Below are 115343 nucleotides of genomic sequence, written 5' to 3'. Positions count from 1 at the left end.
CGAAAACGCCGCACGTGAGCCGGAAATTGTCGATACCGCGAATTTCCTGATTGCGCTGGGTGCGAAGATCACCGGTCAGGGTACCGATCGCATTACTATCGAAGGCGTAGAACGTCTTGGTGGCGGCGTTTACCGCGTTCTGCCAGACCGTATCGAAACCGGTACCTTCCTGGTCGCCGCGGCAATTTCTCGTGGCAAAATCATCTGCCGTAATGCACAGCCAGACACGCTGGATGCCGTTCTGGCGAAGCTGCGTGATGCGGGGGCGGATATCGAAGTCGGCGACGACTGGATAAGCCTCGATATGCACGGTAAACGTCCGAAAGCGGTCAATGTGCGCACTGCGCCGCATCCGGCGTTCCCAACCGATATGCAGGCTCAGTTCACGCTGCTGAACCTGGTGGCAGAAGGGACGGGCTTCATCACGGAAACCGTGTTTGAGAACCGCTTTATGCATGTGCCTGAGCTGAGCCGTATGGGCGCTCATGCAGAAATCGAAAGCAATACTGTGATTTGCCACGGCGTGGAAACGCTCTCTGGCGCACAGGTTATGGCGACCGATCTGCGTGCATCCGCAAGCCTGGTCCTCGCAGGATGTATTGCTGAAGGGACGACGGTAGTCGACCGTATTTATCATATCGATCGCGGCTATGAGCGTATCGAAGATAAGCTGCGCGCGCTGGGCGCAAACATTGAGCGCGTGAAAGGCGAGTAATCGTCTACGTCTCTTGTAACCCCCAGTTCAGTTGGCCGGGGGTTACTGCTCAATGTTCATTCCGGATTCTGTTTCTCTCTGCGACTCCTCATCATCCGCGTTCTGTCAATGAACTCATGCGTTTTGGCATCGTGATAGCGTGACGGCCAAATCACCCAGGGATCAGTTCCCAGTGCCCGGGCGATAATCAACTCACCTTTTGGCCATGGCCGGGTTAACGCATTGGCCAGCGTTGATGAGCTCAACCCATTCTTACGTGATTCAGCGGCCATTGAGGTTCCTTTCTTGCGCAGTCCGGCGATGATGTCGGCCGGATGCCAGTCAATCAGCTTGCTTTCCATAAATTCATCTCTCCTTTGGTTAACGACTTACGGTTCCACGATCGGTTGTGGCAACACTATAACGCCCGGAGAATGAATGTTCTAAAATGTTCACTTAAAGAGCGTGTACATTCAGAATATATCAAGGTTATTTGTTGTTTTTAGGAGGGTTATATTTGTTATTGGAGTTTATAAGAACATCCCGTGCAAGGCACGGGATGATAAAGGAGGGGGCTGGAAGGAATTAACGGTCGCGCTGTACGGCGATATGCGCCAGACCAATCAGCGCTTCTCTCCACGGCGTATCTGGTAGCACCTGTAACGCAGCGATGGCTTTATCAGCCTCTTCTTCTGCACGTTGGCGAGTCCACTCCAGAGAACCACAGGCGTTCATCGCTTCCAGAACCGGCTCCAGAAGGTGACGGCCATTACCTTGCTCAATGGCCTGGCGGATCATTTGCGCTTGTTCTGGCGTACCGTGGCGCATGGCATGCAGCAGCGGCAGCGTAGGTTTGCCTTCGTTGAGGTCATCACCAACGTTTTTACCCAGTTGCTCGCCATCTGCGCTGTAATCCAGCAAATCGTCAATTAACTGGAAAGCTGTACCGAGATAACGGCCGTAATCCTGCAATCCTTTCTCTTGTTCTTCGCTGCAACCAGCCAGAATGCCAGAGCATTGGGCCGCTGCCTCAAACAAACGCGCGGTCTTACTGTAGATGACGCGCATATAGTTTTCTTCGGTGATGTCCGGATCGTTGACATTCATCAACTGTAAGACTTCACCTTCGGCGATGACGTTGACCGCTTTCGACATGACTTCCAGCACTTTCAGCGAACCGAGGCTGGTCATCATCTGAAAAGCACGGGTATAGATAAAATCGCCGACCAGCACGCTGGCCGCATTACCAAAGGCCGCATTCGCCGTGGCTTTCCCGCGACGCATGTCAGATTCATCCACAACATCGTCGTGTAACAGGGTCGCGGTGTGGATAAACTCGATCAGGGCCGCAATCGTAACGTGTGCATTTTCCTGGTAGCCAACGGCACGCGCGGCGAGTACGGCGATCATTGGGCGAATGCGTTTTCCGCCGCCGCTAACGATGTAGTACCCCAGTTGATTGATCAACTGGACGTCGGAATTGAGCTGTTCAAGGATTGTCGCATTGACCCCCGCCATATCTTGCGCGGTTAACTCATTGATTTTTTCTAAATTCATCGCAAAAGCCGGGCTTCTCGCCCCGATTACCTTACTGTATGAAAAGGTAACGTCGGGTTTAGGGTTATAAATATATGCTGATTGTACTGAAAAAACGCCGTAGATAAACGTTACCGTACGTGTTGTGTTTTTTTTCTTCATGTATTGACGGTAGCACTTGTCAAAGGCTCGCGTTTTGCGTAATATTCGCGCCCTATTGTGAATATTTATAGCGCACTCTGAATCATCAAAAAGGTGTGCGCGGAAGCGGAGTTTTTTATGTACGCGGTTTTCCAAAGTGGTGGTAAACAACACCGAGTAAGCGAAGGTCAGACCGTTCGCCTGGAAAAGCTGGACATCGCAACTGGCGAATCTGTTGAATTCGCTGAAGTTCTGATGATCGCAAACGGTGAAGAAGTCAAAATCGGCGTTCCTTTCGTTGATGGCGGCGTTATCAAAGCTGAAGTTGTTGCTCACGGTCGTGGCGAGAAAGTTAAAATTGTTAAGTTTCGTCGTCGTAAACACTACCGTAAGCAGCAGGGCCATCGTCAGTGGTTCACTGATGTGAAAATCACTGGCATCAGCGCTTAAGTTAAGGGGAGCAGATTAAATGGCACATAAAAAGGCTGGCGGCTCGACTCGTAACGGTCGCGATTCAGAAGCTAAACGTCTGGGCGTAAAACGCTTCGGCGGTGAAACAGTTCTGGCTGGTAGCATCATCGTTCGTCAACGTGGTACTAAATTCCACGCTGGCTCCAACGTTGGTTGCGGCAAAGACCACACTCTGTTTGCTAAAGCAGACGGTAAAGTGAAATTTGAAGTGAAAGGCCCGAAAAACCGTAAATTCATCAGCATCGTTGCTGAATAAGTTTTTCGCGTCCCGGTAACGGATAAAAGCCCCGCAACACGTTGCGGGGCTTTTTACATTCGACGGCCGGTAAATACGCTCGTCGCGCCGTGACAACCCGGAAACGAGCCCTTGCAGGGAATACGGTATGAAGCAGCAGGCAGGCATTGGTATTCTGTTAGCACTCACAACGGCAGTATGTTGGGGGGCTTTGCCAATAGCAATGAAGCAAGTGCTGGAGGTGATGGAGCCTCCTACCGTGGTGTTTTACCGTTTTTTAATGGCAAGTATTGGCCTTGGCGCTATTCTTGCGGTTAAAAAAAAGCTCCCTCCATTGCGTATTTTTCGCAAAGCGCGTTGGCTGGTACTGCTGGCTATCGCTACCGGTGGGCTGTTCGGTAACTTCATTCTGTTTAGTTCATCCTTGCAATATTTGAGCCCAACGGCTTCGCAGGTTATCGGTCAATTGTCACCGGTTGGTATGATGATCGCCAGCGTCTTTATCCTGAAAGAAAAGATGCGCGGCACGCAGGTGATTGGCGCCATTATGCTTCTGAGCGGACTGGTCCTGTTTTTTAATACTAGTCTGATCGAAATTTTTACCCGGCTCACCGATTACACCTGGGGCGTTATCTTTGGTGTCGGTGCGGCAATGGTTTGGGTGAGCTATGGGGTCGCGCAAAAGGTGTTATTGCGTCGGCTGGCATCACCGCAGATCCTGTTTTTGCTGTACACTTTATGTACGATTGCGTTATTGCCGCTGGCTAAACCCGGTGTCATCACGCAGCTCAGCGACTGGCAGCTGGCATGCCTTGTATTCTGCGGCCTGAATACGCTGGTAGGATACGGTGCTCTCGCGGAAGCGATGGCGCGTTGGCAGGCGGCGCAGGTGAGTGCCATTATTACGCTCACACCGCTGTTTACGTTGTTATTTTCAGATTTATTATCACTGGCCTGGCCCGATTTCTTCGCCAGACCGATGCTAAACCTATTAGGTTATCTCGGTGCGTTTATCGTGGTTGCGGGCGCGATGTATTCCGCCATTGGTCATCGAATTTGGGGCGGTTTACGTAAGCATGAAACGGTGGTTTCGCAACCCCGCTCAGGCGAATGATTTACGGAGAGTAAAATGAAGTTTGTTGATGAAGCATCGATTCTGGTCGTTGCAGGTGATGGCGGTAATGGTTGCGTCAGCTTCCGCCGCGAAAAATACATCCCAAAAGGCGGTCCGGACGGTGGTGACGGCGGTGATGGCGGTGACGTTTGGCTGGAAGCCGACGAGAACCTGAACACGCTGATTGATTACCGTTTTGAAAAATCATTCCGTGCGGAACGTGGTCAGAATGGCGCGAGTCGTGATTGCACCGGTAAGCGTGGTAAAGATGTCACGATTAAAGTGCCTGTCGGTACACGTGTTATCGACCAGGGCACGGGCGAAACCATGGGCGACATGACTAAACATGGTCAGCGTCTGATGGTCGCTAAAGGCGGCTGGCACGGTCTGGGTAACACCCGTTTCAAATCCTCGGTCAACCGTACTCCGCGTCAGAAAACAATGGGGACGCCGGGCGATAAGCGCGATCTGATGCTCGAGCTGATGCTGCTGGCAGACGTGGGTATGCTGGGTATGCCAAACGCCGGTAAATCGACGTTTATCCGTGCAGTATCTGCGGCGAAGCCGAAAGTCGCTGATTATCCGTTTACCACCCTGGTACCAAGCCTGGGTGTAGTGCGTATGGACAATGAAAAGAGCTTCGTGGTTGCCGATATCCCGGGGCTGATTGAAGGTGCGGCTGAAGGCGCTGGTCTGGGTATCCGCTTCCTGAAACATCTGGAACGTTGCCGCGTGTTGCTGCACCTCATCGATATCGATCCGATTGACGGTTCCGATCCGGTAGAAAACGCCCGTATCATTATTGGCGAACTGGAAAAATACAGTCAGGATCTGGCGTCTAAACCGCGCTGGTTAGTGTTCAACAAAATTGATTTGATGGACAAGTCTGCAGCGGAAGAGAAAGCGAAAGCGATCGCCGAAGCGTTGGGCTGGGAAGGTAAATATTATCTGATCTCTGCCGCCAGCCAGCTGGGCGTGAAGGATCTTTGCTGGGATGTGATGACCTTTATCATCGAGAACCCGATTGTTCAGGCTGAAGAAGCGAAACAGCCAGAGAAAGTTGAGTTCATGTGGGATGATTACCATCGCCAGCAGCTCGCTGAAGTCGAAGACGAAGCGGAAGATGACTGGGATGACGATTGGGACGAAGACGACGAAGAAGGCGTTGAGTTCATCTACAAGCGTTAATCGCATTAAAAACCCCGGCCATGCTGCCGGGGTTTTTGTTTCCAGTTTGCGTAGGCCGGATAAGCGCAAGCGCCATCCGCCATCTTCAAAATCTAGTTATTCTGATAAATGTCCTTGTACAACCGGCTCTCGAAGCGTACTAGCGGAATTCGGCGATTACGTTGGTCAGCCGGCTCTACCGCATAACCAGACAAATACTGCACAAATGCCATACGTTGACCGCTTGCCGTAGTGATAAAGCCCGCAAGGTTATAGACCCCCTGCAAAGAGCCTGTCTTCGCCGATACTTTGCCATCCACACCAGCCTGATGCAGACCCGCACGATATTGCAAAGAGCCATCATGGCCCGCCAGCGGCAACATGGTGATAAAGTTCAACTCGTTATCGTGCTGAGCAATATATTGCAGTACCTGCATCATGGTCGCAGGAGCAATCAGGTTATGGCGGGAGAGTCCAGAACCATCGGCAATAATCGTGTTGCCGATATCAACGCCCGCTTGCTGACGCAAAATCTGGCGTACGGCATCAGAACCTGCTCGCCAGGTGCCCGGCACGTTAAATCGCGCATGACCAATCATGCGGAAAACGGTATCGGCAATCATGTTGTCCGATTTTTTCAGCATAATCTTAAGCAGGTCATGCAGCGGCGCTGACTGCTTACTGGCGACCACGGTTCCCGGTGTGTTGACCTGCGTCTGGCGCAGCAGAGTACCGCTGTAAGTGATCCCTGCTTGTTTTAGCTCATCTTTGAGAATCGCCCCGGCATAACTGGCGCCGTCCTGAATGGCGAACGCCAGCGGCAGCGGATCGGCACGTTGTGGCAGACATCCGGTCAACGTAAAGCGGTTGAGATCGCCAGGCACCACGTCCAGTTCACAATATTGCGCTTCGGCAGAGCCTCGAGCGAGAGTTCGCACCTGGCTGAACATGGTGACCGGGTAATAAGATGCCACGCGGATAAACGCGAGATCGTTAGGTTTTTGCGCGCTGTAGAGTGAAACAGAGAAACAGTTACGATCGACAATGGCTGCTGCGGGCGGCGCGCTAAAACACTGCGTCATGTCGTTCCAGGGCCAGCCAGGAGCTTTATCATGACTGGCGAAAATAGAGGTATCGATCAGGACATTTCCGGCAATTTGCGTCACGCCTGATTTTTTCAGGGTTGCCACCATATTGCGGATATCCTGACGTTTTAGCGTCGGATCGGCACCAAATCGCGCCACTAAGTCACCTTTTAATACCCCGCCTTCCACGTTGCCTTTTGTCTCAAGCGTGGTGGTAAAACGAAAGTCAGGCCCGAGCTGAATCAATGCCGCCAGCGCGGTGATCACTTTCTGGGTACTGGCGGGGAGTGCCATCTGCTGGCTATGAAAATCAATAGCAGGAGCAGGTGCGCCAACCTTCTGTACCATGAGGGCGAGGTTGGCTCCGGCAGGGAGCTGATTGATATACTCGTCGACGTTCGCGGCCTGAACGCTGAACGCTATACTGGCAGTCAATCCAATGGTAAATCTGGAAAATCGCATAATCTCGCGCTAACAACCTGGAAACAGGCCGTCATACTACGGCGCAACGCCCCAAAAAGTAAACGATGACCCATCGGGAACTCCAGGGTAAAATGATCATCAAATAGAGAATTGTAGCTGACCTGGGACCCTGAGCCCCGGGTCGGTATTTTTTTGCTTCTGACTCTGGCATGGCGTATGCCAGAGTGTGCTTAGCAGCCGGGGTGAGAGCAACCGCCCCCTACAGGAATGTTCAAGAGGTATAACAAATGCAAGCTATCCCGATGACCTTACGTGGTGCTGAAAAACTGCGCGAAGAGCTGGATTTTCTGAAATCTGTGCGCCGTCCTGAAATCATTGCCGCTATTGCAGATGCGCGTGAGCATGGCGACCTGAAAGAAAATGCGGAGTACCACGCGGCGCGTGAACAACAGGGGTTCTGCGAAGGGCGCATCAAAGATATCGAAGCTAAACTGTCCAACGCGCAGGTTATCGACGTCACTAAAATGCCGAACAATGGCCGCGTCGTTTTCGGTGCGACGGTTACCGTGCTGAATCTCGATAACGATGAAGAGCAGACCTGGCGTATTGTCGGCGATGATGAAGCCGATTTTAAACAGAACCTGATTTCGGTGAACTCGCCTATCGCTCGTGGCCTGATTGGCAAAGAGCAGGATGACGTGGTGGTTATCAAAACGCCGGGCGGTGAAGTTGAATATGAAGTGACGAAGGTCGAATACCTGTAAGAATTTCCCAATACTCAAGATGTTGATGTATTGTAAAGAAAGGAAAAAGGCCGCATAGCGGCCTTTTATCAACGAAGAGAGCGTGGCATTTTGCTCTCCTGCTAGCGGAAAATCCCGCGTTTTACACAAACTTCGTGTGCAACTTTGGGATATTCTTAGCGTGGCAGCGAGATTTTACGTTCTTTAGTCGGGCGATACAGTACCAGCGTTTTGCCGATGACCTGTACGTTACAGGCGCCGGTTTCGCGTACGATAGCTTCCACGATCAAGGTTTTGGTATCGCGATCTTCCGAGGCGATTTTCACCTTGATAAGTTCATGGTGCTCTAACGCTTGTTCAATCTCGGCCAGTACCCCTTCGGTCAAACCATTGTTGCCAAGCATAACTACAGGCTTGAGCGGATGTGCCAGACCTTTCAGGTGCTGTTTTTGTTTAGTACTCAGATTCATCGTATATTTTTGCTTACGTTGGGATTGAAAACGGGTCATTCTACCGCCATCTCCCATATATCGCCAAATAGCTGTGTAGAAATTTACACCATTGGTTACGATGAACTGCCCTTTGGGAATGTGAAATGACAGGTAAAAAGCGTTCTGCCAGCTCGAGTCGCTGGCTTCAGGAACACTTTAGCGATAAATATGTTCAACAGGCGCAGAAAAAGGGGTTACGTTCCCGTGCCTGGTTTAAACTTGATGAAATACAGCAAAGTGACAAAATTTTTAAACCGGGGATGACGATTGTTGATCTCGGTGCTGCACCCGGTGGTTGGTCGCAATATGCGGTTACGCAGATCGGCAACACTGGCCGCATTATCGCTTGCGATCTTTTACCTATGGATCCAATCGTTGGTGTGGACTTCCTTCAGGGCGACTTTCGTGATGAATTAGTCCTGAAAGCGTTACTTGAGCGCGTAGGTGACAGTAAAGTACAAGTTGTCATGTCTGATATGGCGCCAAATATGTGTGGAACACCGGCGGTGGACATTCCCCGGGCCATGTATCTGGTAGAGCTGGCGCTTGGAATGGCTCGTGATGTATTAGCGCCAGGTGGTAGTTTTGTAGTGAAGGTGTTCCAGGGCGAAGGCTTCGATGAGTATCTAAGAGAGATTCGCTCCCTGTTTACGAAGGTCAAAGTTCGTAAGCCGGACTCTTCTCGCGCCCGTTCGCGTGAAGTGTATATTGTAGCGACCGGGCGTAAACCATAACCGGTAGATTTCAAACGAAAGTTTGAAAGAAACTGGATATAGAGTATCCTGACGCTGTTTTTAACACAGTTGTAATATGAGGTTAATCCCTTGAGTGACATGGCGAAAAACCTAATTCTCTGGCTGGTCATTGCCGTTGTGCTGATGTCAGTATTCCAGAGCTTTGGGCCCAGCGAGTCTAATGGCCGTAAGGTTGATTACTCTACCTTCCTGCAAGAGGTCAATCAGGACCAGGTTCGTGAAGCGAAGATCAACGGACGTGAGATTAACGTTACCAAGAAAGATAGTAACCGTTACACGACCTACATTCCGGTTAACGATCCGAAGCTGCTTGATAACCTGCTGACCAAAAACGTCAAGGTTGTTGGCGAACCGCCTGAAGAGCCGAGCCTGCTGGCTTCTATCTTCATTTCCTGGTTCCCAATGCTGCTGCTGATTGGTGTCTGGATCTTCTTCATGCGTCAAATGCAGGGCGGTGGTGGCAAAGGTGCCATGTCGTTCGGTAAGAGCAAAGCGCGCATGCTAACGGAAGATCAGATCAAAACTACTTTTGCTGACGTTGCTGGTTGTGACGAAGCAAAAGAAGAAGTTGCTGAACTGGTTGAGTATCTGCGCGAACCGAGCCGTTTCCAGAAGCTGGGCGGTAAAATCCCGAAAGGCGTCCTGATGGTCGGTCCTCCGGGTACAGGTAAAACTCTGCTGGCAAAAGCTATCGCAGGTGAGGCGAAGGTTCCTTTCTTCACAATTTCCGGTTCTGATTTCGTGGAAATGTTCGTCGGTGTTGGTGCATCTCGTGTGCGTGACATGTTCGAACAAGCCAAGAAAGCGGCACCGTGCATCATCTTTATCGATGAAATCGACGCCGTAGGTCGCCAGCGTGGCGCAGGTCTGGGCGGTGGTCACGATGAACGTGAGCAGACGCTGAACCAGATGCTGGTTGAGATGGACGGCTTCGAAGGTAACGAAGGTATTATCGTTATTGCGGCAACTAACCGTCCGGACGTACTTGACCCTGCGCTGTTGCGTCCAGGCCGTTTCGACCGTCAGGTTGTGGTTGGTCTGCCGGACGTTCGCGGTCGTGAACAGATCCTGAAAGTGCATATGCGTCGCGTACCGCTGTCTCCGGATATCGATGCGGCAATCATTGCACGTGGTACGCCAGGCTTCTCTGGTGCGGACCTCGCGAACCTGGTGAACGAAGCGGCGCTGTTTGCTGCTCGCGGCAACAAGCGCGTCGTGTCGATGGTTGAGTTCGAGAAAGCGAAAGACAAAATCATGATGGGTGCGGAACGTCGCTCCATGGTGATGACGGAAGCGCAGAAAGAATCTACCGCGTACCACGAAGCAGGCCACGCGATTATCGGTCGCCTGGTACCGGAACACGATCCGGTGCACAAAGTGACGATTATCCCGCGCGGTCGTGCACTGGGTGTGACCTTCTTCCTGCCTGAAGGCGACGCAATTAGCGCCAGCCGTCAGAAACTGGAAAGCCAGATCTCCACGCTGTACGGCGGTCGTCTGGCGGAAGAGATCATCTACGGTGTTGAGCACGTTTCTACCGGTGCGTCGAACGACATTAAGGTCGCGACCAATCTGGCGCGTAACATGGTTACTCAGTGGGGCTTCTCCGAGAAACTCGGACCGTTGCTGTATGCTGAAGAAGAAGGCGAAGTGTTCCTGGGACGTTCTGTGGCGAAAGCTAAACATATGTCCGATGAAACGGCTCGCATTATCGATCAGGAAGTTAAACTGCTGATTGAACGTAACTATGACCGTGCGCGTCGTCTGTTGAATGAAAACATGGATATTCTGCACTCGATGAAAGATGCGCTCATGAAATATGAGACCATCGATGCACCGCAGATTGACGATTTGATGGCTCGCCGCGACGTGCGTCCGCCAGCGGGTTGGGAAGAACCGGGTTCTTCTAACAACAACTCTGGCAGCACCGGTAAGCCTAGCGCACCGCGTCCGGTTGATGAACCGCGTGCGCCGGACTCTGGCACCATGTCAGAGCAACTGGGCGACAAATAAGTTATCGTTGATGATGACCGTGTTTTAATTGAAAACCCTGGGGCTTGCTCCGGGGTTTTTCTTATCTGCATATTCAAGATTTTTTCAGGGATAAAGCTATGAAACTCTTTGCTCAGGGTTCTTCACTGGATCTCAGCCATCCACATGTCATGGGGATTTTGAACGTCACGCCAGATTCTTTTTCCGATGGCGGGGCGCACAATTCTCTGGTTGAGGCGGTGAAACACGCCAACCTGATGATTAACGCCGGGGCGACTATCATTGATGTGGGTGGTGAATCCACGCGTCCAGGTGCTGCCGATGTGAGCGTCGAAGAAGAGTTGCAGCGAGTGATCCCGGTGGTGGAGGCGATTGCTCAGCGTTTTGAAGTGTGGATTTCTGTCGATACCTCAAAACCGGAAGTGATTCGCGAAAGCGCCAGAGCCGGCGCACATATCATTAATGACATTCGCTCACTCTCGGAACCCGGAGCGCTGGAAGCTGCAGCGGAATCCGGATTGCCAGTTTGCCTGATGCATATGCAGGGGCAGCCGAAAACCATGCAGGAAGCACCAAAATACGAGGATGTTTTTGCTGATGTAAATCGTTATTTTGTTGAGCAAATAGCGCGTTGTGAACGGGCTGGAATCACAAAAGATAAATTGTTGCTCGACCCCGGGTTCGGATTCGGTAAAAATCTCACCCACAACTACACATTACTGGCACGTCTGGCGGAGTTTCATCATTTTAATCTGCCGCTGCTGGTTGGAATGTCACGAAAATCAATGATTGGCCAACTGCTGAATGTGGGGCCATCCGAACGCCTGAGCGGCAGTCTGGCGTGCGCGGTCATTGCCGCAATGCAGGGGGCGCAGATTGTTCGTGTCCATGACGTCAAAGAAACCGTAGAAGCGATGCGTGTGGTGGAAGCCACATTGTCTGCAAAGGAAAAAAAACGCTATGAGTAATCGTAAATATTTTGGCACTGATGGAATTCGCGGACGCGTAGGCGACGCCCCCATTACTCCTGACTTTGTCCTTAAACTGGGGTGGGCTGCAGGTAAAGTGCTGGCACGTCATGGTTCACGTAAAATTATTATCGGTAAAGATACGCGTATCTCTGGCTATATGCTGGAGTCTGCGCTGGAAGCGGGTCTGGCTGCTGCCGGTCTTTCTGCCTCTTTCACGGGCCCAATGCCAACTCCTGCCGTTGCTTATCTGACTCGCGCTTTCCGTGCTGAGGCCGGGATTGTTATCTCTGCTTCGCACAACCCGTACTATGACAACGGGATTAAATTCTTCTCCATCGACGGGACTAAACTGCCGGATGCCGTTGAAGAAGCTATCGAAGCCGAAATGGAAAAAGCGATCACCTGTGTAGATTCGGCTGAGCTGGGTAAAGCTACCCGTATCGTTGATGCTGCTGGTCGCTATATCGAGTTTTGCAAAGGCACCTTCCCGAATGAGCTAAGCCTGAGTGAGCTTAAAATCGTGGTGGATTGCGCCAACGGTGCGACGTACCACATTGCGCCAAATGTACTGCGCGAGCTGGGTGCGAACGTGATTGCTATTGGCTGTGAGCCAAACGGCGTGAACATCAATGAAGAAGTTGGCGCCACCGACGTCCGTGCCCTGCAGGCGCGCGTGATTGCGGAAAAAGCCGATCTGGGGATAGCGCTGGACGGCGATGGCGACCGTGTCATTATGGTTGACCACGAAGGTAATAAGGTCGATGGCGATCAGATCATGTACATCATCGCTCGTGAAGCCCTGCGTCAGGGGCAGTTGCGCGGTGGCGCGGTAGGCACACTGATGAGCAACATGGGCCTCGAGCTGGCGTTGAAACAGCTGGGTATTCCGTTTGCCCGCGCGAAAGTCGGCGACCGCTACGTACTGGAAAAAATGCAGGAAAAAGGCTGGCGTATCGGTGCCGAAAACTCAGGCCATGTGATCCTGCTGGACAAAACCACCACTGGTGACGGCATCGTGGCGGGTTTGCAGGTCCTGGCGGCGATGGTGCGCAACCATATGAGTTTGCACGACCTGTGCAGCGGCATGAAAATGTTCCCACAACTGCTGGTTAACGTACGTTACACCGCAGGTGGCGGCGATCCACTGGAGCATGAAAACGTAAAAGCGGTGATGACCGAAGTTGAAACGGCGCTGGGCAATCGTGGACGTGTCCTGCTGCGTAAATCAGGTACTGAACCGTTGATTCGCGTGATGGTTGAAGGTGAAGACGAAGCGCAGGTGACTGAATTCGCACACCGTATTGCAGATGCCGTGAAAGCAGTGTAATCACTTAAACAGCGAAAGCCGGAGTCAGAGACTCCGGCTTTTTTTTTACTGTACGGCAAGCGGCTGTTTACGTCTGCGCTGCCAGAAGTAACCGGCGACCATCAGCAGTACAAGGACTGCCAGCCACGGCAGTATTGCCAGCAAATGCCCTGACCGGGCAAAAGTCAACGCAATCATCAGTAACCAACCGCCCAGCATCGGAATTGCGGTGCGCTTAACAATATCGACTGGCGAAACGCCAGCGATTCCCGCGATAGCAATGATGACGCCGGCAATGGGGGATAACGTACGACCAATGCCCGCCGAGATCTGGATAGGCAACATCATGACTGCGATGTCGCTACCGATATGACGGCTGATGTCCGGTACCATTGGGGCGAATGAGAAAAATGCCGCATTCCCGGAGCCCATCAGGGCGGAAATCGCAAAGGTGATCAGCGTCATTAGCAGGATAATCGAGGCGGCGCTGAGGCCAAATTCACCAGAAAGCGACAGTAGTGCGTCGACGGCGCCAATGGCTTTCAGTCCGGCAGAAAAAACTTCACCGGCGATAATCAGCGTCACCACGGTGGCAAATACGCTGCCCATGCTGTCGAAAACTTTTTGTACGCCGGCCATCACGTCGCGTGCCTTACGGTGGCGGCAGTACTCAAAGATCAGGGTAATGGCAAGACTTATCAGTACGGCGGTATCGAGCGTAATTTTGAGCGAGCTGAATACTAAATCGCTGCACACCAGCATCAACACCAGTGGGAGCATGGGCAGAAACAGCCAGGCGATCGGTGCATCGGCTTCATCGGAAGACGTTAGTGTTTGCATTTGCTGAGCCACATTGTCACCAATTTCACGACGGTCGAAAAAGCGTTGTACAACAATATGCAGCAGGGCGATGAACAGAATAACGGGGACAACTATTGGCAACTGATCCTGCACGAAATAATTCACCACCTCAATGCCGGCGGTTTTAGCGGCGAGAACTGAGTTGCCGGAACCCGGACCAAATTCAACCGCACAGGTGCTGGCGATAACGGCGGCAACGGCGGCGCGACTACAGCCAAGACGGGTCAGTAACGGGTAAAGCGTCGCCATCAACAGCAGGCCAAGTCCGGTGGCGCTGCTGATAAACAGCGACAGGAATTGGCCCAGTAGTAACGCCAGGCCCAACAGCAGGTACGGTGAGTTCAGACGCTGCAAAGGACGAGACGTTACCCGAACCAGCACCTGGCTTGCGCCAATGGCTGACATATAGGTGGCGAACCCACCGATCAGCATAATTTGCAGCCCGAGGCCGCCGAGGCGCACGCTCAGGGTATCTCGGATAAACTCAAAGGCGTCAAAAGGACCAAATCCGGTGCTCTTTTTCACCAGGCTGCTGAGCGTGGTCATCCCGCTAAAATGCGCGATGAGCAGCAGCACAATCCCGGTCAGGAGCAGCACCGACTGGGGGTGATATTTTTTGAGGATCAGACGTCCGGCAAAAATGATGGCGAGTAGCGCCAATAATAATGACATTCTCGCCCCCTTACTCGAAGTTGCCGGTAACCTGGCACTCGCCATTCCGTAGCAACGGCTTACCCGCAGCAAACAGATGGGCCAGCGAGAGGTCATCGTTGAGTACACAAATATCGGCACGTTCCCCGGCGCAGAGTACACCACCGGAAATACCCAGCGAGCGCGCCACGTTTGCCGTCAACATCGCAATCGCCTGTGGCACCGGAATCCCCACATCAATCAGGCGAGGAAGCAGATTAAGGTTACCTGCGACCGGTGCTGCGCTTAAACCTTCCACGATCCCCTGAGCGTTAAACCGCGGAACGCTACCATTACCATCAGAGCTGATCGTGATGCGATCGGCCGGGACCTGGGCTTCCAGAGCATGGAGGATCGCCTGTTCCTGAGGCATGAAGCGACTACCACCGGATGTCACGTCAATATGGCCGCCGCGATGGGCGAAAGCAATTGCCTGTTCAAACAAGGGCTCTGTTCTCGCAACATGGGTTGGTGAAATGTGGTGAATCGGAATGCCTGCATCACACAGTTCAATAAGCTGTGACATCCCTTCTGGCAGATTCCCCAGGTGAACATGCAGCAACCCTTTTTTCCCTGCCAGCAGGGAAGCTACGCGGATATCACTGACTATCCTCAGTAATTCCTGGAAAGAGGGGTAAGAACCACGGTGATCGGCGAGGGCGATTTTTACGCCAAGAATCGCCGGAATGAACGTCATATCATCGCGGATGGATCGCGTAATGGTTGGGCTGGGTACCGCGTAGGCTCCCGTATGCATAAACGCGCGTAATCCCTCAAGGTTGAGCGATTGCATTTTAGCGTAGAGATCTTTGGGGGAACGAGAAATGGCATCGGTACCCAACACGCCGACAACCGTGGTAATACCTGCCTGAATCAGGTCTCGCAGCTTAACGGCTGGCGTGCGACTGGCAAATCCGGCTTCGCCACCGCCACCGGTAAGATGGACATGCTGATCGATGATGCCAGGGATAACCCATTTCCCCCGACAATCAATGACCTCGTCGACACTATCAAACAGAGAAATATCTTTTTCCACCGCAACAATGCGGTCGGCATGAATGAGCAGGGAGCAGAGGCCTAAATCCTCCGGAGAAAAAATACGGGCATTGGTCAATAAAGTAAACATATCGGTCCTGTCAAACGTCGAGGGTGAGAGTCGGCAGGTGAAACGGAATATTGTTGTTATGATGCCCACCATAAAGCCATTACTATAACTATGACTATTACCGATTTGTTATTGGAGGATGCGGTTATGGCATGGTGGAGAGTTCAACGTGGATTGTAAGTGGCTGGAAGATTTTCTGGCATTGAGTCAGCATGGAAACTACTCTCAGGCCGCAGCGCAGCGGCATATTACTCAACCAGCGCTCAGTCGCCGTATAAAGGCGCTGGAAGAGGTGTTGGGGGTGCCATTGTTTGACCGGACCACGACTCCCGTTACGCTGACGCATTATGGTGAGCGCTTTGAACCGTATGCCCGGCACGTCCTCAGCACGTTAACAGAGGCGCGCCACGAGCTGGCGGCGATGATGCCAGCAACGGACAATACGCTGGTAATGGTTAGCCTGCATACGCTGTCGGTGAATATCTTGCCGGATATGATCAACTATCTGCGACAAAGTGAACCGCAGTTAAATTTCACGGTAAATGCCAGCATTCAGGGGATAGACAACCACTTTAACGCCCTGATAGACCGGCAAATCGATCTGCTGGTGACATATGATTTGCCGTCTGCGCAGCCGGGGCTGGAGATCGCCGGAGGATTAAAGCGTTCGCTATGGCGATATGAGCGATTTATACCGGTTATTTCTGCGCAACTTGCTAATGTGCTTAACGATCTGCATGCACCGATCCCGTGGCTTTGCTACAGCGATTACACCTTTGTCAGACGCATTATTGAGCCAGCTGAACAGCGTGTTCGCCCACGTCTGAAAAAAGTGTTTGAGAGTGGTTTAAGCGAAACAATACGAGAAATGGTTCTACGCCATATGGGGATGGCATGGTTACCCGAGTCGATGGTGGCGGAGGAGCTGGTGAATCAGCAAATTATTCATTGCTGGCCGGAAAACGCAGATCTGATTTGTGAAATCCCCGTTGTGGTATGGGCGAATCTTGACGATCAACGTGCCGTCATGCAGAGATGCTGGGAGAAGTTGCTGCGTTTTTGATTGATGTGGCGATTTTTTCCGCAGTTGATACAATGCTAACAAATTGCCCTTGCGAAGGTTATTCGCTTTGGTTAGTATTCACACCCGCTTCAGTGGGAAACAGTAAATATTCCCGCTTTAATGGTCGAAGCATTGTACGCGGCAACTCCGCAAGGAACAGGTTGATTATGCACGAAGCTCTTTTAGTAGTTTTCCTTATTGTGGCAATTGGCCTGGTAGGCTTGATCATGCTGCAGCAAGGCAAAGGCGCTGATATGGGAGCCTCTTTTGGCGCAGGCGCTTCTGGTACTCTGTTTGGTTCAAGTGGTTCTGGTAACTTCATGACCCGTATGACAGCTGTATTAGGAACCTTGTTCTTCATTATCAGTCTGGTGCTGGGTAACATGAACAGCAACAAGACCAATAAAGGAAGTGAGTGGGAAAATCTGAGCGCACCGGTGAAAACCGAGCAAACTCAGCCAGCTGCTCCGGCTCAGCCGACCAGCGACATCCCACGCTAAGTATTCTGTACCGAGGTGGTGGAATTGGTAGACACGCTACCTTGAGGTGGTAGTGCCCTAACGGGCTTGTGGGTTCGAGTCCCATCCTCGGTACCAAATTCCGAAAAAAAGACGCTGAAAAGCGTCTTTTTTTTCGTCTGTCATTTGTAGCTGTGCTGTAGGCCTGATAAGGCGTTTACGCCGCCATCCGACATTATTACAAGCCATATCTCTCATATTCCGCGCATAAAAAAGGCCGCTTTCGCGGCCTTAAGATGATGAATGTTTATTTCGCTTTGTTTTCCAGATTCTCAACCTGCGGCAGACCGGTTGCGGAAGAGGCGGTGAGCAGGCCAGACTGCGCGTAGCCGAACAGCTTCTCGCGGGTATCGGTGATATCCAGATTACGCATGGTCAACTGACCGATACGATCGTCCGGAGAGAATACCGAATCGCCTTTTTCCATGGTCAGACGTTCTGGTTTGTAAGTCAGATTGTCTGACACGGTGTTGAGGATTGAGTAGTCATTACCGCGACGCAGTTCCAGCGTAACTTCACCCGTAATCTGGCTGGCAACCCAACGCTGTAGACCATCACGTAGCATCAGCGCCTGAGAGTCGAACCAGCGGCCCTGATACAACAGACGACCCAACTGGCGACCGTGCGCGTGATACTGCTCGATGGTGTCTTCGTTGTGAATACCGGTCAGCAGACGCTCGTAGGCGATATGCAGCAACGCCATCCCCGGGGCTTCGTAAATGCCGCGGCTCTTCGCTTCAATAATACGGTTTTCAATCTGATCGCTCATACCCAGACCGTGACGGCCACCGATACGGTTGGCTTCCAGCATCATCTCAACGTCGTCGCTGAAGGTTTTACCGTTCAGTGCAACCGGATGACCCTGCTCAAAACGTACGGTAACTTCTTCTGCTGGGATCTTCACGCTCTCATCCCAGAATTTCACGCCCATAATCGGATTGACGATTTTGACGCTGGAGTTCAGGAACTCGAGATCTTTAGCTTCGTGGGTCGCGCCGAGCATATTGGAGTCTGTGGAGTACGCTTTCTCAACGGACATTTTGTAGTCGAAACCACAGGCAATCATAAATTCAGACATCTCATGGCGACCACCGAGTTCGTCGATGAAGTCGGTATCCAGCCATGGTTTGTAAATCTGCAGTTCGGCGTTGGTCAGCAGACCGTAACGATAGAAACGTTCAATATCGTTCCCTTTATAGGTGCTGCCGTCACCCCAGATATTTACGCCATCTTCTTTCATGGCAGCAACCAGCATGGTGCCAGTGACTGCACGGCCCAGCGGAGTGGTATTGAAATAGGTTAGTCCGCCGGTGGTATTGTGGAATGCACCGCACTGAATGGCTGCGATCCCTTCGGCAACCAGCTGCTTACGGCAATCTACCAGGCGAGCATTCTCAGCACCATATTCCATTGCACGGCGAGGGATGGCGTCATAGTCATCCTCATCTGGCTGGCCCAAATTCGCAGTATATGCATATGGGACAGCCCCTTTTTGTCGCATCCACAGCAGTGCTGCACTGGTGTCCAGGCCGCCGGAAAAAGCGATACCAATACGTTGACCTACCGGGAGATGCTTGAGAATCGTCGTCATAAAATAAAACCCTGCTTGATAGACTGGTGAAGAGGTCGGCTTATTATACTGATTGCATTTTTATGCAAAATAAATGAGTTTTCATTTAATCATCTTTTCTGGGTGACAGGAAGAGTTTAGTGATAATTTCGTTAAATAACGGCGTGGATAGCATATTTATCTTGCTGAACATCCGCGGGCCAGCATTCATTGATTTGCATAGTCGTAACAAGGTTGACATACCGCATAGTGAATCAATATACTGTGCGCAGATTTTACGTCCCGTCCTCGGTACCAAATCCCAGCAGTATTTGCATTTTTTACCCAAAACGCGTAAAATTTGCCACGTTTCAGGCGCGGGGTGGAGCAGCCTGGTAGCTCGTCGGGCTCATAACCCGAAGGTCGTCGGTTCAAATCCGGCCCCCGCAACCACTTTCCCTTAGAGTTCTTTTTCAAATATACTGTGAAGACTTAGGCCTTCGTAGCTGGATTTGAAAAAAATTCTTTCGGAAGGTTCTCCGAACCGCAGGTGCGGTTATAGGGTTCAGTTATCTAAAGCCCCGATTTATCGGGGTTTTTTGTTATCTGACTACAGAATAACTGGGCTTTAGGCCCTTTTTTTATGTCTTGGGGGTGGGCTTGTCCACATTAGAGCAAAAATTAACAGAGATGATTACAGCGCCAGTTGAAGCTCTGGGCTACGAACTAGTCGGCATCGAATTTATTCGCGGTCGCACATCCACACTGCGCATCTATATTGATAGTGAAGATGGCATCAATGTTGATGATTGTGCTGATGTGAGCCATCAGGTAAGCGCCGTGATGGATGTCGAAGACCCGATCACCGTTGCCTATAACCTGGAAGTCTCCTCTCCGGGTCTCGACCGTCCTTTGTTCACCGCTGAACACTACGTGCGTTTCCTGGGTGAAGAAGTCACGCTGGTTCTTCGTATGGCTGTACAAAACCGCCGTAAATGGCAGGGCGTTATCAAAGCGGTGGACGGTGAGATGATCACGGTCACAGTCGACGGTAAAGATGAAGTGTTCGCGCTGAGTAATATCCAGAAGGCGAACCTGGTTCCCCACTTTTAACAGTCTGGATTGAGGTGAAAAGCCCGCGATGAACAAAGAAATTTTGGCTGTTGTTGAAGCCGTATCCAACGAAAAAGCGCTGCCACGCGAGAAAATTTTTGAAGCGCTGGAAAGTGCGCTGGCTACAGCAACAAAGAAAAAATATGAGCAAGAGATCGACGTTCGCGTAGAAATCGATCGTAAAAGCGGTGATTTCGATACCTTCCGTCGTTGGGTAATCGTAGAAGAAGTTACTCAGCCGACTAAAGAAATTACGCTGGAAGCAGCACGTTTCGAAGACGAAAGTCTGAACGTGGGCGAATATGTTGAAGATCAGATTGAGTCTGTCACCTTTGACCGTATCACCACCCAGACCGCGAAACAGGTTATCGTACAGAAAGTACGTGAAGCTGAACGTGCAATGGTTGTTGATCAATTCCGCGAGCACGAAGGCGAAATCGTTACTGGCGTGGTGAAGAAAGTAAACCGCGACAACATTTCTCTGGATCTGGGCAGCAATGCTGAAGCCGTGATCCTGCGTGAAGACATGCTGCCGCGTGAAAACTTCCGTCCAGGTGACCGTATTCGTGGCGTTCTGTACTCTGTACGCCCGGAAGCGCGCGGTGCGCAACTGTTCGTAACCCGTTCCAAACCGGAAATGCTGGTTGAACTGTTCCGCATCGAAGTGCCGGAAATTGGCGAAGAAGTGATCGAAATTAAAGCGGCAGCCCGCGATCCTGGATCGCGTGCGAAAATCGCCGTTAAGACCAACGACAAGCGTATTGATCCGGTCGGTGCGTGTGTGGGTATGCGCGGTGCGCGCGTTCAGGCGGTTTCTACCGAACTGGGTGGCGAGCGTATTGATATCGTCCTGTGGGATGATAACCCGGCGCAGTTCGTGATTAACGCAATGGCACCAGCAGACGTCGCTTCTATCGTGGTGGATGAAGACAAACACACCATGGATATCGCGGTTGAAGCCGGTAACCTGGCGCAGGCGATTGGACGTAATGGTCAGAACGTCCGCCTGGCTTCACAACTGAGCGGTTGGGAACTCAACGTGATGACCGTTGATGACCTGCAGGCGAAGCATCAGGCTGAAGCACATGCAGCCATTGACACCTTCACCAAATATCTCGATATCGATGAAGATTTCGCGACAGTTCTGGTGGAAGAAGGTTTTGCGACGCTGGAAGAACTGGCCTACGTGCCAATGAAAGAGCTGCTGGAAATTGACGGCCTGGATGAACAGACCGTTGAAGCGCTGCGCGAGCGTGCTAAAAACGCACTGACCACTCTGGCACTGGCCCAGGAAGAAAGCCTCGGTGATAACAAACCGGCTGACGATCTGCTGAATCTGGAAGGATTGGATCGTGAGATGGCCTTCAAACTGGCTGCCCGTGGTGTTTGTACGCTGGAAGATCTCGCTGAACAGGGCATTGATGATCTGGCTGATATCGAAGGGTTGACCGACGAAAAAGCCGGTGAGCTGATTATGGCTGCCCGTAATATTTGCTGGTTCGGCGACGAAGCGTAATAAACTGTAGCAGGAAGGAACAGTATGACAGATGTAACCGTAAAAACGCTGGCTGCAGAGATACAGACCTCCGTGGATCGCCTGGTACAGCAATTTGCTGATGCAGGTATCCCGAAGTCTGCTGACGACTCTGTATCCGCACAAGAGAAACAAACCTTACTGGCGCACCTGAACCGTGAAAACGGCTCAGCGCCGGATAAGTTGACATTGCAGCGTAAAACGCGCAGTACTCTCAATATTCCAGGTACCGGTGGGAAAAGCAAATCGGTACAAATCGAAGTCCGCAAGACACGCACCTTTGTGAAACGCGATCCGCAAGAGGCTGAACGCCTGGCCGCGGAAGAGCAGGCGCAGCGTGAAGCGGAAGAGCAAGCCCGTCGTGAGGCAGAAGAAGCTGCCAAACGCGAGGCGCAACAAAAAGCCGAACGTGAGGCCGCAGAACAAGCTAAGCGTGAAGCCGCTGATAAAGCGAAACGTGAAGCTGCGGAAAAAGACAAAGTGAGCAATCAACAGACCGACGATATGACTAAAACCGCCCAGGCCGAAAAAGCCCGCCGTGAAAATGAAGCCGCTGAACTGAAGCGTAAAGCGGAAGAAGAAGCACGTCGCAAGCTTGAAGAAGAAGCGCGCCGCGTAGCGGAAGAAGCTCGCCGTATGGCGGAAGAAAACGAGAAAAATGGTGTGAATAACGCTGAACCTGTTGAAGATACCAGCGATTATCACGTCACCACTTCCCAGCATGCTCGCCAGGCTGAAGACGAGAACGATCGTGAAGTTGAAGGCGGTCGTGGTCGTACTCGCAGCGCGAAAGCCGCGCGTCCGGCGAAAAAAGGCAACAAACACGCTGAATCTAAAGCTGACCGTGAAGAAGCGCGTGCAGCGGTTCGCGGTGGTAAAGGCGGTAAGCAGCGTAAAGGTTCCGCTCTGCAGCAGGGCTTCCAGAAGCCGGCTCAGGCCGTTAACCGTGACGTTGTGATCGGCGAAACCATCACCGTTGGCGATCTGGCGAACAAGATGGCAGTTAAAGGCTCTCAGGTCATCAAAGCGATGATGAAACTGGGTGCAATGGCGACCATCAACCAGGTCATCGACCAGGAAACCGCACAGCTGGTTGCCGAAGAGATGGGCCATAAAGTTATCCTGCGTCGTGAAAACGAGCTGGAAGAAGCAGTAATGAGCGACCGTGACACCGGCGCAGCGGCTGAACCGCGCGCACCGGTAGTCACCATCATGGGTCACGTTGACCACGGTAAAACGTCTCTGCTGGACTACATTCGTTCTACGAAAGTGGCCTCTGGCGAAGCAGGCGGCATCACTCAGCACATCGGTGCGTACCACGTTGAAACTGACAACGGTATGATCACCTTCCTGGATACTCCGGGTCACGCCGCGTTTACCTCCATGCGTGCTCGTGGTGCTCAGGCAACGGATATCGTTGTTCTGGTTGTTGCAGCAGACGACGGCGTGATGCCGCAGACTATCGAAGCAATCCAGCACGCGAAAGCGGCAGGTGTGCCGGTAGTGGTTGCAGTCAACAAGATCGATAAACCAGAAGCGGATCCTGATCGCGTTAAAAACGAACTGTCCCAGTACGGCATCATGCCGGAAGAGTGGGGCGGCGAGAGCCAGTTCGTCCACGTTTCTGCGAAAGCGGGTACCGGTATCGATGAGCTGCTGGATGCTATTCTGCTGCAGGCTGAAGTTCTGGAACTGAAGGCTGTCCGTAAGGGTATGGCGAGCGGTGCGGTTATCGAATCCTTCCTGGATAAAGGTCGTGGTCCGGTTGCTACCGTACTGGTGCGTGAAGGTACGCTGCACAAAGGCGACATCGTACTCTGTGGTTTTGAATACGGTCGCGTTCGTGCGATGCGTAACGAATTGGGTCAGGAAGTCCTGGAAGCAGGTCCGTCCATTCCGGTGGAAATCCTCGGTCTGTCCGGTGTTCCGGCGGCCGGTGACGAAGTCACCGTGGTTCGTGACGAGAAGAAAGCCCGTGAAGTTGCACTGTATCGTCAGGGCAAATTCCGTGAAGTTAAACTGGCTCGTCAGCAGAAATCTAAACTTGAAAACATGTTCGCTAACATGACTGATGGTGAAGTTCACGAAGTGAACATCGTCCTGAAAGCCGACGTGCAGGGTTCTGTCGAAGCGATTTCCGACTCTTTACTGAAACTGTCTACCGACGAAGTAAAAGTGAAGATCATCGGTTCCGGCGTGGGTGGTATCACCGAAACCGACGCGACCCTGGCTGCGGCATCCAACGCGATTCTGGTTGGCTTCAACGTCCGTGCTGATGCCTCTGCACGCAAAGTTATCGAATCTGAAAGCCTGGATCTGCGTTATTACTCCGTCATCTATCATCTGATCGACGAAGTGAAAGCGGCGATGAGCGGCATGCTGTCTCCGGAGCTGAAACAGCAGATCATCGGTCTGGCTGAAGTTCGTGATGTGTTCAAATCACCGAAATTCGGCGCTATCGCAGGCTGTATGGTTACCGAAGGTACGATTAAACGTCACAACCCAATCCGCGTACTGCGCGATAACGTGGTTATCTATGAAGGCGAGCTGGAATCCCTGCGCCGCTTCAAAGATGACGTCAACGAAGTCCGTAACGGCATGGAATGTGGTATTGGCGTTAAGAACTACAACGATGTTCGCGTTGGCGATATGATCGAAGTGTTCGAGATCATCGAGATCAAACGTACCATCGCATAATCTTCGTCGTCTTTTGGGCCGCAACTTGCAGCCCAAAATCCTGAGAAGATGAATAAGCGTAGGCCGGGTAAGCGAAGCGCCACCCGGCAAGAAATTTAAAAAGGGGCTTATTGCCCCTTTTTTGTCTTTATTCTGGAGAATTTATTATGGCGAAAGAATTTGGTCGCCCACAGCGTGTCGCGCAGGAGATGCAGAAAGAAATCGCACTCATCCTGCAACGCGAAATCAAAGACCCACGCGTGGGCATGATGACTACCGTGTCTGGTGTTGAGATGTCCCGTGATCTGGCCTATGCCAAAGTGTTCGTGACCTTCCTTAACGACCAGGACGAAGCGGCCGTGAAAAACGGCATTAAGGCACTGCAGGAAGCCTCTGGTTTTATCCGCTCTCTGCTAGGTAAAGCCATGCGTCTGCGAATCGTGCCTGAGTTGACCTTCTTCTACGACAACTCGCTGGTAGAAGGGATGCGCATGTCCAACCTGGTGACCAGCGTGGTGAAACATGACGATGAGCGTCGTGTGAACCCAGCGGACGACAGCAAGGAGGACTGATGAGTCGTCCTCGTCGTCGTGGTCGCGACATTCACGGTGTTCTGCTGCTGGACAAACCGCAAGGCATGTCCAGCAATGACGTACTGCAAAAAGTAAAGCGCATCTATAATGCCAACCGCGCGGGACATACCGGCGCGCTGGATCCGCTGGCGACAGGCATGCTGCCTATCTGCCTCGGTGAAGCGACGAAATTTTCACAGTACTTGCTGGATTCTGATAAACGCTATCGTGTGGTTGCCCGTCTGGGTCAGCGTACTGATACCTCTGATGCCGATGGGCAAATCGTGCAGGAACGTCCGGTAACTTTCACCGCTGAGCAGCTTGCAAGTGCGCTGGAGACTTTCCGCGGCGATATCGAGCAGATTCCCTCAATGTATTCGGCGCTGAAGTATCAGGGTAAGAAGCTGTACGAATATGCGCGTCAGGGTATTGAAGTTCCGCGTGAAGCGCGACCGATTACCGTCTATGAGCTGTTGTTTATTCGCCACGAAGGTAACGAGCTGGAACTGGAAGTTCACTGCTCCAAAGGCACCTATATTCGCACCATCGTTGACGATCTCGGTGAGAAGCTGGGCTGCGGCGCACACGTAACGTATCTGCGTCGTCTGACGGTCAGCAAGTATCCGGTGGATCGTATGGTCACGCTGGAGCATTTGCGTGAACTGGCTGAACAGGCCGAACAGCAAAATATTCCGGCGGCGCAGTTGCTTGATCCTTTGCTGATGCCAATGGACAGTCCGGCATCGGACTATCCGGTGGTTAATTTGCCTTTAACATCGTCGGTTTACTTTAAAAATGGTAACCCGGTACGTACGACAGGTGCCCCGCTGGAAGGCCTGGTGCGTGTGACGGAAGGCGATGACGGTAAATTTATTGGCATGGGGGAGATCGACGATGAAGGTCGCGTCGCCCCCCGTCGCCTGGTGGTTGAATATCCGGCATAACGCTCTCTGTCTTGCGATAAAAGGGCGCTGCGAGTAGAATACTGCCGCTTAACGTCGCGTAAATTGTTTAACAATGTGCGTGGCGTATACACAAAATCATTTGAGCTGCATCAAGGCGGCAAGTCTGAGAATCCTTAGGAGCTTACTTAGGTAAGTGACTGAGGTGAGCGGACGCAGCCAACGCAGAGTCAGTTTGAAGGATAAAGTGTATACACTGGGATAGCTGAATTAGAGATCGGCATCCTTTCATTCTTAACACTTTGGAGTTTTAAAATGTCTCTAAGTACTGAAGCTACCGCTAAAATCGTTTCTGAGTTTGGTCGTGATGCAAACGACACCGGTTCTACCGATGTTCAGGTTGCTCTGTTGACTGCACAGATTAACCACCTGCAGGGCCACTTTGCAGAGCACAAAAAAGATCACCACAGCCGTCGTGGTCTGCTGCGCATGGTTTCTCAGCGTCGTAAACTGCTCGACTACCTGAAACGTAAAGATGTTGCACGTTACACCGCGCTGATCGAGCGTCTGGGTCTGCGTCGCTAATTCTTTCGAGTTTCAGAAAGAGGGGGCCTTCATGGCCCCTTTTTTCCAGCAGATGGCAGCAATTCGCTGGAAACTAATGTATTGTTGCTATGAATGATCTTCCGTTGCAGAGGTTCGCGCGGCTAATGAGAGGCTTTACTCATGCTTATGGGTTAGGGTTGTCATTAGTCGCGAGGATGCGCAGAAGATCGGGTATTAACGATGGCGCAAAAATGTGCCGTCAAAAAATAGAGAAAGGATATTATTTTGCTTAATCCGATCGTTCGTAAATTCCAGTACGGTCAGCATACCGTTACGCTGGAAACCGGCATGATGGCGCGTCAGGCGACTGCCGCTGTTATGGTTAGCATGGATGACACTGCGGTATTCGTTACCGTTGTTGGCCAGAAAAAAGCGAAACCAGGCCAGGATTTCTTCCCGCTGACCGTTAACTATCAGGAGCGTACCTACGCTGCTGGCCGTATCCCGGGTAGCTTCTTCCGTCGTGAGGGCCGTCCGAGTGAAGGCGAAACCCTGATCGCGCGTCTGATTGACCGCCCGGTTCGTCCACTGTTCCCGGAAGGCTTCGTTAACGAAGTTCAGGTTATCGCGACTGTTGTTTCTGTTAACCCGCAGGTTAACCCGGACATCGTGGCGATGATTGGTGCATCTGCTGCACTGACTCTGTCTGGCATCCCATTCAACGGCCCGATCGGTGCTGCACGTGTTGGTTACATCAATGACCAGTACGTACTGAACCCGACCCAGGACGAACTGAAAGAAAGCAAGCTGGACCTGGTGGTTGCTGGTACAGAAGCTGCCGTACTGATGGTTGAATCTGAAGCTGAACTGCTGAGCGAAGACCAGATGCTGGGCGCTGTGGTATTCGGTCACGAACAGCAGCAGGTTGTTATTCAGGCGATCAACGAGCTGGCGAAAGAAGCTGGCAAACCGCGTTGGGACTGGCAGCCAGAAGCCGTAAACGAAGCGCTGAACGCGCGCGTTGCCGCACTGGCAGAAGCTCGCCTGAGCGATGCTTACCGCATCACCGACAAACAAGAGCGTTACGCTCAGGTTGACGTGATCAAATCTGAAACCATCGCGACTCTGGTGGCTGAAGACGAAACCCTGGACGCTAACGAACTGGGTGAAATCCTGCACGCTATCGAGAAAAACGTTGTTCGTAGCCGCGTACTGGCAGGCGAGCCGCGTATCGACGGCCGTGAAAAAGACATGATCCGTGGTCTGGACGTGCGTACTGGCGTTCTGCCGCGTACCCACGGTTCCGCACTGTTCACCCGTGGTGAAACTCAGGCGCTGGTTACTGCGACCCTGGGCACCACCCGTGATGCGCAGAACCTCGACGAACTGATGGGCGAGCGTACTGACAACTTCCTGTTCCACTACAACTTCCCTCCGTACTGCGTAGGTGAAACCGGCATGGTCGGTTCTCCGAAGCGTCGTGAGATTGGTCACGGTCGTCTGGCGAAGCGTGGCGTGCTGGCAGTAATGCCGGAACTGGATAAATTCCCGTACACCGTGCGTGTGGTTTCTGAAATCACCGAATCTAACGGTTCTTCTTCCATGGCTTCCGTATGTGGCGCTTCCCTGGCGCTGATGGACGCAGGCGTGCCAATCAAAGCGGCCGTTGCGGGTATCGCGATGGGTCTGGTGAAAGAAGGCGACAACTATGTTGTGCTGTCTGACATCCTGGGCGACGAAGACCACCTGGGCGATATGGACTTCAAAGTGGCGGGTTCCCGCGACGGTATCTCTGCACTGCAGATGGATATCAAAATTGAAGGTATCACCAAAGAGATCATGCAGGTTGCTCTGAACCAGGCTAAAGGTGCGCGTCTGCACATCCTGGGTGTGATGGAACAAGCGATCAACGCACCGCGTGGCGATATCTCTGAATTTGCTCCGCGTATCCACACCATCAAGATCAGCCCGGACAAGATCAAAGACGTTATCGGTAAAGGCGGTTCTGTTATCCGTGCCCTGACCGAAGAAACCGGCACCACCATTGAAATCGAAGATGATGGTACCGTGAAGATTGCTGCGACCGACGGCGAAAAAGCGAAATATGCTATCCGTCGTATCGAAGAGATCACAGCAGAGATCGAAGTAGGCCGTATCTACAATGGTAAAGTGACCCGTATCGTTGACTTTGGCGCGTTCGTTGCCATCGGTGGCGGTAAAGAAGGTCTGGTGCACATCTCTCAGATCGCTGATAAGCGCGTTGAGAAAGTGACCGATTACCTGCAGATGGGCCAGGAAGTACCGGTCAAAGTTCTGGAAGTTGATCGCCAGGGCCGTGTACGTCTGAGCATTAAAGAAGCAACTGAGCAGTCTCAACCTGCAGGCGAACCGGAAGCTCCGGTAAGCCAACAGGGCGAGTAAGGTTGCCATTGCCCTCCGTGAAAGCGGAGGGCCTTTAACCCGGCAGGACGCCTTGTTAGCAACCGGGGAACCTGGACGTTCATTCAATCGTTGTCTTCGGGAGTGGGAAATGAAGCCTTTTTTGCGCTGGTGTTTCGTTGCGACAGCACTCACGCTGGCTGGATGCAGTAATTCCGCCTGGCGTAAGAGTGAAGTCCTCGCAGTACCATTGCAACCGACTTTGCAGCAGGAAGTGATTCTGGCACGTATGGAACAAATTCTTGCCAGTCGGGCTTTAACCGATGACGAACGCGCACAGCTTTTATATGAGCGCGGAGTGTTGTATGATAGTCTCGGTCTGAGGGCACTAGCGCGGAATGATTTTTCACAAGCGCTGGCAATCCGACCAGATATGCCTGAAGTATTCAATTACTTAGGTATATATTTAACGCAGGCAGGCAATTTTGATGCTGCCTATGAAGCGTTTGATTCTGTACTTGAGCTTGATCCAACTTACAACTACGCGCACTTAAATCGCGGTATCGCATTGTATTACGGCGGTCGCGACAAGTTAGCGCAAGATGATCTGCTAGCGTTTTATCAAGACGATCCCAATGATCCTTTCCGTAGTCTGTGGCTTTATCTCGCCGAGCAGAAGCTCGATGAGAAGCAGGCTAAAGAAGCGTTAAAGCAACGCTTTGAAAAATCGGATAAAGAGCAATGGGGATGGAACATTGTCGAGTTCTACCTGGGCAACATTAGCGAAGCAACGCTGATGGAACGCCTGAAGGCGGACGCAACGGATAACACCTCGCTCGCTGAGCATCTCAGTGAAACCAACTTCTATTTAGGTAAGTACTACCTAAGTCTGGGGGATTTGGACAACGCTACGGCATTGTTCAAACTGGCGGTGGCTAACAACGTGCATAACTTTGTTGAGCACCGATACGCATTGTTGGAATTATCGCTCCTGGGCCAGGACCAAGATGACCTGGCAGAATCGGACCAGCAATAGCTGACGTACACATCAGCCCGTAATCTTTTTTGATTGCCATCACCTTCACGGGTGAGGGCGTTGTTGTTCGTTAATACACCTACTTTGAGCCGGTTCACACTTTTCAATGAAAATTGCAGATCAATTTCATGATGAGTTATGTAGACTGGCCGCCATTAATTTTGAGGCACACGTACTACATGGCTGAATTCGAAACCACTTTTGCAGATCTGGGCCTGAAGGCTCCTATCCTTGAAGCCCTTAACGATCTGGGTTACGAAAAACCATCTCCAATCCAGGCAGAGTGCATTCCGCATCTGCTGGGCGGTCGCGATGTTCTGGGTATGGCCCAGACGGGTAGCGGCAAAACTGCAGCGTTCTCTTTACCGCTGCTCAACAATCTTGATCCTGAGCTGAAGGCACCTCAGATTCTGGTGCTGGCACCGACCCGCGAACTGGCGGTTCAGGTTGCAGAAGCCATGACGGATTTCTCTAAACACATGCGCGGCGTGAACGTGGTTGCCCTGTACGGCGGCCAGCGTTATGACGTGCAATTACGTGCCCTGCGTCAGGGACCACAGATCGTCGTCGGTACGCCGGGCCGTCTGCTGGATCACCTGAAGCGCGGGACTCTGGACCTCTCTAAACTGAGCGGTCTGGTACTGGACGAAGCAGACGAAATGCTGCGTATGGGCTTCATCGAAGACGTTGAAACCATCATGGCGCAGATCCCGGAAGGTCATCAGACCGCTCTGTTCTCCGCGACTATGCCGGAAGCGATTCGTCGTATTACCCGCCGCTTTATGAAAGAGCCGCAGGAAGTACGCATTCAGTCCAGCGTTACCACACGTCCTGACATCAGCCAGAGCTACTGGACTGTCTGGGGCATGCGTAAAAATGAAGCGCTGGTGCGTTTCCTGGAAGCAGAAGATTTTGATGCGGCGATTATCTTCGTTCGTACCAAAAATGCGACCCTGGAAGTGGCAGAAGCGCTGGAGCGTAGCGGTTATAGCAGCGCTGCACTGAACGGCGACATGAACCAGTCCCTGCGTGAGCAGACTCTGGAACGTCTGAAAGATGGCCGTCTGGACATTCTGATTGCAACCGACGTTGCGGCCCGTGGCCTGGACGTTGAGCGTATCAGCCTGGTTGTTAACTACGACATCCCGATGGATTCCGAGTCTTACGTTCACCGTATCGGCCGTACTGGTCGTGCGGGTCGTGCTGGCCGTGCGCTGCTGTTCGTTGAGAACCGTGAGCGTCGTCTGCTGCGTAACATCGAACGCACCATGAAGCTGACGATTCCGGAAGTAGAACTGCCGAATGCAGAACTGCTGGGTAAACGCCGTCTGGAAAAATTCGCCGCTAAAGTACAGCAGCAGCTGGAAAGCAGCGATCTGGATCAGTACCGTGCTCTGCTGGCGAAAATGCAGCCGGAAGAAGAGCTGGATATCGAAACGCTGGCAGCCGCACTGCTGAAAATGGCTCAGGGCGAACGTCCGCTGATCCTGCCGCCAGATGCACCGATGCGTCCGAAACGCGAATTCCGCGACCGTGACGATCGTGGTCCGCGTGACCGCAACGATCGTGGCCCGCGTAATGACCGTGGTGGTGAAGATCGTCCGCGTCGTGAACGTCGTGACGTTGGCGATATGCAGCTGTACCGCATTGAAGTGGGCCGTGATGACGGTGTTGAAGTTCGTCATATCGTTGGCGCGATTGCTAACGAAGGCGATATCAGCAGCCGTTACATCGGTAACATCAAGCTGTTTGCTTCCCACTCCACCATCGAGCTGCCGAAAGGTATGCCGGGCGACGTGCTGCAGCACTTTACCCGTACTCGCATCCTGAACAAACCGATGAACATGCAGCTGGTTGGCGATGCAGTTCCGCACACCGGTGGTGAGCGTCGTGGCGGTGGCCGATTCAGCGGCGAGCGTCGTGAAGGTGGTCGTGGCGAAGGTCGTAATTTCAGCGGTGAGCGTCGTGAAGGCGGTCGTGGCGATGGTCGTCGTTTCAGCGGCGAACGCCGTGAAGGCAACCGTGGTCCGCGTCGTGACGATTCTTCTGCTCCGCGTCGTGATGACTCCGCTGGTCGTCGTCGTTTCGGCGGTGACGCATAAGTTTCACTGCGTAAAGTAATATATACAGCCCCGATCTCAACAATCGGGGCTTTTTTTATTTCATTTGTACTCGTGTACTGGTACAGTGCAGCACATTGAGATGTAGTCACAATATAAATGACTGGAGAGATGGCTAAATGGCAACACTAACCACCACCCAAACGTCACCTTCGCTGCTCGGCGGCGTGGTGATTATCGGCGGCACCATTATTGGCGCGGGGATGTTTTCTCTGCCAGTGGTCATGTCCGGGGCGTGGTTTTTCTGGTCAATGGCAGCGCTGATCTTCACCTGGTTCTGTATGCTGCATTCCGGACTGATGATCCTCGAAGCGAACCTTAATTACCGCATTGGTTCCAGCTTTGACACCATCACGAAAGATCTGCTGGGCAAAGGTTGGAACGTGGTGAACGGCATCTCGATCGCCTTCGTTCTCTATATCCTGACCTACGCCTATATTTCGGCGAGCGGCTCGATTCTGCATCACACTTTCTCCGAGATGTCGCTGAATGTTCCGGCGCGCGCGGCGGGTCTTGGCTTTGCACTGCTGGTGGCATTTGTGGTGTGGTTAAGCACCAAAGCGGTTAGCCGCATGACGGCGATTGTGCTGGGCGCGAAGGTGATTACCTTTTTCCTGACCTTTGGTAGTCTGCTGGGGCATGTTACGCCCACTACGCTGTTTAATGTGGCACAAAGCAATGCTTCGTATACACCGTACCTGCTGATGACGCTGCCGTTTTGCCTGGCCTCATTTGGTTATCACGGTAACGTCCCTAGCCTGATGAAGTACTACGGCAAAGATCCGAAGACCATTGTGAAATGTCTGGTGTATGGCACGCTGCTGGCGCTGGTGCTGTATACTGTATGGTTGCTGGGAACGATGGGTAATATTCCACGTCCGGAGTTTATCGGTATTGCGCAGCAGGGCGGTAACATTGATGTGTTGGTACAGGCGCTGAGCGGCGTACTGAACAGCCGCAGCCTTGATCTACTGTTAGTGGTGTTCTCTAACTTTGCAGTGGCGAGTTCATTCCTTGGCGTTACGCTCGGTCTGTTTGACTACCTGGCGGATCTGTTTGGCTTTGATGACTCGGCGATGGGGCGTTTTAAAACGGCATTGCTGACGTTTGTCCCGCCAATTGTGGGTGGCTTGCTGTGGCCGAACGGTTTCCTGTACGCCATTGGGTATGCAGGACTCGCGGCAACCATCTGGGCCGCCATTGTACCGGCGCTGCTGGCACGTAAATCCCGTGAGCGTTTCGGTAGCCCGAAATTCCGCGTCTGGGGCGGCAAGCCGATGATTGCGCTAATCCTGGTATTTGGTATCGGCAACGCGATTATCCATATTCTGTCGAGCGTGGATCTGTTACCGGTCTATCAGTAATCTCTTTTTTTCACCCTCTCCCTACCGGGAGAGGGCAACAACTTACCCAGCCAATTCTTCTTTCACCTGCATCGCCAAATCAAACGAATGTAGCCGTGCCTGATGATCGAAAATCTGGCCGTTAACCATAATTTCATCAGCCTGGGTTTCGCGTAAAATGGCATCGAGGCCGTGACGGACTTTCGCCTTATCGCCGACGAGCGACATGCTCAGCGCCTGTTGTACGCCATATTGCTCAGAAGCGGACCACAGCTGATGCATATTCTCTACCGGCGGCGGTAGCTGGCCAGTTTCGCCACGACGTAGTTTCACAAACGCTTGCTGCATTGAGGTGAAAAGAAATTCGGCATCGCGATTGCTGTCGGCGGCAATGATGTTGATGCACACCATCGCGTACGGTTTTGCCAGCCGCGCTGAGGGTTTGAATTGGGTGCGGTACAGATGCAGCGCCTGATGCAGCATATCCGGAGCAAAGTGCGAGGCGAAGGCAAACGGCAGGCCGAGCTGGGCTGCCAACTGTGCGCTGTACAGGCTGGAGCCTAATAACCAGACCGGGATCTGCTCGCCGTAGCCGGGAACCGGACGCACATGAGGGTTAGGAGCGCGGGCGTCGAACCAGTCCAACAGTTCAGCTACGTCGCGTGGGAAGTTATCGATATCACCACTCATATGGCGGCGCAGTGCGCGCATCGTTGGCTGATCGCTCCCCGGCGCGCGGCCAAGCCCAAGATCGATGCGTCCCGGATACAGCGTATTCAAGGTACCGAACTGCTCGGCGATCACCAGCGGCGAATGATTAGGCAGCATAACACCGCCGGAACCAAGATGCAGCGTGGTGGTATTGGCTGCCAGATAGCCAATCAGCACTGAAGTTGCGGCGCTGGCGATGCCGGTCATGTTGTGATGCTCTGCCAGCCAGTAGCGGTGGTAGCCGCGCTTTTCGGCCAATCGGGCGAGATCAAGCGAGTGCGTGAAGGCCTCTTTCGCCGAAGAACCTTCAGGGATCGGCGCCAGATCCAACACCGAGAACGGAATAGTTTTGTCAGTCATAACGGCTCACTTTGTTACCGGTTAATCTTTTAATACTGCATTAAAATTTGATTACCGTTGTTAACAAAGTGAGCTTTTTTACGCCTGCAGCTCCAGACCCGCCAGTCGCTTCCAGTAGCCGTTGCAGTCACTGTGGGCGGCAAGCGGTAATGGGGCCGCGCCATTTTCATTGGCGCGGAACGCATCAAGCATGGCGAACGTTTCGCTGCCTGAGGGCGACAGACGCACAATATCAACCAGACCCTGCATTGATGTCAGCTCGTTGCCGAGGTTGTAAACATAACCGCTCATGGTCTGGATCCCGTTGAGCACAAAGACCTGCTGATTCTCCTGCGACAGCACATCGCGTCCGTTCGGGTATTTGATGCAGCAGGTTTCACATTCGTCTTTTGGACGATCTTCAGAGCGTGCGGTAAAGCAGCGGGCGGAGTACGCCAGTGGCAGATGCCCGTAGCTCAGTACCTCGACTTCAAATTGATTGCGAATGCCCAGCTCATCACACTGGTTGAGCAGGTTCACCAGCCAGTCACGGGATAACTCTACCGGCATACACCAGCGCACCATGCCCTGATTGAGCAGCAAACGCAGGGTTACCGCGTTATAACAGTTGAGCGCATGCCCAGCGACAAACGGCAGCTTACGCTCGGCGCACATGTTTACTACGCCGAGATCGCTGGCTTCCAGCAGGAAGTCGCCGTTTTCAACATAGCGCTTCAGCTCTCCCAGCTCAGAGGAGGCTTGCACCAGCGCCAGCGTCGACAGCACCACCTGTTTACCGCTGCCAGCGAGTGATTTCGCCATATCCAGCCAGTCGCCCACTTTGGTGGCGCGGCGTTTACTGCATACCGCTTCGCCAAGGTAGATAATGTCGGCCTGGCTTACAGCGGCCTGCTGATAAAAGTCTTCCAGCGTTTCTTTCGGCCAGTACCATAGCACTGGCCCTAAGGAATATTTCATTGCTTCTCTCACTGCCATTTACGGTGATAGGCGCCAAGCGTGGTTTGCGTGCCTTCGGACATTGAACCGAGCGTTTCCATCCACGCGTCCTGCGGGGCGTAGTTTTGCGGGTCGGCCATACAGCGGTCGATTGCCTGACGCCACACTTTCGCTACCTGACTGACATAGGCCGGGCTACGCTGACGCCCTTCGATTTTTACCGAAGCAATATTGGCCGCCAGCAGTTCCGGCAGCAGTTCCAGCGTATTCAGGCTGGTGGGTTCTTCCAGCGCATGGTAGCGCTCGCCATCAACCAGATAGCGGCCTTTACACAGCGTCGGATAACCGGCGTTTTCTCCGTCCTGATAGCGATCGATCAGCACTTCATTGAGGCGGGATTCCAGCCCTTGTTGGGTCTGCTGCCAGCGAACAAAACGAGCAGGAGAGCAGGCACCAACCGTGTTTGGAGATTCGCCTGTCAGATAGGACGAAAGATAGCAACGGCCTTCCGCCATAATGCACAGGCTGCCAAAGGCGAACACTTCCAGGGGAACTGGTGTGACGCGAGCGAGCTGCTTCACCTGATGAATAGACAGCACGCGCGGCAGCACCACGCGGGCAACGTCAAAGTTGCGATGGTAGAAATTAATCGCCTCTTCATTGGTTGCAGATGCCTGAACAGAGACATGGCGCTCAATATGCGGGTAGCGCTCTGCGGCATACTCAAGCATAGCGAGGTCGGCGAGGATCAGCGCATCTGCACCCAGTTGCGCCGCCATATCCACGGCACGTTGCCAGCGCGCGTAACCATCCGGATGCGCAAAGGTGTTAATCGCGATGTGCAGCTTACGGCGGTGCTGATGGACAAAATTCACCGCTTCCTGCAATTTTTTCTCGGTAAAATTAAGGCCGGCGAAATGACGGGCATTGGTATCATCTTTCAGCCCGATGTAGACAGCATCAGCGCCGTTCTCGATGGCCGCCTTAAGCGCCGGGAGGTTTCCGGCAGGGCAGAGCAGCTCCATAATTTATCCTGAACGTTGCGCCATGTAGGGCGCAGAAATGTTAACGAAGAGGGATTTTAATTAACCTTGATGAGACAATTTTTGATTTAAGGCAGTTAAAGTCGTATTGGTGACACCAATAAAGAGGTAACAATTTCGTAGCGAATTGTTGATTTATGCCGCTATGTCGTTTATTTGATATGGCAAAATAGCAGGACTATTGAAACAGGGAGTAAAGCTCGTGTTGGATAAACTGCGTTCACGCTTAGTACATTTTGGTCCTTCTTTGATGAGTGTACCGGTTAAACTGACGCCCTTTGCGCTGAAGCGCCAGGTTCTGGAACAGGTCCTGAGCTGGCAGTTTAGTCAGGCGCTGGCCGATGGGGAGCTGGAGTTTCTCGACGGTCGCTGGCTGAGCATTCATGTGCGTGACATCGGCCTTAAATGGTATACCTCTGTTCAAAACGATAAACTGATCGTCAGCCAGAATGCAGATGCGGATGTCAGTTTTAGCGCGGATGCCAGCGATCTTCTGATGATCGCGGCACGTAAGCAGGATCCGGATACGCTGTTCTTCCAGCGTCGCCTGGTGATTGAAGGTGATACAGAATTAGGGCTGTATGTAAAAAATCTGATGGACGCCATCGAACTGGAGCAGATGCCTAAGGCGCTGCGCATCATGCTGATGCAGTTGGCGGATTTTGTTGAGGCGGGAATGAAAACAACGCCAGAAACCAAACAGACTTCGGTAGGTGAGCCATGCTGATTCGAGTCGAAATTCCCATTGATGCCCCTGGTATTGATGCGCTGCTGCGCCGTTCGTTTGAGAGCGATGCGGAAGCGAAACTAGTACACGACCTGCGTGAAGACGGGTTCTTAACGCTGGGTCTGGTTGCTACCGATGAAGAAGGTCAGGTCGTGGGTTACGTCGCGTTCAGCCCTGTCGATGTCCAGGGCGAAGATCTGCAATGGGTCGGCATGGCGCCGCTGGCCGTGGATGAAAACTACCGTGGGCAGGGTCTGGCGCGTCAGCTGGTCTATGAAGGGCTTGATTCCCTGAACGAGTTTGGCTACGCCGCGGTGGTTACGCTGGGCGATCCGGCGCTGTACAGCCGCTTTGGCTTTGAGCTGGCTGCGCATCACGATCTGCATTGCCGTTGGCCGGGCACTGAAAGCGCATTCCAGGTTCATCGCCTGGCGGATGACGCGCTGGAAGGCGTGACGGGCCTTGTGGAATACCACGACCACTTCAATCGTTTTTAAGCTCCGGGGTTTGCAGGCTGCTCAGTAGCGCCTCAAGCCCTTCGCCGTCTACAAGGCGCTCTTTCTGCCGCTTGGTGAGCTGTTTGACGCGATACTCTATGCGCAGAGCCAGCGAACGGTCGCCGATCTGCGCCGCAAATGCCAACGTGAGTTCCCCCTTTCCGCGTAGTGCCTTCGCACCTTTCCCACTTTGATGCTGCTTATAGCGGCGCTGCACATCGGTGGTTATACCGGTGTATAAGGCGTTGTCTGCAGTACGGATCAGGTACAGATACCAGGGTGTCATTGTCACCATCGACGTGATAATTTTCAGGCCTACAGTATAAAAGAGAACAGAAATGGAAACACTGACTGCGGTGACCCGCTGGCTGGCAAAGCAGCATGTCGTGACCTGGTGCGTTCATCATGAAGGTGAATTGTGGTGCGCCAATGCGTTTTACCTGTTTGATGCGCAGAAGATGGCATTCTATGTGCTGACCGAAGATAAAACGCGCCATGCGCAAATGTCCGGGCCGCGCGCGCCGATTGCCGGCACGGTAAATGGTCAGCCCAAAACGGTCGCCCTGATTCGTGGCGTGCAGTTTAAGGGGGAGATTCGCCGTCTTGAAGGGCAGGAGAGTGACACCGCGCGTAACGCCTACAACCGCCGTTTCCCCGTCGCCAGAATGTTGCCAGCGCCCGTGTGGGAGATTCGACTGGATGAAGTCAAATTCACGGACAACACACTGGGCTTCGGTAAAAAGATGCACTGGCTACGTGATCTATAGTTAAAAGAGTGATTGAAGCGTCAGGGGAAAATAAACGATGAGCCAGGTGTTAATAACCGGTGCAACGGGTCTGGTGGGTGGACATTTATTGCGTATGTTGCTGAATGAACCTCGGGTCAATGCCATTACGGCGCCGACGCGTCGACCGCTGGCTGATACGGCTGGCATCTATAATCCCCACGATCCGCAGCTAACCGATGCTCTGGCGCAGGTTACCGATCCGGTCGATATCGTCTTTTGTTGTCTGGGAACGACCCGACGTGAAGCGGGCAGCAAAGAGGCATTTATCCACGCTGACTATACGCTGGTAGTGGATACGGCCCTGACGGGGCGTCGGCTGGGGGCCCAGCACATGTTGGTGGTGAGTTCGATGGGCGCTAATGCCAATTCGCCCTTTTTTTATAACCGGGTGAAAGGTGAAATGGAGCAGGCGCTGATTGCGCAGAATTGGCCGCGACTGACGATTGCCCGGCCTTCTATGCTTCTGGGGGATCGGGATAAACAGCGGGCGAATGAAATGTTTTTAGCGCCATTATTTCGGTTGCTGCCGGGTAACTGGAAGTCGATTGAAGCGCGTGATGTGGCGCGGGCTATGCTGGCAGAGGCGCTGGCACCAGGACCGGAAGGTGTTACGATAATGACCTCTTCCGGGCTGCGCGAACGGGCTAAATAAAATGCCGGATAACGTGCTCTGACGTCGTCATCCGGCATCTGTTATCATCTTACTTAATAAAGGTGAAGGCCGTCGTGACGCGTTTCACGCCGCTTACCCGGCTGGCGATGTCCGCCGCCGCCTTCGCTTCGCGCTCGGTCACCAGACCCAGCAGGAAGACTTCCCCATTTTCGGTCGTGACTTTCACGTTAGTGGATTTCACCTGATCGCTGGTCAGCAATTGTGAACGTACTTTGGTGGTGATCCAGGTATCGTTGGACGCATCGCCCAGGCCGATTGGCTGGCCTTGACGGATCTCATTAAAGACCTCTGTCGTACCCTCTACGCCCATCGCAATCTGTTTTGCCCGCGCAGACAGTTCGCTATTTGGCGACTGACCGACCAGTAGCACTTTACCCTGATACGCGCTCACGTTAATTCGCGTTTCTTTCTTGATCTGGGCATCTTTCGACAACGCCGTATTGACGCGTAACTCCAGGGTTCCATCATCTACCTGGGTGCCGACACTACGAGGGTCCGTCGCGGCTTTGGTGCCGACAGCAGCAGTTCCGACAACGGCAGCAGCGACACAGCCTTGCAGCATCAGTGCAGCGATAATCACAGCAAGCGGCGAAAATGCCTTCATGTGTACTCCTTAATCATCCTGGTGAGGGAAAAGCGTGTTGTCGATGAGATCGCAAAGGCAGTTGACCGTCAGCATGTGCATTTCCTGAACGCGGGCGCTATGGTGTGAGGGGATACGGATTTCAACATCCTGCGGCCCCAGTAACCCGGCCAGCTCCCCTCCGTCATACCCGGTCAGCGCGACAATTGTCATGTCGCGTGTCACGGCGGCTTCAACGGCTTTTACGATATCGCGGCTATTACCACGCGTAGAGATTGCCAGCAGAACATCACCTGCATGTCCCAGCGCACGGACTTGTTTTGCATAAACTTCATCGTGCAGGCGATCGTTGGCAATCGCAGTTAAGACCACATTATCAGTATTTAGTGCAATCGCAGGTAAACTTGGGCGCTCTGTTTCAAAACGATTGATCATGCTGGCAGCAAAATGCTGTGCGTTGGCAGCGGACGTCCCATTACCACAACAGAGAATTTTGTTGCCATTGAGCAGGGACTGAACCAGCGTCATGGCTGCACGGGAGATCGCATCCGGAAGTGCTTCAGCCGCAGCTATCTGAGTTTGAATGCTTTCAGTAAAGCAGACTTTAATTCTATCTAACACGCTAATCCTTAAGAACCAGGCTCTGAATCTTCAACTATGAGCGGTCGTTGAACGCGTCCTTAAACCACTCAACATCATTTCCGGTGAAGGCTAACACATCGAACCGGCAATCCACAGTATCAAAACTCCCATTGTGGCGTGCAAGCCACAAGCGGGCGGTCTGTAATAATTTGTGTTGTTTGCTCCGGGTCACACTCGCCGCTGCGCCGCCAAACTGGGCCGAGCGCCGATAGCGGACTTCAACAAAGACGGTGGTGTTGCCTTCACGCATTATCAGGTCGATTTCGCCGCCACGTTCACGTACGTTAGCGGCGATAAAATGCAGTCCCTTGCTCTGCAGCCAGTCACGCGCGGTGGATTCCCACGCGTCACCGGTCTGTTTACTCGTTAACTGGCGGGGACGACTTGTCCTTGCTGGTATTTGAGCCATGATAACTTCCTGTTAATCACACAATCCTGCGTTGCGGTTAAGGCCCCGGTGTTGCCGTTAATTTCGAAACCCTGTACCTGACGCATTTGCGAGAAGTGGTTGGCAAGTGACCAGGCATCGACGCCCATCGCGTACATACGCGCCAATGAGTAGTCATTACGCACTGCGCCAAGCGCTTGCTGCATGAGAGGCGCGTTAGCCCCTGCCAGCATCGGTATTTCGCTGTACTGCAAGCCTTCCATCTCCAGGCGGAAATCCGGGCCGGCAGTTCCCTGCGCGCTACGGGAGCTGGCGTACAGCGTTGCTCCGCTCTGGCTGCCGTTGCGCATAGCGATCATCGGCTTAATAAAGGCAATTTCTTCTGGCGTTGCCAGAATATACACGGCATCAACACGACCGCTGCCGCCGGTGATCTGCGCATCGGTTGGCGCAGCCGGAATCGTCAGGCCGCCAATCGTCACGCCAGGTTGCGCAGGCACAGAGGAAGCCACCGGGCTGCCCGTCAGGGAAATCCCCGAGCCGCCGTTGACGCCCATTTTCAGCTCGGCGGTGGAGCCGAACTTCTGTTGCAATACCACGCCGCCGCCCAGTTTTTGCCATTCCTGAGCAAAGGCATTGGCAACGCGATCGCCTAACGAACTGCGTGGGATCAACAGCAGCGGCGTTTGTTTGCCCTGGTCGTGGATGTGACGCGCGGCGTCGCGCGCTTCATCTTCTGGCGACAAAGCGAAGTAGCAGACGTTCGGCAGGTTTTTCACCGACTCCGGCTGATTAAGCGCCAGCACGTTTAATGGCGTGTTGCTTTTCATCAGCTCTTCAACATTGTTTTTCAACAGCGGACCAACCACGATGCTGGCGCCATCCTGTTGAACCTGAGTCAGGATCTGGTTCAGAGGCTGTGATGAGGTGTCGTAGATTTTCAGCTCTGCAGATGGATTCGCCGGTGCGCTGGCGGTTGTTGGCTGAGCGGGTGCTGTGGGCTGCGCAGCAGGTGTTTCTGGCTGTGCTGGCGTCTCATTAGTCAGGTCGCTGACAGACGCCTGAGAAGGGCTGGCAACACCGTCAGTCGTTTGCGGCTGCTCCACAGTTGTCGCAGCTGTTGTATCCTCAGCAGGCGCAGCTACAGCAGGGATCGCTACGGGTTGAGTACCCATATTTTTCGCCGCTTCAAAGCCTTGCTGAATAGTCCGGCCAAATACAGCGGCCTGACCGTTCAGCGGCAGCAGCAGTGCAATTTTGCTGGTGGAGGCGGGCTTAAAGCTCTGCACGTTAACCAACTGCGTTGGCAGCATTTTTGCGCCAGGGTTTTGCGGATAGCGTTTCTGCCAGTCAGCAATACCGGCTTTCATCATGTCCGGATCGTTACGGTTATCGAACCAGACGCGCTGGAGATCCAGCCAGCCTTGCAGCACGTTTTCATCCGCATTGATAACCAGCGCCTGCGCTTGCTCCTGGGTCATGGATGACAGCGCCTGCCAGGTGGCGTCGATGTTTTTCTGCTTAGCATTCGCGGCCAGCAGCGGTTCCTGGGCGATGAGGGCGCGCAATAGCGTCAACGATGGGCGACCCTGGTTGACGTCGATTTGCGCCTGCCAGTATCTGGCCTGCTGGTTTTGATCGAAATCGGCAGGAGTAAGTTTATCCAGCAGGGCCTGAGCGCCAGCGATATCTTTCTGTGCGAGCTTGATTTCGACGGCCAGCAGAGACTGCTCACGACGCTGAGTATCGCTGAGTTTCTGCGGTAGCTGGTTGAACAGCTCGATAGCCTGCTGGCTCTTGCCTTCTTTCAGCAGTGCACGAATGGCGAGTAATTGCCAGTTGGTCTTGCTATCATCTGAGCTTTGCTGCATTTGTTGCAGATAAAAGCCGGAATCAGCCTGCGCAGTGCCCTGCATATGGGCTGCACTCTGGTCTGGCGCCTGGGTGCCACAGCCTGCGAAAATCAGTGCTGCCAGAATGACTGGTAGCGCGCGTGCGGCTTTCAAACGAGAAAATGTTGAGGGTACCATACTGTATCCAGTGATATTTTTTTACTCAATGCTCAATATTAAATCGGCAATACGGACGACACAATGAAACAACACGAATCGGCGGATAATTCTCAAGGCCAACTCTTTATTGTACCTACTCCTATAGGAAATTTGGCTGATATTACCCAACGAGCGCTCGAAGTTTTACAAGCCGTTGATTTGATTGCCGCTGAAGATACCCGTCATACAGGGTTATTGTTACAACACTTCGCGATTAACGCTCGTTTGTTTGCATTACACGATCACAATGAGCAACAAAAAGCGGAAACGCTGGTGGCGAAACTCAAAGAAGGGCAAAACATTGCGCTGGTTTCCGATGCCGGAACGCCGCTGATTAACGATCCTGGTTACCATCTGGTGCGCACCTGTCGCGAAGCGGGGATCCGCGTAGTACCTCTGCCGGGCCCTTGCGCAGCGATTGCGGCACTGAGCGCTGCCGGTCTGCCTTCAGACCGCTTTTGCTATGAAGGTTTTCTGCCTGCCAAATCGAAAGGGCGTCGTGATGCGATGAAAGCCATTGAGGCTGAACCACGTACGCTTATTTTTTATGAATCCACTCACCGTTTACTGGATAGCCTGGAAGATATGGTCGCCGTCTGGGGCGAATCCCGCTACGTGGTGCTGGCGCGCGAACTGACGAAAACCTGGGAAACCATTCACGGTGCGCCGGTCGGCGAGCTGCTGGCGTGGGTCAAGGAAGATGAAAACCGTCGCAAAGGTGAAATGGTGCTAATTGTTGAAGGGCATAAAGCGCAAGAAGACGATCTACCTGCTGATGCGCTGCGAACTCTGGCGTTGCTGCAGGCCGAATTGCCGCTGAAAAAGGCCGCCGCGCTGGCCGCTGAAATCCACGGCGTGAAAAAGAATGCGCTGTATAAGCACGCGCTGGAACAGCAGGTAGAGTAAGAGCGTCTGGATTGATCGCCAGTTTGTTGGAAGAAATGTCGGAAGAACGCGCTGAAAGCGTTGCAGCTAAAAGGCAAACTGCAACGCGTTGGCGCGACGAAACAGGGATGTGGCGGGTAATTTAAACGACCAGCAGTTCAACGCCTGTTTTAGCCAGTGCTGATTTATCCTGTTTGCTGATGCTGTCGTCGGTTATTACGCAGTTAATCTTCTCCATGGGAAGTACTTGATTAAATCCACGTCGGTTAAATTTTGTCGCATCCAGTACGGCAATGACTTTATGTGCCGCCGCCGCCATTACGCTACTAATCGAATAGCCTTCGTTGAATGTCGTAATACCATTAGTTGCATCGATCCCGTCAGCACCCACAAACATCAGGTCAGCGCTTATCCCTTGTAGGGAACGTTCAGCGATAGTGCCATGCATTGAATGCGTTTTGTGACGCACCGTGCCACCGCAGACGACCAGCGTAATATCTTTGTTTTCCGATAACGTAAACGCAGCAGGCAGGCTATTGGTAATAACAGTGATATTACTTTTTCGGTTTAGCGCCTCAGCGATCAGTAAGGTCGTGCTTCCGCTATCCAAGATTACGGTCATTCCTTCTTCGACCATTGCCGTTGCCGCCTGAGCGATCCGCTTTTTAGGATCGCTGGCAAGCTGATACCGATCTTCTAACAATACTTCCTGATTGTCACCTTCAGCCAGATGGCTTCCAGGTTTTGCCGCACCGCCATGAAAACGGGTGACCAGACCCTTCTCTTCTAATAACCGCAGGTCGGCGCGAATGGTGACTTCAGAAATACCAAAGGTATTCGAAAGGTCCATTACCAGTACGCTACCTTGCGTATTAATCAGGTCGACAATTTTATTCCTTCTCTCAAATGAGTTCATATTGATTTGCCTGATAATTTGACTGTCACTAGTTTAATCGAAGGATTGCGAAAGGTGAACGCTAAATTTCGAAAGTAAATGTGAGCCAGCGCAGGTTGCTGGCTCGTGGGGTCAGGAGAGTTTGAGCAGAATTTTACCCTGCATCGGCGCGCCCTTGAGTGACTTGACGGCGCAGGCAAAGCTCTCGGCATCACCACTGTGGGCGATTAATGGCTCAAGCTGTAAGCGTTTTTCCGTCAGTAAACGCGCTGCGGTTTCCCACTCTTCTCCAGGCCATGGACTGGAATAGTTCATCCAACTACCAAGAATGGTTAACTCTTTACGTAATATTTGTCCAAAGACACCTGAAGACAGCGCTAGATCATTATGCAGCGTACCCACTAACGCCAGTTGAGCGCGAGGGCCAGCAATTTCGATCGACAGCGTCACAGTTTGTGGGGTTCCCGCGGTTTCCAGTATGAGTTGGTCAAATAGAACATTCTCCAGACCAGAGTGAATCTCAGTCGCACTCATCTCCCGACTGTTAAATACATAGGTTGCCCCCAATTCTTTTGCTAACGCCAGCTTTTGCTGGTTGATATCAATCGCCGTGATGCTTTTAGCGCCGAGTTCACGGGCGCATTGCAGCGCCAGTAAACCGATAGTACCAGCTCCCACAATAATCACATTTTTGCCTTCACAACCCTGAGCCAAATGAAACGCATGCAGGCCGACGGTGATGGGTTCAATGAATGCGCCATCTTCAATCGGCATATCTGAAGGTAGGCGGAACAGATTCGCGCGTTTCACCACAACATATTCTGCGTTGCCGCCTTCGCTACGTGAACCGACAAACTGATACTGCTTACACAACGAGAAGTAGCCACGCACGCACTGAGGGCAGTGGAAGCAGGGAAGTAGCGGTACGCAGGCAACGGCATCGCCGGGTTGTAGGTTGGTAACGCCTGCGCCGTAGGATTCAACATAGCCACTGAACTCGTGCCCAAGCGTGATTGGATAATAGTGAGCGCCACGATTGAAGATTCGGGGAATGTCCGAGCCGCAAAGCCCTGAACTGACTACTTTAACCAGTACATCCTCATCCGTTTGCAGATGTGGTATGAGACGTTCTTCAACGCGTACGTCACCCTCAGCGTGAATAACCACTGATTTCATAAAAGTCTCCAGAAATGTGAAGGGGAGCAAATGCTCCCCAGAAATTATGATGCGGTCTGGCTTTCCGTTATAGCTGCTGCTTTTTCAGCTGCCACGAAATTACGTGCCCGACGCCAGGTCAGCAGTACACCCAACAGGTAAATAGCCGCGATAACGATGAAACCTACCACGTTCTGCCAAGTAAAAAGCTGGATCAGCAGCCAGGTGACTGGGGAGCCGCCCTGGTCCATTGAGGCCACCATGCCACCGGCTTTTAATGCGCCTGCATTGGCGGCAAGTTGGGTATGTAAACCAATAGTCTGAGTTGCTATCCATAGGGTGATACCCATGATGATGACGCCGGAGATCAGTGTGCGGAACAGGTTCCCTTGATGCACGGCTACCGCCATGGCAACAAAGAAACCAATTGTCGCGAGATCGCCGAAGGGCAGAACCTGGTTCCCTGGTACCAGCACGGCAATCAGGATGGTCAGCGGGATAAAGATTAGACTGGCAGAAACCACCGACGTATGACCGAGAAGCAACGCAGGGTCCAGACCAATTAAGAACTCCTGACCGCCAAATTTTGCCTGCAGGCGTTTGCGGGCATGCTTCGCGATAGGTGTTAAGCCATCCATAATCGGTTTAATTACGCGTGGCATCAGCAGCATCACGGCAGCCGTTTTCACAGCCAATTGTAGGACGCTTTTCACGTCATATCCTGCCAGCATACCGATGACCAGACCCATAACGAAGCCGACGGTAACAGGCTCGCCAAAAGGACCGAAGCGTTTCTGTACATCGTCTGCACTGAAGTGAATACGATTAAGGCCCGGGATTTTTTCAATGATCGTATCAACCAGGACCGCTATTGGGCCCAGGTAGGCCGAGGAACCGTGGGGGATAGCAATCCCTTCCAGGCCAAAAAAGTCGCGCGTGTCTTTAGCAAACCAGTCACCCAGTTTGTAGACGAAGGCGGCATGAACAACCACGCCGAGAATGCCCAGCCAGTATGAACCGGTCGCCAGATGCAACATGGCGCCGGTAAACGTCATATGCCAGATATTCCAGATGTCGACGTTCACCACGCGGGTCATGCGGGTAACCAGCATCAGGATATTCACACCAATGGCGACAGGAATCGCAATTAACGCAATTTGCGAAGCCCAGGTCATTGGTGATGAACCCGGCCAGCCGACGTCAATAACGTGCAGGTTGATTTGAAACTGTTCCGCCATCGCTTTTGCGGCTGGTCCAATAGAGTCCAGCATCAGGCCGATCACCAGACCAATGCCGACGAAGCCGATCCCGATATGCAGACCAGATTTAAAACAATCCCCGAGCTTCATTCCCAGTAATTTTGAGAAGATGATGATCACTAACGGCAGCATAACCGTTGGACCTAAATCGAGGATATAACGCATTATTTCGCTAAACATGGCGTTACCCCACGAGGATAGTCAGTATTTTTTGCTGTAATGCTTCGATACCCACGCCTGAGACAAAAGGCATGCCGTGAACAACCGGGATATCGCCAAATGTACGGTCAACGCGAGCAGTAGTACAAATAAGGTCCGCGCCATCCATATAAGTTTCGATTTCCGTTACCCGGCACTGAACCAGGTCGAGTTGGATATTGTTGGCTTCGCAGAGCTCTTTGATTTCTTCCGCAGCCATTGTTGAAGTTGCTACAGCACCGCCGCAGGCCACAATTACTTTACGTTTCATAGGGTATTCCTTTTATTATCAGTTTCTTATCAATCCTGGGCGCAGGGCTCAGACTCAAGGATTTTTTCCCGAAAGAGCATTGCCAGTTCTGCATCGGGTGCATTCAGCAATGCTTCAATGGTGCTCGGGTTTTGTAGCTCACTAAACAGACGACGCAAGAGCTTCAGTTGCGCCGTCGGGTTTTCAACAATTAAGGCGATAATTAAAGAGACGGCTATCTCTTCATCATCATCCGCTTGTTGAAAGTTAACCGGTGTATCTGGGCGAATCAGATAGATAGCCGGAGATTTCGCGTGAACAGCTTCACAATGCGGAATCGCAACGGCATGACGTTCCAGCGCGATTCCAGTTGGAAAAGTTACTTCACGCTCAATCAGGGCCTGCGGGTAGCTTTCATGCACGACCCCTTTAGCTAGCATCTCCTCCCCAATATGGGTCAGCGCATGCTGACACGAGCTAAAGTTAATTCCTGTTCGGACAAAGAGTTGACTCATATATTCTCCAGATTTCAGGCGATTACTGGTGCGCAACCAAAGCGATAGGCGCGCAGAACATCCTGGATTTTGTCGATAATCAAATTGTGTGGTGTCGCGGTTAATGTGCCTTCAGACAGACGCTCAAATTGCACCGGCATAAATTGGCTAATGAGTCCCAGAGGTAACGCGACGTCATTAAGGTTGGTTATTAATTTCTCTACGCTTTGGCGAATGCGGGGATGCGGCCAGTAGTAACGAATACGGTCGGAGAGACTGAAGTGAATATCAACCATCGCCTGACTCCAGGTTGGGCGATAGTATTTTTTCCAGTAATCCGGTTCATTCAGCATCACTTCGTCAATCACGTCCAGAACCCGGCTTCGCTGCTCCGGAGATACCAGCTCATTTTCCATTTGCGCCAGGGCAAAAATGGCTTCACGCAGGGCAAAGGTGAGTGCCGGACCCACTTTCAAAATTGCATAGTGATCGCGTACCAGCGCACGGTATGCCTGACGGGTTTGATAATCTGTTGAATGCGCTTCGTAGACCATTGGGGTTTCTTTGATCCAGGCAGAAAGCGCTTTTGCAGCTTGTGGTTGATAGTGAATGATTTGAGTGTGGTCGAACTCGACGCCAGGCTGAACCACAATGGCTATAACGCGAGTTAACGCCTCTTCAAGTCCTAACGCACGGAAGGCAACCTGGTGGGTTTCCAGTGTCCTGGCGGCATCTTCTTCGCGCGTAACGTGTACAGTACCAATGGTGCTGGCTTCTCCACCTGGTACCGGGACTTCTGTACCAATCACGTAAGTCAGTTGGCGTTTTTGTTCTTCCGTGGCTATTGCTTCCGCAGCCTGGCAAAGCACGGCAGCTCGCTGGGCAACAACCATTGGGTCCAGCGGTGTAGGGTCGTCAGCGCAGGACATTGAAGCATCCAGGTGAATTTTGCTGAATCCTGCAGCGACGTAGGCTTTAATTAACTCAACCGATTTCTCCATCGCTTCTGCCGCAGTTTCATTTTGCCAGCAGTTAGGGCCGAGGTGATCGCCCCCGAGGATCAGTCTTTCGCGAGGAAAACCAATCTCTTGTGCGATGCCATAGACAAAGTCACGGAAATCAGCGGGTTTCATCCCTGTATAACCACCAAACTGATTAACCTGATTAGATGTCGCTTCGATCAGAACTTTACTGTCTGTATTGAGATCAAAACGTAATGCGGATTCAATGACCAGCGGATGTGCTGAACAAACAGAACAAATACCTAAATGTTCACCTGCTTTATGACGAGATATTATTTCTTTCACTTCTATCTCCGATATCTTTTGTTTATCTTCATAATATTTTTGGATTGAAGGCAAAGGGTAAAAGCGACTTTCGTGATCCAGCTTTAAAACAGACCTTTGTCAGAATCCGGACAAGTAAATTAAATCAATAAGTTACAATTTCCCTTCACAGCCGCAATCGGCAATGACTTTACGCACCACCTCTTTCATGGCGGCTTTGGCAGGCATCATGTAATGCCGTGGGTCATTCGCATTGGCATGTGTACTCAGATAAGTTTTGAGTGCGCCAGCAAAGGCGATTTTGAGTTCGGTCGCGACGTTCACTTTGCAGATCCCTAAAGAGATAGCGCGCTTAATATCGTGTGTAGGAAGGCCGGATGCGCCATGTAAAACCAAAGGGATTTCAACGCACTGGCGAATTTCTGCCAGTCGTTCGAAATCCAGTTTTGGTTCAGCGTTGTACAGGCCATGCGCCGTGCCAATCGCGACCGCCAGTGAGTCGATACCGGTTTTTTCCACGAACTCCCGAGCCTGTTCTGGGTGGGTATAAAGCGCATCTTTTCCATCCACAATCAGGTCATCTTCTTGTCCACCCAGCCGTCCCAGCTCCGCTTCAACGCTAACGTCATAGCGGTGGCAGTGGTCCGTCACGCGTTTAACTAACGTAATGTTCTCGGCAAACGGCAGATGGGAACCATCGATCATGACGGAGCGAATACCCGTAGCGACTTTCGCTTCAATATCAGTGGCGCTTTCATGGTGATCGAGGTGGATGGCGAGGGGATGGTTCCAGCATTTTGCCAGTTCACTGGCGATTGCAACGATGTTTCCGACTCCGGCATAACTAAAAGTGCCAGGTGTGCCGGCGACGATCAACGGAGAACGCAGTTCGGCTGCTGTTTCCACGACAACCTGTAGGGTCTCCAGGTTGTGGATGTTAAACGCCGGTACGGCGTAGCCTTCTTGTTGTGCCTTATTCAGCATCATTTTGCTTGAAATGATAAACATACTTCCTCCGAAATCTTTCGATTTTCTTTCTTCGAAATAAAATATAGGGTTTCGTAATGTTTTTATGTGATTTCGATCTGAAAAATGAAAATATCGAAAGGAATGGGAGGGTTATGAAAGGTGGTTTGAAAGGCGATTTAGCATTAGGCATCAATCCGCGCCTGAAGAAACCAGGCGCGGATAAGGTTAGTCAGACATTAATTAAATAAACGAGATAGCCAACTTCGTTTCTGGCGTGCTGCTTCAGGGGGTGGGGTGACGGGCACTGAGACCATCTCTCCTAATCCCTGTCCAATACGTTGCCCAATCTCATGTAGAGCCCGTTGGGCATCCGCACCTTGCGCAGTGAATCGCATACGATGACCATTTTTTGCGCCTAACGAGACAACTTTCATCAGCTTTTTACCATCTACAGGACCTGTGTTGTTATCAAGGTTTTCAATCGTGACGGCGCAATCAAATTGCTTAATAAATTTGACCAGTACAGCACTCGGTCTGGCATGCAGGCCATGCGGGTTATGAATAACGAAGGTGGCCTGTTCACCTGCAATTCTTTCTTCTGGTGGGTTATTGTCCGTATCAGTGCCAGTTAAAATGGTTAAAACTTCGCAGGGTGTTTTCGCCTTTTGTAACGCTTGAGGGACGTTGTCATCACTTAATACGCGGGTCAATTGACGCAGAATCTCAAGATGTTCATTTGAACGCGCTGCAATACCAGTGACCATATGTGCAATGTTATCATCCCCCCATGCCACACCCTGACGGAAAATGATGACCTTCACGCCAGTATTCAGTACGGCGTGGCGAGTCTCAGGCGTGCCGTGAGGGATGGCAATACCGTTACCGAGGTAAGTGGAGATTTGAGCTTCACGATCCAGCATACCTTGCAGATATTCAGGTGTCGTATTCCCGGCTGCAACCAACTTCTCTGAGACCCGTTGGAGTGCAGTGGCTTTATCGATTTGCTCGTCACTGATGAAAATGTCCTGCTCACAAAGTTGCATTCTGACCTCCTGTCTGAATAGTGGTGTTGTCAGAACCGACAGGCAGTTTGCGATTTAGCCACAATCTCCACGATCCCAGCATAATGGCGCCGCATGCGGAGCCTGCAAGAATACACAGCACCCAGGCAATGGGTTTGCTGACTAATGGCAGGATCAGGAAACCGCCATGCGGGGCGGGTACCTGGATATGCAGGCTGTAGCTGAGAACGGCGGAGATACTTGACGCGATCATCATCATTGGGATTACACGTAGAGGATCTTTTGCAGCAAACGGGATCGCGCCTTCAGTGATGTGCGTACAGCCAAGAATGTAGTTCACCATCCCGGCAGCGCGTTCTTCTTCGCTAAAACCTCTTGGGAAGAAGGTGGTTGCCAGAGCGATCACCAGCGGAGGAGTAATACAGGCAGCGGAAACCCCCGCCATAAAGAAATAGTTTCCCTGGCCGAGCAGCAGCGTGCCGGTAACGTAGGCTGCTTTGTTGACCGGGCCACCAAAGTCGAACGAGCACATGGCACCGACGACAATTCCAAGCAGAATAGGATTGGCTTCCTGTAATGATGCAAGCCAGTTCATCATACCGTTGTTGATGGCGGCAACGGGTTGTCCGAGTAGCGACATCAGCACACCAATAGCCAGCACGCCAATCAGCGGCATGATGAAAATGGACTTCAGCCCTTCGTACTGACGAGGCAAACCGTCGAGCCGATTTTTTACCCACAGCATCAGATAACCAGCTGCAAACCCGGCAATGATGCCGCCGAGAAACCCTGCACCCGTTGCGTTAGCCAGTAAGCCGCCAACGAAGCCAGCCACCATTCCAGGCCTTCCGGATATAGAGTAAGCGATATACGCAGTAAAGACGGGAACCATGATTGAAAAAGCCTGCTGCCCAATCTTCATTAACATGGCTGCAATGGCATTATATTCCGGTGACTTAGGGTCGGCGGAATAAATTCCCCATAAAAAAGAAATAGCAATCAATATACCGCCGGCGACCACGAATGGCAGCATGTTCGAAACACCACTCATCAGGTGTTTATAAATCTGACGACCTAAAGACTCTTTTTCTTTGTTATTCTGCGAAATAGTTTGGGCTCCTTTACGAATGGAGGCTTCGCCATTGAGAATCTTGTTAATCAGTTCGACAGGATGGTGAATGGCTTCTTTTACCGGGACTTCAATAACGGGTAAGCCATTAAAACGATCGGGAGAAACATCTTTATCAGCCGCAATAATCACCCCCACGATATCAATAAGGTCAGTGGGCGTAATAACATTCTCAACGCCGCTAGCACCATTCGTTTCCACTTTTATTTCGACAGACATTTTCTTCGCTGCATGTTTTAAAGCTTCTTCAGCCATAAAAGTATGCGCGATACCGGTAGGGCAGCCGGTAACTGCAATGATCTTTTTCATAAGCAGACCTTTAATTTGTTTTTGTTTACAGCTTTCGGACATGGGTTTGAGGAAGTAATGTATCAATCGCTGCAAGTTGGCCCAGCCCGGCCGAACTTGCTACATCAGCACCCGTTGCGCTGGCAAGCGCCAGAGCATATTCGACTTCACCTGTGGTTAACCAATGGCTTAAGAATGCAGCAAGCGCAGCATCGCCTGCGCAGGCTGAACTCACCAGTTCAATAGTCGGTGCGGAGCAGAACCAGCGATCAATGCCATTCGAGAAGTACATTCCTTTGGCTCCGAGCGTCAGTAAAACATTCTGCGCGCCGAGAGAGTGCAATTCTGCAAAGGCATTTTTTGCCTGAACATCATTGGTTACGGTTAACCCAAAAATGGCGTTTACCTCTTCGTCGTTTGGCTTGATTAATAATGGATTAAACTCCAGTAATTGACGCAACGATGGATGACTAATATCCAGTACAATCGCAATTTCTTTATGCCGACAAATCTGCATAATTTCAGCATAAAAGTTACTTTCGATTCCCTGGGGCAAACTGCCACTGATAACTAAATACTCTGCATCAGATAGTCGTGATATTTCATTCAATACTTGCTGCTTACAGTCATCAGGAATATATGAACCAGGATTGACCAGTTTGTACTCCTGTTGACCATCATTAATAAAAATATTAATTCTTGTTGGTTCATTGACCCACGCAGGAGATACGCTAATTTTTTTCTTGCGTAACTCTTCTACAATATAACGACCAGTAAACCCCCCAAAAATGCCAAGTATATGTGCAGGTCGTTGAAAATGTTTTAATACCAGAGCGACGTTGACGCCTTTTCCATTTGGGCAATATTCTGTATGGCGCGTACGGTTTACAATGTCAGGCTGTAAAGGATCGCTAAAGATATTCATATCAATCGCGGTGTTGAGCGTTAACGTGTAGATCACTGGCATTCCCTCACAACTGTCCTTCACAACCGCAGACATGGATCACTTTGCGTACGACTGCTTTCATCGCCTGTTTTGCTGGCCGCATGTAGTGGCGCGGATCGTTGGCTTTCGGGTTTTGTGCAAAGTACTGTTTTAGCGCATCAGAAAACGCGATTTTTAACTCTGTCGCGACATTAACTTTGCACACGCCTAGGCTAATAGCTTTGCGGATATCGTTTTCTGGCAGGCCGGAGGCACCGTGCAGAACAAGCGGGATATCGACCTGTGCGCGGATCTCTGCCAGGCGGTTAAAGTCGAGCTTGGGTTCTGCGGCGTACAGTCCATGTGCGGTGCCAATAGCGACGGCCAGAGAGTCAATACCGGTCCGCGCAACGAATTCACGCGCCTGTTGTGGGTTGGTGTACAGCGCATCTTTGCTGTCGACGATCAGATCGTCTTCCACGCCGCCCAGACGTCCCAGCTCTGCTTCTACACTCGTATCGTAGCGATGGCAAAAATCGACCACTTTTTTCACCAGCGTCACGTTTTCTTCGAATGGGAAGTGAGAGCCGTCGATCATCACTGAACGGATGCCAGCCAGCACTTTGCTTTCAATATCAACCGTTGATTCATGATGATCGAGGTGAATTGCCAGAGGGAGATTGTGCTCGCGAGCCAGATCGCCTGCGATCGCAACGATATTTCCTGTCCCGGCATAGCTAAACGTTCCTGGCGTACCTGCCACGATCAATGGCGAGCGCATTTCTGCTGCGGTTTCGACAACGACCTGCAGGGTTTCCAGGTTATGGATATTAAAAGCTGGTACCGCGTAGCCATCGCGTTGCGCTTTCTGAAGCATATTTTTGCTGGAAATGATGAACATGATTTTCTCTCTATAGTTTGCTTTCAAAGTTAAAGTAGATGCTGGTGTTGTGCCTTCATTTTGAAAGTAATCTAACGATCATTCATGTATCTTATTGTGATCATCTACACAAAATCGTATTAAAATTTATAAAATGAAAGTTATTTATTGACTATTGGTTTTCTTTTGTAAGTTAATGAGAAAAAACAGGATGCTGCTAATTTATTGATATTACTGAAATGTTTTGAGTTTTTTGCATCTTCGTGAACGACGCGTAATTGACATCACTCAGAGGAAATTTAAAAATGAAAGTTAAAGCGCGGAAGAGACTTCCGACATGTCATATAAAAAGGGTACGTTGTGGCAAAACCATCTACCAGCCTGCTGAAGAGGCGTCTGGACATTGCCGAAATCGTTCGTAAGAACGGTGAAATCAAAGTGGACGACCTGGCAGAAATGTTAGCTGTTTCAGGAGTGACAATCCGTAATGATCTCAATTACCTGGAGCAGCAGGGTTACCTGAAAAGATCTTTTGGCGGGGCGATTTATACTGCACAGCCGGTTAGAGCATCTGTCACTCAGGATATGAGTCTGGTGCAGGAGTGGGACCGTAGCGCAGAGCTTGAGTTGGCGAAGCAGGTGGCTCGCCTGGTTGCTGATGAAGATTCGCTTTTTCTCGGGGCCGGAGTCGTTCCACGTAAAGCGCTCCCTTTTCTTGGCGAATCTCGTGAGCTGCGTCTGGCGTTCAACGATCTCGGCCATGTGTCTACTGCGCGTGATTATATTGACGGCGAGATTGTGTTGCTGGGGGGGACTCTGGACCGTAGCGGACAGAGACTGGAAGGCGAAATTGCTATTCAATCGATCCAGCGTTTTCAGCCAACCTGTAGCGTAGTGATGATTGAGCACGTCAGCGAAGATGGCACTCTGAGTGTAGCCAGCGAAAGCGCTGCGGTAATACTGGCGGAATCACTCAGGCTCAGCCTGCGATGCGTGGCGGTCATTGCGCAGCGTCCAGATTATGGTGAAGCAAGATATTCTGTAGGTAAGTTGAGCGCACTTAGTGCGGTGGTGACCCCGCAGATTGTTGCTGCCGAGTACCACTCGCGATTTATCGCCGTTGGGTTGACCAACAGCTATACCAACAATGAATGTCTGACCTGGATAAATCCCGCCCTGCATCCGGCAAGGTGAAGGACAACGCATGAAAATGACTATTGCGACACTTGGTGAATTACTCGTCGAATTTTTGGCGAAAAAAGAGAATCAGGGTTTTTCGTCTCCTGGCGAATTTTGGGGACCGTATCCCAGCGGGGCGCCAGCTATCTTTGCCGATCAGGTCGCTAAGCTGGGCTTTCAGTCTTTGCTATTTAGTTGCGTTGGCAATGATGCCTTTGGGGAGATGAATATCGCCCGCCTGAGACGAGACGGTGTGAACGTTAAGGGCATTTCCGTTCTTCCTCATGCCACCACAGGCAGTGCGTTCGTTAGCTATCGTTCACAGGCACAGCGTGATTTTATCTTCAATTTACCTAACAGCGCCTGTGGGTTGCTGAGCGCTGAACATCTTGATGGAAAATTGCTTGGGCAATGTAACCACTTCCACATAATGGGATCTTCATTATTTTCTTTTCGACTGATTGATGCCGTGCGTAAAGCCATCAGCATTGTTAAAGAGAACGGAGGAACCATTTCGTTCGATCCGAACATTCGCAAAGAGATGCTGAATATTCGCGAGATGTCACAGGCTTTTGAATACATCCTGGATTACGCCGATTTCTTCCTGCCAAGTGATGGTGAACTGGACTACTTTGGTTTGAGCAAATCACGCGATGAGCTGCAGATTGTCGAAAACCTGCTTGCTCGGGGAATTAAACATATTGTGATTAAACGCGGTCCTCGCGGTGCCAGCTATTATTCTACGCAGGAGCAGCATCACGTCACCGGCTATCCGGTTGACGTTGTCGATCCCACTGGTGCTGGTGATTGCTTTGGCGCAACATTTGTCAGCCTGTTTCTTGCAGGATACTCGATTCCGGATGCGCTGGCTCATGCCAATGCGGCAGGCTCATTGGCGATATCGACGCGTGGGCCAATGGAAGGTACGTCAACGTTAGCGCAGATCAAGGCGCTGATGGGGTGAAATACCAGATGACGCTGACATCGTCTGGTATTTCACTGATTGGAATAATCAGGTCACTGGCGCCGGGTTAAACACCGCCAGCTGGTTATGCAGTCCCCACTGATCTGAGAATGTTTTCTTACGTCCGCTGGCGACGTCGAGAATAAACTCGAACAGTTTCAGACCCACATCTTCAATCGTTTCTTCTCCGGTGGCGATGGTGCCTGCGTTGATATCCATCAGGTCAAACCAACGATTGGCCAACTCGGTTCGCGTCGCCATTTTTATCACCGGCACGGCCATCAGGCCATACGGTGTACCGCGACCGGTAGTAAAGACTTGTACTGTGATCCCGGAAGCAACCTGTTGCGTACCGCAGACAAAATCGCTGGCGGGGGTGGCAGCGTAAATCAGGCCACGTTTGGTTGGACGCTGGCCCGGCGACAAGACTTCGACAATCGCGCTCTTGCCCGACTTCGCAATAGAACCCAGCGCTTTTTCCACCACGTTTGCCAGACCACCTTTCTTGTTACCTGGAGAAGGGTTAGCGCTGCGGTCCGTTTTGCCCATGTCCAGGTAGTTGTCGTACCAGGCCATCTCCTCGAGCAGGCGTTTACCCACATCTTCGTTAATCGCACGTGGAGTCAGAAGGTGGATGGCATCGCGTACTTCGGTAACTTCAGAGAACATCACGGTGGCGCCACAGCGTACTAACAGGTCGGAGGCATAACCTACAGCCGGGTTGGCCGTTACGCCGGAAAACGCATCGCTGCCGCCGCACTGCATGCCGACCACCAGTTCTGATGCCGGGCAGGTTTCACGCTGGCGCTGATTGAGCTTTGCCAGATGGCGTTCGGCCACCTGCAAAATATCGGCAACCATCGATTGAAAGCCGACGTGTTTTTCATCCTGCAGGCTGACGATGCTGGCGCTGTTGACCGGAATGCTTTTTACATCGTGCGTGCCTTCCAGCAGGCGCTCTGGCTGCAGTTTTTCACAGCCGAGGCCAATGACCATTACCTCACCGCCAAAGTTCGGGTTTAGCGCAATATTGTGAATAGTTCGAATGGGCACGATGGCGGCTGGAGCGTTAATCGCCACGCCGCAGCCGTACAGATGATTGAGCCCGACTACGCCGTCGACATTCGGATATTTGGGCAGCAGGTCGCGCTCAATGATTTTCACTACATAGTCCACCACGCCCGCTACGCAGTGCACGCTGGTGGAGATGCCGAGCAGATTCTTGGTGCCAACGCTACCGTCAGCATTGCGGTAGCCTTCGAAGGTATAACCCTCGAGAGGCGGCAGAGGCTCAGGCACTTTGGTTGCCAGCGGCAGCGTCTCCAGCGGCGGGGCCTTGGGCAGCTCAACCATTGATTCATCAATCCAGCTGCCACGGGGGATATCGCGAACGGCATAGCCTATCACTTCGCCATAACGCACGATTTCGCCGTGAACTGGAATATCCACGAGCGCCACTTTATGACCCTGGGGAATATGTTCAATTAGCTCCAGTCCGTCCGGAAAACGTGTCCCGGCTTTCAGACCATTGTCATTGACAATAATCGCCACATTATCTGTGTCGTGAACTTTAATATAAAACGCCGTTGGCGATTCTTGTCTAATTTCGATGTCGGCCATTGTCCAGTATTCTCCAACAAGTGGTGATAATAGTGTAGATATTTATATTTTGAATCTCATTGTCAGTAATAAAGATTCGGTATCGTGAAATAAGAATGCCAGGAGTTTATCGCGAAGAATGTGACAATGATCACTTAAACTCAGCAAGGCCGTCCCACCAGGGGTAGCAATACGTAAATGTGTGGATTAGCGCCCATGCATGTGTGCATATGCCCAAAACATTATTTTAATAACTCGTGTTTAATGAGCGCTTGCACAATGATTAACGTTGGGCTGCTGATTATACTAAATCACGGTTTTATAGCGTCTGATAAATAATTATACGTTTTTATTATCGGTAATTTATCATCAGGGATATTTGCCAAATAATAATAAAAACTTTATGTACCCGAGGTAATTAGAATGATACTGGATACAGTTGTCGAGAAAAAGAAAGGTACGCACACCCGTTACTTAATATTACTAATCATATTTATTGTTACCGCCGTTAACTATGCGGACCGTGCGACGCTGTCTATTGCCGGCACGGAAGTGGCGAAAGAGTTGCAGCTCAGTGCCATCTCAATGGGTTACATTTTCTCCGCCTTCGGTTGGGCTTACCTGTTGATGCAAATCCCTGGCGGTTGGCTGCTGGATAAGTTCGGTTCGAAGAAAGTCTACACCTACAGTCTGTTCTTCTGGTCGCTGTTTACCTTTCTGCAGGGTTTTGTAGACATGTTCCCGCTGGCCTGGGCGGGTATTTCAATGTTCATCATGCGCTTTATGCTGGGCTTCTCAGAAGCGCCGTCCTTCCCAGCGAACGCCCGTATTGTGGCGGCCTGGTTCCCGACGAAAGAGCGCGGTACGGCATCCGCGATTTTTAACTCCGCACAATATTTCTCCCTGGCGCTGTTTTCGCCGCTGCTGGGCTGGCTGACCTTTGCCTGGGGCTGGGAGCACGTCTTTACCGTGATGGGCGTTATCGGTTTTGTGCTCACTGGCCTGTGGGTAAAGTTTATCCATAACCCAACCGATCACCCGCGTATGTCGCAAGAAGAGCTGAAGTTTATCTCTGAAAACGGTGCGGTCGTGGATATGGACCATAAAAAGCCCGGCGATGTGAAATCAGGTGGCCCTAAACTGCATTATATCAAGCAGTTGCTGACAAATCGTATGATGCTTGGCGTGTTCTTTGGTCAGTATTTTATTAACACCATTACCTGGTTTTTCCTCACCTGGTTCCCGATTTACCTGGTACAGGAAAAAGGCATGTCGATCCTGAAAGTGGGGCTGGTGGCGTCGATTCCTGCGCTGTGCGGATTTGCCGGGGGCGTGCTCGGCGGTGTGTTCTCTGATTATCTGATTAAACGTGGCTTCAGCATCACTCTGGCACGTAAGCTGCCGATTGTGCTCGGAATGTTGCTCGCGTCGACCATTATTCTGTGTAACTACACCGATAACACCACTCTGGTGGTTGCGCTGATGGCGCTTGCGTTCTTCGGCAAAGGCTTCGGCGCGCTGGGTTGGCCGGTGATTTCCGATACCGCGCCGAAAGAAATTGTCGGTCTGTGCGGTGGGGTATTTAACGTATTTGGCAACGTAGCCTCTATCGTCACCCCGCTGGTGATTGGTTATCTGGTGAGCGAGCTGCACTCATTTAATGCTGCGCTGATGTTTGTAGGGTGTTCGGCGCTGATGGCAATGGTTTGCTACCTGTTTATTGTCGGTGACATTAAACGTATGGAATTGCAGAAATAAACAAAGGTATAGGCGATGAATAACACGATTTTCCCGAATAAGTTTAAAGCGGCCCTCGCGGCGCAACAGATTCAGATTGGCTGCTGGTCTGCATTAGCCAGCCCAATTAGTACCGAAGTTTTAGGCCTGGCGGGTTTTGACTGGCTGGTGCTGGACGGCGAACACGCGCCGAACGATATCTCGACGTTTATCCCGCAATTGATGGCGCTGAAAGGCAGCGTCAGCGCGCCGGTCGTGCGCGTACCGACCAACGAGCCGGTGATTATCAAGCGCTTGCTGGATATTGGGTTTTACAACTTCCTGATCCCGTTCGTTGAGACGGAAGAAGAGGCAGTGAACGCCGTGGCGTCGACCCGCTATCCGCCGGAAGGTATTCGCGGCGTGTCCGTCTCCCATCGCGCCAATATGTTTGGCACCGTACCTGACTACTTTGCGCAGTCGAATAAGAACATCACCATCATCGTGCAGATTGAAAGTCAACAGGGCGTCGATAACGTTGACGCCATCGCGGCGACCGAAGGCGTTGACGGTGTCTTCGTCGGTCCAAGCGATCTGGCTGCGGCGTTAGGCCATCTCGGCAATGCATCACATCCTGATGTGCAGAAAGCTATTCAGCACATTTTTGCCCGCGCGAAAGCACATGGCAAACCAAGCGGCATTCTGGCCCCGGTAGAGGCAGATGCGCGTCGTTATCTGGAGTGGGGCGCGACGTTTGTTGCTGTTGGCAGCGACCTTGGCGTGTTCCGTTCAGCCACGCAGAAACTGGCTGATTCTTTTAAGAAATAACCACCATCGACAGTAGAGAGAGATAAAGACATGACAATGAAAGTTGGTTTTATTGGCCTCGGTATCATGGGTAAACCAATGAGTAAAAACCTCCTCAAGGCAGGTTACTCGCTGGTGGTTGCTGACCGTAACCCGGAATCCATTGCGGAAGTGATTGCCGCAGGTGCAGAAACCGCCGCCACGGCGAAAGATATTGCCGAGCAGTGCGATGTGATCATCACCATGCTGCCGAACTCTCCGCACGTGAAAGAGGTGGCGCTGGGGGAAGGCGGTATTATTGAAGGGGCGAAGCCGGGCACTGTGTTGATCGACATGAGTTCCATCGCGCCGTTAGCCAGCCGCGAAATCAGCGAAGCGCTGAAAGCGAAAGGCGTGGATATGCTGGATGCGCCGGTCAGCGGTGGTGAACCAAAAGCGATTGATGGCACGTTGTCGGTGATGGTTGGCGGTGATAAAGCGATTTTTGACAAGTATTACGATCTGCTAAAAGCGATGGCTGGTTCAGTGGTTCATACCGGTGACATTGGCGCGGGTAACGTTACTAAGCTGGCGAACCAGGTGATTGTGGCGCTGAACATTGCGGCGATGTCTGAAGCGCTGACGCTGGCGACCAAAGCGGGTGTGAACCCGGATCTGGTGTATCAGGCGATCCGAGGCGGACTGGCTGGAAGCACCGTACTGGACGCGAAAGCACCAATGGTTATGGACCGTAACTTTAAGCCGGGTTTCCGTATTGACCTGCATATTAAGGATCTGGCGAATGCGCTGGATACCTCGCATGGGGTCGGTGCGCAGTTGCCACTGACTGCTGCCGTCATGGAGATGATGCAGGCGCTCCGCGCAGATGGGCTGGGCACTGCCGATCACAGTGCGCTCGTATGCTACTACGAAAAACTGGCGAAAGTGGAAGTCACTCGCTAACAAGAAGGGCGCGGATGCGCGCCCTGTATTTCTTGCCTTGCGCGGCACAGTCAGGCTACATAACTATGAAAATCGTAATTGCCCCAGACTCTTATAAAGAAAGCCTTTCTGCCACCGAGGTAGCTCAGGCAATAGAAAAAGGATTTCGGGAAATTTTCCCCGATGCGCAATATGTTTCAGTTCCGGTGGCCGACGGCGGCGAAGGAACGGTCGAAGCCATGATCGCCGCCACGCAAGGGAGTGAATATTCCGCGTGGGTGACGGGGCCGCTGGGTGAAAAAGTGAATGCCTGCTGGGGTATCTCCGGAGATGGGAAAACTGCGTTTATCGAAATGGCGGCTGCCAGCGGTCTGGCGTTGGTTCCTCCTGAGAAGCGCAATCCGTTAGTCACCACGTCACGCGGTACCGGGGAACTGATTTTGCAGGCGCTGGATAGCGGGGCGCAGAGCATTATTATCGGCATTGGCGGTAGTGCGACCAACGACGGCGGCGCGGGTATGGTGCAGGCGCTGGGCGCGAAGCTCTGCGACGCCAATGGGACAGAGATTGGCTACGGGGGCGGCAGTCTGATGAGCCTCAACCGCATCGACATTTCCGGTCTGGATCCGCGATTAAAAACCTGCTCCATTCGCGTGGCCTGCGATGTGACCAATCCACTCATCGGTGATACTGGCGCTTCGCGAATCTTCGGCCCGCAGAAAGGGGCGACGGAAGAACGCATTCTCGAACTGGACCGTAATTTATCCCACTATGCTGACATCATTAAAAGATCGCTGCGGGTCGATGTGAAGGATGTTCCCGGAGCCGGTGCAGCTGGTGGAATGGGTGCCGCGTTAATGGCTTTTTTAGGCGCGGACCTGCGCAGTGGTATTGAGATTGTGACCCAGGCGCTCAACCTGGAAGAGCATATTCACGACTGTACGTTGGTGGTGACCGGAGAGGGGCGTATCGACAGCCAGAGTATTCACGGCAAAGTGCCGGTAGGTGTGGCGAACGTCGCGAAGAAGTACCACAAACCGGTAATTGGTATTGGCGGCAGCCTGACGCGTGATGTAGAGGTAGTGCATCAATATGGTATCGATGCGGTATTTAGCGTCTTGACCAGCATCAGCACGCTGGAAGAGGCCTTCCGCGGGGCATTTGATAATATTTATCGCGCTTCAAGGAACATCGCCGCCACGTTGGCGATAGGAATGCGCAGTGCGGGGTGACATTGACCCGCAAACCCTCTATACTGCGCGCCGAAGCTGACCAGACAGTCGCCGCTTCGTCGTCGTCCTCTTCGGGGGAGACGGGCGGAGGGGAGGAAAGTCCGGGCTCCATAGGGCAGGGTGCCAGGTAACGCCTGGGGGGGAAACCCACGACCAGTGCAACAGAGAGCAAACCGCCGATGGCCCACGTAAGTGGGATCAGGTAAGGGTGAAAGGGTGCGGTAAGAGCGCACCGCGCGGCTGGTAACAGTCCGTGGCACGGTAAACTCCACCCGGAGCAAGGCCAAATAGGGGTTCACAAGGTACGGCCCGTACTGAACCCGGGTAGGCTGCTTGAGCCAGTGAGCGATTGCTGGCCTAGATGAATGACTGTCCACGACAGAACCCGGCTTATCGGTCAGCTTCACTCTTTATAAAACCCCGCTTCGGCGGGGTTTTTGCTTTCTGGGGGTAGAATAGATGAATGACTGTCCACGACGCAATGCTCAAAAGAACGCGGCTTATCGGTCAGCTTCACTCTTTATAAAACCCCGCTTCGGCGGGGTTTTTGCGTTGCGATTGGTTCACCATGGTTCAGGCGTTTATTTCTCCTTCATCTAATCTTTTATTTGACCTTTATTTATTCGGCGGGCTTCTTTTATTTTATGGAATGCTTCGTGGGATAATTCATTTTTTGTGATGGTTAGCACAAAACGCTGTGCGATACGTTTTTATCGAGAATAATCGAACGCAATCGATCGCCATCACAAAATTACTTGCTAATAAATTGCACAAAATCACTGTTAATGAGATGTTGCATATGATGTTTTATTGTGTGTTTTTAATTAATAATTAATAAACACAATGTTTCTTTGCAAACAAATAAGGCTGGAAAATGTGATGCATGGCGTTATTTTATCACCACAAACGATAAAATATAATTATATTTGATAAATTACTTATTAAATTTAAGCGCCATTTTGCCCGATAAATACTCTGTAATTGATTGAAATATAGCCTTTCCTGGTTTGTATAAATAACGGATAAAATGGCGATGTTATAGCCATAAAAAATCGTTATCCCCCCATCTTTTTTTGATTAAAGTCAGAATAAAGTGAGATCGATATTTCATATCCATATGATTTATAAGTGGTTTAATTTTTTATAATAGTCTTACAAAATGTAAGTCAAGGGGATTTGTGAGTGGTCGCACATATCCTCGAATGCTTAATTTGCTACACTCCCTGCCGTCAACAAAGTAATTAGCACAGGTCGATATGAATACTATTACGCTCCCTAAAACACAGCACTTAGTGGTCTTTCAGGAAGTCATCAGAAGCGGTTCTATCGGCTCGGCTGCAAAAGAATTAGGTTTAACTCAACCGGCTGTCAGCAAAATCATAAATGATGTAGAGGCTTATTTCGGTATTGAGCTGGTCGTACGTAAAAATACAGGCGTGACATTAACTCAGGCTGGTCAGGTAATGCTCTCGTGGTCTGAATCCATTACCCGTGAAATGAAAAACATGGTTGATGAGATGAACAGCATGACGAGCAATGCAGTCGTTGATGTGTCGTTTGGCTTTCCGTCACTGATTGCGTTCACCATCATGTCCGGCATGATTAAAAAATTCAAAGAGGTGTTCCCGAAAGCGCAGGTTTCCATGTATGAAGCTCAGCTCTCCTCGTTTTTACCTGCGATTCGTGACGGGCGTCTGGACTTCGCCATCGGTACGCTAAGTGATGAGATGAAACTGCACGATCTACATGTTGAGCCGCTCTTTGAGTCAGACTTCATCCTGGTCGCCAGCAAGTCCCGAACATGCACCGGCATCACCTCGCTGAGCGCGTTGAAAAACGAACAGTGGGTGTTGCCACAAACGAATATGGGGTACTACAGCGAACTTCTAACTACGTTACAAAATAATGGCATCAGCAGTGAAAACATCGTTAATACCGACTCCGTCGTCACCATTTATAATCTTGTTCTCAATGCTGATTTCTTAACAGTAATTCCCTGTGATATGACCACACCATTTGGCTCAAACCAGTTTATTACTATCCCGGTAGAAGAGACGTTACCCGTCGCGCGTTATGCCGCCGTGTGGTCGAAAAACTATCGAATTAAAAAAGCAGCATCTATTTTGGTGGAATTAGCCAAAGAATATTCATCATATAATTGTCGAAGACGAAGGCAATTAATTGAAGTTGATTAAAGATTGATTTTGTTTTAACACGAAATAATCGCCATCTGTCTATATCTGACAATGGTCACGGCTATCTATTTACTTTAATACCCTAGTAAGAGGTTCTAATGCACATTACATACGATCTCCCAGTTGCAATTGAAGATATCCTCGAAGCGAAAAAAAGACTGGCGGGGAAAATATATAAAACGGGAATGCCTCGCTCTAACTATTTTAGTGAACGTTGCAAAGGGGAAATATTCCTCAAGTTTGAAAACATGCAGCGTACCGGTTCATTTAAAATCCGTGGCGCTTTTAACAAGCTCAGTTCATTAACAGAAGCAGAAAGAATGAAGGGCGTGGTGGCTTGCTCTGCAGGTAACCATGCGCAAGGGGTTTCTCTCTCCTGCGCTATGCTCGGTATCGATGGCAAAGTGGTGATGCCAAAAGGCGCGCCGAAGTCTAAAGTGGCGGCAACCTGCGATTATTCCGCAGAAGTGGTACTGCATGGCGACAACTTCAACGACACCATCGCGAAGGTTAGCGAGATTGTGGAAACGGAAGGCCGTATTTTTATTCCACCCTATGATGACCCGAAAGTGATTGCCGGTCAGGGCACTATTGGTCTGGAAATTCTGGAAGATTTGTACGATGTCGATAACGTAATTGTGCCAATTGGCGGCGGCGGACTGATTGCGGGTATTGCAGTGGCAATTAAGTCAATTAACCCGACCATTAAAATTATAGGTGTACAGGCTGAAAACGTTCACGGCATGGCGGCTTCCTTCCACGCTGGAGAAATAACCACGCACCGAACGACCGGCACCCTGGCGGATGGTTGTGATGTTTCCCGCCCGGGTACTTTAACGTATGAAATAGTTCGTGAGTTGGTGGATGACATTGTCCTGGTCAGCGAAGATGAAATTCGCAACAGCATGGTGGCATTAATTCAGCGAAATAAAGTTGTGACTGAAGGTGCCGGCGCGCTGGCATGCGCAGCATTATTAAGCGGGAAATTAGATAGCTATATCCAGAACAGAAAAACAGTCAGCATTATTTCTGGCGGTAATATCGACCTTTCTCGTGTATCTCAAATTACTGGTTTAGTTGACGCTTAATATACTTCGTTGAGGATAGGATATGAGTACTACTGATAGCATTGTATCCAGCCAGACAAAACAGTCGTCCTGGCGCAAATCGGACACCACCTGGACACTGGGTTTATTTGGTACAGCCATCGGCGCCGGGGTGCTGTTCTTCCCAATCCGCGCAGGTTTTGGCGGACTGATCCCCATTTTGATCATGCTGGTGCTGGCATACCCCATCGCCTTCTATTGCCACCGTGCGCTGGCGCGCCTGTGTCTTTCCGGTTCTAACCCTTCCGGCAACATCACAGAAACGGTTGAAGAGCACTTTGGTAAAACGGGCGGGGTGGTTATCACGTTCCTCTACTTCTTTGCGATTTGTCCGCTGCTGTGGATTTATGGCGTCACCATTACCAACACCTTTATGACCTTCTGGGAAAACCAGTTGCAGATGCCAGCGTTAAACCGTGGCTTTGTAGCTCTGTTCCTGCTGTTGTTGATGGCATTCGTCATCTGGTTTGGTAAGGATCTGATGGTTAAAGTGATGAGCTACCTGGTATGGCCGTTTATCGCCAGCCTGGTGCTTATCTCTCTGTCACTGATTCCTTACTGGAACTCTGCGGTTATCGATCAGGTTGACCTCAGCAATATCGCACTGACCGGGCACGACGGCATTCTGGTTACCGTGTGGCTGGGTATTTCCATCATGGTGTTCTCTTTCAACTTCTCACCTATCGTTTCTTCCTTCGTGGTGTCTAAACGTGAAGAGTATGAGAAAGATTTCGGTCGTGAATTCACCGAGCAGAAATGTTCCAAAATCATCTCCCGCGCCAGTATGCTGATGGTTGCCGTAGTTATGTTCTTCGCCTTTAGCTGCCTGTTTACGCTGTCTCCGGCGAATATGGCGGATGCGAAAGCACAGAACATTCCGGTACTGTCTTACCTGGCGAACCACTTCGCGTCACTGTCCGGTACGAAGTCCACCTTCGCGACCGTTCTGGAGTACGGTGCTTCTATCATCGCCCTGGTTGCTATCTTCAAATCGTTCTTCGGGCACTACCTGGGTACGCTGGAAGGTCTGAATGGTCTGGTGCTGAAGTTTGGTTATAAAGGCGATAAAACGAAAGTTTCCGTCGGCAAACTGAACACCATCAGCATGATCTTCATCATGGGCTCCACCTGGGTTGTGGCTTACGCCAACCCGAACATCCTGGACCTGATTGAAGCAATGGGCGCGCCGATTATCGCCTCACTGCTCTGCCTGCTGCCGATGTATGCCATCCGTAAAGCGCCGTCACTGGCGAAATACCGTGGCCGTCTGGATAACGTGTTTGTTACCGCGATTGGTCTGCTGACCATCCTGAACATTGTCTACAAACTGTTTTAATCCATAAGCTCAGGATGAGCGGAGTAGTGAAATGAATGAGTTTCCGGTAGTACTGGTTATTAACTGTGGTTCATCCTCCATTAAATTCTCAGTGCTGGATGCAGCAAACTGTGAGGTTTTACTGGCGGGAATTGCAGACGGTATTAACTCTGAAAATGCGTTCATAGCAATTAATGGAGGAGAGCCAGCTAAGCTGGCTCACCACAGCTACGAAGACGCATTAAAAGCCATTGCTGTTGAACTTGAGAAACGTAATTTAATGGACAGCGTGGCCTTAATTGGCCACCGCATTGCCCACGGCGGAAATATCTTTACCGAATCAGCCATTATTACTGATGAAGTTATCGAAAATATCCGCCGGGTATCGCCTTTAGCTCCTTTACATAATTATGCGAACCTGAGCGGGATTGAATCTGCTCAGCATCTTTTCCCTGGCCGGCAGCAGGTTGCGGTATTTGATACCAGCTTCCACCAGACGATGGCTCCTGAGGCCTATTTGTACGGTTTACCGTGGAAATATTTCGAAGAGTTGGGCGTTCGTCGTTACGGCTTCCACGGCACGTCGCATCGCTATGTTTCTCAGCAAGCGCATGACCTTCTCGACCTGCAGAGTGATGACTCGGGGCTGGTTGTGGCTCACCTGGGGAACGGTGCGTCAATCTGTGCGGTGCGTAATGGGCAGAGCGTTGATACCTCAATGGGCATGACGCCGCTGGAAGGGCTGATGATGGGGACACGCAGCGGCGACGTCGATTTCGGCGCGATGGCGTGGATTGCAAGCGAAACCAACCAGACGCTGAGCGACCTTGAGCGCGTAGTGAATAAAGAGTCCGGTTTACTGGGTATTTCTGGTTTGTCTTCTGACTTACGTACGTTAGAAAAAGCCTGGCACGAGGGACATGAGCGTGCGCAATTGGCAATTAAAACGTTTGTGCATCGTATCGCACGTCATATCGCCGGACATGCCGCATCGCTGCATCGTCTTGATGGGATTATTTTTACCGGTGGAATAGGTGAAAACTCGGTATTAATTCGTCGCTTGGTTATTGAACACCTTGCTGTTTTAGGTGTGAATATCGACAGCGAAATGAATAGTTTGCCAAATTCACATGGCGAAAGAATTATCTCAAATAAAGATGCTCGTGTTATTTGTGCGGTTATTCCCACAAATGAAGAGAAAATGATTGCACGTGATGCCATTGCGTTAGGCAAAATTAATACCTCAGTAGCATTTGCATAATTAATTTTCAGCAGAGAGATTATTTTTCATGAAGGTAAATATCGATACCAGCGATATGCTGTATGCCGAAGCCTGGAATGGCTTTAAAGGTACGGACTGGAAAGAAGAAATTAATGTCCGTGATTTTATTCAGCACAACTACACGCCTTATGAAGGGGATGAATCTTTCCTCGCCGAAGCAACGCCAGCAACTACGGCGTTGTGGGAAAAAGTTATGGCGGGCATCCGTATTGAAAACTCGACGCATGCGCCGGTAGATTTCGATACCAATATTGCCACCACGATAACCGCGCATGACGCCGGTTATATTGAACAAGAACTGGAAAAAATCGTCGGTCTGCAAACGGATGCGCCGCTCAAGCGCGCCCTGCATCCGTTTGGCGGCATCAACATGATCAAAAGCTCTTTTGATGCTTATGGTCGTGAGATGGATGCTGATTTTGAATACCAGTTTACTGAACTGCGTAAAACCCATAATCAGGGCGTATTCGATGCTTATTCCCCGGATATGCTGCGCTGCCGTAAATCCGGCGTACTGACCGGTCTGCCGGACGGCTATGGCCGTGGTCGTATCATCGGTGACTATCGCCGCGTGGCGCTGTACGGTATCCGCTACCTGGTGCGCGAGCGTGAACTGCAGTTTGCCGATCTTCAGTCGAACCTGGAGTGGGGCCAGAATCTTGAAGCCACGATTCGCCTGCGTGAAGAGCTGTCTGAACACCGTCGCGCCCTGCTGCAAATGCAGGAAATGGCAGCGAAATACGGCTGCGATATCTCTCGTCCGGCGCGTAATGCGCAGGAAGCGGTGCAGTGGGTGTACTTCGCTTATCTGGCTGCGGTGAAATCTCAGAACGGCGGCGCGATGTCGCTGGGTCGTACCGCTTCGTTCCTCGACATCTACATTGAGCGCGACTTCAAAGCGGGAGTTTTAAACGAGCAGCAGGCGCAGGAGCTGATCGACCACTTCATTATGAAGATCCGTATGGTGCGCTTCCTGCGTACGCCGGAATTCGACACCCTGTTCTCTGGCGACCCTATCTGGGCGACCGAAGTCATCGGTGGTATGGGGCTGGATGGTCGTACGCTGGTGACCAAAAACTCGTTCCGCTACCTGCATACGCTGCACACCATGGGGCCAGCGCCTGAGCCGAACCTGACGGTACTGTGGTCCGAGCAGCTACCGATTGCCTTCAAAAAATATGCCGCTCAGGTGTCCATCATCACCTCGTCTTTACAGTACGAAAACGATGATCTGATGCGTGCCGACTTTGACAGCGATGACTATGCCATTGCCTGCTGTGTCAGCCCGATGGTTATCGGCAAGCAAATGCAGTTCTTCGGGGCGCGCGCCAACCTCGCCAAAACGTTGCTGTACGCAATCAACGGCGGTGTGGATGAGAAACTAAAAATCCAGGTCGGACCGAAAACTGCGCCGCTGATGGATGACGTGCTGGACTACGACACGGTGATGGAGAGTCTGGACCACTTTATGGACTGGCTGGCCGTGCAGTACATCAGTGCGCTGAACATCATCCACTACATGCACGACAAGTACAGCTACGAAGCATCGCTGATGGCGCTGCACGATCGTGATGTCTATCGCACGATGGCCTGCGGTATGGCGGGCCTGTCTGTGGCGGCGGATTCCCTGTCGGCTATCAAATACGCCCGCGTGAAACCGATTCGCGATGAGAACGGTCTGGCAATTGATTTCGAAATCGAAGGCGACTATCCGCAATACGGTAACAACGACGAGCGCGTGGACAGCATTGCCTGCGACCTGGTCGAGCGCTTTATGAAGAAAATTAAGGTGTTGCCAACCTACCGTAACGCGGTGCCGACGCAGTCCATTCTGACCATCACCTCCAACGTGGTGTACGGCCAGAAAACCGGTAACACGCCGGACGGACGTCGCGCAGGTACGCCGTTTGCGCCAGGGGCGAACCCGATGCATGGCCGCGATCGTAAAGGTGCGGTTGCGTCGTTAACGTCTGTTGCCAAACTGCCGTTTACCTATGCCAAAGACGGTATCTCGTACACCTTCTCGATTGTGCCGGCCGCGCTGGGCAAAGAGGACGGGGTGCGTAAAACCAACCTGGTCGGTCTGCTGGACGGTTACTTCCACCATGAAGCGCATGTGGAAGGCGGACAGCATCTGAACGTGAACGTCATGAACCGTGAAATGTTGATGGATGCCATTGAGCACCCGGAAAACTATCCAAACCTGACGATCCGCGTGTCTGGCTATGCGGTACGCTTCAACGCGCTGACCCGTGAACAGCAGCAGGATGTTATTTCACGTACTTTCACCCAGGCGCTTTGACGCCGGAGGGACTATGAGAAAAGTTATTGCAACCGAATGTGCGCCAGGGGCCATCGGGCCTTACGTACAGGGTGTGGATCTGGGCAGCATGGTGTTGACGTCAGGTCAAATTCCGGTGTGTCCCCAGACCGGTGAAGTGGCTGAAAACGTGGCCGATCAGGCCCGTCAAAGCCTGGAAAACGTGAAAGCGATCGTCGAGTCTGCAGGGTTGAAAGTGAGCGATATCGTGAAGACGACCGTTTTCGTTTCCGACCTGAATGACTTCGCCACCATTAACCAGGTGTACCAGCAGTTCTTTGATGAGCACAAGGCTATCTATCCCACGCGCAGCTGCGTGCAGGTCGCTCGCTTACCGAAGGATGTGAAGCTGGAGATTGAAGCCATCGCTGTACGTGGCGACACGCTGTAATCCCTTGCGGGGCGATCTCAGGATCGCCCCGATCCTTAATGAGTGTGAAACCTGGTCTTCACTGAACGGCAATCCGAGGGTGTGGATATGATTAGCGCATTCGATATTTTCAAGATTGGCATTGGACCTTCCAGCTCCCATACCGTGGGGCCAATGAATGCAGGTAAAAGTTTTATCGATCTGTTGGTCAGCAGCGGGGAACTCCCCAAGGCTACGCATATTGTGGTCGATCTTTACGGATCACTCTCTCTGACCGGAAAAGGTCATGCGACAGATATCGCCATCATGATGGGGCTGGCCGGTAACAGTCCGCAAAATGTGAATATAGATTCAATCGCTGGTTTTACTCAGGAAGTGGCCCGTACCGGACGGTTACCGGTGGCAGAGGGCGCGCATGTTGTCGATTTCTCTCCAGATGAAAATATTCTCTTTCATGCCGAAACGCTGCCGCGCCATGAAAATGGTATGCGTCTCACCGCGTGGAACGGCACCGAGACGTTGTTAAGGAAAACCTATTACTCCGTCGGCGGTGGTTTTATCGTTGAAGAGGAGCAATTTGGTCAGGCGCATGATGTTGAAGCACACGTGCCCTACAATTTTCATTCCGCCAGCGAACTGCTGAAACTGTGTGAGCGCAACGGGCTGTCTGTTTCCGGCCTGATGATGCAAAACGAACTGGCGATGCGCAGCAAAGAAGAAATCGATGCTGGCTTTGCTGCCATTTGGGACGTCATGCATGCGGGGATTGAGCGCGGCATGAATACCGAAGGCGTTCTGCCGGGCCCGCTTAATGTACCGCGCCGCGCCGTGGCATTACGTCGGTTGCTGGTTTCCAGCGACAACCTGTCCAGCGACCCGATGAACGTCATTGACTGGATCAACATGTTCGCGCTGGCCGTGAGCGAAGAAAACGCCGCCGGGTGCCGGGTTGTGACGGCGCCGACCAACGGTGCATGTGGAATTATTCCCGCCGTATTGGCCTATTACGACAAATTCCGCCGTCCGGTAAATGCAAATTCCATTGCCCGCTACTTGCTGGCCGCGGGGGCGATAGGTGCGCTGTATAAGATGAACGCCTCGATTTCGGGGGCAGAAGTCGGTTGCCAGGGTGAGATTGGTGTCGCTTGTTCAATGGCGGCTGCCGGGCTGACCGAGTTGCTTGGCGGTAGCCCGTCCCAGGTGTGTATTGCGGCGGAAATTGCTATGGAGCATAACCTGGGGCTGACCTGCGATCCGGTGGCTGGGCAGGTGCAGATCCCATGCATTGAACGTAATGCGATCAATGCGGTTAAAGCCGTCAACGCCGCGCGTATGGCGCTACGTCGGACATCAGAACCACGCGTTTCGCTCGATAAAGTGATCGAAACGATGTATGAAACGGGCAAAGATATGAATGACAAATACCGTGAAACTTCACGCGGTGGGCTGGCGATCAAGGTGGTTTGCAGTTAACTGAATTTGTGTTTATTTCTCCTTTGGGCGCACTTGAGTGCGCCCTTTTTTTTGTTGTGATCCGCCTCAAAAAGAGAAAATGGTTCCATTTTATAAATATAAATAAGAAAAATTTTATTAAACATTGTGAAATAAAGGGGTATGTTTGTGAAGTTTTTCTCTGACCCTCGGCGTATGATTTCTCCATTCTAACGAACTCGCCTGCACGACTCGTACCGCGTATCGCATTGATGCGGAACGGAAAAATAATAAAACCTTACCCTACATTTTGAGCGAGATTTTTATGGAAACGGCAACGAATAACAGCGTAATACTCGACGCATCTGCCCCGGCGCGTCGGGCGGGAATGACCGAAAGCGAATGGCGTGAAGCCATTAAATTCGACAGCACGGACACTGGCTGGGTCATTATGAGTATCGGTATGGCGATTGGCGCAGGGATTGTTTTTCTTCCTGTCCAGGTCGGGCTGATGGGGCTGTGGGTGTTTTTGCTCTCCTCTGTTATTGGCTATCCAGCCATGTATCTGTTCCAGCGGTTGTTTATCAATACGCTGGCTGAGTCCCCGGAATGTAAAGACTACCCGAGTGTGATCAGCGGCTACCTGGGTAAAAACTGGGGCATTCTGTTAGGTGCGTTGTATTTTGTGATGCTGGTTATCTGGATGTTTGTTTATTCCACCGCGATCACCAACGATAGCGCCTCTTACCTGCACACTTTTGGCGTTACTGAAGGTTTACTGTCCGATAGCCCGTTCTATGGTCTGGTGTTGATTTGCATTCTGGTGGCCATCTCGTCACGCGGGGAAAAACTGCTGTTTAAAATCTCCACCGGCATGGTGCTGACCAAACTGCTGGTAGTGGCAGCGCTTGGCGTATCGATGGTTGGGATGTGGCATTTGTATAACGTAGGTTCACTGCCGCCGATGGCGCTGCTGATCAAAAACGCGATCATCACGTTGCCATTTACGCTGACCTCAATTCTGTTTATTCAGACATTAAGCCCGATGGTTATCTCGTATCGTTCTCGCAACAAATCCATTGAAGTGGCGCGCCATAAAGCCCTGCGAGCGATGAATATCGCGTTCGGCATTCTGTTTGTTACCGTCTTTTTCTACGCCGTTTCCTTCACGTTGGCGATGGGTCATGACGAAGCGGTTAAAGCTTATGAGCAGAATATTTCCGCTCTGGCGATTGCCGCGCAGTTTATCAGCGGTGCGGGTGCTGGTTGGGTGAAAATCGTCAGCGTTGTTCTGAACATCTTTGCCGTTATGACCGCTTTCTTCGGCGTCTACTTAGGTTTCCGTGAAGCGACTCAGGGGATCGTAATGAACGTGCTGCGCCGCAAAATGCCAGCCGAGAAAATCAACGAAACCCTGGTTCAGCGCGGCATTATGGTTTTCGCCATCCTGCTGGCCTGGAGCGCAATTGTGCTCAATGCGCCGGTGCTGAGCTTCACCTCTATTTGTAGTCCTATCTTCGGCATGGTGGGTTGTCTGATCCCGGCCTGGCTGGTCTACAAAGTTCCTTCACTGCACAAATACAAAGGCGCTTCCCTGTATCTGATTATTATCACGGGCCTGCTGCTGTGCGTTTCTCCGTTCCTGGCATTTTCCTGAGTTATCTGAGCAAAGGTTGTTGTTATGTTTGAGACTACATTGAATCCATTATGGGATAGTTTTATCCGCGCGGTGCAGGAGGAGGTTAAGCCTGCGCTGGGTTGTACGGAACCTATCTCTCTGGCGCTGGCGGCAGCGGTCGCATCCTCTGAGCTGGACGGTGCGGTTGAACGTATTGATGCGTGGGTCTCACCGAACCTGATGAAAAACGGCATGGGCGTTACCGTGCCGGGTACCGGAATGGTCGGGTTACCTGTCGCGGCGGCGCTGGGTGCGCTGGGGGGAAATGCCCGTGCCGGTTTAGAGGTACTGAAAGATGCGTCGCCACAAGCGATCGCTGATGCGAAAGCGATGTTGAGCGCTGGCAAGGTTGCGGTGATGCTGCAGGAGCCTTGCGAGGATATCCTCTTTTCCCGCGCGAAGGTTTACAGCGCTGAAGGATGGGCGTGCGTGACGATTGTTGGTGGGCATACCAACATTGTGCATATCGAGACCAATAAAGGCGTGGTGTTCACCACAGAACAGAACGCGCAGGAAGAGGAGCTGGAGTCGCCGCTGGCGGTACTGTCTCACACCTCGCTGGAAGAGATTCTGGCGTTCGTGAACGCGGTACCGTTTGAGTCGATCCGCTTTATTCTTGATGCGGCAAAGCTGAACGGTGCGCTGTCTCAGGAAGGGCTGCGTGGTAACTGGGGCTTGCACATCGGAACCACACTTGAGAAGCAGTGCGCGCGTGGCCTGTTGGCGAACGATCTTTCTACCTCTATTCTGATCCGCACCAGTGCGGCATCGGATGCGCGAATGGGCGGGGCGACGCTGCCAGCCATGAGCAACTCCGGTTCCGGTAATCAGGGGATTACCGCCACCGTCCCGGTGATGGTGGTAGCTGAACACTTTGGCGCGGATGAGGAGAAACTGGCGCGTGCGCTGATGCTGTCTCACCTGAGCGCTATTTACATCCATCATCAGCTTCCGCGTTTGTCTGCGCTGTGCGCGGCAACCACGGCGGCGATGGGCGCTGCGGCAGGGATGGCATGGATCGTGGATGGCCGCTACAACACCATCGCGATGGCGATCAGCAGCATGATTGGTGACGTGAGCGGCATGATTTGCGATGGCGCTTCAAACAGCTGCGCGATGAAAGTTTCAACCAGCGCATCTGCGGCGTGGAAAGCGGTGCTGATGGCGTTGGATGATACTGCAGTAACCGGCAACGAGGGGATTGTGGCGCATAACGTCGAGCAATCTATCACTAACTTGTGTGCGCTGGCATGTCGTTCGATGCAGGAAACCGACAAACAGATCATTGAGATCATGGCCAGTAAGGCACATTAATCTCCAGGCCGGGTAACGTGGAGTCGTCATCCGGCATAAGTCAAAGCCGCCTTTTCAGGCGGCTTCTTCGTCTTCCAGCCGTAGCTCAGCATCGGCCACAATTGCTTCCAGCTCTGTCAGCATTTCTTCATAGCCGAAGGGAACTGTTTCTCGTTTTTCCGGCGCAACCTGCGGCTGGCGTTTTTTTGATGTTTTCTTACTCAACAGTCGTACTCCGTTGTTTTCTCTGACTATACGGGCAAATCTATCAGCAAAGCGCGCAGCGAGGTATCGGCGACTAACGTTATGTTAGTTTCGTCACGAATAAATGCGCCATCGCCGCAGGTAAGTGCTTCCTTTTCTGCGCCAGCGGTCACCGCATGGAATCTGCCGTGGATCGACTGTAAGTAAGCCCGTGGCCCATGTAACTGAAAACTCAGCGATTCACCTTGTTGCAGTTCAACGTGGTGTACCCATACCTGTTGGCGCAGGTGCAGGCTGCCTTGTTCACCGTCCGGCGAGGCCAGCAATTGATGCTTACCGGCACTCAGCGTGGCTTTCTGTACGCAGGCATTTTCGCGCTGCGGGCAGGCGTCCAGCCACAGCTGCATTCGGGTTAACGATTTATCCTTGCTGATATTGTGTTCGCTGTAGCTGATCCCCGGCTGTGTCGCGAGAAGTAAAACCTCTCCCGCTTTGGCCTGGATATGGTTGCCTTCGCTATCGCGATACTCCGCTTCCCCTTCGAGAATCAGATTGACGATATCCACCTTCGGATAGGTACGTGGCTGGAAAGAGGCCCCCGGTGCCAGAACTTCCTGGTTCAGAACACGCAGCGAGGCATAACCCAGCAGTTTAGGATCAAAATAGTGTCCAAAGGAGAAGGTATAACGAGCCTGCAGCCAGCCGTAGTCTGCTTGCCCGCATTGTTTGGCTGTACGGGTAGTAATCATAGTTCTTGACCTCTCTTTACTTCCTTTTATGTTAAATGGCTAGACGCTGCATTGTTAGCCAGATATTCTGCCCGGTATGTTCAAATTTCCTGAATGAGAACGAGATGGCCAAAGAAAGGGCTTTAACGCTTGAAGCGTTACGCGTCATGGACGCAATAGACAGGCGCGGCAGCTTTGCCGCAGCGGCAGACGAACTAGGGCGCGTGCCTTCCGCGCTCAGCTATACCATGCAGAAACTGGAGGAAGAGCTGGACGTGGTGCTGTTTGACCGTTCAGGCCATCGCACAAAGTTCACTAACGTCGGGCGTATGCTGCTGGAGCGTGGACGCGTACTGCTGGAAGCCGCGGATAAACTGACCACCGATGCCGAAGCACTGGCTCGCGGTTGGGAAACGCATCTGACCATCGTTACCGAAGCGCTGGTGCCGACAGCGGCGTTTTTCCCGCTGATTGACCGACTTGCCGGGAAGGCCAATACCCAGCTTTCCGTTATTACCGAAGTCTTGGCCGGAGCATGGGAGCGTTTGGAGCAGGGACGGGCGGATATCGTGATTGCGCCGGATATGCATTTTCGCTCATCCTCAGAAATCAATTCGCGCAAGCTATACTCGCTGATGAACGTCTATGTGGCGGCTCCGGATCATCCCATCCATCAGGAGCCGGAACCGTTATCGGAAGTCACCCGTGTGAAGTACCGCGGGATCGCGGTGGCGGACACCGCCCGTGAACGTCCGGTACTCACGGTCCAATTGCTGGATAAACAGCCGCGTCTGACGGTGAGTACGATAGAAGATAAACGCCAGGCGTTATTGGCCGGCCTTGGCGTGGCGACAATGCCGTATCCGCTGGTAGAAGAGGACATTGCGGCAGGTCGGCTGCGGGTAGTAAGCCCGGAATCGACAAGTGAAATTGATATTATTATGGCCTGGCGCCGGGACAGCATGGGCGAGGCGAAATCCTGGTGTCTGCGGGAAATCCCGAAACTATTCGCGGGTAAATAAGAAATACACCCCTTCAACGGAAGGGGCGTATTTGAATTCAGGACAGCTGTTTGGGGTCAGCGCCGAAGCGGTTGCTCCCCGGAGTGCCGTTTTGACAGTTGAAAATAATGATGACCAACCAGCCGACGATCGGGATCAATAGCACCAGTAGCCACCAGGCTGAACGATCGGTGTCATGTAAACGCCGGAACTGTACCGCCCACCACGGAATAAAGACCAGAACCCCATAAATCGTTGTTAATATGCCTTCTCCTCCGGCGCGTTCCCAGCCAAGCATTCTGTCCAGAATGCCCAGCACGAACGTGAAGATGATGTTGACCAGCACAAACATCCAGTATTCTTTACGACGCGCGCGGCCACCAAACCCAAAGTAGTTCTTTAATACGTTTAAATACCAATCCATTTTTGCCTCGTTCTGCGTTCAATTACTTGTTTTTAAAGCAATCAAATTAAGAATAGCTGCGAATGGAATGCTGGTAAATGTTTGTAGTATTAATTATTTGGCCCCAAACGGAGGCCAGTGTAAATCAGGCGAAACGCTCGTCACGCCCATGAGGTTCGTCGAGGTCCTGCCACGGGCCGATTGAAATAATACCGGTCGGGTTGATTGTTTTGTGGCTACGGAAGTAGTGATGACGGATGTGGTCAAAGTTGACGGTATCTGCAATACCCGGCATCTGGTAGATATCGCGCAGAAAACCGTACAGATTCAGGTAGTCACTGATACGGTGTTTGTCGCACTTGAAGTGGGTCACATAGACCGGATCAAAGCGTACCAGCGTGGTCCACAGGCGAATATCGGCCTCAGTTAACTGGTCGCCGGTCAGGTAGCGATGCTGACCCAGGATCTGCTCCAGTCGTGCAAGCGATTGAAAGACTTTTTCCACGGCATCGTCGTAGGCTTCCTGGCTGGTGGCAAATCCGGCTTTATATACACCGTTATTGACGTTGTCATAGATCCAGCCGTTCAGCTCGTCGATTTTACTTTGCAGAGTTGGTGGATAGTAATCCCCGGCTTTCGCACCCTGCGCATCAAACGCAGTGTTAAACATGCGGATGATTTCTGCGGATTCGTTACTGACAATGGTGTGGTTCTTTTTGTCCCACAATACCGGAACGGTCACCCGACCGCTGTAGTGTGGATCGGCGTGTAAATACAGCTGATAAAGAAATTCGTGCTGATACAGGGTATCGCCAGTTGCCGCCGGGAAGTTGTCGTCAAAGGTCCAGCCGTTTTCCAGCATTAACGGATGCACAACGGAAACGGAAATAAACGGTTCCAGCCCTTTAAGTTTACGCAAAATCAGCGTGCGATGCGCCCACGGGCAGGCCAAAGAAACGTACAGATGATAGCGGTCTTTTTCGGCGGCGAAGCCACCTTCACCGGTTGGACCCGGAGCGCCATCCGCGGTGAGCCAGTTACGGAAAGCCGATGCAGAGCGTTGAAATTTCCCCCCAGTTGATTTGGTGTCATACCAGGTGTCGTGCCAGACGCCGTCAATCAGTTGTCCCATGATTTTCGTCTCCTCAGATAGCAAAAGCGAGGAGATATCTCCTCGCTTTTTGATGTGTTCAGTATAGCTCGCTTACCACTTTTTATTCAGTACACGGTCAATACTGAATGCGCCCGGACCGGTGATAGCCAGCAGCAGGAAGCCGCCTGCGATGGTCAGGTTTTTCATAAACATCAGAGAGTTCATACCTTCAGCAAAGTTGCTGTGGAAAAGGAACGCCGTTAGCAGCGTGAAGCCTGCGGTGAACAGCGCGGTAGTACGAGTCAGGAAACCGAACAGAATTGCCAGACCGCCGCCAAACTCAAGCAGAATAACCAGCGGCAGCATAAATCCTGGGACGCCCATGGCTTCCATGTACTGTTGGGTACCCGCATATCCGGTGATTTTTCCCCAACCTGCGGTAATAAACAGGATAGGCATCAGAATGCGCGCTACCAGTACACCAACATCTTCTAATTTCTTCATCATACTCTCCAGGAAACCACTCAGGCGGCTTATTGTGTTTTTTTGTGCAACGACGCCGCAGAGTGCGTCGTTGCTGTCGATGGAGAGAATCATAAACGCGGCTAATGACAATTGTTAGCAAGGAAAACTGTCAGAAATCTTCAAAAAATTTGAGGTTAGGTGGGAGAAGAGAGGGTCAGCCGCGCAACTGCTGCTGTCTGATGGTCGATTTCACCAGACGCCAGATGCTCCAGACGCTAAAGCCGCGTTTAGCCCAGCGTACCAGCAGGTTAGGATTACGGATGGTGCGAACCGCCATAATACTGCTCCCGACTATCACCCATCCGCGCAGGTTCAACAGCGTTTTCCAGCCGCGATCGTAGACTTCGGTTGCCTCCAGCCAGTCGCGACGAGCGGCAGACAGATCCAGCCGTTGCTGCTGGATCTGTCCAAGCAGTTGCGCCTTACGTTGTAGACGTTCGACTTTACTGCTCATTATGCCTCATCCTCCAGGGCCTTCCTGTCGTTAGCGAGTTCATTACGCGTATGGCGTAGCAGCGTTGTTTTACGCGCTTTTCGCAACGTCCATAGCCCGCCGATAAACGCTAAAAGCAACAGCACAACGGTAGTGGCAATCATGGCGTTCAGGCGATATTGAGGATCGATGGCCCAGATGATAAGCACCATCAGACTCATCAGGCCAAACGCCGCGAACAGCATGGTCAGCCCAAGCATCAGCAGGATCTGGATGAGATTGGCTTTTTCCTCTTCCAGCTCAACGACGGCCAGCCGCAGCCGCGTCTCTACGATCTCAACGAGAATCGTCAGGATCCGCTGTCCAATACCCAGTACGCCTTTGCCTGGACCTTGTGCGTGTTGAGAGTCTGCCATTGTTAGCGGCGCGACAGCAGTACACCAAGGACCACACCGACTGCAGCGCCAATGCCGACGCCTGTCCATGGGTTTTCGCGCACATAGTTATCGGCTTTTGCCGCAGCCTCACGGGTCTGTTTGGCAATCACATCGCTGGTTTCGCTCAGGCGATGGCGACTCTCGCGCAGCGCGTGTTCGGCTTTGCTGCGAATTTTACTTATCTCTTCCTTCGACTTATCGCCAGAGGAGCTAAGTACTTCTTCAAGCGTATCCGCAAGAGATTTCAGCTCAGCGCGCAGGTTTTCCGTAGCATTATCTTTCGACATAGTTTTCTCCAGTTGAGTGGCTAGTTACCGTACTTAGTAATCGCGGGTCTCGAGTTCTTTCAGCTCTTTCTGAGCTTCAGCAAGCTTATGCTCGCGCTTTGCGATTTTATCCGCATCGCCTTTTTGCTTCGCCTCGGCCAAATCACGTTGACGCTCGGTTATCTCATTTTTCTGTTCTGCGATTTTTTTCTGATGGTCGGCGCGCAGTTTACTGTCAGTACAGTTGGCCCTAACTTCGCTCAGCGCTTTGTTCAGCCCATTGATGCGGCTCTGATTATTGTGCTTTTCGGCATAGCTAATCTCCCGCTGGATATCCTGTTCTTTTTCCTGACAGAGGGTGGATGCGTAACTGCCGGCACTGAGAGCGAAAAGGCTAATTGCTAAAGCGATGCGGTATTTCATTCTTGAACCTTCCATTGTGATTCGACCTTGTGGCTTATGGTCGGTGCTCCAGAATAATAAAGCGTTGAGTCATTAACCCAGTTTATTAATCATAGGCGCTAAACGATGAAATCACCAAAGTGAGTGATCTAATTCAGATTCCTGGAGATTAACCAAAGCGGTGTGGGGTATCACGTAAGCGAGATAACCACTGCACCGCCTGATTATCATCATCCTGCTGAGCAATAACGAAACCGTGCGGTAACGTTCGGTCCAGCACGACTTTTGCTGCTGCGCTCTGCGCGCTGGAATCAAAGGTGATCAGCAGCGCGTCATTTTGCGGAGTTATACTTTTAAAGCGAATGCCGTTGGCGTCCAGGTGATGCCAGATAGAGAAGCCATCAGGCATGCTGGCTCCCTGGTTTACAGCACGAATGGCAAGCGTTGACTCCTGCTGGCGGATGACCGACAAGGTCAGGAGCAGCGCGCCGATAAACAGCATAAAGGTGGTGGACCAGGCAAGTCGTCGGAGCGTTATGCGTGATTTCAGCATAATTTACCCTCGGTTCCCGTATTTCTTCTTCCAAAGAACAACCAGTGAACCTGCCAGACCAAACACCAGTAGCACAACGGGAAGCAGCATCAGGCAAGACATCAGCTGATCTTCATACTTGAGAAATACCGGTGTTTTGCCCAGCAAATAGCCAAGCGTTGTAAGAATCAGAACCCAAAGCAGTCCGCTCATCCAGTTAAAGAACTGAAAGCGCGCATTGTTCAGGCCGGACAATCCTGCGATGGTCGGTAGTAATGTTCTGACAAACGCAATGAAGCGACCGACCAGCAGCGCAGACAAGCCATGCTTATGGAACAGATGATGCGCGCGCTGATGGTAATGCGCAGGCAGATGAGATAGCCAGTTTTGTACGGTGCGGGTATTCCCCAGCCATCGCCCCTGAATATAGCTGAGCCAACAACCCAGGCTGGCCGCGGTGGTAAGTAGCAATATCGTTTGCGGGAAACCCATCGCGCCTTTGGCGATAAGTACGCCGACCAGCACCAGTAGACTGTCGCCAGGTAAAAAGGCCGCTGGCAGCAGTCCGTTTTCCAGAAACAAAATGGTAAATAGCACGAAATAGAGCAAGCCAATCATGGAAGGATTGGCCAGCGTTTCAAAATCCTGAGCCCATAAAGCATTCAGTAATTGAGTCAGTAGTTCCATTCAATATTCCTGGAGAATCGGTTGTCGTCATGCCGGTTTTCTGGAGTTTGTAACGCCGCAATTTTATTGGTGTTTTTTACATGGATCGCGGTCTGACACAAATTCACGGCCTGAACTATTCCCTGTAAAGTTGTGAAGTAAGCAAGCTCTCAAACACAAAAATTCAAATAACAACTAATTGTAACAAAGGTCAACGTTGTCCGTTATAGAAATTACGGTTGTTGAACTGTGATTTTGCTTATCGCAATGGAGGGAGGCGAGAGGATTTACACAGGCTGACACTTTATACCTAATGCTTACCAAGCATGAGAAACAGGCGCTTTGTTGCGCCTGGATCGAAAAGATTGCTTATTTAGCGCTGTTAACTGCAGTATCAAGGTGAACGACAGGATTTTCCGCAAAAAGATAACGGTCAGCGTTGAACTCAAAGTCATCGCTGGTCTCGTTGAACAACATGATTTTGGTATTCTCCAGGTGTTGCCACATGGCCAGTTTTGCCGCGTTCGGATCTTTACGGATCAGCGCTTTGAGAATTTGGTCATGATCATCGCACCAGTTATCGACGGTACGTGCGTCGATATGCTCGTGCAGTTTTTTCCAGTACGGGTTGTGGCTACGCTGGGTCCACATTTTTTCTACGATGGCGGCCAGCGCAGAGTTCTGCGTGGCTAGCGCGACCTGAATATGAAACTGCAGATCCCACTCGGAATCGCGAAAGCATTTTTCATTCCGCGCATGTTCCTGAATGTCCATCAGTTTCATGATGTCTTGCTTGGTAACCTGTGTAGCAGCAAATTCAGCGATATTGCTTTCAATCAACTGACGAGCCTGAAGCAGCTCGAAAGGACCATAATTGGCGAATTCAAGTGATTCGTCGGTGGCCTGCTGGTGACGCGCCTGATTTGAAATGACATGAATGCCGGAACCTTTGCGCACTTCTACATAGCCCTCAACTTCGAGCATGATAATCGCTTCACGAACCACGGTACGGCTGACATTTTTTTCATCGGCGATAAAGCGCTCGGCGGGGAGCTTTTCACCCACCAGATAGACGCCCTGCTCAATGCGTTCTTTCAGATCAGCGGCAAGTTGTTGGTACAAACGTCGTGGTTCAGTGATTTCCATATGCGCTCCAGGCATGATACGGCAGACTCTATTTGTTATACCACTTTTGCGATTACGGCTCCACTCGCGCTGTTAAAAAAGCCGCCAGATAACTGGCGGCTTAGCATTACATAACCTTATTAAATCTTGTCTGGTTAACTTTGCGCGGCGGGATCGCCAGTTTGCGACGCTGACTCTACCTCGCTGGCCGATTTGTTCTGCAATACCGTCCAGATGACTAACGCGCCGAGCAGGTCGAATACCGCCAGTACGGCAAACAGCGGGCTAAAGCCGATGGTGTCAGCCAGTGCACCGACGACCAGCGCAAACAGCGTACTTGCGAGCCAGGCGGACATACCGGTCAGGCCGTTCGCAGTTGCCACTTCATTACGGCCAAACACGTCAGAAGAGAGTGTAATCAGCGCACCGGACAGCGCCTGGTGAGCAAAACCACCGACGCACAGCAGGGCAATAGCAATGTATGGGCTGGTGAACAGACCAATCATCCCCGGGCCAATCATCAGTAATGCGCCCATCGTCACGACCATTTTACGCGAAACGATCAGGTTAACACCGAACCAGCGCTGGAACAGCGGCGGTAAGTAACCCCCAACGATACAGCCCAGGTCAGCAAACAGCATAGGCATCCAGGCAAACATCGCAATCTCTTTCAGGTTAAAGCCGTAAACTTTGAACATGAACAGCGGAATCCAGGCGTTGAACGTTCCCCACGCCGGTTCTGCCAGGAAACGCGGCAGCGCAATTCCCCAGAACTGGCGGTTACGCAGGATCTGACCGAGCGACATTTTCTTCGCGGTGCTGTTTTTATGCTGAGATTCCTGACCATTCAGAATGTAATCACGTTCTTCATCAGACAGTTTTTTCTGGTCGCGTGGGTGTTTGTAAAATACCAACCAGCACATGGCCCAGATGAAGCTCAGGGCACCTGAAATAATAAATGCCATCTGCCAGCTGTGCATGACGATAGCCCAGACGACCAGCGGTGGAGCGATCATCGCGCCGATAGAAGAACCAACGTTAAAGTAACCTACGGCAATTGAACGTTCTTTTGCCGGGAACCATTCAGAACTGGCTTTCAGGCCCGCAGGGATCATCGCGGCTTCGGCAGCACCTACAGCACCTCGCGCCAGTGCCAACCCGCCCCAACTTCCAGCCAGCGCGGTCGCACCACAGAAAACAGCCCAAAGAACGGCGAACATCGCGTAACCTACTTTTGTGCCGAGCACATCGAGTACGTAACCGGCAACGGGTTGCATTACGGTGTATGCAGCAGAATAGGCTGCGATGATATAGGAATACTGTTGAGTGGAGATGTGTAACTCTTCCATCAGAGTTGGCGCAGCTGCCGCCACAGTGTTACGCGTCAGGTAACCCAGCACGGTGCCAAGCGTCACCAGTGCAATCATATACCAACGTAACCCTTTAATTTTACGCATGTAAAACCTCATCGTTTTGTTATGTCCGCGAACGAGCGGTCATCTTCCAGTCCAGAGCGGAGGATGTTTTTTACGAGGGGGTAACCGAAAAAAAAAGCCGGTACTCCCCGAACATTGCCATGTCAATATTTGTGCTAATTCGGTTTCCGTACCGGTCAATCCGATGGTGATACATCGGTAATTTGCATTCCGTCGGCTTATGTATCGCGACGGCCAAAAGATAACTTGTCATACAGCTTTAAAAGGTGAGTGCCATCACAAAAGTGTGAATCTTCGTGTGGTCATTATTTCGATTCAGCAAAGCCAGTACTGGCGCGGTTTAACGTGTGATTTACCTCTTTGAGAGTAATTTTTTTGTCATCGTTTGTTGATCTAGCTCACGAAAATATCTTCAGTGCATGGAAATTGGTGTGATAACTTTGTCAGCATCGCAACATAAGCAATCTGACGCACTCGCTGAGAGGAAGACGATAATGACCCCGTTTATGACTGAAGATTTCCTGCTGGATACCGAATTTGCCCGCCGTCTGTATCATGATTACGCTAAAGACCAGCCGATCTTCGATTACCACTGCCATTTACCACCGCAACAAATCGCGGAAAACTACCGTTTCAATAACCTGTATGACATCTGGCTGAAGGGCGACCACTATAAGTGGCGTGCGATGCGTACCAACGGCGTTGCTGAACGCCTCTGTACTGGCGATGCGTCCGATCGTGAAAAATTTGACGCGTGGGCCGCCACAGTTCCGCACACTATCGGTAACCCGCTGTACCACTGGACCCATCTCGAATTACGTCGCCCGTTTGGTATTACAGGTAAGTTGCTGTCTCCGGCAACGGCTGACGAAATCTGGAACCAGTGCAACGAACTGCTGGCGCAGGATAAATTCTCCGCGCGCGGCATCATGCAGCAGATGAATGTGAAAATGGTCGGTACCACCGATGACCCGATTGACTCTCTGGAGCACCATGCGGCCGTTGCTAAAGACGGAAGCTTTGATGTGAAAGTGTTGCCGAGCTGGCGTCCGGATAAAGCCTTTAACATTGAGCTGGCGACCTTTAATGACTATATGGCGAAACTCGGTGAAGTGTCAGATACCGATATCCGTCGCTTCAGCGACCTGCAGGTTGCACTGACCAAACGTCTGGATCACTTCGCGGCGCACGGCTGCAAAGTCTCTGACCATGCGCTGGACGTGGTGCTGTTTGCCGAATCTAACGAAGCGGAGCTGGACAGCATTCTGGCCCGTCGCCTGGCAGGTGAAACCCTGAGCGAGCATGAAGTGGCGCAGTTCAAAACCGCCGTTCTGGTGTTCCTCGGCGCAGAATACGCGCGTCGCGAATGGGTGCAGCAGTACCACATCGGTGCGCTGCGTAATAACAACCTGCGCCAGTTCAAGCTGCTGGGCGCGGATGTTGGCTTTGACTCCATCAATGACCGTCCGATGGCGGAAGAACTGTCCAAACTGCTGAGCAAGCAGAATGAACAAAACCTGCTGCCGAAAACCATTCTGTACTGCCTGAACCCGCGTGATAACGAAGTGCTGGGGACGATGATCGGTAACTTCCAGGGCGAAGGCATGCCGGGGAAAATGCAGTTCGGTTCCGGCTGGTGGTTCAACGACCAGAAAGACGGGATGGAACGTCAGATGACGCAGCTGGCGCAGCTCGGCCTGCTGAGCCGTTTCGTCGGCATGCTGACTGATAGCCGTAGCTTCCTGTCTTACACCCGCCATGAATACTTCCGTCGCATCCTGTGTCAGATGATTGGTCGTTGGGTTGCCGCAGGTGAAGCTCCTGCCGACATCCAGCTGCTGGGTGAAATGGTGAGAAATATTTGCTTCAACAATGCGCGTGATTACTTCGCCATTGAACTGAACTAAGGTCTGGGTGACGGTATGCAATACATCAAGATCCATGCGCTGGATAACGTCGCAGTTGCGCTTGCTGATTTGGCTGAAGGAACCGAAGTCATCGTCGACGGTCAGGCGGTAATCCTGCGTCAGGCAGTCTCTCGTGGTCATAAATTCGCTTTACGCGATATTGCGAAGGGCGAAAACGTCATCAAATACGGTTTGCCAATCGGCCACACGCTGGTGGACGTTGCGGTGGGTGAGCATATACATGCCCATAACACCCGCACCAATCTGAGCGACCTGGACACGTATCGCTACCAACCGGATTTCCAGGCCGAAGTCGCGCAGCCTGCCGATCGCGATGTGCAGATTTATCGCCGCGCGAACGGTGACGTTGGGGTGCGTAACGAACTGTGGATCCTGCCAACGGTAGGCTGCGTTAACGCGATGGCGCGTCAGATGCAGAACCGCTTTTTGAAAGAGACCAACGACGCCGAAGGTATCGACGGCGTGCATCTCTTCAGCCACACCTACGGCTGTTCACAGCTGGGTGACGACCACATTAACACCCGCACCATGCTGCAAAACATGGTGCGCCATCCGAATGCGGGGGCGGTGTTGGTCGTTGGTCTGGGCTGTGAAAACAACCAGGTGGATGCCTTCCGCGAAACTTTAGGTGAGTTCGATCCTGAGCGCGTTCACTTTATGGTCTGCCAGCATCAGGAAGACGAAGTGGAAGCGGGGATTGAACATCTCCATCAGTTATACAACGCGATGCGTAATGATAAGCGTGAGCCGGGTAAACTGGGCGAGCTGAAGTTTGGTCTGGAATGCGGCGGCTCTGACGGCTTGTCCGGTATTACCGCCAACCCGATGCTGGGGCGTTTCTCTGACTACGTGATTGCGAACGGCGGCACCACGGTGCTGACCGAAGTGCCGGAAATGTTCGGCGCCGAGCAGTTGTTGATGGACCACTGTCGTGACGAAGAAACTTTTGGCAAGCTGGTTACGATGGTCAATGACTTCAAGCAGTACTTCATTGCCCATGACCAGCCGATCTACGAGAACCCATCGCCGGGTAACAAAGCGGGCGGTATTACCACCCTGGAAGATAAATCGCTCGGCTGCACCCAGAAAGCGGGGTCCAGCAAAGTGGTTGACGTTCTGCGCTACGGCGAACGCCTGAAGACGCACGGCCTGAACCTGCTGAGCGCGCCGGGTAACGACGCGGTCGCCACCAGCGCGCTGGCGGGCGCGGGCTGCCACATGGTGCTATTTAGTACCGGACGTGGAACACCGTACGGTGGTTTTGTGCCGACAGTGAAAATCGCCACCAATAGCGAGCTGGCGGCGAAGAAAAAACACTGGATCGATTTTGACGCCGGACAGCTGATCCACGGTAAAGCGATGCCGCAACTGCTGAGTGAGTTTGTTGATACCATCGTTGAGTTCGCCAACGGCAAGCAGACCTGCAATGAGCGCAACGATTTCCGGGAACTGGCAATATTTAAAAGCGGCGTAACGTTGTAATTACCCTTCATCTTTCGCGCGGCAGCTGCGTTGACTGCGTTCATTCACCCCGGTCACTTACTTCAGTAAGCTCCCGGGGATGAGCGAACTTGCCGCCTTGCTGTGGCACGAAATCGATTGGGTAATCGAAATGGAGTGGATTTAAAAAACGGCGTTTCATCATTTGGAACGCCGTTTGTTTTTGCATTACCTGATAAGGATCATTCATGACCGCGTATTGGCTGGCCCAGGGCGTAGGTGTCATCGCCTTTCTGATCGGCATTACCACCTTTTTCAATCGTGATGAGCGCCGGTTCCGGCTGCAACTGGCCGTTTACAGCGCCACCATTGGCGTGCATTTTTTTTTGATGGGCGCCTGGCCTGCGGGAATGAGCGCCGAGCTCAACACCATCCGCACGCTCGTCTCAATGCATACCCGCAAACTGTGGGTAATGGCCGTTTTTATTCTTCTCACCCTGGTTCTCGGGCTGGCAAAGTTACAGCATGCGATGGAGCTGTTGCCGATAATCGGCACGCTGGCCAGCACCTGGGCGCTGTTTCGCTGCCAGGGGTTAACCGTGCGCTGCGTGATGTGGTGCGCAACCGCCTGCTGGGTTATTCATAATTTCTGGTTGGGATCGATTGGCGGGACGATGATCGAAGGCAGCTTTCTGGTGATGAATGGCCTGAACATTATTCGCTTCCGGCGGATGCAAAAACGCGGAATTGATCCGTTCAAAATTGAAAAAAGCGTACAAGAAAAGAGCCCCTCCGCCCGATAACGGAGGGGCGCAGGGATTAGCCGCGCAGAGCGTTATTTGCCAGACGTTCGTCTTCAGCCTGGCAGGCTGCCGCGGTAAACAGAACGTCAGTAGAAGAGTTCAGCGCCGTTTCACAGGAATCCTGCAGTACGCCGATGATGAAGCCAACGGCTACCACCTGCATGGCGATGTCATTTGGGATACCAAACATATTGCATGCCAGCGGGATCAGCAGCAGGGAGCCACCTGCCACGCCCGATGCGCCACAGGCGCACAGCGACGCCACCACGCTCAGTAACAGCGCCGTCGGTAAATCGACCGGAATACCCAGCGTATTCACCGCCGCCAGCGTCAGTACGGTAATGGTGATCGCCGCGCCCGCCATATTGATGGTGGCGCCAAGCGGGATAGACACCGAGTAGGTATCACGGTCCAGATTCAGCTTCTCACACAGTGCCATATTCACCGGAATGTTGGCGGCAGAGCTGCGGGTAAAGAAAGCGTATACGCCGCTTTCGCGCAGACAGGCCAGCACCAGCGGATATGGGTTACGACGAATTTTCCAGAATACCAGCAGCGGGTTGACCACCAGCGCCACTAGCAGCATACAGCCTACCAGCACGGTCAGCAGATGAGCATAGCCCCACAGCGTGGCAAAACCGGTGGTTGCCAGGGTAGAAGAGACCAGGCCGAAGATACCGATCGGGGCAAAACGGATCACCAGCTTCACCATAAAGGTGACGGCGTTGGACATATCATTGACCAGGTTTTTGGTCGTTTCATTACCATGGCGCAGCGCAAAGCCCAGACCAACGGCCCATACCAGAATACCGATATAGTTGGCGTTAAGCAGGGCATCAATTGGGTTGGAAACCATGCTCATCAGCAGTCCACGCATCACTTCAACAATACCGGATGGCGGCACGATATCGCTGGCGCTGCTGGAAAGATGCAGTGTAGACGGGAAGGCGAAGCTGAAGACGACGGCCGCTAACGCGGCTGAAAACGTTCCGAGCAGGTAGAGGAACAGAATCGGGCGGATGTTGGTTTTTTGCCCGTGCTGGTGGTTGGCGATAGAGGCCATTACCAGCATCAGAACCAGAATTGGCGCGACGGCTTTTAATGCGCCGACGAATAGCGTACCCAGCAGACCAACGGCTTCTGCCGCAGGTTTTGACACCAGTGCAAGTAAAATCCCCAGTACCAAGCCGATCAAAATTTGTTTAACCAGGCTCCCTTGCGCCAAACGCGAGAGTAGCCCCGATGAACGTTGCGTAGTCATGTCGTGATCCTTTCATTGTGTTGTTGCTCATCCATCGTGCGTTCTCAGGACGCATCTTTCTGGATGTAACAAAGTGTTTGCCTGGTTGAGTATAAGGAAAGATAAAGCTTCGGGAAGAGAAATATGCTGGATTCCACGTTGAGATCATATTTTATAACTTTGAGTTAACATTGTTTTGACATGATAAACAAAAAGCCCAACGCACGCAGTGTGCCGTCGGGCTTTTCAGCTAGCAGATAAAGTTACTGTATTTGCTGCTTTTTATCGTGCTGGTGGTTGACCCACGCGTTGACAATCAATGTCACAAACAGGATGCCAAATACCACGCCTAGCGAGATAGCGATCGGGATATGGTAGAAATCGACGATCAGCATCTTAATACCGATAAACACCAGAATGACCGCCAGACCGTACTTCAGCATGGAGAAACGCTCCGCCACGCCCGCCAGCAGGAAGTACATCGCGCGCAGACCCAAAATAGCAAACAGGTTCGAGGTCAACACGATGAACGGGTCGGTAGTGACGGCGAAGATTGCCGGAATACTGTCGACGGCAAAAATCACGTCGCTCAACTCAACCAGAATCAATACCAGCATCAGCGGCGTGACAAACAGCAGCCCGTTCTTACGCACGAAGAAGTGCTCGTTTTCGATGGTATCGGTCATGCGCAAATGGCTACGTAGCCAGCGTACCAGCGGTTTGTCGCCAATGCCTGATTCATCCTCTTTTGCCAGCGCCATTTTCACCCCGGTAAACAGCAGGAACGCGCCGAACACGTACAGCAGCCATTCAAACTGGGTGATAAGCCAGGTGCCAGCGAAGATCATGATCGTACGCAGAACAATGGCTCCCAGCACACCATACACCAGCACCCGACGCTGCAATGCAGGTGGTACGGAGAAGTAACTGAACAGCATCAACCAGACGAAGACGTTATCTACAGCCAGCGATTTTTCAATTAAATAGCCGGTAAGGAACGCCAGTGCCTGCGGGTCAGCAACGGCTCGGCCCTGGGTTTGCGCCAGATACCACCAGAAGGCGGCGTTAAACAGTAACGACAACGTTACCCAGACGATGGACCAGGCCGCAGCCTGCTTCATCGACATCGTATGCGCACCACGACGCCCCTGCAACAGCAGGTCGATGGCCAGCATAATTACCACCACGACAGCGAAGCCACCCCATAACAACGGTGTGCCAACAGTATTCATTGTATTTCCCCATGCATAAAAAAAACGGCCAACGCCGAATGACGTTAGCCGCTGCTTTTTATGCATAGACCTTGCCATTCGGCAAGGTCTCACTTACAACAACAAAGGAATACGATGGCGTATTCCTTTGTTATCGCCCGGTGACCGGATGTGGTTTTTCACACATCGTAATGACGATCAACCGACAACGAAGTTACTCCCCTTTGCGGGTTACAAAATATTACAGGCCATGCTTTCAGTCAATGGCCTGCAACATTCCATTTACACACTTTTACGCAGTCAGCGAGGTTACCGTTTCGTCTGCCGGGAAAACCACGCCGGTCTGGCGGCGAATCTCCGTTTGCAGTTTAGCGGTGATACGGCTGACGGCCAGTGCCGGGTGATCCACTTCGCCGGATTCAACCAAATGAGCAAACGCCTCTGCCTCATACAGCATAGTATTGATGTGCTGAGGCGTCGTCAGATCCTGTGTTTTCCCCCCGCGCGGAACGAAGCACACTTTTTGACATTCGGAGATGTGCTCGATCACCAGCGATCCTGACTCGCCCTGAATTTCACTGGCTAATACCGAGTCGCTGACTTTTGAGTGCTGAAGCGTGACGCTAAAGTCACCGTAATTCAGCACCACCACGCCGTGGGCGTCCACGCCGCTCTCCAGCAGGCTGGCGCTGGCCTGAACGCTCTGCGGCTCACCCCATAGCGCAACCGCTGAGGCCAGGCAGTAAAAACCAATATCCATAATCGAGCCATTTGAGAACGCTGGATTAAACGTATTTGGATTTTCACCGTCCAGATAGCGCTGGTAACGTGAGGAGTACTGGCAGTAATTGATAAATGCTTTTCTGATTCTTCCAACTTTGGGGAGCGATTGCTGCAATAACAGGAAGTTAGGCAGGCTGGCGGTCTTAAATGCTTCAAACAGTACCACCTGGTTTTCGCGCGCGCAGGCGATAGCGGCTTCGGCTTGTGCCAGGTTTGAGGCCAGCGGTTTTTCGCAAATAACATGCTTTTTGTGCCGCAAAAACAGCTCTGTCTGCGGGAAATGCAGAGAGTTTGGACTGGCGATGTAGACGGCGTCAATCGCCTCGCTTTGCGCCATCGCTTCCAGTGAGGTAAACAGATGCTCAACGGGGTAATCGTTGGCGAAGGTCTGCGCCTGCTCAAGGCTACGGGAATAGACTGCGGTTAACTTATATTTGCCGGTTTCATGGGCGGCATCGACAAACTGGCGGGTGATCCAGTTTGTGCCAATTACTGCGAAACGTATCATAAAGGCCTTCAGGCTGTGGAAAGGGATTCTTTCGTCAATTTAGCATGCCCTGAAGACAAAGCCAGTGCGCTACGGCGCAGTTTGCTTTAACGAATGTTGCGTTAACCACAGGCGGGTATCGAACTCCAGTTGATGATACTGAGGCTCCATATGGCAGCACAGCTGGTAAAACGCTTTGTCGTGCTCTTTTTCTTTCAGATGCGCCAGCTCATGCACGACGATCATGCGTAAAAAGGGTTCAGGGGCATTGCGAAACACGGTGGCGACGCGGATTTCTGCTTTAGCCTTTAGCTTACCACCCTGCACACGAGAGACGGCGGTATGCAGGCCCAGCGCATTTTTCAGAACGTGGATCTTACTGTCATACATGACTTTATTCAGTGGTGGGGCGTTACGCAGAAACTGATTTTTCAGATCCTGAGTATATTGCCAGAGCGCTTTGTCGGTCGCGAAATCATGCGTACCCGGATAGCGCTTCTCCAGCACTGCGCCCAGACGCTGTTCAGCAATCAGCGTTCTCACCTGAGAAAGCAAATGTTCCGGGTAGCCCTGGAGGTAAGTTAGTTGGTTCATTCATGTCCCATCCACTTCATCCTTCAAGCTGCCTCTGCGTTCGCGCACCTCAGTCACGTACTTATGTACGCTCCTGGGGATTCACTCACTTGCCGCCTTGACGCAACTTGAATGATTTTGTGTATTCAAAATGTTGTATACTCACGCACCCTTTTCAGGGATACGCCGAAATTTTACCATTCAGGAGGGCCGATGAGCCACATAGACAACGGTTTCCGTTCGCTGTCACTTAAACGTTTCCCGGAAACGGATGACGTTAACCCGCTGCTGGCGTGGGAAGCAGCAGATGAATATCTGCTGCAACAGCTGGACGATACCGAGATTAGCGGCCCGGTGCTGATCCTGAATGATACCTTTGGTGCGCTGGGCTGTGCGCTGGCGGAACATACGCCGTACAGCATCGGCGATTCCTACTTAAGTGAGCTTGCCACCCGCGAGAACCTGCGTCACAACGATATTGCCGAGTCGAGCGTCAAATTCCTCGACAGTACCGCTGAATATCCGCAGGCACCGGGCGTGGTGCTGATTAAGCTGCCAAAAACTATGGCGCTGCTCGAACAGCAGCTGCGCGCGCTGCGTGAAGTGGTGACGCCGCAAACGCGCATCATCGCGGGCGCGAAGGCGCGCGATGTGCATACCTCGACGCTGGAGCTGTTCGAAAAAGTGTTAGGGCCAACCACCACGACGCTGGCGTGGAAAAAAGCCCGTCTGATCAACTGCACATTCAGCAAACCTGAGCTGGCCACTGCCTCGCAAACGCTGAGCTGGAAGCTGGAAGGCACTGACTGGACTATCCATAACCACGCCAATGTTTTCTCCCGTACCGGACTGGATATCGGCGCGCGCTTTTTTATCGAGCATTTGCCGGAAAACCTCGAAGGGGAGATTGTTGACCTCGGCTGTGGTAACGGCGTCATCGGTATGACACTGCTGGCGAAGAACCCAGAAGCCAGCGTGGTATTTGTTGATGAATCGCCCATGGCGGTGGCTTCTAGCCGTTTGAACGTGGAAAGTAACATGCCGGAAGCGATGGATCGCTGTGAGTTTATGATCAACAACGCGCTGTCTGGTGTCGAACCGTTCCGCTTTAACGCCGTATTGTGTAATCCGCCGTTCCACCAGAAGCACGCGCTGACCGATAACATCGCCTGGGAGATGTTCCACCACGCCCGCCGCTGTCTGAAAATCAACGGCGAGCTGTACATTGTGGCTAACCGTCATCTCGACTACTTCCACAAGCTGAAGAAGATTTTTGGCAACTGCGTGACCATCGCCACCAATAATAAATTCGTGGTGCTGAAAGCGGTCAAAACCGGTCGTCGTCGTTAAGCCCTTGTGCCGGATAGCGGCTAACGCCTTATCCGGCCACCGGGATACAATTTGTTAAATCTCCAGCGCCAGCCTCGTCCCTTGCGCAATAGCGCGTCGGGCATCCAGTTCCATCGCCACGTCGCAGCCGCCGATCAGATGCACCGTTTTACCCGCTGCGTGGAGCGGATCGACCAGCTCACGGCGCGGCTCTTGTCCGGCGCAAATCACCACGTGATCCACGTTAAAGATCACCGGTTCGCCGTTCAGCACAACGTGTAAGCCATCATCATCAATTTTCTGATAACTGACCGCCGGGATCATTTTCACACCGCGTGAGAGTAAGGTGGCGCGATGGATCCAGCCTGTCGTTTTACCTAAACCTTGCCCCGGTTTGCTGGCTTTGCGTTGCAGCATCACTATCTGGCGTGGGCTGCGGGATAAATGCGGACCTTCCGGGCGTAAGCCGCCAGGCTGTTGCAGGCTGGTGTCGATTCCCCATTCCACGCAGAACTCCGCAATGTTCTGGCTGGTGGGATCGCCTGATTGGCTCAGGTACATGGCAGTATCGAATCCTATCCCGCCGCAGCCAACGATCGCCACGCGTTTGCCCACCGGCGTTTTATCGCGCAGGACGTCAAGATAGCTCAGTACTTTAGGGTGGTCGATCCCCTCGATCGGTGGCATGCGAGGCTCGATCCCGCTGGCAAGGATCACTTCGTCGAAGATGTGCAGATCGCGTGCGCTGACAAAATGATTCAGCTTCAGTGTCACGCCAGTCACGTCGATCATCCGGCGGTAGTAGCGCAGGGTTTCATAGAATTCTTCTTTGCCGGGGATCTGTTTGGCGATATTAAACTGCCCGCCAATCTCACCATGCGCGTCAAACAGCGTCACGTGATGCCCGCGCGCAGCGGCATTAATGGCGAAGGCGAGGCCCGCAGGGCCCGCGCCAACCACCGCCAGATTTTTCGGCTGAGTGGCCGCAACGATCGGCATTTTGGTTTCATGGCAGGCGCGAGGATTCACCAGGCAAGAGGTAACTTTGCCGACGAAGATCTGATCCAGGCAGGCCTGGTTACAGCCGATACAGGTGTTGATCTCATCCGCTCGCCCGGTTTGCGCTTTTGACAGCAGTTCGGCATCGGCGAGGAACGGACGGGCCATCGACACCATATCGGCATCGCCACGGGCCAGAATGTCATCGGCGACCTGGGGATCGTTAATACGGTTGGTGGTGACCAGTGGGATTGTCACATGGCCTTTCAGCTTACGCGTCACCCAACTAAACGCGCCGCGCGGTACCGGGGTCGCAATAGTGGGAATACGCGCCTCATGCCAGCCAATACCGGTGTTAATAATGGTGGCGCCTGCGGCTTCTATCGCTTGTGCCAGCTGGACGGTTTCGTCGAAGGTTCCACCGTTTTCCACCAGATCAAGCATCGACAGACGGAAGATGATTATGAAGTCATGGCCCGCACGCTGGCGTACTGCCCGTACCACCTCAACGGCAAAACGCATGCGGTTGGCATACTCGCCGCCCCATTGATCATTGCGCTGATTGGTGCGCAGAGTCAGGAATTCGTTGATGAGATACCCTTCGGATCCCATCACTTCAACGCCATCGTAGCCTGCTTCCCGCGCCAGTTGGGCGCAATGGGCAAAATCTTCAATCAGTTGCAGCACTTCATCATGCGTCAGTTCATGTGGCGTAAAACGGTTGATTGGCGCCTGAATAGCGGAAGGCGCCACCAGATGCGGCTGATAGCTGTAACGCCCGGTATGCAGGATTTGCAGGGCGATTTTGCCACCTTCGTCATGCACGGCATCGGTAATGACGCGATGGTGTGCGAGCTGGCTGCTGTCGTTCAACATCGCGCCGCCTTCCATCCCCACGCCGGAAAGCGCAGGCGCAATACCTCCGCTCACAATTAACGCGACCCCGTGACGGGCACGTTCGGCGTAGAACGCGGCCAGCCGTTCAGCGCCATCAGGGTACTCTTCCAACCCGGTATGCATTGACCCCATCAGCACGCGGTTTTTAAGCGTAGTGAAGCCTAAATCGAGCGGGGCGAACAGCGACGGATAGCTCATAAAGGTGTCCAGTATGTAAAATTATTGTTATGTGGTCGGATGAGTTCTAATTTAGCCGTCGTGGCGTAAAAGGGAAAAGGGGAATGCCGTGATTGTGATGGGATTCAAAAAAGAGGCTCTCCTTTACAGGAGAGCCAATTGACGTTACTGCTGTTTTAGAAAATCGTTATACAGCATATAAAGATGCGCTGCGCTCCAGGAGAAGTTCGGCGCGCCCTGTTGCGCACCGGTTAGCGGGTTATAGTTCTCCTGAATCGGACCGTCTGCGGTAAGGCCTTTGGCGTGGCTGAAGAAGGTATCTGCCAGTTTTAACGCTTCATCGCGATAGCCATAATGCTCCATCCCTTTTAGCCCGAACCAGAACTGATCCACCCACACACGCCCACGCCAGTAAATGTCTGCACCGAAGGCCGGGTTGGTCAGCGCTGCCGTACCAAGCGGGACAAAGGTGTTGAACTCTTTGGGATCGAGCATCACCTTAACCACCGCGTCCGCATGGGGCTGCGTTGCCGCCCCGTTAAACAGCGGCGACCAGCCTTCCGGCCCTTTGCCGCGTTCGACGATTGGTTGGCCCGCACAGCCATTAGCCAGCGGTTTATCTTCAATACGAATGTCGTAATAGAAGTGTGTTACCGGGTCGAACATACAGGTATTGATGTAATCGGCGAGTTTTTTCGCCAGCGCCTGGTAGCGTTTGGCATCGTCGGCTTTGCCGAGAATTGTCGCCATTTCTGCCAGATAGTGATTATCGCTATACATGTAGCTGGCCTGATCGACCGATTCCTGCAGCAGCGAGTAACCCAGTAACCTCCCGTCGTTACTGCGATTATCGGCAAATTTCACCACCCAGTCGCTGCGTTTCCCACCCTTAGCGACGTATTTATCCAGTTGCTCTTTGTCGATAAAACCGAAGACTGCCGCATCGTCACGCCCGGATTCCCAGGAGGCGGCAACCTGTGCTGGGATCTCGAGGCTGTCATACTGGCCTTTACTGATGATATTGGCGTAGTTTTTCAGCCCGGAGAGGGTCTCTTCTTTGTCGCCTTTTTTCACCGTGAACAGCATTTCACCGCTGTCGGTATTGTGAGCTTTATCGCGCGTTGCGCCATATTCAGGTACGCCGTTGCCGTTATGATCGCGGTTTCGTAGCCACCAGTCGTGATATGCAACCAGCTTCGGATACATCTCTTCGAGCCAGGCCTTGTCCTTGGTGACGTTGTAGACCTCCATCACCGACCAGGCCGCCAGGCTTGGCTTGGTGTTGCGTTCGTTCCAGTTGCCGCCGTCGCCGCCGCGCTCGGGGCTGAGGTTCCAGGCAATCAGGTCGGGAATGAATCCGGCGTCCTGCGCGCGAACGGGATCGCCGGGTTTTATCTGCCATGAAAAGACGGCACGAATGTTCTCTTTAGCGATCTCCGGGTTAAAGTGCGCCATGGCGAAGGCTTGTTTCCAGGTGTCCCACGGCCAGGTCTGGTTGCCGGAGAACCAGCGAGCGGTAACGGACGGCGTCACAGTATTGTGTTTTACCGCGCCGCCCGGCGAGCGCCAGTTACCATTCAGCGTCTCGATCGCCTTCACCGCCACTCGGGTTTGTTCTGGCGTGGCATCCGGGTTATTTAAGCCTTTCTTGAGATAGTCGTCCCAGCGCTGCTGCGAAGTGAGCATGTAGGAAGAAGGACGTGCCAAAATATCGCGGATCTGCGGCTGCTCTTTGCTGACTTCCCGCGCGGTCAATAAGTGTGAATAGGTGGTGTAGAACGTGGTAGAGCTGTTGATATGCGCTTTGCTGATGAAGCGAAGACCGTCGACGGCTGTTTTCATCGGCAGCGACTTATGCACCTGATATTCTGATTCGCCGGAGGTGAGCAAATCCCAGGTTGAACGCACTTTGCCGAACGTGACTTTCAGACCGTCGTGGGTGGCGGTGATTTTGCGCTGATAATCAGGATACTCTTCATCGACGGTTTTGGTTGATGTCGGCTTCCCGTCTTTTGCCTCCACTTTTTCCAGAAGCTCGCCATCCCACACCAGATCCAGCGGCGAGTTGCTGATGATTTTGGTTTCCAGCAGCGAGGTGCGCGGACTGGCGAAGCGTAGCGTCATTTCTATCTGCACATTTTTCGACGACAATTTCTGCACCAGCGCGCCAGGAATGCTGTAAGCCTCAAGGGTGAAATTGACCTTTTTACCCTGCTGGTACACCGTCAGACGATCGAAGTTTGTCGCCATAAAATTGATGTACTCTTCCGTCAGCAGCGCCACGCCCGGAAAACCGCCCATGGTATCCGGGCCATCCGGCAACAGATGCCCGTGCCATGAGCCGAGGTCGAAAAAGGGATTAAAGCGCTGGTGGTCGTCGTGATCGTAGTCATGCATGTAGTCCGGTGCACCGGTGCGATTAATGATGTTTTTAAACTCGTTAGCGCTGGCGGCATGCTCAGAGACGCTCATCAGCAGGAGACAGGCCAGCGGCGTAAGAAGAAGTTTGATGTTCATGGGTTCCGATCCTTGTTACCAATAGAAATATTGCATCAGGAAGATTTGGTCGCTCGGGTCACCAGAGGCATTCTGCATATAGAACCGGCTGTCGAAGGCGGTAGCGAAACGTCCGCCGCCGTATTCATACCAGATACCGAACTGCATAAAGGACGTAGTTTCTTCCTCGGCGCGATCCGGTCGGTGTTTGGCGTAGCTATATGCGGTGGAGAGATAAACGCCTTTTAGCGCTTCATACATCGCGCTGATCATATAGCCGGTCTCGGTGCCGGATACATCCAGCCCGTCGGCGCGACCCGTGTGGTGCCACGCGCGGGCGGCGAAGTTGGGGGTGAGGATACCGGTCAGGAACAGCTGTCCGGTACCGTCAGTTATCTCCAGACCGTTCATCCAGGTTACGCCTTCAGTCAGGTCGTACTGGATGTAACCGTTCATCATGGCCGGATAGGTATATTTATCGTCGTAGCGATCGTATTTACCAAAGTGCAGCCAGGCTTTGCTTTCATCGTGGTGTCCGGCGGGGGTGGCGGTCACGCTATAGCGCAAAGGGCCGGTCAGGTTTTGCACCTTAATGGCGGTCATAATGTCTCGGGTATTCGGAATAACGTAGCCCAGGTCTGGCGTGAAATCACCCCACCATTGCAGGTCATCCAGCGAGGAGTCCTGGCGCAGACTGAGCATCATCTCTGTTCCAGCATCGGTACGGTAACCACCGTAAAAGCGGTTGATCCCGCCTTCGAATCCGCCCCAGCTATGGTCAGGAACCCAGGCATTGCCTTGATGGTCGGCCTGCACGGTCCAGCCCTCGCCGTAGATCAGACCAAACCATGAACCGTGTTTTATCTCCAGACCACCTTCAATGTAGGTACCGTCGCTGTATTTATGCTTATCTTTTCCTTCTAAATCCATATATCCCCCCATGCCCAATTCACCATAAAAACGAAATGAGGGGGAGGTTATGGCAGGTGTTTTCGTATCATCGTGTTCAGCAGGGCGAACTTCTTCTGCACCCAGAGAGGAGACGCAGAAAAAGGGCAGGGCAATAATTGCCCTGCAATATTGGCTAATGTTATTCATGCTCCGATCCTAAGCAAATAAAATATAATTTTTATTGTTATAGCCTTAGCGAATATTGTTTATTGTTATTATGCTTTAATCATTAATTGATATTTGAAGCGGGAGCAGCCTCAATAGCTTTTTCTTCTTTGGTTAACCCTTTAATGTATTTACTGTATTTCCACCAGGCAAAACCGAGGAAAATAACAATTCCACCGACGTTATAAAAAATAATGGTTATGATATTCCCGCCGGTCGGGAAGGTAGAGGCAATAAAGCCGATGGTGAACAGGACGATCAGCATTGATACCACAATAATGCCGGTTTTTTGCGAACCCATACGGAAGTCGCGCGGCAAGTGGTCCAGTTTTGCGCGTAGATTCAGGTAGGCCAGCATAATAAACAGCGGCGGCAGCATCGATGCGGCGGCGGTCATGTTGATGATGGTGTTCATCAGGTCCTGCACGGTATTAGAGCCGAGCGTTGGTATAATCATCAGTGGGATAACGATCAGAAACTGGATCCACGCTGCGCGGGCCGGTACGCCGTTTTCATTCAGTTCGACGGTTTTTTTACCGAAAATACCCGCCGGAATTTCAGAGAAGAAGATCTTCACCGGCGTAGCGGTCCACATCAGCAGAGAGCCGAACATCGCGGTAAAGGAGACCAGGCCGACAAAGCGGTTAACGATGAGTTCCGGCAGGCCAAAGTATGCCGCCAGACCGTGGAATACCTGCACCGATCCACCGGTGAACTTCAGTTCTTTGCTGCTGACGAAGACGTTGATCAGCACCGAGGAGATGGAATAAAGCACGCCGATAAAAATCCCGGCAATGATAATGACCTTCACGAACGATTTTGACCCGCCCTTAACGTCGTTGACATACACCGCCACGGACTCCGCGCCGCCTGCCGCCATGAATATCCAGGTGGTAATACCGAGGAACGCCCAGTTAAAATTCGGGATCATTGCATCAACGGTGATGGGGTCAGCAGGCTGCACGCCGCCCACCAACGCAGTACCCGCCAGTAAAATGTAGGACAGCGTCAGCAGCAGCATCAGCGTGGAGGTGACGGAGGTAATCGGCCCCAGCATTTTTGCGCCGTTGGTCGAAACCCAGGTCGAGAAGGCAAACAGCACCATACTTAACACGGTGGTGGCGAACGGTGTCAGAATGTATTCGTAGCCTAAAAATGCGTAGGAGGCATAGGCGATAACGCGGGGCAAAAGCGAGGTGAAAAAGAACAGGTTAACGAACCAGTAGGTGTAGGCGGTAATAAAGGCCCAGCGCCCGCCCAGCGAGCTTTTCACCCATGCGTAGACACCGGCTTCGGAGTTTTTATTCAGCGAAACAAATTCGGCGATGATTAAGCAGAATGGAATAAAGTAGAAAATTGTCGCGAGGAAAAACATCGGTGCGGATGCCAGACCAAGCTCAATATTATTGTTGATAACGTTATTAAAACTATAAACCGCGGCAAAGGTGAGTGAAAGTAAGCCGAACTTGCCGATGGTATTACGTTTGGTATCAGACATAGCACATCTCCGATTCCTGATTATTATAGGGTACTGGCGGCGCAACGTCGGCGCCGCCTGTGTTTTTTATTTATTATGAAAATAACCATCTTCGATGGTGACTTTGAGTACGACTTTCTTCACTACGCTATTACAGATAAAACGATAGGCTTCATGGTTGTCACAAATAACCATTTGTCCTTCGTGCACTTCTACGGTTTTTCCGCAGCCTTTCAGATATTCGCGATCGGTTTCATCGCGATAATATTCAACCACCTGGAGATCTTCTTTGGCGGCATACTCTATTTTTTGCTGTCCTTGCAGGTAGTAATGGATCTCAAAATAACGACGATGACCGGTAAACAGCGCATCAGTTGCAGAGTCTGTCTCTACGCGGTAGCTCAGAGAATCACCGATAGAGTGAGCGACACCAGGTTGAATATTATCAATATTTTCAATGGCCTCAACGCAACGTTGCCATTTCCGACCCGAAGCAAAGCGTTGCTGGAACTGCTCTAAGTTGTCGATGATCCTCATTTTGTATTCTCGCTGTGCAAATTCGTGGAAAAGAACCCGGTGCCAAAGGCGCGGTTGGCGGTGGCTTGAGCGCCAGACTCACTGCCTGAAACCGGCAACAACGTGAAGCCGTAGCTGAATGACGTAAACCAGACTCGCCAGGAATCAAGTACCTCACTTCCCCACGAGTTAGACCCTAAGCCCAGTAGCTGATGGTCCAGATTGAGGGTGATGTCATCGCTGCGCTGCAGCTCATTGCAGTGCTGTGCGGCAAAGATATTTTCTGGCGTATAGCGCCAGGCGCTCAGGTTGACAGGGCACTGCGGAATCACCAGCAGACCGTTGCCGTGACGATCGGTTAGCGTTGCCCAACGCACGTCCTGACGATTGCCGTTGTTTTGCGGGAACGGATAATTCTCGAACATCTCATCCACACTGCTGCGCCAGATATCGATGATGTTGGCTTGTTGACTGTCGCCATAGTTTTCACCAGGACCACGTCCGTACCAGGCCACCTGTCCCAAATCACCGCTGATGCCCATCGTGAAGCCAATGCACGGAATAATGTCCCGGTACTCGCCGTAAGGCTGGCCGGAAAGCTCCACGTTCAGCTGACCGTCTGCGGCAATCCGCCAGCGGTAGGTGCAGCGCATACCGAAATCAAATACCGGCGGGGCGATAATCGTCTGGCTGGTTATCAGCAGCGCATCTTCGGTTTGCTCAAAGGTAAAGTCGCGCAAATGCTCCTGCATTATCTGTATATGATTTGGCTGCCAGAGGCCTTCGAACTCTTGCTTGTGGTTATCTATGGTTGGTTTGAAGAAATTAATCTTCGGCTCGCGGGTAATCAGCTCTTCACCATTGACGTTCCAGCTAATGGGTTTACCGGTCAGCTTTGAGAAGATCAGATGGAAGTTATAACCGCGAACGGTGCAGCTCTGGCGGTTCTCTTCCAGCGTCAAAGGGGTGGCGTTTTGCAGACTGAACGGTACGGCAGTCGCCGTTCTGGCCTTCAGCGGGAACTGATAAGTCGCGATGTGATGCCCGGCTTCGCTGTATAACGTGCGGGAATCTTTCGTCACGGTGACGTTGAGGAACGTCTCGCGCGCATCCAGCTCAGGCAGTGTGCATTGCAGCAGCGTATCGCTGTTGGGTGCGACCTCGCGCAGTTTCATTTGTTGGCTGGAAAGCGTGTCGCCTTCAGCGCGGACCTCAATATGCAGGGTGTAGTCGTCAAGCGTGGTAAACCACAGTTTGTTTTCTACCCGCAGCTCGCCGCGAGCCAGATCCTGCGCGCGCACTTTTACTGGCGCAATGACCTGCTTGTACTCTTGCAGACCCGGGCCTGGGGTTTGATCGGAATAAATCAGGCCATCAAGGCAGAAGTTGTAGTTGTTCGGGTAGTCGCCGTAGTCACCGCCATAGTTGTACCAGAGGTTACCGTCGTCATCTTTGGCCTGAATCCCGTGATCGCACCACTCCCAGACATAGTGTCCCTGAATGCAATCATGCTGATAGAAGACGTTCTGATATTCCGTTAGCCCGCCGGGGCCGTTGCCCATTGCGTGAGCATATTCGCAGATGATGCGCGGTTTAGGATGTGGGTATTCACCAAACTCATTCATCAGCGGTACGCGGGTGTACATGGTGGAAATGATATCCACCACTTCGGCGTCACGATCTTCTTCGTAATGGATCAGACGCGTGTCATCCAGTGCTTTTGCCGCGTGGTACATGGCGCGAATATTACAGCCGTAGCCGGATTCATTGCCGAGCGACCAGATAACGATCGACGGGTGGTTTTTCTGCGCGTGGACGTGGCGTACGATGCGCTCAACATAGACATTTTCCCACAGCGGATCGTCGGTGATCCGGCTGATATCGCCGATATTAGCGAAGCCGTGAGATTCAACGTCGGTTTCGGCCATGACGAACAAACCGTAGATATCGCACAATTCATAGAAACGTGGATCGTTCGGGTAATGGGCGGTGCGTACGGAGTTGATGTTGTGCTGCTTCATTAACAACAGATCTTTTTCCACGCGATCCATACCAACCGCGCGGCCCTTAAGATGATCGTTGTCATGACGGTTGACACCATGCAGCATGACATAGCGGTTATTGATGTAAAACAGACCGTCGCGAACGTTGATATCACGGAATCCGACGCGCTGCGGCACAACCTCAAGGATGTTGCCGCTGGCATCTTTCAGGGTCATTACCAGATGATAGAGATACGGTGATTCCGCAGACCACTGGTGCGGCTTGCTGACCTTGAAATTGAACGCGGTGCGGGTGAGCTTATCCACCGTCAGAGCGTTAATCACGCCGTTATGCAGCGTCTGCTCACCGTCAAACAAAGTGTATTCGAGCGATGCCATCGTTGGCGTGGAAGCGATATTTTCCAGCACGATGTCGCAGGAGAGGGTGGCATCGCGATAGTCATCATCGAAATCGGTACGAACGGTAAAATCCTGGATATGGGTCGCCTGTTTACCGACCAGATAGACGTCGCGGAAAATTCCCGCCGACCACCACATATCCTGGTCTTCAATGTAAGTGGAATCAGCCCATTGCATAACGCGAACGCACAGCAGGTTGTCACCGGTCTTCACCACTGCGCTGATATCAAACTCGGCCGTCAGGCGACTGCCTTTGCTGAAGCCAACGTACTGACCATTCACGTAAACTTCGAAGTAGGTTTCTACGCCATCAAATTTAATCAGCGTTTGTTTGCCCTGCCAGCCTTCACTGAGGGAGAAAATACGCTGGTAGGCGCCGGTAGGGTTATTGGTCGGCACGTAGGGGACATCAATCGGGAAAGGAAAACCTTCGTCGGTATACTGCAGCTTGCCGTGTCCTTCCATCTGCCACATGCCGGGGACGGTGATGCTGCCCCAGTCGCTCATAAACTGCGACGTAAAGGCTTCCGGCACCTGCAGCGGATGCTCAAAGAACTGGAAATTCCACTGACCGCTCAGCAACTGAAAGAGGCTGCTGGTTTCGCGGGCAAACGAGCGGGCCTGCGCAACGGAGTCGTAAGAGAAAAAATATGCGCGTGGCGCCAATCGATTTTCGTGGGTGAGCTGAATGTTTTCCCAGCGATTCATAAGGCCTCCCGGTGGAGAAAAATCGGAACCATTCATTGTAATGGTGAGTAAGGATAATTGATGATGATTTTAGTAAAAGTTTTACTAAAATATAGCGAGTGAGATGATTTACTTTAACTGGATCACGAAAATAATTCGGGCGCAGAAAAGAATGCATGACAATGCGTGCCCGGCTTCAGCTGAAACCGGGCGGATAAATGGGGGATTTTAGCGGGTAGTACCGCGCAGTTTCAGCTTGCTGGGAACAAAAACCAGCAGAGGAAGCGCACGTCCATCGCGGGCTTTCTCAAACAGCAGGTTGACGCCCTGACTGCCCATCATTTCTGAATGGATGCGCACGGTGGAAAGCGGAGGAAAGGTGAAGCGCGCCGTCGGGATATCATTAACGCTAATCAGCGAAATGTCCTGCGGAATGTTCAGACCACGCTCGTGAATGGCGCGGAGAACGCCAATAGCAATCGAGTCAGAAGCCACAAACAGGGCGCTGGGATAGTCGGCTTTCGCTAGCATTTTTTTGGCCAGCTCATAGCCTGATGAACTGGAGAAGCCGCCGCGATAGATATCCTGTTCAGAAACGACCTGCTGCAGGCGACCGTATTCGACAAACGCGGCTTCGCGGATATCAGCCTTGCCAGGCTGATCTTCGCCACCGATGAAGCCAATGCGGGTGACGCCCTGGGCGATGAAGTAGTCGATGCTCTCTTTACTGATGCGGGCCAGATCGATATCGACAGCGTCATATTCGCTGCCGGGTTCATGAAAATCGATAAAGCAGATGTTGTCGGTAAGCGCTGTTGCCGCCTCGCGCAGCGCAGGAGAAGGCTTGCCAACAATAAGAATGCCGGTAATGTTTTTGTTCTCCGGCAGCCCACTGTGCTCATAGCAGTTGGTCAGTTCAATCCCCAGCTTCTCGCACTGGGTTTCAATCCCATGGCGGATCGCGAGATAGTAAGGATCGTTGATTTCCAAATCCTGCTGATAGCTGTAGAGCGCCAGAATATGCTGGAGGCCGAGCGCGCTGGTCTGGTTCTTACGGGCGCTGCTGGTTTTGTACTCCAGCTTTTCCGCGATCTCCAGAATGCGATGCTTGGTCTCTTCTTTTACATTCAGCGTGGGGTCATCGTTTAAAACCCGGGACACTGTCGCCAGGGACACGCCAGCTTCGATTGCGATGTCTTTAAGTGTTGCCATGTTTGCCTTTTCCCTGAGTTACCTGCGCATTGTAAATGAAGCGCTTATCTATTCATCTGTTTTCAGTAAAAAAAGCACGTTTAATTGACATGCTCGGGGTAAAACTGGGCTTGCAGAGTGTGATGAGTGCGTCATTTTCCCGCTTTTAAGAACAATGCCCGGAAAATAGTTTGCTAGTATTTAGTAAAATTTTACCAAAGGAGAAAACAATGGATACCGTCGCATTTGCTGATTTTGCCCGCTTGGAAATACGTGTTGGAAAAATCGCACAGGTAAAGCGCCATGACAATGCCGATAAGCTGTATATCGTGCAGGTTGATGTGGGAGAACGTACGCTGCAAACCGTGACCAGCCTGGTGCCTTATTACAGCGAAGAGGAGCTGATGGGGAAAACGGTGGTGGTACTGTGTAATCTGCAAAAGGCCAAAATGCGCGGTGAGACATCAGAGTGTATGCTGCTGTGCGCTGAGACGGACGATGGCAGCGAAAGCGTGCTGTTAACGCCAGAACGCCTCATGCCTGCAGGCGTACGGATTGTTTAAATTGTGCTGCCTTATCCGGCCTACGTTTGTAAACGCAGGCCGGACAGACATCTTTTACACCTGCTCCACGCTCACCCGTAATGCTGCCAGGGCTTTGCGCGTCGATCGTAATACCAGATCGCATTGTTCGATCGTTAACGTTAACGGCGGTTCGATGCGGATCGTCTTGGCATTATTCAGCGTGCCGGCAACCAGCACCCGCTGGCGGAACATCTCACTGGCAAAGTTGTAGCCGATTTCATTATCGACAAACTCGATTGCCATCAGCATGCCCTTGCCGCGTACATCATGCACCAGGTCCGGATATTCCCGCGCAAGCTGGCGGAAACCATCCAGCAACATATCGCCTTTCTGCTCCGCCTGGGCCGGTAAATTTTGCTCCAGCAGGACGTTAATGGTGGCCAGCGCAGCCGCACACGCGAGCGGATTGCCGCCAAAGGTGGTGGTATGCAAGAAAGGATTGTCGAACAGAACCGAGAACACCTCTTCGGTGGCAATGGTTGCGCCAATCGGCATCACGCCCCCGCCCAGCGCTTTAGCCAGGCACATAATGTCGGGCTGCACGTTTTCGTGCTCGCAGGCGAACATTTTGCCAGTACGACCCATGCCGGTTTGTACTTCGTCAAGGATCATCAGCGCGCCATACTCATCGCAAAGTTTACGAACGGTGGTCAAATACCCTTGCGGCGGCAGGATCACGCCTCCTTCACCCTGGATAGGTTCAAGGATCACAGCTGCAACGTCATCACCGGTTTTTTTACACTCACTGAGCATAGTGCGCAGCGCGTTAACATCGCCAAACGGCACATGACGGAAACCTGGCAGCAGCGGCATAAAGGGTTTGCGGAAAGTTGATTTCGCTGTGGCAGAGAGCGCGCCCAGAGATTTGCCGTGAAATGCGCCGCTGGTGGCAATAAACGTAAATTTACCGCGCGGCGATTGATACGCTTTCGCCAGCTTCAGAGCGGCTTCAACCGACTCGGTCCCGCTGTTACAGAAAAAACTGTATTTCAGTTTACCGGGTGCCAGTGCGGCAAGGGTCTTTGCCAGCATGGCCCGCAGAGGGTCAAGTAACTCCTGGCTATGCAGAGGTTGTTTCGCGAGTTGATTCTGTACGGCGGAAACCACGACTGGATTACGGTGCCCCACGTTGAAAATTCCAAAACCACCCAGGCAATCAACGAACTCCTGTCCCTGGGTGTCGACAAGCGTATTCAGGCTTCCCGCTTGCCACTCTACGGCTCCGTAATCCCCGCCTGCAGTTACAGATTTTCGATACTCTAAGAACCCCGGATTGACATGCTCCTTGAAGTATTCAATCACCTCTCGGTTTAATGATTTCATTTCCTCATGATCAAGCGTGCGCTTTTCGATGAGATTCAGTGCGTGTGCGCTGCAGGCCAGGGCCGATGCGCTGGAAGGTAACCTGTTCAAAATATGCTCCCGGAGCTGGCGTATCACATGATACTGAATTAAGTATTGCAGGGATTGCGCCATTCCGGCGCGCTTAGCAAAAATCGGGATAAACACCAGGAAACATCTTATTTGTGCAACATTTAATGCCATCTTTTAACATTTGCTGGCATTTTGCCCAAGTTCAGACTGCGAAAACAGATCGGAAACTCCCTTTTCTGCGCTAAAAATGAGCAAGTTTCGCACTGTGACGGTGCATTGGTAGAAGTGCAATGGAATAGTTTCTGATTGAAAGTATTTTAAATCAATGGATTAGAATGCGTATAGATTTTGAGGTTTAATCGCAAATTGCGATCTAAATCAAATTTAACAACTAAAGATAAAAAAATTATCGCCGAAATAACATAAGCCGAAAGAGTTAACAACCAGATAACCTGCACAGGACGCAATCATGTCTTCTCATCCCTACGTTAGTCAGCAAAATACACCGCTGGATGATGATATCACCCTCATGTCGACCACCGATTTACAAAGCTATATTACCCATGCGAACGACACTTTCGTTCAGGTCAGCGGCTATCAACTGAATGAATTGCTCAATAAGCCGCACAATCTGGTTCGTCATCCGGACATGCCAAAAGCGGCGTTTGCGGATATGTGGTACACCCTGAAACAGGGCGAGCCATGGAGCGGGATTGTGAAAAACCGGCGTAAGAATGGCGATCACTACTGGGTGAGAGCCAATGCGGTGCCGATGGTGAGGGAAGGACATGTAACCGGGTATATGTCGATTCGTACCCGGGCAACTGACGAGGAAATTGCGACGGTAGAGCCTTTATATAAGGCGCTGAATGAAGGGCGTTGCAACCGACGTATCCATAAAGGACTGGTGGTACGTAAAGGCTGGCTGGGGAAGCTCCCGGCACTGCCGATTCGCTGGCGGGTGCGCAGTGTAATGGCGTTCATGTTTATTGTACTGGCGGCTGCGTTGCAACAAATGGGCGCGGAATTGCCGTTACTGCTGATGAGTGCGCTGGTAATGATGCTGGGAACGGCGATTTTTGAATGGCAGATTGTGCGCCCCATTGAGAATGTCGCTCGTCAGGCGTTGAAAGTGGCGACCGGTGAGCGAAACAGCGTGTCGCATCTTAACCGCAGTGATGAACTGGGTCTGATGCTTAGAGCGGTCGGGCAACTGGGGCTAATGTGCCGCTGGCTCATCCATGATGTCTCCAGCCAGGTGAGTTGTGTGCGCAGCGACAGCGAAACGCTGGCGAAAGGTAGCGATGATTTAAACAAACATACGCAGCAGACCGTTGAGAACGTGCAGGAAACGGTGGCGACCATGAACCAGATGGCGGCATCGGTGAAACAAAACTCACAGACTGCCGCCGCGGCAGATAAGCTCTCCATCGCCGCCAGCAGCGCGGCGACACACGGTGGTGAGGCGATGGATACCGTCATCAAAACCATGGACGACATCGCCAACAGCACCCAGCGGATTGGTACCATTACCACGCTGATTAACGATATTGCCTTCCAGACTAACATTCTGGCCCTGAACGCCGCCGTTGAAGCCGCACGGGCGGGTGAGCAGGGGAAAGGATTCGCCGTGGTGGCGGGAGAAGTGCGTCATCTTGCCAGCCGCAGCGCCAGTGCAGCCAATGATATCCGCAAGCTGATTGATGCCAGCGCCGATAAGGTGCAGTCCGGATCCGACCAGGTTCACGCCGCAGGGCGCACGATGGACGATATTGTGACGCAGGTGCAAAACGTGACTCAACTGATCGCCCAAATCAGCCACTCAACGCTGGAACAGTCGGATGGTCTTTCCAGCCTGACCCGCGCGGTGAATGAACTGAGCAACATTACGCAGAAAAACGCCGAACTGGTTGAAGAGAGCGCCCAAATTTCTGCGATGGTGAAACATCGCGCGGGGCGTCTGGAAGACGCAGTCACGGTTCTGCACTAAGAATCACAATGCAGGCGAAATCCAGGGGAATGGGTTTCGCCTGCTGAGCAGATTAATCCAGTTGGGTAATATCCAGCGCAGCGCGATCGATAATACCGATGATTTTTTTGATTTGCGCATCGCTGGTATCACCATGATTGACCCGTAGGTCCAGCACGGCTTTGAAGTTCTCCAGCGCGCGTTTCATCTGCGGGTTCTTGCGCAATTCAAAACCCACGCAGCGGGCTTTAATCCGTTCGTGGATATGGTCCAGATGCTCACGGTTTTCATCCAGCCACTGCTGGCCCAGGGTGGTGATCGCAATCTGTTTACGCCCACCTTCCTCATCGCTGATAGTGATCAGCTCCTGATCCTGCAAGAAGTCCAGCGTCGGATAAATAACGCCCGGGCTCGGGGTGTAGTTACCCTGAGTCAGGGTTTCAATCGCTTTTATCAGCTCATAGCCGTGGCTGGCGTCGCGGGTCAGGATATCCAGAATCACCAGGCGTAATTCTCCGTGACCGAAGAAGCGCTGGCGACGACCGCCGCCGCGACCGTGGCGGTGTCCGCAACCCTGTTCAGGGTGGTGTTCTTTGTTACAACCTTCATGGCGATGTTCTTCACCTTTGCAGCAGCCTGCGTGGTGCTCGTTGTGGCGGCCTTCATGGTGATGTCCTTCACCCTTGCAGCAGCCTTCGTGTTGGTGCTCTGTATGTTTGCAGCAACCTTCATGATGGTTTTGCATCATCGTCTCCTGATGTTGTTTAGATATATCTAATTTATATCTAAAAATAATGCTCTTGCAATATCATTAGTTTGGTTTTTTTTAATTTATTGATTTTCAGGTGTTTTTATTTGGTCTTTGAAGGTGATTAATCAGAGTGTGGCTATATCAAAAAAGTGCTTGCAATCCTTGTGATTAGCAATCATTATCATTTAAAAATAAATTTAGATATATCGTATTATCTTTTAAAGGCGAGAAAATGACAAAAAACACCTCACGCTACCCGCAGCGCGTTCGCAATGAATTGCGCTTCCGTGAACTTACCGTCCTGCGCGTTGAACGTGTTAGCGCGGGCTTTCAGCGCATCGTACTGGGCGGTGACGCTCTGGACGGTTTTAGCTCGCACGGCTTTGATGACCACACCAAGGTCTTTTTCCCGGAACCGGGCTGCCATTTTGTGCCGCCAGTAGTCACTGATGAGGGCATCGTCTGGGCCGACGGGGTGCGTCCGCTCTCCCGTGACTACACGCCGTTGTATGACGAAGCGCGCCATGAGCTGGCACTGGATTTTTATATTCATGACGGTGGAGTGGCGAGCACATGGGCGATGAATGCTGGCGTGGGTGACAAGCTGACGATCGGCGGACCGCGCGGTTCGTTGGTGGTGCCAGAAGATTATGCGTATCAGGTTTACGTCTGTGATGAATCGGGAATGCCTGCGCTGCGCCGACGGCTGGAGTCGCTCAGCCGCTTAGCGGTACGTCCAAACGTCACGGCGCTGGTCAGCGTGCAGGATGCAGCGTACCAGGATTATCTTGCCCATCTCGACGGATTTACTATTGAGTGGTTTATCGGCCATGACGCGCAGGTAGTGAATGAACGCTTATCGCGACTAACCGTGCCCACAGATGATTATTACATCTGGATCACTGGTGAAGGCAAGGTGGTAAAAAACCTGAGTGCTCGCTTTGAAACCGAGGCGTTTGACCCTCAACGGGTGCGTGCGGCAGCCTACTGGCATCAGCGTAAAGCGGCAGATTAATAACTAGACGGCGGCACGCCAAATGCCTGGCGGAAGGCATAACTAAATGCCGCGGTGCTTGAATACCCTACGTCGAGCGCCACGGCGGTCACGCTTTTATTTTTTTTCAGCATTAATACGGATTCCAGAATACGCATTTTTTGTTTCCAGACGCTGAAAGGCAATCCAGTTTCTTTTTTGAAATGGCGTGAAAAGGTTCGGGCAGACATACCCAGATGATGTGCCCAGTATTCAACCGAATGCTCCAGAGCGGGGGATTCTTGTATGGTTCGGCATATTTTGGTTAATTCGCGATCCTGCGGCCAGGGTAATACAAAAGCGACTTCCGGGAGTTGCAGAATAATGTCGACCAGCACGCTCACCAGTCTGCCCTCTTTGGAGCGGCTATCATAATGCCCCGAAACTAAATTGGTGGCGTAATGAATAAACTCTCTGGCGAAATCACTGATAGCGACCACTTTACATTCATTAATGCGCGCTTCAAGAAAGCCCGGTTTAATATCCAGGTTCTCTAAATACACATCATCCAGAGCCCAAACTGCATGCTCCGTATTATTGGGGATCCAGATGCCATAGTGCGCCGGGATTATCCAGCACTTGCCGGCAACATCAATACGCATACTGCCTTTGCGGGCGAAATGGAACTGCATAAAAGAGTGTGAATGCGGCGGAACATGGTGGTTGGCTTCTAATACATAGGAGCGAAAATACACGTCCTGCGGCAGTTCCGCCATGGAGTTATCCGGGAAGAAGTTCCACTGTTTTTGCGCGAGAGTTTCCATAAATAAATCGTCAATGCTCCCGGTGGTGTGGCCGCTGCTCGATAGATCTTGTCCGCAGATCATAATACATACACCCTGTTTTCCATAATAATCTTGCGTAAGAATTTTTAGCCCACTTTTGGTAAATACCATGAACTCGCTTTGTTCAGATGCTGTCATCGTCAATGAAACAAATGATAACTGGACCCGAATGGGAAAAGAGCTGCTTTCGCAAGCAGATATCAGGATTAATGGCTCCCGTCCCTGGGACATTCAACTTCATCATGCTGGTTTTTTTAAACGAGTATTGCAGCAAGGCTCGTTAGGGCTTGGTGAAAGCTATATGGAAGGCTGGTGGGACTGCGAGCGGCTCGATATTCTGTTCTGCAAAATCCTCAAAGCAAAACTTGACCAGCAGATGCCGGGTAATCTGAAAGATATTTTACGTATTGCCAGTGCGCGCCTGTTTAATTTGCAGTCGCGCAGCCGCGCGTGGATTGTCGGCAAAGAGCACTACGATATTGGTAACGATCTCTTTGCGTTGATGCTTGATCCGCATATGCAATATTCCTGCGGTTACTGGAAAGACGCGACCACATTAGACGATGCGCAAAATGCCAAATTAAAAATGATCTGTGAGAAGTTGCAACTTGAACCGGGTATGCGTTTACTCGACATCGGTTGTGGCTGGGGCGGGCTGGCCGAATATGCGGCGCGTCATTACGGTGTGGTGGTAGAAGGCGTTACTATCTCCAAAGAGCAGCAGAAAATGGCCCAGCAGCGCTGTGAAGGGCTGGACGTTAATATTCTGCTGCAGGACTATCGCGACCTTGATAAACACTACGATCGCATTGTTTCCGTGGGGATGTTTGAACATGTAGGGCCGAAAAATTACGACACCTATTTCAGCATCGCCGACCGTTGTTTAAAACCGGATGGGCTGTTCCTGTTACATACCATTGGTAGCAATAAAAAGGGGATGAGCGTCGATCCGTGGATCAATAAATACATTTTCCCGAACGGCTGCTTACCGGCGATCTCCCATATTGCTGAGGCCAGCGAATCACGGTTTGTGATGGAAGACTGGCATAATTTTGGCAGCGATTATGATAAAACGCTGATGGCATGGCACGAGCGTTTTAATCAGGCATGGCCGGAGCTGTCAGCACGTTATTCCGCCACCTTCAGAAGAATGTTTAATTACTATTTATGCGCCTGCGCCGGTGCTTTTCGCGCCAGAGATATCGAACTTTGGCAGGTGCTGTTTAGCCGCGGCGTGGAAGGTGGGATTCGCGTTTACCGTTAACGTTTTGCCTGATGACGCTTGTGTCATCAGGCATTGATTAAAACTTAGCTCACCATCTCCTCCGCCAGGGCTTTAAACACCATCGCTACGGCGTGCGCGCCGGGGTCCATATTGCCGAGCAGGCTTTCGCTGTTCAGATAAGATGCGCGCCCCGCATTGGCTTTACTCGACAGACAGGTTCGTTCGGCACCCGCTTGCGCAGCGTCGAATGCGGCCTGCATATTTTGTGGCTGTGCGAGCAGCGACGTCAGGGCCGGCTGCAGTGCATCAATCATGGTGCGATCGCCTTCATCAGCGCCGCCGTAGAACTTCATCTGCGCCAGACCCGTATTCAGCGCCTCGGCAACGTTAGCGCCCTGTTCGAGTTTCTGTCCGGCGGCGGTAAAGAAGATCGACATCAGCACACCGCTGGAACCGCCCATCACCACGGTCAGACGTTCGCCAATCAGCGCGAACAACGTGGCAAGGTTATCCAGCGGTAGCTGCTGGCGATGCAACAGGCTGGCAATCTCACGCGCGCCGGCGGCAAAGGTCGAACCGGTATCGCCATCGCCAACTTTGGCATCCAGCGCATTCAGATGTGTCTCCAGACCGGAAAGAGTTGCGGTGACAAGTTCCACAATCCCGGCTACCAGGGTGTTTTCCGAAGGCTGAAACTCCACGCGCGCACTGCGCTGAGATGACGGTACGCAACTGATTTCTCGTGGTGGGATCGGGGTTGGCCAGTTACTGGTTTCCACCTCTGTGAGTAGCGCTTTTTCGATGCTTTCTTCGAGCACGATGGCCGTAAGTGAAAAACCTTTCATATCCAGCGCGGTGACCAGCGAAGCTGGGCCAATCAACCAGTCGATACGCGGATGCAGTGGGCTGCTGATCAGTTCGCGGGTAATGATGGCCATTTCGGCCACGGACACGCCGCCAAGATTGTTAATCATCACTGCCAGACGACCGGTTTCAGGCAGGACCGCCAGCAGTTTATCCACCATCAAATTCACCACCTGCGCACT

General features: G+C 52.0%; 107 protein-coding genes, 2 tRNA genes and 1 other RNA gene (2 of these 110 running past the window's edge). 55 read left to right on the top strand and 55 right to left on the bottom strand.

Annotation, left to right across the window (positions count from 1 at the left end; translation table 11 throughout):
• Positions 1 to 715 carry the 3' portion of a UDP-N-acetylglucosamine 1-carboxyvinyltransferase gene (murA, locus tag On2M_RS21500; RefSeq protein ID WP_003839949.1) on the top strand. 545 nt of this gene lie to the left of the window's left edge, so only the last 715 of its 1260 coding nucleotides appear in the window; the start codon falls outside the window, past its left edge; its stop codon occupies positions 713 to 715.
• Positions 716 to 771: 56 nt separating this feature from the next.
• On the opposite strand, the gene sfsB is transcribed toward murA, so the two are convergent.
• Both sfsB and ispB read right to left on the bottom strand, forming a co-directional pair.
• Positions 772 to 1056 carry a DNA-binding transcriptional regulator SfsB gene (gene sfsB / locus On2M_RS21495; RefSeq protein ID WP_151217863.1) on the bottom strand — a complete coding sequence of 95 codons (285 nt, stop codon included), beginning with the start codon at positions 1054 to 1056 and terminating at the stop codon, positions 772 to 774.
• Positions 1057 to 1279: 223 nt separating this feature from the next.
• Positions 1280 to 2251: an octaprenyl diphosphate synthase gene (gene ispB / locus On2M_RS21490; RefSeq protein ID WP_003025033.1), complete on the bottom strand. Its 972-nt coding sequence runs from the start codon at positions 2249 to 2251 to the stop codon at positions 1280 to 1282.
• A 258-nt stretch (positions 2252 to 2509) separates the two neighbouring features.
• Between ispB and rplU the strand changes: the two genes are divergently transcribed.
• The 4 genes from rplU to cgtA all read left to right on the top strand — a co-directional run bounded on the left by rplU (position 2510) and on the right by cgtA (position 5379).
• A complete protein-coding gene (gene rplU / locus On2M_RS21485; protein ID WP_003025032.1) occupies positions 2510 to 2821 on the top strand; it encodes a 50S ribosomal protein L21 in 312 nt (103 codons plus the stop codon).
• A gap of 19 nt (positions 2822 to 2840) precedes the next feature.
• Entirely contained in the window at positions 2841 to 3098 is a 258-nt protein-coding gene (gene rpmA / locus On2M_RS21480; protein ID WP_003025030.1) for a 50S ribosomal protein L27, read from the top strand.
• A gap of 127 nt (positions 3099 to 3225) precedes the next feature.
• A complete protein-coding gene (locus tag On2M_RS21475; protein WP_003025028.1) occupies positions 3226 to 4191 on the top strand; it encodes a DMT family transporter in 966 nt (321 codons plus the stop codon).
• 15 nt (positions 4192 to 4206) lie between these two features.
• Entirely contained in the window at positions 4207 to 5379 is a 1173-nt protein-coding gene (gene cgtA, locus On2M_RS21470; protein ID WP_151217862.1) for an Obg family GTPase CgtA, read from the top strand.
• 92 nt (positions 5380 to 5471) lie between these two features.
• On the opposite strand, the gene dacB is transcribed toward cgtA, so the two are convergent.
• Positions 5472 to 6905: a serine-type D-Ala-D-Ala carboxypeptidase gene (gene dacB, locus On2M_RS21465; RefSeq protein WP_151224425.1), complete on the bottom strand. Its 1434-nt coding sequence runs from the start codon at positions 6903 to 6905 to the stop codon at positions 5472 to 5474.
• Positions 6906 to 7153: 248 nt separating this feature from the next.
• Between dacB and greA the strand changes: the two genes are divergently transcribed.
• A complete protein-coding gene (gene greA, locus On2M_RS21460; protein WP_016154674.1) occupies positions 7154 to 7630 on the top strand; it encodes a transcription elongation factor GreA in 477 nt (158 codons plus the stop codon).
• A gap of 155 nt (positions 7631 to 7785) precedes the next feature.
• Here greA and yhbY read toward each other — a convergent pair whose 3' ends face one another.
• Complete coding sequence (yhbY, locus tag On2M_RS21455; protein ID WP_003025016.1) at positions 7786 to 8079, bottom strand: ribosome assembly RNA-binding protein YhbY; 294 nt, start codon at positions 8077 to 8079, stop codon at positions 7786 to 7788.
• Positions 8080 to 8204: 125 nt separating this feature from the next.
• Between yhbY and rlmE the strand changes: the two genes are divergently transcribed.
• The 4 genes from rlmE (at position 8205) to glmM (ending at position 13145) form a co-directional block, all read left to right on the top strand.
• Positions 8205 to 8834: a 23S rRNA (uridine(2552)-2'-O)-methyltransferase RlmE gene (gene rlmE / locus On2M_RS21450; protein ID WP_003025015.1), complete on the top strand. Its 630-nt coding sequence runs from the start codon at positions 8205 to 8207 to the stop codon at positions 8832 to 8834.
• 99 nt (positions 8835 to 8933) lie between these two features.
• Positions 8934 to 10868, top strand: coding sequence for an ATP-dependent zinc metalloprotease FtsH (ftsH, locus tag On2M_RS21445; RefSeq protein ID WP_043017790.1), 1935 nt, complete (start codon positions 8934 to 8936; stop codon positions 10866 to 10868).
• Between the two features lie 98 nt (positions 10869 to 10966).
• The gene (gene folP / locus On2M_RS21440; protein WP_187260107.1) at positions 10967 to 11815 is read left to right on the top strand and encodes a dihydropteroate synthase; all 849 of its coding nucleotides are present in this window, start codon (positions 10967 to 10969) and stop codon (positions 11813 to 11815) included.
• Positions 11808 to 13145 carry a phosphoglucosamine mutase gene (glmM, locus tag On2M_RS21435; RefSeq protein WP_151217859.1) on the top strand — a complete coding sequence of 446 codons (1338 nt, stop codon included), beginning with the start codon at positions 11808 to 11810 and terminating at the stop codon, positions 13143 to 13145. Before folP ends, glmM begins: the two co-directional genes overlap by 8 nt.
• A 45-nt stretch (positions 13146 to 13190) precedes the next feature.
• On the opposite strand, the gene dcuC is transcribed toward glmM, so the two are convergent.
• Positions 13191 to 14657: a C4-dicarboxylate transporter DcuC gene (gene dcuC / locus On2M_RS21430; RefSeq protein ID WP_151217858.1), complete on the bottom strand. Its 1467-nt coding sequence runs from the start codon at positions 14655 to 14657 to the stop codon at positions 13191 to 13193.
• Positions 14658 to 14667: 10 nt separating this feature from the next.
• Positions 14668 to 15801 (bottom strand): beta-aspartyl-peptidase, encoded by a 1134-nt coding sequence (iadA, locus tag On2M_RS21425; protein ID WP_151217857.1) that lies wholly within the window; start codon positions 15799 to 15801, stop codon positions 14668 to 14670.
• Between the two features lie 148 nt (positions 15802 to 15949).
• On the opposite strand from iadA, the gene On2M_RS21420 reads away from it, so the two are divergent.
• The 3 genes from On2M_RS21420 to On2M_RS21410 all read left to right on the top strand — a co-directional run bounded on the left by On2M_RS21420 (position 15950) and on the right by On2M_RS21410 (position 17439).
• Complete coding sequence (locus On2M_RS21420) at positions 15950 to 16843, top strand: LysR family transcriptional regulator (protein WP_151217856.1); 894 nt, start codon at positions 15950 to 15952, stop codon at positions 16841 to 16843.
• Positions 16844 to 17010: 167 nt separating this feature from the next.
• Entirely contained in the window at positions 17011 to 17343 is a 333-nt protein-coding gene (gene secG, locus On2M_RS21415) for a preprotein translocase subunit SecG (protein WP_151217855.1), read from the top strand.
• 9 nt (positions 17344 to 17352) lie between these two features.
• Positions 17353 to 17439 (top strand) — tRNA-Leu (locus On2M_RS21410).
• Positions 17440 to 17608: 169 nt separating this feature from the next.
• Here the strand turns inward: On2M_RS21410 and argG are convergent.
• Positions 17609 to 18952, bottom strand: coding sequence for an argininosuccinate synthase (gene argG, locus On2M_RS21405; RefSeq protein WP_005131837.1), 1344 nt, complete (start codon positions 18950 to 18952; stop codon positions 17609 to 17611).
• 334 nt (positions 18953 to 19286) lie between these two features.
• Here argG and On2M_RS21400 point away from each other — a divergent pair.
• The 12 genes from On2M_RS21400 (at position 19287) to mtr (ending at position 33152) form a co-directional block, all read left to right on the top strand.
• A tRNA-Met gene (locus On2M_RS21400) sits at positions 19287 to 19363 on the top strand.
• Positions 19364 to 19570: 207 nt separating this feature from the next.
• Positions 19571 to 20023: a ribosome maturation factor RimP gene (rimP, locus tag On2M_RS21395; RefSeq protein WP_061068860.1), complete on the top strand. Its 453-nt coding sequence runs from the start codon at positions 19571 to 19573 to the stop codon at positions 20021 to 20023.
• 28 nt (positions 20024 to 20051) lie between these two features.
• Positions 20052 to 21539 (top strand): transcription termination factor NusA, encoded by a 1488-nt coding sequence (gene nusA / locus On2M_RS21390; RefSeq protein ID WP_043017784.1) that lies wholly within the window; start codon positions 20052 to 20054, stop codon positions 21537 to 21539.
• A 24-nt stretch (positions 21540 to 21563) separates the two neighbouring features.
• Positions 21564 to 24254, top strand: coding sequence for a translation initiation factor IF-2 (infB, locus tag On2M_RS21385; protein ID WP_151217854.1), 2691 nt, complete (start codon positions 21564 to 21566; stop codon positions 24252 to 24254).
• 146 nt (positions 24255 to 24400) lie between these two features.
• On the top strand, positions 24401 to 24805 hold the full coding sequence (gene rbfA, locus On2M_RS21380) for a 30S ribosome-binding factor RbfA (RefSeq protein WP_003024988.1): 405 nt from the start codon (positions 24401 to 24403) through the stop codon (positions 24803 to 24805).
• Complete coding sequence (gene truB, locus On2M_RS21375; RefSeq protein WP_151217853.1) at positions 24805 to 25749, top strand: tRNA pseudouridine(55) synthase TruB; 945 nt, start codon at positions 24805 to 24807, stop codon at positions 25747 to 25749. The genes rbfA and truB overlap by 1 nt, the downstream gene beginning before the upstream one ends.
• 273 nt (positions 25750 to 26022) lie before the next feature.
• Positions 26023 to 26292: a 30S ribosomal protein S15 gene (gene rpsO, locus On2M_RS21370; protein ID WP_000059465.1), complete on the top strand. Its 270-nt coding sequence runs from the start codon at positions 26023 to 26025 to the stop codon at positions 26290 to 26292.
• Positions 26293 to 26538: 246 nt separating this feature from the next.
• Positions 26539 to 28674 (top strand): polyribonucleotide nucleotidyltransferase, encoded by a 2136-nt coding sequence (gene pnp, locus On2M_RS21365; RefSeq protein ID WP_005131812.1) that lies wholly within the window; start codon positions 26539 to 26541, stop codon positions 28672 to 28674.
• 109 nt (positions 28675 to 28783) lie between these two features.
• Positions 28784 to 29668 (top strand): lipoprotein NlpI, encoded by an 885-nt coding sequence (gene nlpI, locus On2M_RS21360; RefSeq protein WP_003024982.1) that lies wholly within the window; start codon positions 28784 to 28786, stop codon positions 29666 to 29668.
• Positions 29669 to 29774: 106 nt separating this feature from the next.
• Entirely contained in the window at positions 29775 to 29855 is an 81-nt protein-coding gene (gene yrbN / locus On2M_RS21355) for a protein YrbN (RefSeq protein WP_010723222.1), read from the top strand.
• On the top strand, positions 29848 to 31770 hold the full coding sequence (gene deaD, locus On2M_RS21350; RefSeq protein ID WP_061068683.1) for an ATP-dependent RNA helicase DeaD: 1923 nt from the start codon (positions 29848 to 29850) through the stop codon (positions 31768 to 31770). The genes yrbN and deaD overlap by 8 nt, the downstream gene beginning before the upstream one ends.
• 137 nt (positions 31771 to 31907) lie before the next feature.
• Positions 31908 to 33152: a tryptophan permease gene (gene mtr / locus On2M_RS21345; RefSeq protein ID WP_151217852.1), complete on the top strand. Its 1245-nt coding sequence runs from the start codon at positions 31908 to 31910 to the stop codon at positions 33150 to 33152.
• A gap of 42 nt (positions 33153 to 33194) precedes the next feature.
• Here mtr and On2M_RS21340 read toward each other — a convergent pair whose 3' ends face one another.
• The 3 genes from On2M_RS21340 to On2M_RS21330 form a co-directional block, all read right to left on the bottom strand.
• Positions 33195 to 34202: a luciferase-like monooxygenase gene (locus On2M_RS21340; protein ID WP_210905438.1), complete on the bottom strand. Its 1008-nt coding sequence runs from the start codon at positions 34200 to 34202 to the stop codon at positions 33195 to 33197.
• 78 nt (positions 34203 to 34280) lie between these two features.
• Positions 34281 to 35177, bottom strand: coding sequence for a U32 family peptidase (locus tag On2M_RS21335; protein WP_151217850.1), 897 nt, complete (start codon positions 35175 to 35177; stop codon positions 34281 to 34283).
• Positions 35168 to 36163: a peptidase U32 family protein gene (locus tag On2M_RS21330; protein ID WP_151224409.1), complete on the bottom strand. Its 996-nt coding sequence runs from the start codon at positions 36161 to 36163 to the stop codon at positions 35168 to 35170. Before On2M_RS21330 ends, On2M_RS21335 begins: the two co-directional genes overlap by 10 nt.
• A 220-nt stretch (positions 36164 to 36383) precedes the next feature.
• Between On2M_RS21330 and On2M_RS21325 the strand changes: the two genes are divergently transcribed.
• Both On2M_RS21325 and On2M_RS21320 read left to right on the top strand, forming a co-directional pair.
• Positions 36384 to 36908 (top strand): SCP2 domain-containing protein, encoded by a 525-nt coding sequence (locus On2M_RS21325; RefSeq protein WP_151224408.1) that lies wholly within the window; start codon positions 36384 to 36386, stop codon positions 36906 to 36908.
• Positions 36902 to 37405: an N-acetyltransferase gene (locus tag On2M_RS21320; RefSeq protein WP_151224407.1), complete on the top strand. Its 504-nt coding sequence runs from the start codon at positions 36902 to 36904 to the stop codon at positions 37403 to 37405. Before On2M_RS21325 ends, On2M_RS21320 begins: the two co-directional genes overlap by 7 nt.
• Here the strand turns inward: On2M_RS21320 and On2M_RS21315 are convergent.
• Positions 37392 to 37700: a GIY-YIG nuclease family protein gene (locus On2M_RS21315; RefSeq protein WP_276577183.1), complete on the bottom strand. Its 309-nt coding sequence runs from the start codon at positions 37698 to 37700 to the stop codon at positions 37392 to 37394. The genes On2M_RS21320 and On2M_RS21315 overlap by 14 nt on opposite strands.
• Positions 37701 to 37743: 43 nt before the next feature.
• Here On2M_RS21315 and On2M_RS21310 point away from each other — a divergent pair, with 43 nt between their 5' ends.
• Together On2M_RS21310 and On2M_RS21305 are read left to right on the top strand one after the other, a co-directional pair.
• On the top strand, positions 37744 to 38172 hold the full coding sequence (locus On2M_RS21310; protein WP_151224406.1) for a YhbP family protein: 429 nt from the start codon (positions 37744 to 37746) through the stop codon (positions 38170 to 38172).
• A 37-nt stretch (positions 38173 to 38209) separates the two neighbouring features.
• A complete protein-coding gene (locus On2M_RS21305; RefSeq protein WP_210905437.1) occupies positions 38210 to 38845 on the top strand; it encodes an NAD(P)H-binding protein in 636 nt (211 codons plus the stop codon).
• Between the two features lie 49 nt (positions 38846 to 38894).
• Here the strand turns inward: On2M_RS21305 and dolP are convergent, their stop codons facing one another.
• The 4 genes from dolP to On2M_RS21285 are packed head-to-tail and all read right to left on the bottom strand — an operon-like array spanning position 38895 to position 42509.
• Positions 38895 to 39470 carry a division/outer membrane stress-associated lipid-binding lipoprotein gene (dolP, locus tag On2M_RS21300; protein WP_210905436.1) on the bottom strand — a complete coding sequence of 192 codons (576 nt, stop codon included), beginning with the start codon at positions 39468 to 39470 and terminating at the stop codon, positions 38895 to 38897.
• Between the two features lie 9 nt (positions 39471 to 39479).
• The gene (diaA, locus tag On2M_RS21295; protein ID WP_003024948.1) at positions 39480 to 40070 is read right to left on the bottom strand and encodes a DnaA initiator-associating protein DiaA; all 591 of its coding nucleotides are present in this window, start codon (positions 40068 to 40070) and stop codon (positions 39480 to 39482) included.
• 34 nt (positions 40071 to 40104) lie between these two features.
• Positions 40105 to 40500, bottom strand: coding sequence for a YraN family protein (locus On2M_RS21290; protein WP_016157561.1), 396 nt, complete (start codon positions 40498 to 40500; stop codon positions 40105 to 40107).
• The gene (locus On2M_RS21285) at positions 40458 to 42509 is read right to left on the bottom strand and encodes a penicillin-binding protein activator (RefSeq protein ID WP_210905435.1); all 2052 of its coding nucleotides are present in this window, start codon (positions 42507 to 42509) and stop codon (positions 40458 to 40460) included. Before On2M_RS21285 ends, On2M_RS21290 begins: the two co-directional genes overlap by 43 nt.
• Positions 42510 to 42572: 63 nt before the next feature.
• On the opposite strand from On2M_RS21285, the gene rsmI reads away from it, so the two are divergent.
• Positions 42573 to 43436 carry a 16S rRNA (cytidine(1402)-2'-O)-methyltransferase gene (gene rsmI, locus On2M_RS21280; RefSeq protein ID WP_151217843.1) on the top strand — a complete coding sequence of 288 codons (864 nt, stop codon included), beginning with the start codon at positions 42573 to 42575 and terminating at the stop codon, positions 43434 to 43436.
• Between the two features lie 121 nt (positions 43437 to 43557).
• On the opposite strand, the gene On2M_RS21275 is transcribed toward rsmI, so the two are convergent.
• The 11 genes from On2M_RS21275 to On2M_RS21225 form a co-directional block, all read right to left on the bottom strand.
• Positions 43558 to 44331, bottom strand: coding sequence for a DeoR/GlpR family DNA-binding transcription regulator (locus On2M_RS21275; protein WP_003828620.1), 774 nt, complete (start codon positions 44329 to 44331; stop codon positions 43558 to 43560).
• A 111-nt stretch (positions 44332 to 44442) separates the two neighbouring features.
• On the bottom strand, positions 44443 to 45486 hold the full coding sequence (gatD, locus tag On2M_RS21270; RefSeq protein ID WP_210905434.1) for a galactitol-1-phosphate 5-dehydrogenase: 1044 nt from the start codon (positions 45484 to 45486) through the stop codon (positions 44443 to 44445).
• Positions 45487 to 45530: 44 nt separating this feature from the next.
• The gene (locus On2M_RS21265; RefSeq protein WP_210905433.1) at positions 45531 to 46904 is read right to left on the bottom strand and encodes a PTS galactitol transporter subunit IIC; all 1374 of its coding nucleotides are present in this window, start codon (positions 46902 to 46904) and stop codon (positions 45531 to 45533) included.
• A 4-nt stretch (positions 46905 to 46908) separates the two neighbouring features.
• Positions 46909 to 47193, bottom strand: a complete 285-nt coding sequence (gene gatB / locus On2M_RS21260) for a PTS galactitol transporter subunit IIB (RefSeq protein WP_003828616.1) — start codon at positions 47191 to 47193, stop codon at positions 46909 to 46911.
• 29 nt (positions 47194 to 47222) lie between these two features.
• On the bottom strand, positions 47223 to 47687 hold the full coding sequence (gene gatA, locus On2M_RS21255) for a PTS galactitol transporter subunit IIA (protein ID WP_151224401.1): 465 nt from the start codon (positions 47685 to 47687) through the stop codon (positions 47223 to 47225).
• Positions 47688 to 47701: 14 nt separating this feature from the next.
• Positions 47702 to 48973: a tagatose-bisphosphate aldolase subunit GatZ gene (gene gatZ / locus On2M_RS21250; RefSeq protein ID WP_210905432.1), complete on the bottom strand. Its 1272-nt coding sequence runs from the start codon at positions 48971 to 48973 to the stop codon at positions 47702 to 47704.
• Positions 48974 to 49105: 132 nt separating this feature from the next.
• Positions 49106 to 49960, bottom strand: coding sequence for a tagatose bisphosphate family class II aldolase (locus tag On2M_RS21245; RefSeq protein WP_142712485.1), 855 nt, complete (start codon positions 49958 to 49960; stop codon positions 49106 to 49108).
• Positions 49961 to 50157: 197 nt separating this feature from the next.
• Complete coding sequence (locus On2M_RS21240) at positions 50158 to 50964, bottom strand: HPr family phosphocarrier protein (protein WP_210905431.1); 807 nt, start codon at positions 50962 to 50964, stop codon at positions 50158 to 50160.
• Positions 50951 to 52381, bottom strand: coding sequence for a PTS fructose transporter subunit IIBC (locus On2M_RS21235; protein WP_151224400.1), 1431 nt, complete (start codon positions 52379 to 52381; stop codon positions 50951 to 50953). The genes On2M_RS21240 and On2M_RS21235 overlap by 14 nt, the downstream gene beginning before the upstream one ends.
• 25 nt (positions 52382 to 52406) lie before the next feature.
• Positions 52407 to 53321, bottom strand: coding sequence for a 1-phosphofructokinase (pfkB, locus tag On2M_RS21230; RefSeq protein WP_200023938.1), 915 nt, complete (start codon positions 53319 to 53321; stop codon positions 52407 to 52409).
• 10 nt (positions 53322 to 53331) lie between these two features.
• The gene (locus tag On2M_RS21225) at positions 53332 to 54186 is read right to left on the bottom strand and encodes a tagatose bisphosphate family class II aldolase (protein WP_044714487.1); all 855 of its coding nucleotides are present in this window, start codon (positions 54184 to 54186) and stop codon (positions 53332 to 53334) included.
• Between the two features lie 339 nt (positions 54187 to 54525).
• Between On2M_RS21225 and On2M_RS21220 the strand changes: the two genes are divergently transcribed.
• Together On2M_RS21220 and On2M_RS21215 are read left to right on the top strand one after the other, a co-directional pair.
• Complete coding sequence (locus On2M_RS21220) at positions 54526 to 55359, top strand: DeoR/GlpR family DNA-binding transcription regulator (RefSeq protein WP_044714486.1); 834 nt, start codon at positions 54526 to 54528, stop codon at positions 55357 to 55359.
• 10 nt (positions 55360 to 55369) lie between these two features.
• Positions 55370 to 56308, top strand: coding sequence for a sugar kinase (locus tag On2M_RS21215; protein ID WP_048232847.1), 939 nt, complete (start codon positions 55370 to 55372; stop codon positions 56306 to 56308).
• A 48-nt stretch (positions 56309 to 56356) separates the two neighbouring features.
• On the opposite strand, the gene garD is transcribed toward On2M_RS21215, so the two are convergent.
• Positions 56357 to 57928 carry a galactarate dehydratase gene (garD, locus tag On2M_RS21210; protein WP_210905430.1) on the bottom strand — a complete coding sequence of 524 codons (1572 nt, stop codon included), beginning with the start codon at positions 57926 to 57928 and terminating at the stop codon, positions 56357 to 56359.
• Positions 57929 to 58330: 402 nt separating this feature from the next.
• Here garD and garP point away from each other — a divergent pair, with 402 nt between their 5' ends.
• The 14 genes from garP to On2M_RS21140 all read left to right on the top strand — a co-directional run bounded on the left by garP (position 58331) and on the right by On2M_RS21140 (position 75594).
• Positions 58331 to 59665 (top strand): galactarate/glucarate/glycerate transporter GarP, encoded by a 1335-nt coding sequence (gene garP / locus On2M_RS21205; RefSeq protein ID WP_003024898.1) that lies wholly within the window; start codon positions 58331 to 58333, stop codon positions 59663 to 59665.
• Positions 59666 to 59680: 15 nt separating this feature from the next.
• A complete protein-coding gene (garL, locus tag On2M_RS21200; protein ID WP_151217829.1) occupies positions 59681 to 60451 on the top strand; it encodes a 2-dehydro-3-deoxyglucarate aldolase in 771 nt (256 codons plus the stop codon).
• 30 nt (positions 60452 to 60481) lie between these two features.
• Positions 60482 to 61372, top strand: coding sequence for a 2-hydroxy-3-oxopropionate reductase (gene garR / locus On2M_RS21195; protein ID WP_210905429.1), 891 nt, complete (start codon positions 60482 to 60484; stop codon positions 61370 to 61372).
• A 65-nt stretch (positions 61373 to 61437) separates the two neighbouring features.
• Positions 61438 to 62583, top strand: coding sequence for a glycerate 2-kinase (garK, locus tag On2M_RS21190; protein ID WP_210905428.1), 1146 nt, complete (start codon positions 61438 to 61440; stop codon positions 62581 to 62583).
• Between the two features lie 32 nt (positions 62584 to 62615).
• Positions 62616 to 62992, top strand: an RNA gene (gene rnpB / locus On2M_RS21185) — RNase P RNA component class A.
• 847 nt (positions 62993 to 63839) lie between these two features.
• The gene (tdcA, locus tag On2M_RS21180) at positions 63840 to 64778 is read left to right on the top strand and encodes a transcriptional regulator TdcA (RefSeq protein WP_151224393.1); all 939 of its coding nucleotides are present in this window, start codon (positions 63840 to 63842) and stop codon (positions 64776 to 64778) included.
• A gap of 98 nt (positions 64779 to 64876) precedes the next feature.
• Positions 64877 to 65866, top strand: coding sequence for a bifunctional threonine ammonia-lyase/L-serine ammonia-lyase TdcB (gene tdcB / locus On2M_RS21175; RefSeq protein ID WP_187253309.1), 990 nt, complete (start codon positions 64877 to 64879; stop codon positions 65864 to 65866).
• A gap of 22 nt (positions 65867 to 65888) precedes the next feature.
• Entirely contained in the window at positions 65889 to 67220 is a 1332-nt protein-coding gene (gene tdcC / locus On2M_RS21170; protein WP_005131699.1) for a threonine/serine transporter TdcC, read from the top strand.
• Positions 67221 to 67251: 31 nt separating this feature from the next.
• Entirely contained in the window at positions 67252 to 68460 is a 1209-nt protein-coding gene (tdcD, locus tag On2M_RS21165; RefSeq protein ID WP_187253308.1) for a propionate kinase, read from the top strand.
• 28 nt (positions 68461 to 68488) lie between these two features.
• Entirely contained in the window at positions 68489 to 70783 is a 2295-nt protein-coding gene (tdcE, locus tag On2M_RS21160; protein ID WP_210905427.1) for a formate C-acetyltransferase, read from the top strand.
• A 13-nt stretch (positions 70784 to 70796) separates the two neighbouring features.
• Positions 70797 to 71192, top strand: a complete 396-nt coding sequence (locus tag On2M_RS21155) for an enamine/imine deaminase (protein WP_003828585.1) — start codon at positions 70797 to 70799, stop codon at positions 71190 to 71192.
• Between the two features lie 87 nt (positions 71193 to 71279).
• Positions 71280 to 72644 (top strand): L-serine ammonia-lyase, encoded by a 1365-nt coding sequence (gene tdcG, locus On2M_RS21150; RefSeq protein ID WP_151217827.1) that lies wholly within the window; start codon positions 71280 to 71282, stop codon positions 72642 to 72644.
• A 283-nt stretch (positions 72645 to 72927) separates the two neighbouring features.
• On the top strand, positions 72928 to 74259 hold the full coding sequence (locus On2M_RS21145; RefSeq protein ID WP_210905426.1) for an HAAAP family serine/threonine permease: 1332 nt from the start codon (positions 72928 to 72930) through the stop codon (positions 74257 to 74259).
• A gap of 24 nt (positions 74260 to 74283) precedes the next feature.
• Positions 74284 to 75594: a serine dehydratase subunit alpha family protein gene (locus On2M_RS21140; protein WP_210905425.1), complete on the top strand. Its 1311-nt coding sequence runs from the start codon at positions 74284 to 74286 to the stop codon at positions 75592 to 75594.
• A gap of 54 nt (positions 75595 to 75648) precedes the next feature.
• Here the strand turns inward: On2M_RS21140 and On2M_RS21135 are convergent, their stop codons facing one another.
• Both On2M_RS21135 and On2M_RS21130 read right to left on the bottom strand, forming a co-directional pair.
• Positions 75649 to 75798 (bottom strand): hypothetical protein, encoded by a 150-nt coding sequence (locus On2M_RS21135; RefSeq protein WP_151217824.1) that lies wholly within the window; start codon positions 75796 to 75798, stop codon positions 75649 to 75651.
• A 26-nt stretch (positions 75799 to 75824) separates the two neighbouring features.
• On the bottom strand, positions 75825 to 76526 hold the full coding sequence (locus On2M_RS21130) for a pirin family protein (RefSeq protein ID WP_151224390.1): 702 nt from the start codon (positions 76524 to 76526) through the stop codon (positions 75825 to 75827).
• A 104-nt stretch (positions 76527 to 76630) separates the two neighbouring features.
• On the opposite strand from On2M_RS21130, the gene yhaJ reads away from it, so the two are divergent.
• Entirely contained in the window at positions 76631 to 77527 is an 897-nt protein-coding gene (yhaJ, locus tag On2M_RS21125) for a DNA-binding transcriptional regulator YhaJ (protein WP_003024855.1), read from the top strand.
• Positions 77528 to 77564: 37 nt separating this feature from the next.
• Here yhaJ and On2M_RS21120 read toward each other — a convergent pair whose 3' ends face one another.
• The 11 genes from On2M_RS21120 to On2M_RS21070 form a co-directional block, all read right to left on the bottom strand.
• Complete coding sequence (locus On2M_RS21120) at positions 77565 to 77930, bottom strand: DUF805 domain-containing protein (RefSeq protein ID WP_003024853.1); 366 nt, start codon at positions 77928 to 77930, stop codon at positions 77565 to 77567.
• Between the two features lie 124 nt (positions 77931 to 78054).
• Positions 78055 to 79041 (bottom strand): glutathione S-transferase family protein, encoded by a 987-nt coding sequence (yqjG, locus tag On2M_RS21115; RefSeq protein WP_210905424.1) that lies wholly within the window; start codon positions 79039 to 79041, stop codon positions 78055 to 78057.
• Positions 79042 to 79113: 72 nt separating this feature from the next.
• Entirely contained in the window at positions 79114 to 79506 is a 393-nt protein-coding gene (locus tag On2M_RS21110; protein WP_005131473.1) for a DoxX family protein, read from the bottom strand.
• 175 nt (positions 79507 to 79681) lie between these two features.
• On the bottom strand, positions 79682 to 79981 hold the full coding sequence (locus On2M_RS21105) for a YqjK-like family protein (protein ID WP_151217820.1): 300 nt from the start codon (positions 79979 to 79981) through the stop codon (positions 79682 to 79684).
• A complete protein-coding gene (locus tag On2M_RS21100; RefSeq protein WP_151217819.1) occupies positions 79981 to 80376 on the bottom strand; it encodes a phage holin family protein in 396 nt (131 codons plus the stop codon). Before On2M_RS21100 ends, On2M_RS21105 begins: the two co-directional genes overlap by 1 nt.
• A 2-nt stretch (positions 80377 to 80378) precedes the next feature.
• Positions 80379 to 80684 carry a YqjD family protein gene (locus On2M_RS21095; RefSeq protein ID WP_151217818.1) on the bottom strand — a complete coding sequence of 102 codons (306 nt, stop codon included), beginning with the start codon at positions 80682 to 80684 and terminating at the stop codon, positions 80379 to 80381.
• 33 nt (positions 80685 to 80717) lie between these two features.
• Entirely contained in the window at positions 80718 to 81086 is a 369-nt protein-coding gene (locus On2M_RS21090) for a DUF1090 domain-containing protein (RefSeq protein ID WP_187253301.1), read from the bottom strand.
• 148 nt (positions 81087 to 81234) lie between these two features.
• Entirely contained in the window at positions 81235 to 81603 is a 369-nt protein-coding gene (gene mzrA / locus On2M_RS21085; protein ID WP_187253354.1) for an EnvZ/OmpR regulon moderator MzrA, read from the bottom strand.
• Positions 81604 to 81621: 18 nt separating this feature from the next.
• Positions 81622 to 82284 (bottom strand): DedA family general envelope maintenance protein YqjA, encoded by a 663-nt coding sequence (yqjA, locus tag On2M_RS21080; RefSeq protein WP_151217816.1) that lies wholly within the window; start codon positions 82282 to 82284, stop codon positions 81622 to 81624.
• Between the two features lie 348 nt (positions 82285 to 82632).
• Positions 82633 to 83409 carry a transcriptional regulator ExuR gene (exuR, locus tag On2M_RS21075; protein ID WP_003024817.1) on the bottom strand — a complete coding sequence of 259 codons (777 nt, stop codon included), beginning with the start codon at positions 83407 to 83409 and terminating at the stop codon, positions 82633 to 82635.
• A gap of 134 nt (positions 83410 to 83543) precedes the next feature.
• Positions 83544 to 84845 (bottom strand): MFS transporter, encoded by a 1302-nt coding sequence (locus tag On2M_RS21070; protein WP_151217815.1) that lies wholly within the window; start codon positions 84843 to 84845, stop codon positions 83544 to 83546.
• 473 nt (positions 84846 to 85318) lie between these two features.
• Here On2M_RS21070 and uxaC point away from each other — a divergent pair, with 473 nt between their 5' ends.
• From uxaC to On2M_RS21055, 3 genes are all read left to right on the top strand, one after another.
• Positions 85319 to 86731, top strand: a complete 1413-nt coding sequence (uxaC, locus tag On2M_RS21065) for a glucuronate isomerase (protein WP_151217814.1) — start codon at positions 85319 to 85321, stop codon at positions 86729 to 86731.
• 15 nt (positions 86732 to 86746) lie between these two features.
• On the top strand, positions 86747 to 88234 hold the full coding sequence (locus tag On2M_RS21060; protein ID WP_187253299.1) for an altronate dehydratase family protein: 1488 nt from the start codon (positions 86747 to 86749) through the stop codon (positions 88232 to 88234).
• Positions 88235 to 88440: 206 nt separating this feature from the next.
• Entirely contained in the window at positions 88441 to 88995 is a 555-nt protein-coding gene (locus On2M_RS21055; RefSeq protein WP_210905423.1) for a YgjV family protein, read from the top strand.
• A 16-nt stretch (positions 88996 to 89011) separates the two neighbouring features.
• Here the strand turns inward: On2M_RS21055 and sstT are convergent, their stop codons facing one another.
• From sstT to On2M_RS21035, 4 genes are all read right to left on the bottom strand, one after another.
• The gene (gene sstT / locus On2M_RS21050; RefSeq protein ID WP_151217812.1) at positions 89012 to 90256 is read right to left on the bottom strand and encodes a serine/threonine transporter SstT; all 1245 of its coding nucleotides are present in this window, start codon (positions 90254 to 90256) and stop codon (positions 89012 to 89014) included.
• Positions 90257 to 90498: 242 nt separating this feature from the next.
• On the bottom strand, positions 90499 to 91467 hold the full coding sequence (locus On2M_RS21045; RefSeq protein WP_151217811.1) for a TerC family protein: 969 nt from the start codon (positions 91465 to 91467) through the stop codon (positions 90499 to 90501).
• A 271-nt stretch (positions 91468 to 91738) separates the two neighbouring features.
• On the bottom strand, positions 91739 to 92737 hold the full coding sequence (locus On2M_RS21040) for a Gfo/Idh/MocA family oxidoreductase (protein WP_151217810.1): 999 nt from the start codon (positions 92735 to 92737) through the stop codon (positions 91739 to 91741).
• A 69-nt stretch (positions 92738 to 92806) separates the two neighbouring features.
• Entirely contained in the window at positions 92807 to 93310 is a 504-nt protein-coding gene (locus On2M_RS21035) for a M48 family metallopeptidase (RefSeq protein ID WP_151217809.1), read from the bottom strand.
• A gap of 192 nt (positions 93311 to 93502) precedes the next feature.
• Here On2M_RS21035 and rlmG point away from each other — a divergent pair, with 192 nt between their 5' ends.
• Positions 93503 to 94639, top strand: a complete 1137-nt coding sequence (rlmG, locus tag On2M_RS21030) for a 23S rRNA (guanine(1835)-N(2))-methyltransferase RlmG (protein WP_151217808.1) — start codon at positions 93503 to 93505, stop codon at positions 94637 to 94639.
• A 54-nt stretch (positions 94640 to 94693) separates the two neighbouring features.
• On the opposite strand, the gene On2M_RS21025 is transcribed toward rlmG, so the two are convergent.
• The 7 genes from On2M_RS21025 to ebgR all read right to left on the bottom strand — a co-directional run bounded on the left by On2M_RS21025 (position 94694) and on the right by ebgR (position 106597).
• Positions 94694 to 96712 carry an NADPH-dependent 2,4-dienoyl-CoA reductase gene (locus tag On2M_RS21025; protein WP_151217807.1) on the bottom strand — a complete coding sequence of 673 codons (2019 nt, stop codon included), beginning with the start codon at positions 96710 to 96712 and terminating at the stop codon, positions 94694 to 94696.
• A 144-nt stretch (positions 96713 to 96856) separates the two neighbouring features.
• Positions 96857 to 99208, bottom strand: a complete 2352-nt coding sequence (gene ygjK, locus On2M_RS21020) for an alpha-glucosidase (protein WP_210905422.1) — start codon at positions 99206 to 99208, stop codon at positions 96857 to 96859.
• A 15-nt stretch (positions 99209 to 99223) separates the two neighbouring features.
• Entirely contained in the window at positions 99224 to 100285 is a 1062-nt protein-coding gene (gene ygjJ, locus On2M_RS21015; protein WP_210905421.1) for a protein YgjJ, read from the bottom strand.
• 82 nt (positions 100286 to 100367) lie between these two features.
• Positions 100368 to 101801, bottom strand: coding sequence for an amino acid permease (locus On2M_RS21010; protein WP_187253295.1), 1434 nt, complete (start codon positions 101799 to 101801; stop codon positions 100368 to 100370).
• Between the two features lie 66 nt (positions 101802 to 101867).
• Positions 101868 to 102317, bottom strand: coding sequence for a beta-galactosidase subunit beta (locus On2M_RS21005; protein ID WP_151217805.1), 450 nt, complete (start codon positions 102315 to 102317; stop codon positions 101868 to 101870).
• Complete coding sequence (gene ebgA / locus On2M_RS21000) at positions 102314 to 105406, bottom strand: beta-galactosidase subunit alpha (RefSeq protein ID WP_210905420.1); 3093 nt, start codon at positions 105404 to 105406, stop codon at positions 102314 to 102316. Before ebgA ends, On2M_RS21005 begins: the two co-directional genes overlap by 4 nt.
• 207 nt (positions 105407 to 105613) lie before the next feature.
• Positions 105614 to 106597 carry a transcriptional regulator EbgR gene (gene ebgR, locus On2M_RS20995; protein ID WP_151217803.1) on the bottom strand — a complete coding sequence of 328 codons (984 nt, stop codon included), beginning with the start codon at positions 106595 to 106597 and terminating at the stop codon, positions 105614 to 105616.
• A gap of 209 nt (positions 106598 to 106806) precedes the next feature.
• On the opposite strand from ebgR, the gene On2M_RS20990 reads away from it, so the two are divergent.
• A complete protein-coding gene (locus tag On2M_RS20990; RefSeq protein WP_187253293.1) occupies positions 106807 to 107139 on the top strand; it encodes a tRNA-binding protein in 333 nt (110 codons plus the stop codon).
• 54 nt (positions 107140 to 107193) lie between these two features.
• Here the strand turns inward: On2M_RS20990 and ygjG are convergent, their stop codons facing one another.
• A complete protein-coding gene (gene ygjG / locus On2M_RS20985; RefSeq protein WP_187253292.1) occupies positions 107194 to 108573 on the bottom strand; it encodes a putrescine aminotransferase in 1380 nt (459 codons plus the stop codon).
• Positions 108574 to 109003: 430 nt separating this feature from the next.
• Here ygjG and On2M_RS20980 point away from each other — a divergent pair, with 430 nt between their 5' ends.
• Complete coding sequence (locus tag On2M_RS20980) at positions 109004 to 110524, top strand: PAS domain-containing methyl-accepting chemotaxis protein (RefSeq protein WP_210905419.1); 1521 nt, start codon at positions 109004 to 109006, stop codon at positions 110522 to 110524.
• A 52-nt stretch (positions 110525 to 110576) separates the two neighbouring features.
• Here On2M_RS20980 and On2M_RS20975 read toward each other — a convergent pair whose 3' ends face one another.
• The gene (locus On2M_RS20975) at positions 110577 to 111251 is read right to left on the bottom strand and encodes a PadR family transcriptional regulator (RefSeq protein ID WP_210905418.1); all 675 of its coding nucleotides are present in this window, start codon (positions 111249 to 111251) and stop codon (positions 110577 to 110579) included.
• A gap of 235 nt (positions 111252 to 111486) precedes the next feature.
• Here On2M_RS20975 and On2M_RS20970 point away from each other — a divergent pair, with 235 nt between their 5' ends.
• Positions 111487 to 112269 (top strand): siderophore-interacting protein, encoded by a 783-nt coding sequence (locus On2M_RS20970; RefSeq protein WP_210905417.1) that lies wholly within the window; start codon positions 111487 to 111489, stop codon positions 112267 to 112269.
• On the opposite strand, the gene On2M_RS20965 is transcribed toward On2M_RS20970, so the two are convergent.
• On the bottom strand, positions 112266 to 113114 hold the full coding sequence (locus On2M_RS20965) for a helix-turn-helix transcriptional regulator (protein WP_210905416.1): 849 nt from the start codon (positions 113112 to 113114) through the stop codon (positions 112266 to 112268). The genes On2M_RS20970 and On2M_RS20965 overlap by 4 nt on opposite strands.
• A 67-nt stretch (positions 113115 to 113181) precedes the next feature.
• On the opposite strand from On2M_RS20965, the gene cfa reads away from it, so the two are divergent.
• A complete protein-coding gene (gene cfa / locus On2M_RS20960; RefSeq protein WP_210905415.1) occupies positions 113182 to 114336 on the top strand; it encodes a cyclopropane fatty acyl phospholipid synthase in 1155 nt (384 codons plus the stop codon).
• Positions 114337 to 114380: 44 nt separating this feature from the next.
• Here cfa and On2M_RS20955 read toward each other — a convergent pair whose 3' ends face one another.
• Positions 114381 to 115343, bottom strand: the 3' portion of a protein-coding gene (locus On2M_RS20955) for a glycerone kinase (RefSeq protein ID WP_210905414.1). 696 nt of this gene lie beyond the right edge of the window; the window shows 963 of its 1659 coding nt (coding positions 697–1659); its start codon lies off the right edge, out of view; it ends in the stop codon at positions 114381 to 114383.

The sequence above is a fragment of the Citrobacter sp. On2M genome (assembly GCF_018035235.1).
Lineage (GTDB): Bacteria > Pseudomonadota > Gammaproteobacteria > Enterobacterales > Enterobacteriaceae > Citrobacter > Citrobacter meridianamericanus.
Note: the sequence above shows the minus strand (reverse complement) of the source record. Positions and strands in the feature narration are given on the sequence as shown.

Excerpts from the sequence above, each read along its gene's own strand:
- dolP (WP_210905436.1), bottom strand. The coding sequence starts at position 39,470 with ATGAAGGCATTTTCGCCGCTTGCTGTGATTATCGCTGCACTGATGCTG.
- rlmG (WP_151217808.1), top strand. The coding sequence starts at position 93,503 with ATGAGCCACATAGACAACGGTTTCCGTTCGCTGTCACTTAAACGTTTC.
- rbfA (WP_003024988.1), top strand. The coding sequence starts at position 24,401 with ATGGCGAAAGAATTTGGTCGCCCACAGCGTGTCGCGCAGGAGATGCAG.
- iadA (WP_151217857.1), bottom strand. The coding sequence starts at position 15,801 with ATGTTTACTTTATTGACCAATGCCCGTATTTTTTCTCCGGAGGATTTA.
- garK (WP_210905428.1), top strand. The coding sequence starts at position 61,438 with ATGAAAATCGTAATTGCCCCAGACTCTTATAAAGAAAGCCTTTCTGCC.
- On2M_RS21155 (WP_003828585.1), top strand. The coding sequence starts at position 70,797 with ATGAGAAAAGTTATTGCAACCGAATGTGCGCCAGGGGCCATCGGGCCT.
- truB (WP_151217853.1), top strand. The coding sequence starts at position 24,805 with ATGAGTCGTCCTCGTCGTCGTGGTCGCGACATTCACGGTGTTCTGCTG.
- secG (WP_151217855.1), top strand. The coding sequence starts at position 17,011 with ATGCACGAAGCTCTTTTAGTAGTTTTCCTTATTGTGGCAATTGGCCTG.
- nlpI (WP_003024982.1), top strand. The coding sequence starts at position 28,784 with ATGAAGCCTTTTTTGCGCTGGTGTTTCGTTGCGACAGCACTCACGCTG.
- On2M_RS21475 (WP_003025028.1), top strand. The coding sequence starts at position 3,226 with ATGAAGCAGCAGGCAGGCATTGGTATTCTGTTAGCACTCACAACGGCA.
- On2M_RS21340 (WP_210905438.1), bottom strand. The coding sequence starts at position 34,202 with ATGACTGACAAAACTATTCCGTTCTCGGTGTTGGATCTGGCGCCGATC.
- On2M_RS21140 (WP_210905425.1), top strand. The coding sequence starts at position 74,284 with ATGTTTGAGACTACATTGAATCCATTATGGGATAGTTTTATCCGCGCG.
- On2M_RS20980 (WP_210905419.1), top strand. The coding sequence starts at position 109,004 with ATGTCTTCTCATCCCTACGTTAGTCAGCAAAATACACCGCTGGATGAT.
- On2M_RS21235 (WP_151224400.1), bottom strand. The coding sequence starts at position 52,381 with ATGAAAAAGATCATTGCAGTTACCGGCTGCCCTACCGGTATCGCGCAT.
- On2M_RS21335 (WP_151217850.1), bottom strand. The coding sequence starts at position 35,177 with ATGGCAGTGAGAGAAGCAATGAAATATTCCTTAGGGCCAGTGCTATGG.
- deaD (WP_061068683.1), top strand. The coding sequence starts at position 29,848 with ATGGCTGAATTCGAAACCACTTTTGCAGATCTGGGCCTGAAGGCTCCT.
- On2M_RS20970 (WP_210905417.1), top strand. The coding sequence starts at position 111,487 with ATGACAAAAAACACCTCACGCTACCCGCAGCGCGTTCGCAATGAATTG.
- nusA (WP_043017784.1), top strand. The coding sequence starts at position 20,052 with ATGAACAAAGAAATTTTGGCTGTTGTTGAAGCCGTATCCAACGAAAAA.
- On2M_RS21290 (WP_016157561.1), bottom strand. The coding sequence starts at position 40,500 with ATGGCTCAAATACCAGCAAGGACAAGTCGTCCCCGCCAGTTAACGAGT.
- garR (WP_210905429.1), top strand. The coding sequence starts at position 60,482 with ATGACAATGAAAGTTGGTTTTATTGGCCTCGGTATCATGGGTAAACCA.
- gatA (WP_151224401.1), bottom strand. The coding sequence starts at position 47,687 with ATGAGTCAACTCTTTGTCCGAACAGGAATTAACTTTAGCTCGTGTCAG.
- gatD (WP_210905434.1), bottom strand. The coding sequence starts at position 45,486 with ATGAAATCAGTGGTTATTCACGCTGAGGGTGACGTACGCGTTGAAGAA.
- On2M_RS21265 (WP_210905433.1), bottom strand. The coding sequence starts at position 46,904 with ATGTTTAGCGAAATAATGCGTTATATCCTCGATTTAGGTCCAACGGTT.
- rplU (WP_003025032.1), top strand. The coding sequence starts at position 2,510 with ATGTACGCGGTTTTCCAAAGTGGTGGTAAACAACACCGAGTAAGCGAA.
- dacB (WP_151224425.1), bottom strand. The coding sequence starts at position 6,905 with ATGCGATTTTCCAGATTTACCATTGGATTGACTGCCAGTATAGCGTTC.
- gatB (WP_003828616.1), bottom strand. The coding sequence starts at position 47,193 with ATGAAACGTAAAGTAATTGTGGCCTGCGGCGGTGCTGTAGCAACTTCA.
- ygjJ (WP_210905421.1), bottom strand. The coding sequence starts at position 100,285 with ATGAATAACATTAGCCAATATTGCAGGGCAATTATTGCCCTGCCCTTT.
- yrbN (WP_010723222.1), top strand. The coding sequence starts at position 29,775 with ATGAAAATTGCAGATCAATTTCATGATGAGTTATGTAGACTGGCCGCC.
- argG (WP_005131837.1), bottom strand. The coding sequence starts at position 18,952 with ATGACGACGATTCTCAAGCATCTCCCGGTAGGTCAACGTATTGGTATC.
- dcuC (WP_151217858.1), bottom strand. The coding sequence starts at position 14,657 with ATGTCATTATTATTGGCGCTACTCGCCATCATTTTTGCCGGACGTCTG.
- On2M_RS21285 (WP_210905435.1), bottom strand. The coding sequence starts at position 42,509 with ATGGTACCCTCAACATTTTCTCGTTTGAAAGCCGCACGCGCGCTACCA.
- yhbY (WP_003025016.1), bottom strand. The coding sequence starts at position 8,079 with ATGAATCTGAGTACTAAACAAAAACAGCACCTGAAAGGTCTGGCACAT.
- On2M_RS21045 (WP_151217811.1), bottom strand. The coding sequence starts at position 91,467 with ATGAATACTGTTGGCACACCGTTGTTATGGGGTGGCTTCGCTGTCGTG.
- On2M_RS21060 (WP_187253299.1), top strand. The coding sequence starts at position 86,747 with ATGCAATACATCAAGATCCATGCGCTGGATAACGTCGCAGTTGCGCTT.
- On2M_RS21145 (WP_210905426.1), top strand. The coding sequence starts at position 72,928 with ATGGAAACGGCAACGAATAACAGCGTAATACTCGACGCATCTGCCCCG.
- On2M_RS21310 (WP_151224406.1), top strand. The coding sequence starts at position 37,744 with ATGGAAACACTGACTGCGGTGACCCGCTGGCTGGCAAAGCAGCATGTC.
- garD (WP_210905430.1), bottom strand. The coding sequence starts at position 57,928 with ATGGCCGACATCGAAATTAGACAAGAATCGCCAACGGCGTTTTATATT.
- yqjA (WP_151217816.1), bottom strand. The coding sequence starts at position 82,284 with ATGGAACTACTGACTCAATTACTGAATGCTTTATGGGCTCAGGATTTT.
- On2M_RS21240 (WP_210905431.1), bottom strand. The coding sequence starts at position 50,964 with ATGCAACTTTGTGAGCAGGACATTTTCATCAGTGACGAGCAAATCGAT.
- cgtA (WP_151217862.1), top strand. The coding sequence starts at position 4,207 with ATGAAGTTTGTTGATGAAGCATCGATTCTGGTCGTTGCAGGTGATGGC.
- garP (WP_003024898.1), top strand. The coding sequence starts at position 58,331 with ATGATACTGGATACAGTTGTCGAGAAAAAGAAAGGTACGCACACCCGT.
- On2M_RS21315 (WP_276577183.1), bottom strand. The coding sequence starts at position 37,700 with ATGGTGACAATGACACCCTGGTATCTGTACCTGATCCGTACTGCAGAC.
- On2M_RS21275 (WP_003828620.1), bottom strand. The coding sequence starts at position 44,331 with ATGAACTCATTTGAGAGAAGGAATAAAATTGTCGACCTGATTAATACG.
- ftsH (WP_043017790.1), top strand. The coding sequence starts at position 8,934 with ATGGCGAAAAACCTAATTCTCTGGCTGGTCATTGCCGTTGTGCTGATG.
- ispB (WP_003025033.1), bottom strand. The coding sequence starts at position 2,251 with ATGAATTTAGAAAAAATCAATGAGTTAACCGCGCAAGATATGGCGGGG.
- On2M_RS20990 (WP_187253293.1), top strand. The coding sequence starts at position 106,807 with ATGGATACCGTCGCATTTGCTGATTTTGCCCGCTTGGAAATACGTGTT.
- On2M_RS21105 (WP_151217820.1), bottom strand. The coding sequence starts at position 79,981 with ATGAGCAGTAAAGTCGAACGTCTACAACGTAAGGCGCAACTGCTTGGA.
- On2M_RS21305 (WP_210905437.1), top strand. The coding sequence starts at position 38,210 with ATGAGCCAGGTGTTAATAACCGGTGCAACGGGTCTGGTGGGTGGACAT.
- On2M_RS21320 (WP_151224407.1), top strand. The coding sequence starts at position 36,902 with ATGCTGATTCGAGTCGAAATTCCCATTGATGCCCCTGGTATTGATGCG.
- On2M_RS21040 (WP_151217810.1), bottom strand. The coding sequence starts at position 92,737 with ATGATACGTTTCGCAGTAATTGGCACAAACTGGATCACCCGCCAGTTT.
- mtr (WP_151217852.1), top strand. The coding sequence starts at position 31,908 with ATGGCAACACTAACCACCACCCAAACGTCACCTTCGCTGCTCGGCGGC.
- On2M_RS20975 (WP_210905418.1), bottom strand. The coding sequence starts at position 111,251 with ATGATGCAAAACCATCATGAAGGTTGCTGCAAACATACAGAGCACCAA.
- cfa (WP_210905415.1), top strand. The coding sequence starts at position 113,182 with ATGAACTCGCTTTGTTCAGATGCTGTCATCGTCAATGAAACAAATGAT.
- garL (WP_151217829.1), top strand. The coding sequence starts at position 59,681 with ATGAATAACACGATTTTCCCGAATAAGTTTAAAGCGGCCCTCGCGGCG.
- ebgA (WP_210905420.1), bottom strand. The coding sequence starts at position 105,406 with ATGAATCGCTGGGAAAACATTCAGCTCACCCACGAAAATCGATTGGCG.
- rlmE (WP_003025015.1), top strand. The coding sequence starts at position 8,205 with ATGACAGGTAAAAAGCGTTCTGCCAGCTCGAGTCGCTGGCTTCAGGAA.
- On2M_RS21130 (WP_151224390.1), bottom strand. The coding sequence starts at position 76,526 with ATGATTACTACCCGTACAGCCAAACAATGCGGGCAAGCAGACTACGGC.
- On2M_RS21120 (WP_003024853.1), bottom strand. The coding sequence starts at position 77,930 with ATGGATTGGTATTTAAACGTATTAAAGAACTACTTTGGGTTTGGTGGC.
- On2M_RS21005 (WP_151217805.1), bottom strand. The coding sequence starts at position 102,317 with ATGAGGATCATCGACAACTTAGAGCAGTTCCAGCAACGCTTTGCTTCG.
- uxaC (WP_151217814.1), top strand. The coding sequence starts at position 85,319 with ATGACCCCGTTTATGACTGAAGATTTCCTGCTGGATACCGAATTTGCC.
- exuR (WP_003024817.1), bottom strand. The coding sequence starts at position 83,409 with ATGGAAATCACTGAACCACGACGTTTGTACCAACAACTTGCCGCTGAT.
- yhaJ (WP_003024855.1), top strand. The coding sequence starts at position 76,631 with ATGGCCAAAGAAAGGGCTTTAACGCTTGAAGCGTTACGCGTCATGGAC.
- On2M_RS21110 (WP_005131473.1), bottom strand. The coding sequence starts at position 79,506 with ATGAAGAAATTAGAAGATGTTGGTGTACTGGTAGCGCGCATTCTGATG.
- sstT (WP_151217812.1), bottom strand. The coding sequence starts at position 90,256 with ATGACTACGCAACGTTCATCGGGGCTACTCTCGCGTTTGGCGCAAGGG.
- tdcA (WP_151224393.1), top strand. The coding sequence starts at position 63,840 with ATGAATACTATTACGCTCCCTAAAACACAGCACTTAGTGGTCTTTCAG.
- On2M_RS21055 (WP_210905423.1), top strand. The coding sequence starts at position 88,441 with ATGACCGCGTATTGGCTGGCCCAGGGCGTAGGTGTCATCGCCTTTCTG.
- On2M_RS21095 (WP_151217818.1), bottom strand. The coding sequence starts at position 80,684 with ATGTCGAAAGATAATGCTACGGAAAACCTGCGCGCTGAGCTGAAATCT.
- On2M_RS20965 (WP_210905416.1), bottom strand. The coding sequence starts at position 113,114 with ATGATCTGCGGACAAGATCTATCGAGCAGCGGCCACACCACCGGGAGC.
- On2M_RS21245 (WP_142712485.1), bottom strand. The coding sequence starts at position 49,960 with ATGTTTATCATTTCAAGCAAAATGATGCTGAATAAGGCACAACAAGAA.
- On2M_RS21010 (WP_187253295.1), bottom strand. The coding sequence starts at position 101,801 with ATGTCTGATACCAAACGTAATACCATCGGCAAGTTCGGCTTACTTTCA.
- On2M_RS21215 (WP_048232847.1), top strand. The coding sequence starts at position 55,370 with ATGAAAATGACTATTGCGACACTTGGTGAATTACTCGTCGAATTTTTG.
- On2M_RS21100 (WP_151217819.1), bottom strand. The coding sequence starts at position 80,376 with ATGGCAGACTCTCAACACGCACAAGGTCCAGGCAAAGGCGTACTGGGT.
- ygjK (WP_210905422.1), bottom strand. The coding sequence starts at position 99,208 with ATGAACATCAAACTTCTTCTTACGCCGCTGGCCTGTCTCCTGCTGATG.
- yqjG (WP_210905424.1), bottom strand. The coding sequence starts at position 79,041 with ATGGGACAACTGATTGACGGCGTCTGGCACGACACCTGGTATGACACC.
- rsmI (WP_151217843.1), top strand. The coding sequence starts at position 42,573 with ATGAAACAACACGAATCGGCGGATAATTCTCAAGGCCAACTCTTTATT.
- tdcE (WP_210905427.1), top strand. The coding sequence starts at position 68,489 with ATGAAGGTAAATATCGATACCAGCGATATGCTGTATGCCGAAGCCTGG.
- glmM (WP_151217859.1), top strand. The coding sequence starts at position 11,808 with ATGAGTAATCGTAAATATTTTGGCACTGATGGAATTCGCGGACGCGTA.
- tdcC (WP_005131699.1), top strand. The coding sequence starts at position 65,889 with ATGAGTACTACTGATAGCATTGTATCCAGCCAGACAAAACAGTCGTCC.
- greA (WP_016154674.1), top strand. The coding sequence starts at position 7,154 with ATGCAAGCTATCCCGATGACCTTACGTGGTGCTGAAAAACTGCGCGAA.
- On2M_RS21070 (WP_151217815.1), bottom strand. The coding sequence starts at position 84,845 with ATGCGTAAAATTAAAGGGTTACGTTGGTATATGATTGCACTGGTGACG.
- On2M_RS21330 (WP_151224409.1), bottom strand. The coding sequence starts at position 36,163 with ATGGAGCTGCTCTGCCCTGCCGGAAACCTCCCGGCGCTTAAGGCGGCC.
- sfsB (WP_151217863.1), bottom strand. The coding sequence starts at position 1,056 with ATGGAAAGCAAGCTGATTGACTGGCATCCGGCCGACATCATCGCCGGA.
- On2M_RS21025 (WP_151217807.1), bottom strand. The coding sequence starts at position 96,712 with ATGAGCTATCCGTCGCTGTTCGCCCCGCTCGATTTAGGCTTCACTACG.
- tdcG (WP_151217827.1), top strand. The coding sequence starts at position 71,280 with ATGATTAGCGCATTCGATATTTTCAAGATTGGCATTGGACCTTCCAGC.
- On2M_RS21090 (WP_187253301.1), bottom strand. The coding sequence starts at position 81,086 with ATGAAATACCGCATCGCTTTAGCAATTAGCCTTTTCGCTCTCAGTGCC.
- infB (WP_151217854.1), top strand. The coding sequence starts at position 21,564 with ATGACAGATGTAACCGTAAAAACGCTGGCTGCAGAGATACAGACCTCC.
- On2M_RS21035 (WP_151217809.1), bottom strand. The coding sequence starts at position 93,310 with ATGAACCAACTAACTTACCTCCAGGGCTACCCGGAACATTTGCTTTCT.
- On2M_RS21225 (WP_044714487.1), bottom strand. The coding sequence starts at position 54,186 with ATGTTCATCATTTCCAGCAAAAATATGCTTCAGAAAGCGCAACGCGAT.
- rpmA (WP_003025030.1), top strand. The coding sequence starts at position 2,841 with ATGGCACATAAAAAGGCTGGCGGCTCGACTCGTAACGGTCGCGATTCA.
- tdcB (WP_187253309.1), top strand. The coding sequence starts at position 64,877 with ATGCACATTACATACGATCTCCCAGTTGCAATTGAAGATATCCTCGAA.
- ebgR (WP_151217803.1), bottom strand. The coding sequence starts at position 106,597 with ATGGCAACACTTAAAGACATCGCAATCGAAGCTGGCGTGTCCCTGGCG.
- rpsO (WP_000059465.1), top strand. The coding sequence starts at position 26,023 with ATGTCTCTAAGTACTGAAGCTACCGCTAAAATCGTTTCTGAGTTTGGT.
- folP (WP_187260107.1), top strand. The coding sequence starts at position 10,967 with ATGAAACTCTTTGCTCAGGGTTCTTCACTGGATCTCAGCCATCCACAT.
- tdcD (WP_187253308.1), top strand. The coding sequence starts at position 67,252 with ATGAATGAGTTTCCGGTAGTACTGGTTATTAACTGTGGTTCATCCTCC.